This is a genomic window from Modestobacter excelsi, from assembly GCF_005930495.1.
GTDB classification, from domain to species: Bacteria; Actinomycetota; Actinomycetes; order Mycobacteriales; family Geodermatophilaceae; genus Modestobacter; species Modestobacter excelsi.
This window is the reverse complement of record NZ_SJEX01000007.1, coordinates 1-111,007: the sequence shown is the minus strand read 5'-3', so window position 1 is coordinate 111,007 and position 111,007 is coordinate 1. Positions and strand designations below refer to the sequence as shown.

Here is a 111,007-nt window from a genome sequence, read left to right as displayed (position 1 = left end):
CAGCAACGGCCAGGAGCTGCGCTTCAGCCGGGAGACCCCGGTGGTGGACGGGCGAGGGAGGGGCGTGCAGCGTGGTCATGGCAGTTCTCCTGGGCGAGGCGTGGGGCGAGCGGGTCAGTGGAACTGCTCGGACTCGGTGGAGCCGACCAGGGCGAGGGTGGAGCTGGCGGGGTTGAGCGCGGCGGCGATCCGGTCGAAGTAGCCGGTGCCGACCTCGCGCTGGTGGCGCGTGGCGGTGTAGCCGGTGGCCTCGGAGGCGAACTCGGCCTCCTGCAGCTCGACGTAGGCGCTCATCTGCCGCTCGGCGTAGCCCTGGGCCAGGGTGAACATCGAGTGGTTGAGGGAGTGGAAGCCGGCCAGCGTGATGAACTGGAAGGCGTAGCCCATGGCGGCCAGCTCGCGCTGGAACGAGGCGATCTGGTCGTCGTCCAGGTGGCTCTTCCAGTTGAACGACGGCGAGCAGTTGTAGGCCAGCTTCTGGTCGGGGAACTCGGCGTGCACCGCCTCGGCGAAGCGCCGGGCGAGTCCCAGGTCCGGAGTGGCGGACTCGACCCAGATCAGGTCGGCGTAGGGGGCGTACGCCAGGCCGCGGGCGATGACGGGGTCCAGGCCGTTGCGGACGGTGTAGAAGCCCTCCGCCGTCCGCTCGCCGGTGAGGAACGGGCGGTCGCGCTCGTCGTGGTCGCTGGTCAGCAGCGTCGCGGCGAGGGCGTCGGTGCGGGCGATGACCATCGAGGGGACCCCGGCGACGTCGGCGGCTAGCCGGGCGGCGTTCAGCGTCCGGATGTGCTGGCCGGTGGGCACCAGGACCTTCCCGCCCATGTGACCGCACTTCTTCTCCGAGGCCAGCTGGTCCTCCCAGTGCACGCCCGCCGCGCCGGCCGCGATCATCGAGCGCATCAGCTCGTAGGCGTTCAGCGGTCCGCCGAACCCGGCCTCGGCGTCGGCGACGATCGGCACCATCCAGTCCCGCCGGTCGCCGCCCTCGGCCGCCTCGACCTGCCCGGCGCGCAGCAGTGCGTTGTTGATCCGGCGGACGACCGAGGGGACGGAGTCCACCGGGTAGAGGCTCTGGTCGGGGTAGGTCTGCCCGGCCGTGTTGGCGTCCGCGGCGACCTGCCAGCCGGACAGGTAGATGGCCTTCAGGCCGGCCCGGACCTGCTGCACGGCCTGGTTGCCGGTGAGCGCGCCGAGCGCGGACACCCACTCCTGGCCATCGCTGGCCTGGACCAGCTCGAACAGCCGCTCGGCGCCGCGGCGGGCCAGCGTGTGCTCCTCCACCACCGGACCCCGCAGGGCCACGACGTCCTCCGCGGTGTGGTCGCGGCGGATGCCGGCCCAGCGGGGGTCGGTCTGCCAGGCGAACGCGAGGTCGGTGGCGGTCTCGACGGCGTCGCCGGCGCGGGTGGGGTGCTGGCTCATCTCGGGGGCTCCTCGTTCTGCGGGATCGACGTGCTGGGACGAGCCTGCTGGGCGCCCGACCCGCCCAGAAGCACCTGCGGAGGAGAAGTTGACGCGTTCTTCTCGATCCAGGAACATCCGCGCGATGACGGAGGAGTACGACCCGCTGGTGGTCGGACGGCGGATCCGCGAGCTGCGGGCCGCGGCGGGACTGACCCTCGGCGAGCTGGCCGCCCAGCTGGGGCGGGCACCGTCGCACCTGTCGATGGTCGAGAACGGCAAGCGCGAACTGCGGGTGGGCGAGCTGCACGCGCTCGCCGGAGCGCTCGGCACCGACCTCGCCGACCTGCTGTCGCAGGCACCGCGGTCGCGGCGCGCCCAGCTGGAGATCGCCCTGGAACGGGCGCAGCGCAGCCCGCTGTTCACCTCCCTCGGCCTGGCCCCGCTGGCGGTGCGCAAGGCGCTGCCCGACCAGGCCATCGAGACCGTCCTCGCCCTGCTCAGGGAGCTGGAGAAGGTCCACGAGCAGCGCGCGGCGACACCCGAGCAGGCGCGCCGGGCGAACACCGCGCTGCGGGCCGAGATGCGGCGGCACGGCAACCACCTGGCCGAGCTGGAGACGATCGCCGCCACCCTGCTCGAGGCGGTCGGTCACCCCGGCGGCCCGCTGTCCCAGCGGGTCGCGGCGGACCTCGCCGGGCACCTCGGGTTCACCATCCACCACGTCGGCGACCTGCCCGCCTCCACGCGCAGCCTGACCGACCTGGAAGGCCGGCGGATCTACCTGCCACGGCAGTCAGAGGCCGGGCGCGACCCCCGGTCGACCCTCCTCCAGGCACTGGCGGGCGCCGTCCTGGAGCACAGCCCGCCGGAAGACTACGAGACCTTCCTCCGGCAGCGGGTGGAGAGCAACTACCTCGCCGGCGCCCTGCTCGTGCCGCAGGCAACGGCCGTGCCGCTGCTGAAGGCCGCCAAGGAACGCCGGGAGCTCTCGGTGGAGGACCTGCGCGACGCCTACGCCGTCACCTATGAGACCGCGGCCCACCGGTTCACGAACCTGGCCACCGAGCACCTCTCCATCCCGGTGCACTTCCTGAAGGTGCACGAGTCCGGCACCATCGCCAAGGCCTACGAGAACGACGACGTGCAGTTCCCCAGCGACCCCCTCGGCACCGTCGAGGGCCAGGTGGTGTGCCGCTGGTGGGCCGCCCGGCGGGTGTTCGCCGTGGAGGACCGGTTCAGCCCGTACCACCAGCTCACCGACAAGCCCGGTGGCACCTACTGGTGCACCTCCAGCATCCAGACCACCGGGCGGGGCGCGTTCTCGCTGTCCGTGGGCACGTCCTTCGCGCACGCCAAGTGGTTCCGCGGCATGGACGCCGACCAGCGGTTCACCTCGACCTGCCCGGACGAGAGCTGCTGCCGCACGCCACCGCCGGCGCTCGCGCAGCGCTGGGCCGGCCGGGCCCTGCCGACACCGCGGCTGAACGCCTCGCTGTTCGCCACGTTGCCCACTGCGTCCAGCCTGACCTCCACCGGGTCGTCGACCTCCCCGGGCGTGGACACCACCGAGGCGTACCGCTTCCTCGAACGGCACTCGCGGGTCGACCGGGACCGGGCGACCCCCCGGTGAGCCCGCCAGCGGCCGGCGGCTCGGCGGCATGACCGTCACCGGGCGGCGTGCCCCGGGACCGGGGGGCGGCGGACGCCATGAGCGTGATCACGGTCACCCGCGTCCGCGACACGGCCCCGGACGACGGTGCAGCGCGGTACCTGGTGGACCGGCTGTGGCCCCGCGGCGTGCGCCGCGACTCCCTCCGGCTGACCGCCTGGCTGCCGGACGTCGCCCCCAGCCACGAGCTCCGGCGGTGGTCCGGGCACGACCGGTCCCGCTGGGCGGAGTTCCGGCGGCGCTGCACGGCCGAGCTGGACGACCGCCCCGCGACCTGGCGACCGCTCGTCGAGGCCGTGCGGGCCGGCGACGTGACCCTGCTGTACGCCGCCCGCGACACCGAGCACGACAACGCCGTCGCCCTCCGGGACCACCTGCTGGCCGCGGTGGGGAACGCGTCCACGTCGGACGCCTGACCCCGCGGGTGCGCTCGAACGCCCGCGGACCCCGGCTCCGTCCCGGAGAGGGTGGACAGGGAGTCCCGGCCACCCTGGCAGGGTGGACCCGATCGGCGGCACGGAGCGGGGGGATCGTCCGGATGGGTGCGGAGGGGACGGCGGAGGCGGGGGAGGAGGCCGTGGCCGAGCGCCCGGGCGGCCTCCGCCGTGGACTGGCGCTGCTCGTGGCCGGCGCGTCGTTCATGGAGTTCCTGGACGGCACCGTCATCGCCCCGGCCGCGCCGCACATCGCCAGCGACCTGGGCGTCCCGGCGGTCTCGGTGAACGTGGCGATCACCGCCTACGTGCTGACCCTCGCCGTGCTGATCCCGATCAGCGGCTGGCTCGCCGACCGGTTCGGCACCCGGCGGGTGTTCACGACCGCGATCGCGGGCTTCACGCTCGCCTCGGTCGGCTGCGCCGCGGCCACCAGCCTGCCGCTGCTCGTCGCGGCCCGGGTGGTGCAGGGGGCGGCCGGGGCGATGATGGTGCCCGTCGGGCGGCTGGTCGTGCTGCGCACCACGGCGAAGTCCGAGCTGGTCCGGGCGATCGCGTACCTGACCTGGCCGGCGCTGGCGGCGCCGGTCGTCGCGCCGGTGCTCGGCGGGGTGCTGGCCACCTACGCCTCTTGGCGCTGGATCTTCCTGGTCAACCTGCCGCTCGGCGTGGCCGCCCTGGTGCTGGCCCGCCGGCTCGTCCCCGACGACCGGGGTGCGGGGACCGCCGGCCTGGACTGGCGCGGTTTCCTGCTCACCGCCGGGGGCGTCGCGGCGCTGGTCGTCGGCATGGAGGCCCTCGGGTCCACCCGACCGGACGGCGGCGTCGTCGCCCTCGGCCTCGGCGGCGGCGCGGTCGGGCTCGCCGCGGCCGTCCACCACCTGCGGCGTGCGCGCCGGCCGCTGCTGGACCTGCAGGCGCTGCGGATCGAGACCTTCCGGGTCGCGGCGCTCGGCGGGTCCGGCTTCCGGGCGGTGATGACCGCGATCCCGTTCCTGCTGGCGCTGTTCTTCCAGCTCGGTCTCGGCTGGACCGCCGCCCGCGCGGGCGCGGTCGTGATCGCGCTGTTCGTGGGCAACGTGGCCGTCAAGCCCACGACCACCCGGCTCATGCGGTGGCTGGGCATCCGGACGGTGATGCTGGGGGCGATCGCCGGCTCGGCGGTCTGCCTGCTCGCGATGGTCCTGCTCCAGGCGTCGACCCCGCTGCCGCTCCTCCTCGGCCTCCTGGTCGTCAGCGGGGTGTTCCGCTCGATCGGGCTCACCGCGTACAACAGCAGTGCCTTCGCCGACGTCGCACCGGACCGGATGAGCGCGGCCAACCCGCTGATGTCCACCCTGCAGGAACTCGGCGCGGGGCTCGGGGTGGCCGTGGGCGCGCTGCTGGTCCGCCTCGGCGGTGCGGTGGCCACCGGTGACGGGGCCGACGACGCCTTCCGCATCGCGTTCGTCCTGCTCACCGTCCTGCTGGTGCTGCCCCTCGTCGAGGCGCTGCTGCTGTCCCGGACGGCGGGGGACGCCGTCACCGGGCACCGGCCGCGGGCGGGAGGGCGGCGACGGCTGCGCGCCGGGACCCCCTCCGGGTGACGAGGGAGGGGCGTCCCCCCGACTCCCGGGCGGCAGCGCCCGGCGGCACGCGTCAGCCCGTGCTGTCGAACCCGGCCGCCCGAGCGCGGTCCTCGACCGCGCGCACGGCGTCCTGCAGGTCCACGAGGTGGCGCTGCACCATCCCGGTCAGTGACAGCACCTGCCGCCGCCAGGTCAGGTTGATCGCGGCGACGACGCGGCCGTCCAGCCGCACCGGCATCGCGATGGACGACCGGCCGTCGTCGGTCTCCGCACGCGGGCGGTGGTAGTTCCCGCCGAAGTCGGGCGCACGCACGCCGTAGCCGCGCTCGCGCGTCGTCGCCACCAGCGTGCGCAGCGCCTCGTCGTCGAAGGCGAGCCGGTGCGCCGGGACGTCCTTCTGCCGGAGCCGGGCGATCACCGCGTCGAACTCCTGGTCGCTGCAGAACGCGAGGTAGGCCCGACCCGACGCCGAGCCGAGCATGTTGACCCGGAAGCCGCGTGGCCGGCGGGGCAGCTCGTCGAAGTAGGTGCGCGAGCTGTTCGTCTCCAGCGTCTCCATGTATTCCAGTCGCGGCACCGACAGCACCGAGGGCCACTGCAGCCGCCGCGACAGCTCGTCGAGCACGGGGGAGGCGATCTCGACCAGCCACTCGTCGTTGTCGGGTTCCCGCCGGCGCTGCGTGTGGCTGGGCAGGAACGCGCCGTCGACCATCCGCTGCCAGACCAGCCCGTGCTGGTGCGCGGTGTACAGGATGCGGGTCAGCGTCGGCTTCGGGATGCCGGTGGCCAGGTGCAGGTCGTGCAGGCTGGCCGCCCGCATCCCCTGCAGCACCTGGAGCACCTGCAGGCCCCGGCCGAGGGACTCGATCGGCTTGACCCGGTACTCCCGCACGCTGCCCCTCCCGCCCGGCCGCTGCGTTTCGCAGGGTGAAAAGCAGCCAGCACAGTGTTGCCCGTCACACGCGGCCTGCGCCACTGTCTGGCCATGCCGGTTCCCCCCGCACCGACCGACGTGCCGCAGAGCGATCTGCCGCCGACCTCGCCGCGGGAGGGGGACCTGCTCTGGACGCCGTCGGCCGCGCGGGTCGAGGACGCCCGCCTCACCCGGTTCACCCGTTTCGCCGAGGCGCGCACCGGTCGCCGGTTCGCCGACTACGCCACCCTGTGGAGGTGGTCTACGACCGAGCTCGAGGAGTTCTGGCAGGCGATCTGGGACTTCTTCGAGGTCCGGTCGTCGGCGCCGCACACCGCCGTCCTCGAGGAGCGCGTCATGCCGGGCGCCCGGTGGTTCCCGGGTGCCCGACTGAACCTCGCCGAGCACGTGCTCCGCAACGAGCGCTCCGGCACACCGGCGCTGCTGTTCGCCGACGAGACCTCCGGTCTCCGGGAGCTGCCCTGGGAGGAGTTCACCGAGCAGGTGCGCGCGGTCGCCACCCACTTGCGGTCACGTGGGATCGGCGTCGGCGACCGGGTGGTGGCCTACCTGCCCAACATCCCGCAAGCAATGGTCGCGATGCTCGCGACGGCCAGTGTCGGGGCGATCTGGGCGAGCGTGTCACCCGACTTCGGTGCCCGGGGCGCGCTCGACCGCCTCGGCCAGCTGGAACCAGCCGTCCTGCTGGCCGCCGACGGCTATCGCTACGGCGGCCGGGACTTCGACCGCCGCGGTGAGGTGGCCGAGATCGTGGCCGGGCTGCCCGGCCTGCGCGAGGTCGTGCACGTCCCGGTGCTCGGCCTCGACCAGCCGGGCACCCCCTGGGACGACGTCCTCGCCGGGCCGCCGGTGCCCGCCGCGGAGTTCGAGTTCACACAGGTGCCCTTCGACGCACCCCTGTGGGTGCTGTTCTCCTCCGGCACCACCGGGTTGCCCAAGGCGATCGTGCACGGGCACGGCGGGATCCTGCTCGAGCACCTCAAGCTGCACGTCCTGCACCACGACCTGCGGCCCGGCGACCGCGCCTTCTTCTTCACCACCACCGGCTGGATGATGTGGAACTTCCTCCTCACCATGCCCCTCGTGGGGGCGGTGCCGGTGCTCTACGACGGGAATCCCAGCCACCCGGACGTCGACGTGCTCTGGCGGATCGCGCAGGACAGCCGCGCCCGGCTGTTCGGTGCGAGCCCCACCTTCGTCGAGCTCATGCAGAAGGCCGGCGTCGTGCCGCGGGAGCGCTTCGATCTCTCCGCGCTGGACGTCGTGATGCCGGCCGGCTCCCCGGTCGCCCCGGCGATCACCCGCTGGTTCTTCACCGACGTCAAGGACGACCTCTCGATCGCCACCGGCAGCGGCGGCACCGACTGCTGCACCGGCTTCGTCGGTGGCGTGCCCACGCTCCCGGTGTACGCCGGCGAGATCCAGGCCCGCTCCCTCGGCGTCGCCGCACAGGCCTGGGACGACGAGGGGCGCAGCGTCGTCGGTCGGGTCGGTGAGCTCGTCATCACGGCGCCGATGCCGTCGATGCCGCTGTTCTTCTGGGGTGACGAGGACGGCGCCCGGTACCGCGGCAGCTACTTCGAGACCTTCCCGGGCGTGTGGCGGCACGGTGACTTCTTCGAGGTCAACGAACGCGGCGGCTGCTTCGTCCGCGGCCGATCCGACGCCGTCCTCAACCGGCAGGGCGTGCGGATCGGCACGGCCGAGATCTACCGGGTGGTCGAGGACGACCCCGCCGTCCGCACCTCACTCGTGGTCAACCTCGACCTCCCGGACGGCGGCTTCTTCATGCCGCTGTTCGTGGTCCTGTCCCCCGGGCAGGAGTTGGACGCCGACCTCGTCGACCGGCTGCGCCGCAGCCTGCGCGCGGAGTGCACGCCGCGGCACGTGCCCGACGCGATCATCGCCGTCGACGCCATCCCGCTGACCCGGAGCGGCAAGAAGATGGAGGTCCCGGTGCGCCGGCTGCTGCTGGGTGCCGCCCCGGCCGACGTCGCCGACCCCAGCGCGATGGCCGACCCGGACCGGTTCGCCGACATCGCCGAGTACGCCCGCACCCAGTCCGACTACCGGCTCTGACCCTGCGCTGTCCCCGATGAGGAGCACCATGACCGAGCGCTCGTTCCCCCTGCCCTCCCAGCTCGAGGCCGTGCCCGGCGCCGAGGGGTGGGAGGCGATGTACCCGTACTTCTCGCGCTTCCAGCCCGAGGACGACCAGCGCTTCTGGTTCTACAACTCGATGCACTTCCCCGAGGTGGTGCCCGCGTTCGACGGCATCACCTCGGAGATCCCCTACACCGCCATCGGCGCGAACACCGCCCGGCTCTTCTCGTTCCCGACGACGATGGGCATCGAGTACCGGATCGTCAACGGGCGGGTCTACATCACCGCCAACCCGGTGCTCGACGAGGCCGAGCAGGGCCGGCGGCTGGGCGAGTTCCAGGAGCGGGCCGGCCACTACTACGCCAACTGGGACCGGCTCTACGTCGGGTGGCAGCAGCGGATCGAGGCGCTGATCGCCGACATCGAGTCCGTCGAGGTGCCCGAGCTCGGCGAGCTGGACCCGATCGAGGTGGTCACCAGCGGCCGCGGCTTCGCCTCCAACCACCTCCTCCGCGAGGAGTTCCACCGCTGCATCGACCTGTACTCGAAGATGTGGCACCACCACACCGAGTTCCTGATGCTCGGTTACGGGGCCTACGTCGTCTTCTTCGAGTTCTGCAAGCAGGCCTTCCCGGAGATGGGCGACCAGATGGTCGCCCGGATGGTCGCCGGCATGGACGTCACCATGTACCGCCCGGACGACGAGCTGAAGAAGCTCGCCGCGCTGGCCGTCGACCTCGATCTCGCCGACCTGTTCGTCGAGGGTTCCGACCCGGCCAAGGTGCTCGCGGCGCTGGGGGAGCGCGGCGACGCCGGCGCCCGGTGGCTGGCCGCGCTCGAGGCCGCCAAGGACCCGTGGTTCAACGTCTCGGTCGGTGACGGCTTCTACCACCACCACCTGTCCTGGGCCGACGACCTGACCATCCCCTTCGCCGCCCTGCCGCGCTACGTCGAGCAGATCGCGGCCGGCGTGGACCTCACCCGCCCGACCGAGCGGCTGGCCGAGGAGCGCGAGCGGATCGCCAACGAGTACCGGGCCTTGCTCGGCAGCGACGAGGAGCAGGCTGCCTTCGACCAGATGCTCGGCCTGTGCCGGCAGGTGTTCCCCTACATCGAGTCGCACAAGTTCTACTGCGAGCACTGGTTCACCACGCGGTTCTTCCAGAAGATCCGGGCCTTCGGCCAGCTGCTGGCCGACCGGGGGGTGCTGCTCGCCGCCGACGACGTCTTCCACCTGCGGCACGTCGAGGTCGAGGACGCCCTCGCCGACGTGATGCTCGCCTGGGCCTCGGGCGGCGCCGAGCTCGGCGCCCGGCACTGGCAGCCGATCGTCGCCGAGCGCAAGCGCATCGTCGAGGCGCTGGCTGGCTGGTCACCGCCACCCGCGCTGGGCCCGGTGCCCGAGGCGCTCAACGACCCCGCCGTGAAGATGCTCTGGGGAGTCACCGACGAGACCGTCCAGACCTGGCTGGGAGACGACGAGGACGACGAGGACACGGTCAAGGGCTACGCGGCCTCACCCGGCATCGTCGAGGGCGTGGCCCGGGTGCTGGCCAACGTCAACGACATAGGCTCGATCCGCGAGGGCGAGGTCCTCGTCTGTCCGGTCACCGCACCCAGTTGGGGGCCCGTGTTCGGCAAGATCGCCGCCGCGGTCTCCGACATCGGCGGCACCATGTCGCACGCGGCCATCGTGGCCCGCGAGTACGGCATGCCCGCCGTCGTCGGCACCGGACAGGCCACCTTCCGCATCCGGACCGGCGACCGTGTCCGGGTCGACGGTGACCGCGGCATCGTCACCATCATCGCCCGGGAGGGATCGGCATGACCACGACCCGACCGGTGCTGCGCGTCGCCGACGTCGGCATCGAGGACGTTCCATCCGTCGGCGGCAAGGGCGCGAGCCTCGGGGAGTTGATGCGCGCCGGCATCCGGGTGCCCGAGGGGTTCGTGGTCACGACGGCGGCCTTCCGGTCGGCGGTCTCCGCCCTCGACCTCGGCCCCCGGGTGACGGCGCTGGACCCGGCTGACACTGCGGCCGTGGCCGCTGCCTGCGCCGACCTGCGAGCCGTGGTCGAATCAGCGCCGTTGCCCGGAGCGGTCGTGGAGGCGGTGACCTCCGCATACGGCGAGCTCTGTGCCGGGGCGGGGAACGAGCGGCTTCCGGTCGCGGTGCGCTCCAGCGCCACCAGCGAGGACTCCGCCGATGCCAGCTTCGCCGGCTTGCAGGACACCTACCTGTGGGTGCGCGGCGGCGACGAGGTGGTCGAGCAGGTGCGCCGGTGCTGGGCGAGCTTGTACAGCGTCGAGTCGGTGACCTACCGGCTCCGTCGCAACATCCCGGAGGAGGACCTGGCCATGGCGGTGGTCGTCCAGCGGATGGTCGACTCCCTCAGCTCTGGCGTCATGTTCACCCGGAGCCCGCTCACCGGCGACCGATCGGTGATTGCGATCGACGCGAGCTGGGGCCTCGGGTCGGCGGTGGTCAGCGGCGACGTCACGCCCGACTCCTTCGTGGTCAGCAAGGTGACCGGGGAGATCACCAAGCGGACGGTGGCGACCAAGACGCGCTGGCACCAACCCGACACAGGTGGCCAGGGCGTCATCGAATCGGACGTGCCCGGCCAGCTGCAAGACGTCCCGTCGATCAGCGACGCCGAGATCGCGGAGCTGGTCGCGATCGCCCGAAAGGTGGAGGCGCACTACGGCTCGCCCCAGGACATCGAATGGGCGGTGTCGCGGTCGGCGCCGGTCGGAGAGAACGTGCTCCTGCTGCAGAGCCGACCCGAGACGGTGTGGGCAGAGAAGGACCGCGCGAGGGTCGCCGCGCCGACCGCGCGGGCATTCGACCACGTGCTCAACATGCTGGGCGGCAAGCGCCCGTCGGAGGGATGACGTGGAACTGAGTCCCGACGATGTCCGTGACGTCCTGAAGGCGCTCGACTCCAGCGGTCTGGACGAGCTGCACCTGGAGCTGGCCGACCTCACCCTGACCGTGCGGCGCGAGGGCGCGGCCGGCTGGACGGCGGAACAGCGGGTGCTGCGTCGACCGGTGGTGGAGGGCGGCGCCGAACCTCCTGCCGAGACCAAGCCGTACGCGCCGCGGGCTGCCGTGGCGGAGGGACTGGTGGCGGTGCGCCCCCCGCTGCTGGGCACCTTCTACCGAGCCCCGAAGCCGGGTGCGCCGCCGTACGTCGACGTCGGTGACCGGGTCCAGGAGGAGACCGTCGTCGGCGTCATCGAGACGATGAAGATGATGACCCCCGTGCACGCGGGGGTCCTCGGCACGGTGGTCGAGTGCCGGGCCGTCAACGGCGAGTTCGCCGCTGCCGGCGCAGTTCTCCTCGTCGTGGACCCGGCATCGAGCACGGCGGGACCGGGCGAGGGCGCACAGTGAGGATCCACCGGCTGTTGGTCGCCAACCGCGGGGAGATCGCCGCCCGGGTGATCCGCACCTGCGCGAGGCTGGGCATCGAGTCGGTGCTGGCTGCCTCGGACGCGGACCTCGACTCCTTGCCGGCCCGGCTGGCCGACCGGGTGGTGCGACTCGGCCCTGCGCCGGCGGCGGCGTCCTACCTGGATCCGGCGGCGGTGGTGCGGGCGGCGCAGGCGGTGGGCGCCGACGCCGTGCACCCCGGCTACGGGTTCCTCTCTGAGAACCCCTCGCTGGCGCTGGCCTGCGAGGCGGCCGGGATCGTCTTCGTCGGGCCGTCGGTCGAGTCGCTGCACGCGGTCGGCGACAAGCTGACCGCCCGCTCGCACGCGCTGACCGCCGGGCTCCCGGTGGTGCCGGGGGGCGAGGCGGTGGACCTCGCGGGGGCGCGGGCCGTGGCGGCCGAGGTCGGCTACCCGCTGCTGGTGAAGGCGGTGGGGGGCGGTGGTGGCCGCGGCATGAAGCGGGTGGACTCCGCGGACGAGCTCGCGCACACCCTCGACCTCGCCACCTCGGAGGCCGCCGCCGCGTTCGGGGACCCGCGGGTCTACCTGGAGCGGTTCGTGTCCTCGGGTCGGCACGTCGAGGTGCAGGTCCTGGGCGACGGCTCCTCGGCTGTCGCGCTCGGCGACCGTGACTGCTCGGTGCAGCGGCGCTACCAGAAGCTCTTCGAGGAGGCACCGGCCCCGTTGCTCCCCGACACGGCCCGTGCCGGGATGGTGGCCGCGGCGCTGGCCCTGGCGGTCCACCTGGGGTACCGGGGGCTGGGCACGGTCGAGCTCCTCTACGACCGGGAACGGGAGACCTTCTACTTCCTGGAGATGAACGCCCGCATCCAGGTGGAGCACCCGGTCACCGAGATGGTCACCGGGCTGGACCTGGTCGCCGAGCAGCTCGCCGTCGCCGAGGGGCTGCCGCTGCGCATCCGGCAGGAGGACGTGGTGCTCACCGGGCACGCGGTGGAGTGCCGCATCAACGCCGAGGACTGGGCGCACGGCTTCCGACCGTCACCCGGCCGGATCGAGCGGGTGGTCTTGCCGGTCGGTGAGGGGCTGCGGGTGGACACCCACGTGCAGGGCGGCTCGGTGGTGCCGCCGTACTACGACTCGCTGCTGGGCAAGCTCATCGTGCACGGCGTCGACCGTGCCGACGCCCTGGCCCGCGCGCAGGCGGCGCTGGACCTGCTGCGGATCGACGGCGTGACCACGACGGTGCCGGTGCACCAGGCACTGCTGGCCGACGCCGAGTTCGCCGCCGGGGGAGTGGACACCGCCTTCTTCGAGCGCTTCCTGCAGACGCACCAGCCCCATCTGGGAGAGGTGGCCTGATGGCCGACGTGGGGATGGTGGACGTCTCGCTGCGGGACGGGAACCAGAGCCTGTGGGGCGCCACCGGCCTGCGCAGCGCGCACGTGCTGCAGGTCGCCCCACTCCTGGAGCGGGTCGGCTTCCGGGCGTTGGACTACTCGTCGAGCACCGCGATGGGCATGCTGGTGCGTACCCATCGGGAGGACCCGTGGGAGCTCATCCGGCGCACCCGGGCGTTGATGCCCCGGACGAAGCTGCAGTTCATCGGCACCGGGTTCCGCTTCATCAGCTGGCAGAACGCGCATCCCGAGACGATGCAGCTGGTCTACGACCGGCTCGCCGTCAACGGCATCGACCGCGTGGTCGTGCTGGACCCGATGCACGACATGGACGCCGCCCGGGAGACCGCCCGCCGGCTGAAGCGGGCGGGCATCGACGAGGTCGTCGGGGCGCTGGTCTTCTCGATCAGCGCCGTGCACGACGACGCCTTCTACGCCGACCTGGCCCGGCAGATGGCCGAGTGCGCGGACATCGACCGGGTGTACGTCAAGGACCCGGCGGGCATCCTGTCCGCCGAGCGGGCCCGCACGTTGCTGCCGGCGGTCAAGGCGGCGCTGGGGTCGACGGCCCTGGAGCTGCACTCGCACGCCACCATCGGGTTCTCGCCGCAGACCTACGCGATCGCGCCGGAGCTGGGCGTCGAGGTCGTGCAGACCGGCTGCGGACCGCTGGGCAACGGCTCGTCGCTGCCCGAGGCCCGCCGCACGGTGGCCAACCTGCGCGAGATGGGCCACCGCGTCGACATCGACGACCGCGCTCTCGGCCTGGCCTGCGACTTCTTCGACCGGCTGGCCGCGGTGGAAGAACTCCCGGTCGGGCGGCCGCAGGACTTCGACGCCGCGTTCCTGCACCACCAGATCGCCGGCGGGGTCATGACGACGACCCGGCGGCAGCTCCACGAGATCGGCATGGAGGACCGCTTCGAGAGCCTGGTCGAGGAGGTGGGCCAGGTCCGCGCCGAGCTGGGCTTCCCGATCATGGTCACGCCGTTCCCGCAGATGGTCGTCTCGCAGGCCTTGTTCAACGTCATGGGCGAGCGGTACGCGAACGTCTCCGACCAGGTGATCCGGTACGCGATGGGCGGGTTCGGCCGACCCACGGCGCCGATCACCCCGGAGGTGCTGGACCGGATCCTCGACCGGCCGCGGGCCCGCGAGCTGCAGGCAGAACCGCCGCCACCGTCGCCGGAGGAGCTGCGTCGCCAGTTCGGCCGCGGGATCAGCGACGAGGAGCTGCTGCTCCGCGCGCACATGCCCGGCGAGCAGGTGGACGCGATGGTGGCTGCCGGTCCGGCGCCGCAGCACTTCAACCCGGGCATGGCACCGGTGCTGACCCTGCTACGCGAGCTGGGTCAGCGGGAGACCGTCCACGACCTGGCAGTCGGCAAGCCCGATCTGCGCCTGTTCGTGCACCGTCGCGCAGATGGCCCTGCCCATGTCTGAACCCCTTGCGACTCCCGCCGTGCTGGACCGACTGCGACGGGTGCGCGGTCTCGTCCTGGACATGGACGGCACGTTGGTTCTCGGTGACCGCAACAACCGAGGGATCCGCCCTCTGCCCCGAGCCGTCGAGTTCGTGCGCCTGCTGACCGAACTGGACCTGCGGTTCTGCGTGTTCACCAACGGCACCGTGAAGACGCCGCAGCAGTGCGCCGACGCACTGCTGCAAGCAGGTTTTCCGCTGCCCGACGACGTCGTGCTGACCCCGGCCACCTCCGCCGTCGAGGTCTTCCGACGGCGCGGGCACCGGCGGGTCATGGTGCTCGGCGGCAAAGGCATCACCGAGCCGCTCGAGGCCGCCGGGATCGAGGCCCTCCCGCCGTTGCCCCGGACCACCGCGGACGCCGTCCTGGCCGGCTGGTACCGGCAGGAGCTCACCTTCGAGTCGCTGGAGGCGGCCGTCGAGGCGGTGTCGGCCGGCGCGGCGTTCTACAGCGCCTCACAGTCGCCGTACTTCGCCACCGCGGAGGGGCGGACGCTGGGCTCGTCCCGCGCGATCAGCGCCGTCGTCCGCGACGTCACCGGGTGCGAGGTGACCGTCGTGGGCAAGCCCTCCGTGCAGGCGCTGGACGTGGCCGCTCGACACCTGGGGGTGGCCGCCGACGAGGTCGCCGTGGTCGGCGACGACCCGGAGCTCGAGGTGCCGATGGCCCTCGGGGGCGGTGCGCTGGCCGTCGCCGTCCACACCGGCATCGGGCACGCCCGGTCCTTCGCGGACCGGCCCGAGCACGAGCGCCCGCACCTGGACCTGGCGGACGTGGGTGTCCTCGCCGACCTCCTCCGGCGGAGCTGACCTCGACCGCGCAGGCGGCGCTCGGTGCTGCTCGCCCCAGGGCTGCTGGCCCGACCGGGGGAGGTCTGTCGTGAGTTGACACCTACCGGTCGACACCCAACCGCTAGGCTGGCGGGCACACGAGGAGGTCGGTCATGACCGTGGAGCCGCTGGCGAGCCTGGACCCGCGCACGCTGCGCGAGCGGGCGCTCGAGTCGCTGCGCGCGGCCGTGCTGTCCGGCCAGTACCGCCCCGGAGACCACCTCAGCGAGGTGGACCTGGCCAGTGCCCTGGGTGTCAGCCGGGGCACGGTGCGCGAAGCGCTCCGCCACCTCCAGCAGGAGGGCCTGGCGACGACCGGCAACCGGGGGATGCTGCGGGTCAGCAGCCTCACCGCCGCCGAGGTGCGGGAGCTCTTCCAGGTGCGGGCCGCCCTCGAGTCGCTGGCCGTCCGGGAGATCATCTCCTCGCCGGCTCGGGAGTCCGCGGTCGGCGCGCTCCGGAAGGCGCTGGACGACCTCGCCGACGAGCACGAGAGCGTGAGCGCCCGGATCCAGGCCGATCTCGCCTTCCACCTCCTCATGTGTCGACTGGCCGGCAACTCGATGCTCGTGGAGGCGTGGGAACGACTGGAGGGCCGGATGCGGGTGGCCATCCTCAACGGCGCGGCCTGGCAGGCGCCCATGATGGCCCGGGACCGGCACGCGCCCATCATCGACGCGATCGAGCGCGGCGACGTGGCGGCAGCCGTGGCCGTCGTCGAAGAGCACATGGCCGCGGCTGCAGAGCACTTCGCCTCGTCGCCCTCACAGGGCTGATCCCCCCGCCCCGGCCGCGGCACAGCGAGCTGTCGGCCTCCTGACCGCGGAGGTCGGGCCGCGGCCCCGACCTGGCGGAACCCGGCTGCGCGCGTGCCCGGGGGACCGTGCGCCCGACGAGGGTCCACGGTGACCCTTGACACTGTGACGTTGACCTCCCACACTCGTTGCCAGTTGACTGTTAACAGTCAACACCAGCGGCCACTGGAACCCATGTCCAGCGCTCACCCGGAGGTCACCATGACCGAACGGCACGTCCCCGACCGTGGCTCCCCTCTCGCAGAGGTGGCCGAGTGGCACCCGATCGACGGCACCCCGACCAAGAAGAAGGTCGCTGTCGGCTGCTCCATCGGCGCGACGATCGAGACCTACGACTTCATCGGCTTCGGCACAGCCGCGGCCCTGTACTTCAACGACGCGTTCTTCCCGGCCAGTGACCCGCTGTCGGGCACGCTGCTGTCCTTCGCGACGCTGGGCATCGGGTTCGCCGTCCGCCCCCTCGGCGGGATCGTCGGGGGGTACCTCGGCGACCGGATCGGCCGCAAGCCGGTCCTCGTCGGGTCCCTGCTGCTCATGGGCATCGCCACCGTGCTGATCGGGTGCCTGCCGACCTACGACCAGGTCGGCGTGTGGGCCGGCGTGCTGCTGGTCGCGGTCCGGGTGGTCCAGGGGCTCGCGTTCGGCGCCGAGTGGGGCGGCGCGATCCTCATGTGCTTCGAGCACGCGCCGTGGCGCAAGCGTGGGCTCTACACCGGGATCACCCAGGCGGGCTTCCCTGTCGGGTTGCTGCTGGCGAACCTGGCGTTCCTGATCAGCGTTCCGCTGGGCGGCACGTGGGCATGGCGGGTGCCCTTCCTGCTCAGCGCCCTGCTCATCGCCGTGGGCATCTTCATCCGGCTCAAGCTGGAGGAGTCCCCGGAGTTCGAGGAGCTCAAGGAGGAGGGCGAGGTCTCGAAGAACCCGCTCGCCGAGGTGATCCGCAACGACTGGCGGAACATCGTCCGGGCGTTCTGCCTGCGCACCGCCGAAACGGCCGGCTACGCGGTGTCGGTGACCTTCCTGCTCTCCTACCTGTCCAAGGAGGACCTGGCCGACCGCCCGGTGACCCTCACCGCGCTCATGGTCGCGGCCGGCATCGGCATCTTCGCCACCACCTTCTGGGGTGCGCTGACCGACCGCATCGGACGCCGGCCGGTCTACATGTTCGGCACGGCGGCCACCCTGCTCTGGAGCGTCCCGCTGTTCCTGGTGGTGAACACCGGCGTGGCCACGGCGATCGTGCTCGCCTTCATCGTCAGCTACGCCGTCTGCCAGAACTCCCTCGCCGGCGTGCAGGGGGCCTGGTTCCCGGAGCTGTTCGCGACGAAGACCCGGACCACCGGTGCCTCGCTGGCCTACCAGTTGTCCGCCGTGGTCTCCGGGTTCACCCCGCTGGTCGCCACCGCCCTGTACGCGGGAGTCGGGTGGGTCGGCCCCGCCCTGCTCTTCATGTCCTACGGGCTCCTCGGGCTGGGTGCTGCGTTGCTCACGCCGGAGACCTGGGGCCGGGCCGAGCGCGACGAGGTCGCCGCTCTCCAGCGGAGCTTCTCCGCTCCGACCACACCCGGCGCGGCCCCCCAGCCGCGGACCGCGTCGGACCAGCGGCAGCTGATCACCGACTCGGCGACGGACTGACCCCACTGACGACGAGGAGCACGTCATGACCGCACTCTCATCACCGCAGGCCCCGGCCGGCACGGACCAGCGGTCCGAGCGGGTGGAGCGGATCCGCCAGGCCGCCTCCCGGATCCGGCGCAACGCACTCGACATGGGGGAGGTGCAGGGGCAGGGGTACATCGGCCAGGCGCTCGGCGTGGCCGACGTCCTCGCCGTGGTCTACACCGACCAGCTGCGCTTCCGGCCGGAGGACCCGCACTGGCGCGACCGGGACCGCTTCCTGCTCTCCATCGGGCACTACGCGATCGCCGCGTACGCCGCGATGGCCGAGGCCGGCATCATCCCGCTGCAGGAACTGGAGACCTACGGCTCCGACGACTCCCGGCTGCCCATGTCGGCGATGGCGTCCTACACGCCGGGCATGGAGATCTCCGGGGGCTCGCTCGGCCACGGACTCGGGGTGGCCACTGGCATGGCCCTGGGCCTGCGGCACCTCGGCAACGAGGCGCAGGTGTTCGACCTGCTCTCCGACGGCGAGCTGGACGAGGGGTCCACCTGGGAGGCGGCGATGGCCTGCGCCCACCACGGCCTGGACAACGTGACCGCGATCGTCGACGTCAACGCCCTGCAGGCCGACGGCCCCACCGCCGGTGTGCTGCGCACCGAACCGCTCGTCGACAAGTGGCGCGCCTTCGGCTGGCACGCGCTGCGGGTCGACGGCAACGACGTCGCCGTGCTCGTCGCCGCCTTCGACGAGATCCGGAGGCACCGCGGCTCGCCGTCGGTGCTGATCTGCGACACCCGCATCGGCTGCGGCGTGCCGCTGCTCGAGAACCGGGAGAAGGCCCACTTCATGCGGGTCGACGAGGCCGAATGGCAGATCGCCCGCGACCAGCTCCAGGAAGGACTGGCCCGATGACCAGCACCGCACGCCGCAAGAAGCTCACCACCTCGGCGATGATCGCCTCCTTCGCCGACCCGGGGCAACGCACCACCAGCGCCCCCTTCGGGCATGCGCTGAACCGCCTGGCCGAGGAGCGCCCGGAGATCGTCGGGCTGTCGGCCGACCTGGCCAAGTACACCGACATGCACGTCTTCCGCGACGCCCACCCCGACCGCTTCTTCCAGATGGGGATGGCGGAGCAGGTCATGCTGGGCGCCGCCGCCGGGATGGCAGAGGTGGGCCTGGTGCCCTTCGCCTCCACGTACTCGGTGTTCGCCACCCGGCGCGCCTACGACTTCCTCTGCCTCGACATCGCCGAGCCGGGGCTGAACGTCAACGTCGTGGGCGCACTGCCGGGGCTCACGACCGGGTACGGGCCCAGTCACCAGGCCACCGAGGACCTGGCGATCCTCCGCGGCTGCCCGAACCTGACCATCGTCGACCCGTGCGACTCGGTGGACATCGAGCAGGCCGTGCCGGCACTCGCGGCCGCACCCGGGCCCACCTACCTCCGGTTGCTCCGCGGAGCGGTGCCCACCGTGCTGGACGAGTACGACTACCGCTTCGAGCTGGGCAAGGCCGCCGAGCTGCGCACCGGTCGGGACGTCGTGCTCATCTCCACCGGCCTGATGACCATGCGCGCGCTGCAGGCCGCGGAGCGGCTCGCGGCCGACCACGTCGACGTCGCCGTCCTGCACGTGCCGACCATCAAGCCGCTGGACACCGCCGCGATCCTGCGCGCGGCGCGCACCGATCGGCTGGTCGTCACGTGCGAGAACCACAGCGTCATCGGTGGACTGGCCGAGTCCGTCGCCTCGACGCTCGCCTTCGCCGGGGTCGGGGCCCGCGTGGTCCCCGTCGCGCTGCCCGACGAGTTCCTCGCTGCCGGCGCCCTGCCCACCCTGCACGACCGGTACGGGCTGTCCACCGACGCGCTCGTCACCAGGGTCCGCGCTGAACTGGGCGGGACCAGCGGTGACCAGCCCAGCGCCTGGGCCGCCGACCCGGTCCCCGCCACGGCCTGACCGACCACCTCACCTGCCCATCCGAACCCACTCCTGGAGGACCACCATGTCCGTGTCCGACCTCACCGCCGTCGTCACCGGCGCCGGCTCCACCCGCGGCATCGGCCGCGCCACCGCCCACGCGCTCGCTGCCGCGGGCTGGAACATCGCCGTCCTCGACCTGGACGAGGCCAGCGCCAAGGACGCCGCCCACGAGGTGGCCGAGCGGCACGGCGTCGCGACCGTCGGAGTCGGGTGCGACGTCACCGACGAACCGTCCGTCGAGGACGCCCTGACCGTCCTGGACGGCGCCGTGCCACCGGTCGGCGCCCTGGTCAACAACGCCGGCATCACCTCGCCGACCCCGTTCCTCGAGGTCAGCGGCGAGGAGTGGGACCGCATCGTCGCGGTGAACCTGCGGGGCGCCTTCAACGTCACCCGGCGTACAGCCGCGGGGATGGCCGAGCGCGGCTTCGGCCGGATCGTCTTCCTCTCCTCGGTGTCGGCCGAGCGGGGCGGCGGTGTCTTCGGCGGCGTGGCCTACTCGGCGGCCAAGGCCGGCCAGCTCGGCTTCACCCGGGCGCTGGCCCGCGAACTCGGGCCGCACGGGGTGACCGTGAACGCCGTCGCCCCTGGCTTGATCGACACCGACATCACCGGCGGTGCCCTGGAGGGCGGGCGCAAGGCGGAGCTCATCGCCGGGGTCCCCGTCGGCCGGAACGGCAGCGTCGCCGACGTCGCCGACCTGATCACCTACCTGTGCCGGGAGGAGTCCGGCTACATCACCGGGGCGACCTACGACGTCAACGGCGGATCCCACATGCACTGACCACCGCCGCGGGGATCTGCCGCTCACGGGGGTCGCAGGTGCACGTCCTGTCGGCCCGGCAACACAGGTCGGAGGCGGGTCGCCCGGAGCGGGCGGCCCGCCTCCAGCACGAGCACCGGCGAGGGCCGGGCGCCCCAGGCCGCCGGGTGACAACGAGCTCACGGGTCCGCAGACTGCTGGCACAGCTCGTCCGATCCGACGCCACGAGGAGCACCGCATGACCACCTCGATCGAGCAGCCCCCGGCCGGGATCCCGGACGCGACCGCGGCCCGGGCAGCGGACCACCTGTGGATGCACTTCGCCCGTCAGGGCCGCCACCCGGAGATCCCCGTCCCGGTCATCACCCGCGGGGAGGGCGCCTACATCTGGGACAACCAGGGCCGGAAGGTCCTCGACGGCCTGTCCGGGCTGTTCGTCGTCCAGGTCGGGCACGGCCGCCGCGCGCTGGCCGAGGCGGCCGCGAAGCAGGCCGCCGAGCTCGCGTACTTCCCGGTGTGGGGGTACACCACGCCGGTGCAGGCCGAGCTGGCCGAGCGGGTCGCCGACCTCGCGCCCGGCGACCTGAACCGGGTCTTCTTCACCACCGGCGGGGGAGAGGCCGTGGAGTCGGCGTGGAAGGCCGCCAAGCAGTACTTCAAGCTGATCGGCAAGCCGGGCAAGCACAAGGTGATCAGCCGGGCGGTCGCGTACCACGGGACCCCGCACGGCGCCCTGGCCATCACCGGGCTGCCCGCCATGAAGAAGGACTTCGAACCACTCACCCCGGGCGGTTTCCGGGTGCCCAACACCAACCTCTACCGCCACCCGGAGTTCGCCGAGGACCCGAAGGCCTTCGGGCTGTGGGCTGCCGACCGGATCGAGGAGGCGATCCTCTTCGAGGGCGCCGACACCGTCGCCGCGGTGTTCCTCGAGCCGGTGCAGAACTCCGGCGGCTGCCTCGTGCCGCCACCGGGCTACTTCGACCGGGTCCGCGAGATCTGCGACCGGCACGACGTGCTGCTCGTCTCCGACGAGGTCATCTGCGCCTTCGGCCGGCACGGTGCGACCTTCGCCTGCGACAAGTTCGGCTACACCCCCGACCTGATCACCTGCGCCAAGGGGATGAGCTCCGGGTACGGCCCGATCGGCGCGATGATCGCCTCGGAGCGGGTCGTGGAGCCGTTCCTGCGCCCCGGCGTCGCGTTCCCGCACGGCTACACCTTCGGCGGCCACCCGGTGTCGGCGGCGGTCGCGCTCGCCAACCTCGACCTCATGGAGGACGAGGGGCTCAACCAGCGGGTGCTCGACAACGAGGCCGCCCTGGGCGCGACGCTGAGCAAGCTGCTGGACCTGCCGATCGTCGGTGACGTCCGCGGTGACGGTTACTTCTGGGCCGTCGAGCTGGTCAAGGACAAGGCGACCCGGGAGACGTTCGACGCCGCGGAGCGGGAGCGCCTCGTCCGCGGCTTCCTCCCCGGCGCGCTGTTCGACAACGGCCTGTACTGCCGCCCCGACGACCGTGGTGACGTCGTCGTCCAGGTCGCTCCGCCGCTCATCTGCGGTCAGCCGGAGTTCGACGAGATCGAGCAGGTCCTGCGGCAGACGCTGGTCCAGGCCCAGGACCTGCTCTGACGACCACGAGGCGCCTCTCCCATCGAGGAGGGCCAACCACGGAAGGAGATCCGCCATGAGCGCGCTCGTCGTCGGTGTACCGAGCGAGATCAAGGACAACGAGAGGCGGGTGGCACTCACCCCCGACGGCGTCGTGGAGCTGGTGCACGACGGGCACCAGGTCCTCGTGCAGGCCGGTGCCGGTGCCGGTTCCCGCTTCCCCGACGACGAGTACGCCGCCGCCGGCGCGAAGGTGGTGCCGACGGCCGAGGAGGTGTTCGCCGCCGCCGACCTGGTCGTCAAGGTCAAGGAGCCCGTGCCCGCGGAGTACGACCGCTTCCGTGCGGGCCAGCAGCTGTTCACCTACCTGCACCTGGCCGCCGACCGCGGCGTGACCGAGTTCCTGCTGGAGCGGCGGATCGACTCCATCGCCTACGAGACCGTGCAGACCGCCGACGGCAGGCTCCCGCTGCTGACCCCCATGAGCGAGGTCGCCGGCCGGATGGCCGTGCAGGCCGCCGCGCACCACCTGGAGAACCCCGCCGGGGGAGCGGGCATCCTGCTCGGCGGCGTCCCGGGGACACCCGCGGCGAAGGTCCTCATCATCGGCGGCGGCGTGGCCGGGACCGAGGCGGCGAAGATCGCGCTGGGCATGCGGGCCATCGTCCGGGTCCTGGACACCAACCCGAGCCGGCTCGCCTACCTGTCCGACATCTTCGGCGGGCGGCTGGACCTGGTCACCCCCAACCGGGCGCGGACCGCGGCCTACGTCGCCGAGGCCGACGTCGTGATCGGTGCGGTCCTGGTGCCCGGCGCCAAGGCACCCAAGCTGGTCAGCAGGGACATGATCGCCACGATGCGGCCGGGCAGCGTGGTCGTCGACATCGCCATCGACCAGGGCGGCTGCTTCGAGACCAGCCGGCCGACCACCCACTCCGACCCCACCTACGTCGAGGAGGGGGTCGTCCACTACTGCGTGGCCAACATCCCGGGGGCGGTCGCCCGCACCTCGACCCTCGCGCTGACCTCGGCGACGCTGCCCTACCTCGTCCGGGTCGCGCGGGACGGCGTCGTCGGGGCGGCCAAGACCGATCCCGCGCTGCGGCTGGGGCTGAGCACGGTCGGGGGAGACCTCGTCAGCCAGCCGGTCGCCGAGGCGCACCAGCTGCCGCACACCGACCCCGCCGTCCTGCTCGCGGCACGGTGAGCCGGCGCTCATCCCCCGGTCGTGGGCCGGGGCATCGCGCGGGGCCACAGGAACACCGGCACGGGGGAGTTCCGCACGATCTTGGAGGCGTGCGACCCCAGGAAGAACCGGCTGACCGCTGAGCTGCTGGTCCCGACGGCGAGCACCTCACCGCTGCCCCAGGGGATGTCGGTGAGGGCCTCGGCCCACGTCCCACCGCGACCCACCACGACGTCCACCCGGGTCGCCGCTCCGCCGGGCGCGGCGTGCAGTGCCTGCCGGACGTCGGCCTCCAGTCCCGTGGCCCACTCGCCGACCACCAGGCCCTCCGCGGAGGGCTCGATGCTCCCCGCGGCAGCGGTCAACGGCCGGACGGCGAAGCACGCCACCCGCAGGCTCGCCCCGATGTCCGCGGCCACCCTGGCGGCGGTCAGCAGCAGGTCGCTGTCCTTGTCCGCCCGCCCGAAGGCGACCGTGATTCGGGAGATCCGGGCGTTGGTCGTGCCGGTGTCGAAGCCCCGGGGCGCCAGGGTCACCGGGATGTCGGCGCTGTGCAGGATCCGCTCGGCGACCCCACCCAGCGAGACGACTCCCAGCAGGCCGGTCGAGGACGAGCCCAGCGCCACCACGGTGGCGCGCCGGTCCCGGGCCACGTCGAGCAGCCCGGAGGACACCGAGCGGGCTGGGTGGCTGACCAGCTCGACGGAGAGGTCGGGACCGATCTGGGTCAGCGCCAGCGCCAGCGCCTCCTGGGCCGCCTTCTCCTGGTGGGCGAGGAACGCGGCGTCCATCCGGAGGGGGTTCGGCGGCCACGGGGTGGGGACCACGGTGGCCAGGACCACGTCGTCGGAGGACGAGCGGGCGAGCATCGACCCCAGGTGCACGGCCGCAGCGCCCCGCTCGTTGGGCGCGAGGCCGATCACCGTGGTCATCGGGTCGGTCCGCCGGGGCGGGTTCGACCGTCAGACACCGACGTGCACGGACTCGACGACCACGTGGGTGATCGGGATGTCGTAGGCCTCCCGGGCGCGGTCCACCACGTCGTAGCGCAGCCAGGCCGAGCGTTCCTCGGGCAGGGTGCAGATGACCAGCCGGTCGGGGTGGAACTTGGCGACCGCATCGGCCAGCGCCCGCAACGGCTTGTAGGTGCCCAGGGCGCCGTCGGCCTGCAGGCCCTCCGACCGCAGGATCTCCAGCGTCCGGTCCAGCCGCGCCTGCGCGGCCTCCGTGGTGGCCTCCCAGATGTAGACCGCACCCCGGTGCATGGCCTGACCGGTGTCGATCGGGTTGGCGGGCACGCAGACGAAGTACTCGGCCTTGCGCGCGCGGTCGATCGACCGCAGCTCGTCGAGCAGCTCCTCGCCGTTGACCGTCTCGTTGGCCAGGACCAGGACCCGCTCGGCGGGCGCCTCCGCCCCGGCGGGGACCGGAGCCACCACGTTCGGCGCCCGGTGCAGCCGCTTGGTGGCGAAGTACAGGACCACCACGACCGCCCAGGACCCCAGGCTCAGCCCCAGCTGGGTACGGGCGTCCTCGTCGAGAGCCATCTGCACCAGCACGGCGAGGATCGCCGCGACGACGAGGACGGACAGCACCGGGAACGCCCACATCCGCACGGTGAGCTTCTCCGGCGCCGTGCGGGTGCGCAGGATGATCTGCGAGATCGCGATCAGCAGGTAGACGAAGAGGATCACGGCGCCGGAGGAGTTCAGCAGGAAGGAGAACACCGTGTCCGGCGACACCGCGGCCGCGATCACGCAGAGGAAGCCGACCACGGTGGAGGTGAGGATCGCCGCCATCGGCACGCCGCGCCGGTTGACCGACATCAGCGCGAGCGGGGCCTCGCGCCGGGCGGCCAGCACGAACAGCATCCGCGACGCCGTGTAGAGGCCGGAGTTGAGGCAGGACAGGACGGCGGTAAGCACCACCGCGTTCATGATGTGGTCGGCGCCGGGGATGCCCATCAGCTTGAAGGCGGCGACGTAGGGCGACGCGGCGAGCTCGGCGGAGTTCCACGGCAGGATCACGGCCAGCAGGAAGATCGACCCGACGAAGAAGACGGCGATCCGCATGATCACCGAGTTGGTGGCCCGGGCGATGGCCCGGCCCGGGTCGGGGGACTCCGCGGCCGCGATGGTGGCCACCTCAGCGCCGACCATCGAGAAGATCACCACCACGATGGCGGAGAAGATGGCGCCGATGCCGAGCGGGAAGAAGCCGCCGTGGCTGGTCAGGTTGCTGAAGTCGAGTGATCGGTCGGGCCAGGCGCCGAGCACGAACAGCGTGCCCAGCGCGATGAACACGACGATGGCAGCGACCTTGATGCCGGCGAACCAGAACTCGAACTCGCCGAACGAGGACACCGAGAACAGGTTGGTCACCGTCATCAGGCTCATCAGCAGCAGCGACATCAACCACAGCGGGGCGTCGATCCAGTACTGCAGGACCTTCGCCCCGGCGACGGCCTCGAAGCCGATCACGATCACCCAGAAGTACCAGTAGAGCCAGGCGACGGAGAAGCCCGCCCAGCCCCCCAGCGCGGTGCGCGAGTAGTCGGCGAAGGAGCCGGTGGAGGGGTTCGCGGTCGCCATCTCGCCGAGCATCCGCATCACCAGGATGATCAGCACCCCGGTGATGGCGTAGGTCAGGAAGGCCGAGGGGCCGGCGCCGGCGATCACCGTGCCCGAGCCGACGAACAGCCCCGCACCGATCACGCCACCCATGGCGATCATGGTGAGGTGCCGCTGCTTGAGGCCCTTCTTGAGCTCGGTGGGGGGTGCTGCTCCCATTGCGTCACCTCGTGGAGGTCGAGCCGGGTTCTCCGACATCGGCATGGTGGGGCATGACGACCGATCCGCCGAAGGCTACTGCGGGCGTCCATGGACGGCATTCCGGCTGCTTGACGGCCATGGCTAACAACAGTAGCTTTGAGCTAACTCAATCAGCCAACCGCGGAGGACGTCATGACCGAGCACTTGACCGTCGATGGTGGGACTCTCGCGTACGAGGTGACCGGCGGTGCCGGGCCGCTGGTCGTGCTCGCGCACGGCATGGGTGACAGCCGCGAGGCGTACCGCTTCGTCGCGCCTGCACTGGTGGACGCCGGGTACCGGGTGGCCGCCGTCGACCTGCGTGGCTGCGGCGAGTCCAGCGTGGGCTGGGCGTCCTGCACGCGCACCGACATCGCGGGCGACCTCCTCGCCCTGGTGGAGCACCTGGGTGGCCCGGCGGTGCTGGTCGGCCATTCCATCTCCGGTGGCGCTGCCACCATCGCCGCGGCGAAGTCCCCGGCGCTCGTCACCGCGGTGGTCGAGCTGACACCGTTCACCCGCGCGCAGCACGTCGGGCTCGGCGACCTGCGGGTCGCCCGGTTCCGCCGCGGCATGCTGCACCTGCTCGGCACCGGCCTGTTCGGCAGCACCGGTCAGTGGAACCGGTACCTGGACCTCGCCTACCCCGGGCCCAAGCCGGCCGACTGGGATGCGCGCCTGGAGCGGATCGACGCGATGCTGCGCGAGCCCGGGCGGATGAAGGCCCAGCAGCAGATGGGCCGGTCCGGCGCCGGGGACGCCGGCGCCCAGCTGGGCAACGTCCGCTGCCCGGTGCTGGTCGTGCAGGGCACCCTGGATCCCGACTGGGCCTCGCCGCAGGCCGAGGGCGAGGCGATCGTCGCCGCGCTGCCCCCCGGCCTGGGACGACTGGAGATGATCGCCGGTGCGGGGCACTACCCGCACGTCCAGTTCCCCGAGCAGGTGGTCACCATGATGCTGTCGTTCCTGGACGCCGCGCGTGCCTAGGGCCGGCCTCGACCCGGCCGCGGTCGTCGCGGCGGGCGCAGCGCTCGCCGACGAGGTCGGCTTCGCCGCCCTCAGCATGGGCCAGCTGGCCGAGCGGGTCGGTGTCCGGACGCCGTCGCTGTACAAGCACGTCGTCAACCAGGAGGACCTGAACCGGCGGATCGCCGCACTCGCCCTCGCCGAGGCCGCCGACGCCGTGGGCGCAGCCACGCAGGGCCGCGCAGGGCGGGACGCGCTCGCTGCCGCGGCCCGCGCGTTCCGCGACTTCGTCCTCACCCACCCGGGCCGGTACGCGGCCACGATCGGCGTCGAGCCGACCGGCCCGGACGACCCGATCGCCGTCTCGGGATCGCGGTTGCTGGTCGCCTTCACGGCGGTGTTGCGGGGGTACGACCTCGCCCCGCACGACCTGGACCACGCGCTGCGCGCACTGCGGAGCTCCTTCCACGGCTTCGCCACCCTGCAGTCGGCTCACGGCTTCCAGTGGTCCGCCGACGTGGACGACAGCTTCGAGTGGCTCATCGACCTCGTCGACCGCGGCCTGCGGACCACCGCGTCGCGCCAGACCGGCCGACGGCCCGGTCCGGACCGGGCTGCCGCAGCCCCCGGGGCCGGGGGACACGGTGCTCGCGCTCGAACGCCGCTCGCGTGAGACGGTCAGCCAGGCCGGCGACCGGCCGGAGGCGCACGACACCACGCGGCAGGCGCACGGGAGGCGGGCGGACGATGGAGCTCACGGTCGAGGAGATGCGGCGGCCACCGCAGGTCTACGCGTGGAGCCGGTTCGGCCACCCCGAGTACACCGACTGGCTGGACGAGAGCCTGTCCTGGAAGCAGACCTGCTCCTTCGGGGACTGGTCGTTCCTCTGGCAGCACCGGTTCACCGGCCCCGACGCCGTCCGGCTGATCGCCGACTTCTCCGTCAACAGCGTCGAGCAGTGGGAGACCGGCCAGTCCAAGCACGCCATCCACACCAACCGCGACGGCAAGGTCGTCCACGAGGGCGTCGTCACCAAGTTCGGCGACGAGGACTACGTGGTCCACGGCCGGGGTGGGTTCTGGCTGGACCACCAGCTGGCCCGCGGCGACTACGAGGCGCAGTGCCGGCAGGAGGACTGGTTCGTCTTCCAGGTCGCCGGACCGAACGCGCTCGCCGTCCTCGACGCGGTCACCGACACGCGTGTCCTGCTGACCACGGCGTTCATGCGCATCTCGCAGATCGAGATCGGCGGGCACCCCGTCTGGGCGCTGCGCCAGGGCATGTCCGGGGAGGTCGGGTTCGAGCTCCAGGGTCCCCGTGAGGAGGGCGAGGAGATCCGTCAGCTGCTGATGGAGGCGGGCAGGCCGTTCGGCATCCGCCGCATCGGCGCCCGGGTCACCCCGATCAACCACCTGGAGGCCAGCTACCCGACCATCGCCACGGACTACATCCCGGCCATCTTCGACGCCGAGCTGGCCGACTACCTCGCCGAGTTCCGGTCCTCCATGCCCGACTTCGCGCAGCCGGCCTACATCGCCGGCAGCTACGACGGCCAGCGGGTCAGCGAGTACTACCGCAGCCCCGTCGAGCTCGGCTGGGGTCGCAACGTCAGGTTCGACCACGACTTCCTCGGCCGCGAGGCCCTGGAGGTCGAGAAGGCGTCACCGCGCCGGGTGCTCCGGACGCTGGTCTGGGACGCCGAGGACGTGCAGGACGTGTACGCCTCGCTGTTCCGGCCGGGCGAGAACTACGAGTACATGGACATGCCCCGCGACCAGCGGGGGTTCATGTGGGCGGACCGGGTGTCGCGGGACGGGGCGACGGTGGGCGTGGCGACCTCGCGCGGGTACAGCTACTGGTTCCGGCAGATGATCTCGCTGAGCACCATCGACGTCGCCGCGAGCGAGCTGGGGACCGAGCTCGTCGTGCACTGGGGCAAGCCGGGCGGGCGCCAGAAGGAGATCCGCGCCGTGGTGGCCCCCGCGCCGTACAAGGAGGACCGCAGCCGGGGCGACCTCGGCACCCGCTGACCGACGGTCCCCACCTCAGGAGAAGTAGGCGAAGGTGCGGAGCTCGATGCTGTGCCGGGGCACGGCGCCCTGCGCGGCGGGATCCGGGAACGCGGCGTGCGGCGCTGCCCACGCTCCACCGCGGCCGGTGTCGCCCAGCTTGATCAGCAGCACCTCGTCCCGGGTCATCCCGGGGAAGTACCACCAGACGTGTGCGGGGCTGTAGCGGACCTTCCAGCTGCTGCCGACCGGCCGGAGGTGCTCGACCGGTCCGAACGGGTCCGCCGGCAGCTCGTCGACGAAGTACGTGGTGATCGGCGCGCCGTCGTCCGCGGCGGTCGTGCGGGAGTCGCACAACGCCAGGGGCCAGTCCTGCGGCGGCGGGCTGAACACCCGCCAGGTGCTCGTGACGACCGCCCGCCGGAACCCGGGGCCGTCGGGGAAGTGCCGGGTGTAGGCCCGCGCCACCATGCCGGGGACGTGGTCGGGGGCGTAGTCGACGTGCACCCCGCCGGCCGGCGGCTGGGCGCCGTGCTCGGCCGGGGCGACCGAGCGGCGCAGCTCCCACCCGCGGGAGAGGACCTGGTCGGCGCCGAGCTGCTCTTGCACGAACCGGCAGACCTCCGGGACGTAGACGCCCTCCAGCTGGGCCGGGTCGGTGAAGTCGGTGACCGCGCTGCGGTGGTCGACGAGCACGAACCCCTGGACGTCGAGGGCGAAGGAGTCCTGGACCGGCCGGCCGTCGCGGATGCTCACCGGGCGCTTCTCGACGAGCTCGGTGGCGACCCGCGCGCCGCGGGCGATGAACTGCCGGCCGAGGGTGGTCCGCGGGTCCAGGTAGTCCAGCTCCGCCCGGACGGCAGGCCGGGTGTCGTCGGTCACCAGGTGGTCCTCCCTCCGGGCCGACGACCAGCCATCACCGCCGGACCGTAGCGCGGAGTCCCCTCGTGTCCCAGCGCTGCGGTGCCGACCGGTGGCCACGTTTCGGCCATGTCACGTGTACGGAAACTCCCGGCGAGGCCTTGTCGCCCGCCCTCTTGAGTGGTTCCCTCTTGCGAAACCCACTGCGACATCCGCAACAGGTTGGGGAACGTCATGAGAGATCCGAGCCAACAGCACGCTCCCGACCCCCGCCCGTCGGGCGCGCCGCCAGGGGAGCCCGTTCGGGCTCCGGACGGCTCCGGGCACGGAGCGCACCCCGCGATCGCCGAACCCCCGCCCTGCATGGCGGACCGGCACTGGGACGTGGACCGGGTGCTCTTCGCCGTCGCGGCGGTGATGGCCGTGGGCTTCGTGGCCTGGGGCTTCTTCAGCCCCACCGGCCTGGGGTCCGCCAGCGGGACCGCCCTGGCGTGGATCACCGGCAACCTCGGCTGGTTCTTCGTGCTGCTGGCCACGGCGTTCGTGGTGTTCGTCATCTGGCTCGCGGCCAGCAGGTACGGCCGGATCCCCCTGGGCCGGGACGGTGAGCGGCCGGAGTTCCGCACCGTCTCCTGGATCGCGATGATGTTCAGCGCCGGCATGGGCATCGGTCTGATGTTCTACGGCGTCGCGGAACCGCTGGCCCACTACGTCTCCCCACCGCCGCTCACCGACGAGGCCGAGACCTCGGCGGCCATCGAGACGGCGATGGCCACGACGCTGTTCCACTGGACGCTGCACCCGTGGGCGCTGTACGCCGTGGTCGGGCTGGCCATCGCCTACGGCACCTTCCGCAGGGGACGGCGCCAGCTGATCAGCTCGGCCTTCATCCCGCTCTTCGGCGAGCGCCGGGTCGCCGGGCCCGCCGGCCGGGTCATCGACGTCCTGGCGATCTTCGCCACGCTGTTCGGCTCGGCGGCCTCGCTCGGTCTGGGCGCCCTGCAGATCGGCAGCGGCATGGAGATCCTCGGCTGGGCCGGCAGCGTGGGCAACGGCGTGCTGGTCGGCATCATCGCCGTCCTGACGGCGGCGTTCGTGGTCTCGGCCGTCTCCGGCGTCGCCAAGGGGATCCAGTGGCTGTCGAACACGAACATGGTCCTGGCCCTGGTGCTGGCCGTGTTCGTCTTCCTCGTCGGGCCGACGGTGTTCATCCTCAACCTGATCCCCGATGCGGTCGGCAGCTACTTCTCCGACCTGGGGGCCATGGCCGCCCGGACCGAGGCGACCGGCGGTGACGCGATGGCGACCTGGCTCCGTGGCTGGACCGTCTTCTACTGGGCCTGGTGGATCAGCTGGACGCCGTTCGTCGGGCTGTTCATCGCGCGGATCAGCCGTGGACGGACCATCCGCCAGTTCGTCACCGGTGTCCTGCTGGTGCCGAGCGTGGTGAGCCTGCTGTGGTTCGCCGTCTTCGGTGGCGCGGGCATCGACCTGCAGCGCGGTGGTGTCGACGTCGCCGGGGAGGGCTCGTCGGAGGGGCAGCTCTTCGCCGTCCTGGAGCAGTACCCGCTGGCCACGGCCACGACCGTGCTCGTCATGGTCCTCGTGGGGATCTTCTTCGTCTCCGGCGCGGACGCAGCGTCCATCGTCATGGGCTCGCTCTCCCAGCGCGGCACCCTGGAGCCCAGTCGGTCGGTCGTCATCTTCTGGGGCGTGACCATGGGAGCCGTCGCGGCGATCATGTTGCTGATCGGCGACGAGGGAGAGGCCCTCACCGGGCTCCAGAACCTCACGATCATCGCCGCTCTGCCGTTCGCGGTGGTGATGGCCGGGATGGCGGTGAGCCTGGTCAAGGACCTCCGCAGCGATCCCCTGGTCCTGCGCGGGAACTACGCGACCGTGGCGGTCGAGCAGGCCGTCGTCGACGGCATCAGCCGGCACGGCGACGACTTCGTCCTGGTCGTGGAGCGCGGACCGGGTGGGGAGGTGGTGCGGGCAGAACCGGTCCGGACGACGCCGTCGGCCACGGATCCGCGTCGGGACCCCGACCCGTCGGTCACCTCGGTGGGTGGGCAGGAGCCCCTCCGGCCGCGGGACGGGGTTCCGGTCGAGGTCCGCGGCGAGCGGGAGGCGCACGTCACGGGACGGCCGCAGGACCCGCGTGACTGACTCCTCCCCGGTGTCCTCCGCCGCCGGCTGATCCGACGGGACCGACGCGACGGCCTCCTGGCGGTGGACCCCCCACCGCCGGGAGGCCTGCGCTCGTCGGGCCGCCTCAGGGGCGTCGGGTGCCGCCGGCCGACCGCCCCTTGACCGCCTCGACGGGCCCGCCTAGTCTCCTACACGACTGATATACCAGTTTGCCGCACCCAACCCGACGGAGAGCGCCCGATGAGCCCCCGCACCCCCGGCGCGGACCTGCCGGAGCACCCGGACCTCCTGTGGCACGACCGCGAGCCGAAGCGCTCCTACGACGTCGTGATCGTGGGTGGTGGCGGCCACGGCCTGGCCACGGCCCACTACCTGGCGAAGGACCACGGCATCACGAACGTCGCGGTGCTGGAGAAGGGGTGGCTGGGCGGCGGCAACATGGCCCGCAACACCACCATCATCCGGTCGAACTACCTGTGGGACGAGAGCTCGGGGATCTACGAGCACTCGCTCAAGCTGTGGGAGGGGCTGGAGGAGGACCTGGGCTACCCGATCCTGTTCAGCCAGCGCGGCGTCCTGAACCTGGCGCACACCCTGCAGGACGTCCGGGACAGCGTCCGCCGGGTCGAGGCGAACAAGCTCAACGGCGTCGACGCGGAGTGGCTCGACCCGGACGAGGTCCGCAAGATCTGCCCGATCGTCAACACCTCCGGGGACATCCGCTACCCGGTCCTGGGGGCCACCTACCAGCCACGCGCGGGCATCGCGAAGCACGACTACGTCGCCTGGGGCTTCGCCCGTCGTGCCGACGAGGCCGGGATCGACCTGATCCAGGACTGCGAGGTCACCGGGTTCACCACCGACGGCGACCGGGTGACCGGCGTGCGCACCACCCGTGGCGACATCGCCACCGGCAGCGTCGCGCTCTGCGCCGCCGGGCACACCTCGGTGCTCACCGATCTGCTCGGCATCCCCGTCCCGGTGCAGAGCCACCCGCTGCAGGCGCTGGTCTCCGAGCTGCTGGAGCCGGTGCACCCCACGGTGGTCATGTCCAACGCCGTCCACGTCTACGTGTCCCAGGCGCACAAGGGCGAGCTGGTCATGGGAGCCGGGGTCGACTCCTACAACGGCTACGGCCAGCGGGGCGCCTTCTCCATCATCGAGCGCCAGATGGCCGCCGCGGTGGAGCTGTTCCCGGTCTTCGCCCGCGCGCACCTGCTGCGGACCTGGGGCGGCATCGTGGACACCAGCCCGGACGCCTCGCCGATCGTGGGACGCACCCCCTACGAGAACGTCTGGCTCAACTGCGGCTGGGGCACCGGCGGCTTCAAGGCGACCCCCGGCATCGGTTCGACCCTCGCGCACACCATCGCCCACGGCGAGCCGCACCCGCTCGTGGCGCCGTTCACCCTGGAGCGCTTCATCACCGGCGCTCTCGTCGACGAGCACGGCGCCGCCGCCGTGGCCCACTGAACCCAGGAGTCCTCGTGCAGCTCATCGCATGCCCGTGGTGCGGCCCCCGCGAGGAGGTCGAGTTCTCCTACGGCGGTCAGGCCCACGTGCCCCACCCCGCGGCCCCGGCCGACCTCAGCGACGAGGAGTGGGCCCACTACGTCTTCTTCCGCGCCAACCCGAAGGGCCGCTTCGCCGAACGCTGGAACCACAGCGCGGGGTGCCGCCGCTGGTTCAACGCGGTCCGCGACACGGCCACGTACCGCTTCGAGGCCGTGTACCGCCTCGACGAGCCCCGGCCGGTGACCCCGTGACCAGCACCTACCGCACCGCCGAGGGCGGGCGCATCGACCGCAGCACCACCCTCGGGTTCACCTTCGACGGGGAGGTCCTGACCGGCCACCCCGGCGACACCCTGGCCTCGGCGCTGCTGGCCGCGGGGCGGCACTCCATCGCCACCAGCGTGAAGCTCGGGCGCCCCCGCGGCGTGGCGGGCGCCTGGGCCGAGGACCCGTGCGGCCTGGTGCAGATCGAGGAGCCGTTCCCCGAGCCGATGCTGCTGGCGACCACCGTCGAGCTGTTCGACGGGCTGGCTGCGCACGGCCTGCCCGGTCAGGGGCGGCTGGCCGACGTGCCCGACTCCGCGCGGTACGACGCCGTCCACCACCACGTCGACGTGCTGGTGATCGGAGCCGGACCGGCCGGCCTGGCCGCTGCCCTCACCGCGGCCCGGGCCGGGGCCAGGGTCGCCCTGGTGGACGAGCAGTCCGAGGCCGGCGGGTCCCTGCTGTCGGGCACCGACCAGCTCGACGGGGTCCCCGCGACCGCCTGGGTCGAGGCCGCCGTGCAGGAACTGGCCGGTTCTCCGGAGGTCCTGCACCTCCAGCGCACCACGGCCTTCGGCAGCTACGACGACGGTTTCGTCCTCGCGCTCGAGCGGCGCACCGACCACCTCGGCGGCGCAGCACCCGAGCACCTGTCCCGCCAGCGGGTGTGGCGGCTGCGTGCCCGGTCGGTGGTGGTCGCCACCGGCGCCCACGAGCGCCCCGTCGTGTTCGCCGACAACGACCGCCCGGGGATCATGCTGGCCGGCGCGGCCCGGACGTTCCTGCACCGCTACGGGGTGCTGCCCGGCCGGGAGGCCGTCGTCTTCACCACCAACGACAGCGCCTACGACGCCGCCCTCGACCTGTCCCGGGCCGGCGTCCGGGTGCAGGCGGTGGTCGACGCCCGGCCGGACGGCGCACCGCACCGGCGTGCGGAGTGCGACGACGCCGGCATCCCGGTGCTCCCCGGGTCCGTGGTCACCGGCACCCGCGGCGTCGAGCGGGTGACGCACGCGCTCGTCGCCCCGCTGGCGGGGGGCCAGGTCGGCCCCAGCTCCGCGGTGGCGTGCGACCTGCTGCTGGTGAGCGGCGGCTGGAACCCGGCGGTCCACCTGTACAGCCAGGCCCGGGGACGCCTCCGCTACGACGACGAGCTCGGCGCCTTCCTCCCCGGCGACGACGTCGACGGCCTGGCCGCCGCCGGCGCAGCCGCCGGGGTGACCGACCTGGCCGGGTGCCTGGCCGACGGGCAACGGGTGGCCCGCGCCGCGCTGGCGTCGCTGCCGCTCGAGCCGGCCGCCGACGACCGGCTGCCGTCGGCACCGGAGTCCGGGACGCCGGCCGCGCCGATGGTCCTGTGGCGGGTCCCGGACACCTCCGGTGCGGAGGGCACCACCTCGTTCGTCGACCTGCAGCGCGACGCGACGGTCGCCGACATCGCCCGCGCCGTCGGGGCCGGCCTCCGTTCGATCGAGCACGTCAAGCGCTACACGACCATCGGCACCGCGCACGACCAGGGGAAGACCTCCGGCGTGCTCACCTCGGGGATCACCGCCGAGCTGCTCGGCGTGCCGGTCCGAGCGACCGGCACCACCACGTTCCGGCCGCCCTACACACCGGTGTCCTTCGCCGCGCTCGCCGGGCGGGACCGGGGCCGGCTCTTCGACCCGGAGCGGGTCACCGCGGTCCACGGGTGGCACGTCGCGCAGGGGGCCGTCTTCGAGGACGTCGGCCAGTGGGTGCGACCGCGGTACTACCCGCAGCCCGGGGAGGACATGGACGCCGCGGTCCTGCGCGAGTGCGCGGCGGTCCGCTCCTCGGTCGGCATCCTCGACGGCTCCACGCTCGGCAAGATCGACGTCCAGGGACCCGACGCCGCCGTCCTGCTCGACCGGGTGTACACGAACCTGATGAGCAGCCTGGAGGTCGGCTCGGTGCGCTACGGCGTCATGTGCGGCGTCGACGGCATGGTGATCGACGACGGCACCGTGCTGCGCCTGGCCGAGGACCGCTTCCTCGCCCTGACCACCACCGGCGGGGCGGCGAAGGTCCTGGACTGGATGGAGGAGTGGGTCCAGACGGAGTGGCCGGAGCTGCGGGTGCACTGCACCTCGGTCACCGAGCAGTGGGTCACCTTCCCGGTGGTCGGTCCCCGCTCGCGGGACGTCATCGGTGCCGTGTTCCCCGGCGTGGACGTCGCCAACGAGGCGTTCCCCTTCATGGCCTGGCGGGACACGACCCTCGACGGGGTGCCCGTCCGGCTGGCCCGGATCAGCTTCTCCGGAGAGCTCGCCTACGAGGTCTACGTCAACGCCTGGTACGCCACCGCCGTCTGGACGAGGCTGATCGACGCCGGGCGCCGGTTCGGCATCACGCCCTACGGCACGGAGACCATGCACGTGCTCCGGGCCGAGAAGGGCTACCCGATCATCGGCCAGGACACCGACGGCACCGTCACCCCGCACGACCTGGGCATGGCCTGGGCGGTGTCGAAGAAGAAGCCCGACTTCATCGGCAAGCGCTCCTTCGCCCGGCCCGCCAACACCGACCCGCGGCGCAAGCAGCTGGTCGGTCTGCTGCCCACCGACGGGCGCACCGTGCTGCCGGAGGGGTCCCAGATCGTGGAGCTCCACCCGGACGGCGTCCTCCCGCCGCCACCGGTGCCGATGCTGGGCCACGTCACCTCGAGCTACCGCAGCGCCGAGCTCGGCCGTCCCTTCGCGCTGGCCCTGGTCCGCGCCGGCCGGTCGCGGATCGGCGAGACCCTGCACGTCCCGCTGGCCGGGTCCCTCGTGCCCGTGGAGGTCACCGCGTCGGTCCTGGTGGACCCGGAAGGAGCCCGCCGCGATGGCTGAGCTGCTGCGCACGCACCCGCTGGAGGCGTGGACGGACACCTTCGCCGTCCTGCCCGCCGCCGTCGGCATCACGGTGGAGCCGTTCGTCGCGATGGCCGACGTCCGGCTCGGCGCCGTTGCTCCCGACGTGCAGGCCCGGCTGGGGGTGGACCTGCCGACGGTGCCCAACACCTGGGTGCCGACCGGGGACGGCCGGGCCATCTGGCTCGGTCCCGACGAGTGGCTGCTGACCAGCACGGCGGAGACGCCCGAGGCGCTGGAGGACCGGCTGCGCGCCGTCCTGGTGCCGCACGGGGGTGCCGCGGTCGACGTGTCGGCCCAGCGGATCGGCCTGCGCCTGACGGGGGAGCGGGTGCGCGATGTCCTCGCCCGGGGATGTGCCCTGGACCTGCACCCCCGGGTCTTCGGCTGGGGTGCCTGCGCCCAGACCACGCTCGGGCTCGCCGGCGTGGTGCTGCTGGCCCTGTCCGACGACGGCAGCGACCACGTCGTCCTCGTCCGGTCCTCCTTCGCCGGCTACCTCGCCGACTGGCTGCTGGACGCGGCCCTGGAGTTCACCACCACCGAGCAGTGAGGAACACAGCCATGTCCACCACCCCCCGCGTGGTCGTCATCGGAGCGGGGATCGTCGGTGCGAACCTCGCCGACGAGCTCACCGTCCGCGGCTGGCACGACGTCACCGTGGTCGACCAGGGGCCACTCCCGCTGACCGGCGGCTCGTCGTCCCACGCCCCGGGCCTGGTCTTCCAGACCAATGCCTCGAAGACGATGACGGAGTTCGCGCGCTACACCGTGGAGAAGCTGAAGAGCATCGACGTGGACGGCGCCTGGTGCTTCAACCAGGTGGGCGGTCTGGAGGTCGCCACCACCCCGGAGCGGCTCACCGACCTGTACCGGAAGCGGGGATGGGCCACCTCCTGGGGCGTGCAGGCCGAGGTGGTCGGGCCCGAGGAGTGCGTGCGGCTGCACCCGCTCATCGACGCGGACCGGGTCCTCGGCGGCCTGCACGTGCCCACGGACGGGCTGGCCAAGGCCTCCCGCGCCGTCGTGGCGCTGGCCCGGCGCGCCGAGGCGCGCGGTGCCCGTTTCCTGGGCTCGACGCGCGTGGTCGGCGTCGAGCAGGCGGGCGGTCGGGTGACCGGCGTCCGCACCCCCGAGGGCGTCATCCCCGCCGACATCGTCGTGACCTGCGCCGGCTTCTGGGGCCGGGCGGTCGGCGCGATGGTCGGGATGGAGGTGCCGCTCCTGCCGCTGGCCCACCAGTTCGCGTGGACCGGGCAGGTGCCCGACCTCGTCGGTCGCAACGACGAGCTCACCGAGGCGAGCCTGCCGATCCTGCGCCACCAGGACCAGGACCTCTACTACCGGGAGCGGGGGGACACCCTGGGCATCGGCTCCTACGCGCACCGGCCGATGCCGGTCGACCTGCGCGACCTGGCTGCCGACGACGACGTCCGCGAGTCGTCGATGCCCTCCATGCTGCCGTTCACCGAGGAGGACTTCGCGCCGGTGTGGGAGCAGAGCCAGCTGCTGCTGCCGTCGTTGCGGTCCACCAAGGTCGACACCGGGTTCAACGGCGTCTTCTCCTTCACCCCGGACGGCGGCCCGTTGATCGGGGAGTCCCCGGACGTCCGCGGCTTCTGGATCGCCGAGGCGGTGTGGGTGACGCACTCGGCCGGCGTGGGCCGGGCGGTGGCCCAGCTCCTCGTCGAGGGCCGGTCGGAGATCGACCTGCACGGCTGCGACGTGCACCGCTTCGAGGAGGTCCAGCTCGCGCCGGAGTACGTCAGCGAGACCTCCCAGCAGAACTTCGTGGAGATCTACGACGTGCTCCACCCGCTGCAGCCGCGGACGTCCCCGCGCGGCCTCCGGGTCAGCCCCTTCTCCGCCCGGCAGGAGGCGCTGGGCGCCGTCTTCCTCGAGGCCGGCGGGTGGGAGCGCCCACACTGGTACGAGGCGAACGCCGGGCTGGTCGAGCAGCTCCCGGCGGAGTGGACGCCCCCGGCGCGGGACCCGTGGGCGGCCCGGTTCTCCTCGCCGATCGCGGCGGCCGAGGCGTGGCGCACCCGCACGGCGGTGGCCATGTACGACATGACGCCGCTCAAGCGGCTCGAGGTCAGCGGCCCCGGCGCGCTCGGCCTGCTGCAGCGGCTCACCACCGGCCGGCTGGACAAGTCGGTCGGCTCGGTCACCTACACGCTGGCCCTCGACGAGGCCGGTGGCATCCGCAGCGACCTCACCGTGGCCCGGCTGGGGGAGCAGCTCTTCCAGGTCGGCGCCAACGGCAACCTCGACCACGACCTCCTCCGCCGTGAGGCGCCGACCGACGGCAGCGTCCAGGTCCGCGACACCACCGGCGGCACGTGCTGCATCGGCCTCTGGGGACCGCGGGCCCGCGACCTCGTCCAGCGGCTGACCTCCGACGACTTCTCGAACGAGGGGCTCAAGTACTTCCGCGCCAAGCGGGCCCGCATCGGCGGCGTCCCGGTGACCGCGATGCGGCTGTCCTACGTCGGCGAGCTCGGCTGGGAGATCTACACCAGCGCCGACAACGGGCAGCGGCTCTGGGACGTGCTGTGGGCGGCCGGGCAGGACCTCGGGGTGGTCGCCGCCGGTCGGGCCGCGTTCAACAGCCTGCGGCTGGAGAAGGGCTACCGGGCCTGGGGGCACGACATGACCACCGAGCACGACCCCTACGAGGCCGGGCTGGGCTTCGCCGTCCGCAAGCAGGACCAGGGCTACGTCGGCAGCGAGGCCGTCGCCGGGCTCGGGGACGGCACGGTCACCCGACGGCTCTCCTGCCTGACCGTCGACGACGGGCACAGCGTCGTCCTGGGTTCCGAGCCGGTGTTCCTGGACGGCCGTCCCGCCGGGTACGTGACCAGCGCGGCGTTCGGGCACACGGTCGGCCGCCCGATCGCCTACGCCTGGCTGCCGGCCTCGGCCGGTGTCGGCACGACCGTCGAGATCGAGTACTTCGGACGTCGCATCCCGGCCACCGTCGCCGCCGAGCCGCTCGTCGACCCGGAGATGACCCGCATCCGCGGCTGAGCACGGCAGAAGGCCCCCCTGCACCCCACCACTCGCAGGCTCGCGGCGGGCCCTGCAGGGGGGCCTCAGATCACCGCGCGGACGGCGGTCTCGAAGCCGAGCACGTGCTCCCGGGCGAGGGCGTCGGCACGGTCGGCGTCCCCTGTGGCGATCGCCTGCAGCAGCTGCACGTGTTCCGCGACGTGCTCGTCCACCGTCGGCAGCCGGTCCAGGAACAGGCAGAAGATGCGCGTCGCCAGGTTGTCGTAGCGGATCAGCACGTCCTCCAGGTGCGGGTTCCCGGCCACCCGGTAGATCGCGCGGTGCACCGACAGGTCGCACCGCATGAGCTCGGCGCGGTCCACCTGGGCGACGTCCATCTCCTGGATCCGGACCGCGAGCTCGGCGAGCTCGGCTCGTTCGCCGCGGGTGGCCCGCTCGGCGGCGCGCCGGGCCGCGAGCGGCTCGAGCTGGACACGGATCTCGGAGATGTGCGCGAGGTCGGAGATGTCCATCCCCGTCGCGAACGTCCCCCGGCGGGGGAACGACACGACGAGGCGATCGACCTCGAGGCGCTTGAGCGCCTCCCGCACCGGGGTCCGGCCGACCCCCAGCGCCCTGGCCAGCCCGTCGTCGTCGATCGGCTCGCCAGGGCGGATGTCCAGCATGATCAGCTGGTCCCGGATCGCGACGTACGCCCGCTCGGCCAGCGACGAGGCGGCAGCGGCGTCCGGGTCCAGCGGGGCAGCGGTCACCCGGCCATCGTAGTGGCTGATCGTCCGGGGGTCTTGCCTCATCCGAGTGAAAGACATACCGTCAACCCACACACTGATATACCAGCTCGTCCGAGCTGCGCTGGAACGGACGGAGGAGCGGCATGACCGTCAGTGCCTTCGACCTGTTCACGATCGGCATCGGTCCGTCCAGCTCGCACACGGTCGGACCCATGCGAGCGGCGTTCCTCTTCGTCACCCGGCTGCGCGACGCGGGCCTCCTCGGCCAGGTCGCCGGCGTCCGGTGCGAGCTGTTCGGGTCCCTGGGCGCCACCGGCCACGGCCACGGCAGCGTGCCGGCCGTCGTCCTCGGGCTGGGAGGCGAGCAGCCCGACCTCGTCGACCCCCTGACCGCAGGGTCCCGGGTCGAGTCGATCCTCCGCGAGGGGAGGCTCCGGCTGGCCGGCGAGCACCCCGTCGCGTTCGCCGTGGCCGACGACGTCGTCCTGCACCGCCGGAAGCGGCTGGACTTCCACAGCAACGGCATGCTCTTCCGGGCGCTCGACGCCGACGGAGGCGAGCTGTGTCGGCGCGAGTACTACTCGGTCGGCGGCGGCTTCGTCCTCGACGAGGACGAGACCGGGGCTCCGGCGATCGTCGAGGACCGCACGCCGGTGCGCCACCCGTTCCGCACCGGCGAGGAGCTGCTGGCCCGCACCCGCGAGTCCGGGCTGCGGATCAGCGACGTGATGCTCGCCAACGAGCTCTCCTGGCGCAGCGAGGCCGAGGTCCGCGACGGCCTGCTGCACATCTGGTCGGTGATGCAGGAGTGCGTGGAGCGCGGTACCCGTACGGCGGGCGTGCTGCCCGGGGGACTGAAGGTGCGCCGGCGGGCGGCGGCCCTCCGGGCCCAGCTGGAAGCTGGTCCGGAGGTGCCCGACCCGCTCCTGGCGATGGAGTGGGTGACCCTGTACGCGCTCGCGGTGAACGAGGAGAACGCTGCGGGCGGTCGGGTGGTGACCGCGCCGACCAACGGCGCCGCCGGGATCGTGCCCGCGGTGCTGCACCACCACCGTGACGTCGTCGGCAGCTGCTCCGAGGACGACGTCGTCCGGTTCCTGCTGACCGCCGCCGCGATCGGTCTGCTGTTCAAGGAGAACGCCTCCATCTCCGGAGCCGAGGTCGGTTGCCAGGGAGAGGTGGGCTCGGCCTGCTCGATGGCCGCCGCCGGCCTGGCCGAGCTGCTCGGCGGGACGCCGGAGCAGGTGGAGAACGCCGCCGAGATCGGCATCGAGCACAACCTGGGCCTGACCTGCGACCCGGTCGGGGGGCTGGTGCAGATCCCGTGCATCGAGCGCAACGCCGTCGGCGCGGTCAAGGCCATCACCGCTGCCCGGCTGGCCGTCCGTGGTGACGGGCGGCACCACGTCTCCCTGGACAAGGCGATCAAGACGATGCGGGAGACCGGCGCCGACATGAAGGACAAGTACAAGGAGACCGCCCGTGGCGGGCTGGCCCTCAACATCGTCGAGTGCTGAGGAGGCACCCGTGTCCCGACCCTTCACCCTCACGCTCAGCTGCGCCGAGCGCCCGGGCATCGTGCACGCGGTCAGCTCGTTCCTGTTCGAGCACGGCTGCGACATCGTCGAGCACCAGCAGTTCGACGACCCGCTCCGCGGGCAGCTGTTCGCGCGCACCGCCTTCGTGTGCGCCGAGGACACCGACGTCGACCGCCTGTCCGCGGCCTTCCGGGTGGTCGCCGACCGGTTCGGCATGTCCTACCGGGTCGCCGGCGACCGGCCCGAGCGGGTGCTCGTGATGGTCTCCACGCTCGGGCACTGCCTCAACGACCTCATCTTCCGGTGGCGGGCGGGCAACCTCGGCGGGGAGCTGGCCGTCGTGGTGTCCAACCACGGGGACCTGCGGCCGATGGCGGAGGCCGCCGGACTGCCGTTCGTGCACGTGCCCGTGACCCCTGCCGGCAAGAGCGCGGCCGAGGCCCGGTTGCTCGAGCTGGTCGACGAGCACCGCGTCGACCTGGTGGTGCTGGCCCGGTACATGCAGGTGCTCTCGGACGGGACGTGCTCAGCCCTGCACGGGCGGGCGATCAACATCCACCACTCGTTCCTGCCGGGCTTCAAGGGCGCCAAGCCCTACCACCAGGCCTTCGACCGCGGCGTCAAGCTCGTCGGGGCGACCGCCCACTACGTCACCCCCGACCTGGACGAGGGGCCGATCATCGAGCAGGAGGTCATCCGCATCGACCACACGTTCGACCCGCGCGCACTGGCCACCGTCGGTCGGGACGCCGAGGCGCTGGCCCTGTCCCGCGCGGTGCGCTGGCACACCGAGCAGCGGGTGCTGCTCAACGGCCACAGCACCGTCGTCTTCCGCTGACCAGGGCGCTGACCGGGGCGCAGGCCACCGCGATGACCGGTGCGCCGCAGGCTCCCGGACGGCCCGCCCGGTCAGGCCGCCGGCACGGCCGACCGGAGCTGCCGACGCCAGCGCGTGAACAACCGGGGCTGGTTCATCCCGAGCACGGCGACGGGTGCACCGTCGCGCTCGTAGACCACCAGGAAGCTCCGGTCGGCGAAGTCGCCCTCCACCAACCGCGGCACGTCACCCTCTCGCCGGGAGCCGGCGAACTGGATCCGGGCGCCGTACTGGTCGGACCAGAAGTAGGGCACCGGGCACCGGACCGGGGGGGCGCCGCCCAGCAGGGTGGCGGCCGCGGTGGCGGGTTGCTCCAGCGCGTGGGTCCAGTGCTCGACGCGCACGTTCCGCCCGGCGGGCACCGACCAGGCCGCCGCGCAGTCCCCGACGGCGACCACGCCCGGCACGTTCGTGGCGCACCCCTCGTCGGTGAGGACCCCGTTGCCCAGGGCCACGCCGGATCCGGCCAGCCACTCGGTGTTGGGCAGGGCGCCGATGCCCACGACCACCACCTCGGCCGGCAGGCGGGTGCCGTCGGTGAGCTCCACCGCCTCGACGCGGTCGGTGCCGACCAGCCCGGCCACGCCGGTCCCGGTCAGCAGGCGGGTGCCGTGGTCGGCGTGCAGCTCCGCGCACACCGCGCCGAGCTCGCCTCCCAGCGGACCGGCGAGCGGCACGGGTTGCGTCTCGACGACCGTGACGTCGAGACCGAGCTGTCGGGCCGTCGAGGCCACCTCCGCGCCGATGAAGCCGGCACCGATGACCACCAGGCGCCCGGACACGGCGAGATCGGCCCGCAGCGCGACCGCGTCGTCCAGGGTCCGCAGCACGTGGACACCGGGCAGGCCGTCGCTGCCGGGCAGCCGCCGCGCGCGGGCGCCGGTGGCCAGCACGACGCCATCGGCCCGGACCTCACCGCCGTCGGCCAGCCGCACCGACCGGCTCTGCCGCTCCAGGCCGACGGCCCGGCTGCCCAGCCGCCACTCGAGGTCGAGCGCCTCGTCGTCCGGTGAGACGAGCGCGAGGTCGTCGATCGTCGCCGTCCCGGCCAGGAACTCCTTGGACAACGGCGGGCGGTCGTACGGTGCGTGCACCTCGTCGCCGATGACGACGATGCGGCCGGCGTGGCCACGCTCGCGCAGCGCGCGGGCGGCCGACAGGCCGGCCAGGGAGGCCCCCACGACGGCGATGGTGCCCGTCATGCGGCGCCTTCCGCCGCGGCGCTCACCTGCACGTGGATCATCCCGTCGGCCACCACGACCTGGTGCGTGCGCACCGCGACCTTGGCCGGGGGGCCGGAGGGCTTGCCGGTCCGCAGGTCGAAGCAGGAGGCGTGCAGCGGGCACTCGATCGTGCAGCCCTCCAGCCAGCCGTCGGCCAGCGACGCGTCCTGGTGGGTGCACGTGTCGTCGATCGCGAAGAACTCGCCGTCGACGTTGAAGACGGCGATCGGCTCCTCGGCCGGCACGCGGATCGCCTCGCCCGGCGGCAGCGAACTCGTGGGGCAGACCGTGATCATGAGGGGACTCCAGATCGTCGCCGTTGCGTCCAACGCAACTCTTTGCTAGATGCGCAACAGCGTCCCCGTCCCGGCTCCTGCCGTCAAGAGCGTGGCCGGCCGGTTCCGACTGAGCCCTACCCTGGGGGCATGAGCGCGCCGGATGACCCGACGGGGGAGCGGGCCCCTGCTGCCCTGGTGCAGTCGGTCGACCGGGCACTGACCATCCTCGAGATCCTGGCAGCCAAGGGCGAGGCAGGCGTCACTGAGGTGGCTGCGGAACTCGGCGTGCACAAGTCGACGGCCTTCCGCCTCGTCGCCGCCCTCGAGAGCAAGGACCTCGTCGAGCAGCTGGCCGATCGGGGGAAGTACCGGCTGGGCTTCGGGATCGTGCGGTTGGCCGGGGCGGCGACCGCGCAGCTGGACCTCGCGCAGGAGGGGCGCCGGACCTGCGAGGAACTGGCCGCCGACCTGGGCGAGACGGTCAACATCGCCATCCTCGACGGCGAGCGCGCGGTGAACGTCAGCCAGGCGCGCGGCCCCGCGGCGCTCAGCTCGCACAACTGGGTGGGGCGCGCGACGCCCCTGCACGCCACCTCCAGCGGCAAGGTCCTCCTCGCGTTCGCCCCCGACCCGGTGCGCAAGGTCGCCCTGTCGCACGACCTCCAGCGGTTCACGGCCGTCACGATCACCGATCCCGACGTGCTGCAGCGCGAGCTGGACGTGACCGCGGAGCAGGGCTGGGCCTCGACGGTGGAGGAGTACGAGGTCGGGCTCAGCGCCCTCGCCGCCCCCGTCCGCGACGGCGACGGTGACGTGGTGGCCGCGGTGAGCGTCTCCGGGCCCTCGTTCCGGATGCCCGAGGACAGCTTCCCGGAGATCGCGCGGCGCGTCGTCGCCGGTGCGGACGACCTCAGCAGGAGGCTCGGCTTCTTCGGCTAACCGTTGTGTCAGACGCAACCGGGTGGGTAATGTGCAACACGTCGGCCGTCGCGGGCGTGTCCTGAGGACGGCGGCCGGGGTCCAGCCCTACTGCGTTGTCCGACGACCGGCGCGACCCCCCACCGCGCCCGGCGCGACCTCTGAGGTGCCGCATGACGACCACCGACCTGCCCGCCAGCCTCATCCCCACGCTGCCCGGCCAGTACTACACCGATCCGACGATCTTCTCCCTCGAGCAGGCCCGGGTCTTCGAGGACATGTGGTTCTGTGCCGTGCGCGCGCAGGACCTGCCGACCCCGGGGTCGTTCAAGAAGGTCCAGGTCGGCCGGGAGAGCGTCCTCGTCGTCCGCAGCCGGGACGGGCGGTTGCGGTCGTTCCTCAACGTCTGCCGGCACCGCGGCGCCCAGATCTGCACCGAGGACTCCGGGCAGACCAGGCGCGCCTTCCAGTGCCCGTACCACGCCTGGACCTACGACCTCGAGGGCAAGCTCATCGCGGCGCCCAACCTCACCAAGATGCCGGACATCGACCGGGTCGAGTACGGGCTGGTGCCGGTCCACCTGCGTGAGTGGCTGGGGTACGTCTGGGTGTGCCTGGCCTCGGAGCCCCCGTCGTTCGAGGAGGACGTCGTGGGGGCGGTCGTGGAGCGGCTCGGCGACCAGGACGCCATCGAGCGCTACGACATGGACAACCTGTCGGTCGGCCGTCGGATCACCTACGACGTCCAGGCCAACTGGAAGCTGATCATCGAGAACTTCATGGAGTGCTACCACTGCGCGACCATCCACCCCGAGCTCACCGAGGTGCTGCCGGAGTTCGCCGACGGCTACGCGGCGCAGTACTTCGTCGGCCACGGGGCGGAGTTCGGCGGTGAGGTCCAGGGGTTCACCGTCGACGGCAGCGAGGGCTTCGACAGGCTGCCCGGTGTGGCCGAGGACCAGGACCGCCGCTACTACGCCATCACGGTGAAGCCGACGGTCTTCGTCAACCTCATCCCCGACCACGTGGTCTTCCACCGCATGTTCCCGGTCTCGGCGGACCGGACGATCGTGGAGTGCGACTGGCTGTACTCGCACGAGGTCGTCGAGTCCGGGAAGGACGTGTCACGCTCGGTCGAGCTCTTCCACCGGGTGAACCAGCAGGACTTCGCCGCCTGCGAGCGGACCCAGCCGGCCATGTCCTCGCGTGCCTACGCCCACGGCGGTGTGCTCGTCCCGTCCGAACACCACATCGGGGCCTTCCACGACTGGCTGAAGCAGCGCCTGGCGACCTGATCCTGGGCAGCGGGGGATCGAGTGGTGACCCTTCGTCCGGCCATGTCAGCCGACATGGCCCCTCGAGGGGCGCCCACCGTCGGTCCGTTCGTCTGTGCACCTGCTTGCCGCTGCCTGTGAGCCATGGCATGTTGAGCGTGGTTTCGGTGACGGCGCGCAGTCGAGCGCCCACCCCTCGATGCCGAGCGGAGCGCTCGTGCTCTCAGTCCTCCACAGCGCAGCACGGAGCAGTCTGCCGCGAGGGCCGAGCCGGCCGTCCCAGCAGCACGTCCCCGGACCCGACGGCACCGACGGCTGAGCTGCGCGGCAGCTCCGGCCGCGTACCGCCCGCCGCCATGGGAGGAGGCTCCGCGCCACCACGACCTGGACGCCGTGACCTCCGGGTCGACGGGCCGCCACCGCCGTCCCAGACCGGCGGCTACCTCGTCAACTACATGAAGGCCGTCCACCCGCTCGTCGTGGCCGCCCAGGGCGCCCCCACCTACGACGGTTACCTGCTCGGCGTCGCCGGCGGCGCCTTCGCCGGGGCCTACCCGATGAACCAGTGCGAGCCCGCGCCACCGGCAGAGGACCCGCGGCGCGACCTCTACGGCATCGGCGTGCCGGTGATCCAGCTGATGTCGCAGTCGGACCACCTGCGCAGCATCGGCTCCCGGCGCCCCGACAGCGACGTCCCGGGCGACCAGTTCCGCCACTACGAGATGGCCGGCGCCGGGCACGCCACGCCCTTCGAGCTGTACTCCTCGGCGTCGTCGGAGGACATCGTCGCAGCAGGCCGTGACGTGCCGCCGCAGGCGTGCAACGAGGGTCCGCGCAGCCGGTTCCCGAGCTCCATCTTCTTCGACGCGGCGCTGCACGACCTCGACCGCTGGGTCCGCGACGGCGTGGCGCCGCCGCGGTCGAACCCCATCGTCGTGGAGAACGGTGCGCCGGTGCTCGAGCAGTTCGGCAACGTGCAGGGCGGGCTGCGCTCGCCGTTCCTCGACGTGCCGACCAGCACCTGGTTCGGCACCGCGACCGGCGCCTCGTTCTGCTACATCGCCGGCTACGAGGTGCCCTTCGACCCGGCGCGGCTCGGCGAGCTGTACAGCAGCCACCGCGACCACGTCACGAAGGTGACCGACGACGTCGTCCGGCTGCAGGCTGCCGGTCTCCTCACCTGGTACGACGCCGAGCTCATCCGGCAGGCACAGGAGACCGACGTCGTCTGACGTCGGCCCCCGCTGGACGGTCCCGGTGGCCCCGGCCACCGGGACCGCGCCGGGTCGGGTCCTGGTTCCGCTCGCCCGTGTCGTGGGGAGCGGGTGCGTTGGGCATGATCGAGGGACGGTCGCCGGCGCACCGGTGCGGGACCGACCGCGAGGGCAGAGGAGAGGCACCGATGCTGACCGAAGCAGCCGTCGTCCGGGAGAAGGACGGCCCCTTCCTGATCGAGCAGGTCGAGCTCGACGAACCCCGCCCGGACGAGGTCCGGGTCCGGCTGGTCGGCGCCGGCGTGTGCCACACCGACGCGGTCGTGCGCGAGCAGACCTACCCCACGCCGCTGCCCGCCGTGCTCGGGCACGAGGGCTCCGGCATCGTCGAGGCGGTCGGGGACGCGGTGGTCGGGGTGGCGGTCGGTGATCACGTCGTCCTCTCGGTGAACACCTGCGGCCGGTGCCGGCAGTGCCTGGCGGGGGACAGCACCTACTGCGCGGACCTGTACGCGCGCAACTTCGGGGGCACCCGGCCCGACGGGTCCACCGCGCTGCAGGACCGGGACGGCGGGCAGGTCTCCTCCCACTTCTTCGGCCAGTCCTCGTTCTCCCGCCAGGCCAACGTGCAGGCCCGGTCGGTGGTCCCGATCCGCTCGGACGTCCCGCTCGAGCTGATGGGACCCCTCGGCTGCGGGATCCAGACCGGTGCGGGCGCCGTGATGAACTCGCTGCGCCCGCCCGCCGGGTCGAGCATCGCCGTGTTCGGCGCGGGAGCGGTGGGGCTGTCCGCCGTGCTGGCCGCGCGGGCGATCGGCTGCACCCGGATCGTCGCGGTGGACGTCGTCCCGGAACGCCTGGCGCTGGCGGAGGAGCTCGGGGCGACCGACGTCGTCGACGCGCGGGACGGCGGCGCGGCCGAGCGCATCACGGAGCTCACCGGCGGGCAGGGGGTGGACTTCGCCCTCGAGACGACCGGGGTGGCGGCGGTCCTGCGGGCAGCCGCGGACTCCCTGGCCATCCGCGGCACCGTCGGGGTCGTCGGCGCCCAGGCGCCCGGTGAGGAGACGGCGTTCGAGACCGGCCTGTCGATGACCCGGGGCTGGCGACTGCAGATGATCATCGAGGGCGACGCGGTCCCGCAGACGTTCATCCCGCAGCTGATCGAGCTCTGGCGGCAGGGCCGGTTCCCCTTCGACCGGCTCGTCACCTCCTACGACTTCGCCGACATCGAGCAGGCCTTCGCCGATTCCGCCGCCGGCACCACGATCAAGCCCGTGCTGCGCTTCGAGACCGCCGACGCCGACCCGCACCGGGGCTCCTGAACAGGACAGATGTCCCTGGTGCCCCGGGCATGGAGGTCGGACGCTCAGGGCACGAGCAGTGCCGGGCGCGCCCGGTAGGACGTGGCGCGGAAACGGGACCCAACGGAGGGGAACGACATGACGAGCACCCAGACAGCAGGCGACCAGACCGCCCAGACCGTCCGGACCGGGTTGTTCATCGGCGGCGAGGAGCGCTCCACCGCCGATGTCCTGCAGGTCGCGGACCCGGCCAAGCCGGGCGTGGTCGTCGGCGAGGCCGCTGCGGCCTCGGTGGAGGACGTGGCGGACGCGGTGGCCGCGGCGAAGGCCGCGTTCCCCGCGTGGGCGGCGTTGTCGCCGCAGGAGCGGGCCCGCGCCATGGCGGAGGCGATCGCCGGCATCGCGGACGACCGGGACACCGACGCGGCGATCCTGTCGCAGGAGAACGGCAAGATCCGGATGGAGGCGTGGATCGACGCCCTGGTCTTCGAGCTGCGGTGGCAGCTGGCGCTGGGTCTGGCCGACGAGGTCGACAGCGGCAAGGTGCTCCAGCCGGCTCCCGGCATCCCGGTGACGACGCAGGTCGGCCACCAGCCGCTGGGCGTGGTCACCGTCATCGTGCCGTTCAACTGGCCGATCGCGATCCTCGGCGCCGCGCTGCCGCACGCCCTGCTGGCCGGCAACACCGCCATCGTGAAGCCGCCGCCGTCGGCGCCGCTGGCCACGGCCCGCGTCGTGCAGCGGATCGCGGAGAAGCTGCCGCCGGGCGTGCTGAACGTCGTCACCGGTCGGGACGAGGACATGGCCGGCCTGATCCAGAACGCCGACGTCGCCAAGGTCTGCTTCACCGGCAGTGTCAACGGCGGCAAGCGGATGATGGAGATGGCGTCGAAGAACCTCACCCGCGTGACGCTCGAGCTCGGCGGCAACGACGCGGCGATCGTCACCGAGGACGCGGTCATCGACGACACGCACCTCGACCGGCTGTTCGCCGGCATCTTCGACACGACCGGGCAGATCTGCATGGCCGCCAAGCGGGTGTACGTGCACCGGTCCCGCCTGGACGAGCTGGTGACGGGTCTGGAGGCGCGGCTGGAGGCCGTGCGGCTCGGCCACGGCCTGGCCGAGGGCACCACGATGGGCCCGCTGCACCAGGCGGCCCAGAAGGCGTTCGTGCAGGAGATCGTGCAGGAGGCCAAGGACGCCGGTGCCGAGGTCCGCGAGTACGGCCAGCTGCCTGACGGGGAGTTGGCCGGCGGCAACTTCCTGCGCCCGGCCCTCGTGATCGACCCCGACCCGTCGCTGCGGGTCGTCACGCAGGAGCAGTTCGGACCGGTCATCCCGATCCTCCCCTTCGACTCCGAGGACGAGGCCGTCGCTGCTGCCAACGACACGTGGGGCGGCCTGTGCGGCTCGGTGTGGACGGCGGACCCGGACACCGCCCAGCGCATCGGCTCGCAGCTCGCGTGCGGCTACGTCTGGGTCAACGACCACGGCGCCACCCGGCTGGACCTGCGTGCTCCCTTCGGCGGCGTCCGGCAGTCGGGCATGGGCCGCGAGCAGGGCATCGAGGGCGTGCGTGCCTTCCAGGACACCCGGGCCATCGCGACCATCGACCCCGAGGCCCTCGCCGCGATGGCCCACTGACCCCCCGGCCCGCGGACAGAGGACGGAGACCGAGGACTTCCGTGCACGACGAGACCGAGTACCTCTTCCGGGGTCCGCGCAGCACGCCGGCATCGCGCGGTGGCCGCCCGCCCGAGCACCGGTTCGAGAACCGGCCCGGGATGGTGGTCGAGAAGGACATCGCCGTCCCGTTCGGCAGCGAGGGGCACGTCATGTACGTGGACGTCTACCGTCCCGACAGCGACGTGCCGGCGGCACCGCTGGTGAGCTGGTCGCCCTACGGCAAGCACAACCCGGCCCCGATCGGCCAGATCTACCCCAACAGCGGCGTGCGGCCGGAGTGGACCGGGGACCTGACCACCTTCGAGGCGCCGGACCCGGAGTACTGGGTGCTGCACGGCTACGCCATCGTGCTCGTCGACGTGCCCGGCACCTGGTACTCGGAGGGCCGGGCCACCTACCACTCGCCGGAGGAGGCGCGGGCCTTCGCCGACCTGGTGGAGTGGGCCGGCACCCAGCCGTGGAGCGCCGGGAAGGTCGGCCTGTCCGGGGTCTCCTACCTGTCCAGCCTGCAGTGGTCAGTCGCCGCGCTGGACCCGCCGCACCTGGCCGCGATCAACCCGTGGGAGGGGTGGAACGACACCTACCGGGAGGTGGCCCGGCACGGCGGCATCCCGGAGACCTCCTTCTGGCCCTACATCTGGGAGCGCTGGGGGGCCAGCACCACGGAGATCGAGGACCTGGCGGCCGAGACGGCCGCGCACCCCTGGTTCGACGAGTTCTGGGCGAGCAAGGCCGCGGACCTCGAGGCGATCCGGGTGCCGGCCTTCGTCGTCGCCAGCTGGGCCGACCAGGGGCTGCACACCCGCGGCACGCTGGAGGGGTTCCGGCGCATCGGGTCGGAGCAGAAGTGGCTCGACGTCCACGGCCGGAAGAAGTGGGCCTACTACTACGAGCCGGAGAACGTCGAGCGTCAGCGCGCCTTCTTCGACCGGTTCCTGCTCGACCGGGACACCGACGTCGACTCCTGGCCGCGGGTCCGCGCCGAGGTGCGCGAGCGGTACGACGAGGGCACCTGGCGGGAGGCCCGGGAGTGGCCGCTCGAGGACGTCGAGTACCGGCAGCTCCACCTCGATGCCGGCACCGGCTCGCTGAGCTGGGAGCCGGTCGACGAGCGGGGCGCTGCCGGCTACGACGGGCTGGGCAGCGGCCTGGGGCCCCGCCGCGCCACGTTCGCGATCACCTTCGCCGAGCCGGTGCAGCTGGTCGGCCACGTGCGGGCGGTGCTGCACGTGTCCGCCGAGGAGGCCGAGGACGCGGACGTGTTCCTCGCCCTCTTCAAGCTCGACGCCGAGGGCAACCAGGTCGGGTTCCCCTACTACGGGCAGTTCGAGGACGGGCCGGTGGCGGTCGGCTGGCTGCGCGCCTCGCACCGGGAGCTCGACCCGGAGCGTTCCACCGACTTCCTGCCGGTGCTGGCGCACCGGCGGGCGCTGCCGCTCACTCTCGGTGAGCCGACCCGGCTGGACGTCGAGGTCTGGCCGTCGGGCACCCGCTTCGAGGCGGGGGAGCAGCTGCTGCTGGTCGTGCAGGGCAGCGACGTGATGCGCTACCCGGAGCCGCTGACCTACGCCCGGCACACCGACACGGTGAACGTCGGCCGCAGCGTCGTGCACACCGGCGGCCGCTTCGACTCGCACCTGGTGGTCCCGGTGCTGCCGCCGGGCGGCTGACCGCGGGCGCGCCGGGCCGTGGCGCGCCTACGTCGATTGTCGCGGCCCGTCACCACCCGACGCCCGGCAGGAGTGGTCATCTGCCCACTGGGAGGCGGTGGTCCTGGTGCGTAACGTCCACCCGGACGTGTGACCAGCGCCACCCGGCGCGGCGCGCCCCAGAACGACCCGAGTCCCGTGGAGGAGTCATGACGCGGCCCGCCGACGGTCAGCACGGCATCCTGGTGCTGTCCTGCCAGGATGCGCCAGGCATCGTGCACGCGGTGTCCGGACTGCTCGTGCAGGAGCAGTGCACGATCGTGGAGAGCCACCAGTTCGACAGCCTCTCCAGCGGCATGTTCTACATGCGCGTGGAGTTCAAGCACGTCGACGGGGCACCGCTGGACCTCCCCGCGCTGCGCCGCAGCTTCGAGGAGACGGCCCAGCGCTTCGGGATGAGCTGGCGACTGGCCGACGCCTCGGAACGTCAGCGCGTGCTCATCATGGTCAGCCAGTACGCGCACTGCCTCAACGACCTGCTCTTCCGCAACTCGGTGGGCGAGCTGAACCTCGACGTCGTCGCCATCGTGTCCAACCACCCGACGCTGAAGGACACCGCCGACTTCTACGGGGTCCCGTTCCACCACATCCCGGTGACCCGCGAGACCAAGGCGGAGGCCGAGGCGGCGCTGCTGGACATCGTCCGCGAGGAGCGGGTCGAGCTGGTGGTCCTGGCCCGGTACATGCAGATCCTGTCCGACGACCTGTGCCGGCAGCTGGGGGGACGGGCGATCAACATCCACCACTCGATGCTGCCGAGCTTCAAGGGCGCCCGCCCGTACCACCAGGCGCATGCCCGGGGCGTGAAGTTCATCGGGGCGACCGCGCACTACGTCACCGCGGACCTCGACGAGGGCCCGATCATCGAGCAGGAGATGCTGCGCGTCGACCACTCGTCGAGCCCGGAGCAGCTGGCCGCGCGCGGCCGGGAGGCCGAGACCCGCGCCCTCGCGCACGCGGTCCGCTGGCACACCGAGAACCGCGTCATCATCCACGGCAACCGCACCGTCGTCTTCGAGTGAGCTGACGGACCGGGGTCAGCGCCGCAACGTCGCCCGCACCGACGCCTCGACCGCGTCCGCCCGTCGGGCCAGATCGTCCACCACCGCGACGACCGCGCCCAGCTCGCCGCGCGCCGCGTCGTCCTCGATGCCGGGGAGGTTCGTCTCGACGGCGAGCCGTGCGGTGCTGGCCGCAGCGCGCGCGGCGGCGGTGATCGCGGCGACGTCGCTGATGAGGTTCCGGTTCGCGATCGGCAGCAGCCGTTCGGCCAGCGACACCAGCTCGACGGCCGACTCGATGACCCGGCGGGGCGGCTGAGCCGCCTCCTGCTGCGCGGCGCCCAGAGCCCGGCGGCGGGACCCCTGCTCCTCGGCCGTGTCCCGGGGCAGCTTCATCGCCGCGGCCACGGCCGAGAAGGCCGCCTCGTCGGCCGCGGCGGCCTCCAGGCACGCGTCCCGCTGGGCATCGGCGGCCGCGGTGATCTCCCTGATCAGGCCGGCGTGCTGCTCGTCCGTGGTGAACCGGCCGACCATCCCGACCAGCGAGGCGGACAGCGCGGCCTCGAGAGCGGCCGTCGCGCCCGCCCCGGGAGCCGGCAGCCGCGCCGAGAGCTGGGCGAGGAACTCGCCGATCGGCTGTCCGTCGAGCTCCTCACCTGGCGGCACGGGAGACCTCCCGCCCGTGCCGGTCCCCGAGCGACCACCCCGGACGGGGGACCAGCTGCGCTGCCCGCCAGCCCCGCAGCGAGCTGAGCACCGCGAGCCCCTCGGCGACGGCGAGGTCGTCGACGTGCAGGACGCGTTCGGACAGGCGGCCGAGGTCCAGCAGGCGACCGCGCTCGACCCCGGGGAGGCAGCCGGAGGAGGTCGGCGGCGTCCACCACCGGCCGTCGAGGCGGACGGCGAGGTTCGCGATGGTCGTCTCGGTCAGCTCGCCGCGCTGGTTGACCAGGACGACGTCGTCGGCCTCCGGGTGCCGGAGCGCTCGGGCCCGGTAGGGGTCGCGGCGCGTCGTCTTGTGCTGCAGCCAGGGGCTGGCCGCGTCCACCGGCTCGTGGTCCACCACCAGTCCGACCGGGCCGGGGGCCACCGGGGGGAGGTCACCCACCTCGATGCCGACGTCGCCCGTCCGGTCCAGCAGCACCCGCACGCGCGCCGGGTCCGCGCGCCCGGCGACGGCCTGCCGGATCAGCTCCGGCAGGGCCTCGCGGTCGAACCGGAAGCCGAACCAGGCGGCCGAGTCGGCCATCCGGGCGAGATGACGGTCGAGGTTGCGGGGCCCGCTGGTCGGGAGGTGGGCAAGCGTCTCCACGAGCTGGTGGTCGCCGGTGTCGTGACCGAGCACGGCTGCCTTGGCGAGCAGCTCGGCCCGTTCCCGGGCGGGGTCCGATCCCCAGGTGATGCCCCCGCCGGCGCCGTAGACGGCCTCGCCGAGAGCCCGGTCGACCACGACCGTCCGGATCGCGACGCTGAACCGGGCCCGGAAGGGCGCGCCCGGCGGAGCGACGAGCCCGATCGCGCCGCAGTACACGCCGCGGGGCGTCGGCTCCAGCTCGCGGATCAGCTGCATGGTCCGCTGCTTGGGCGCGCCGGTGACCGAGCCGCAGGGGAAGAGCGCGCCGAACAGCTCCGGCAGCCCGACGTCCGGCCGGATCCGTGCGCTGACCTGCGAGGTCATCTGCCAGACGGTCGGGTACCGCTCGACGGCGAGCAGCTCGTCCACGGTGACGCCGCCGACCTCGGCCACCCGGCCGAGGTCGTTGCGCAGCAAATCAACGATCATGATGTTCTCGGCCTGCTCCTTGCCGCTGGCGCGCAGTGCCCGGCGCTGCTCCTCGTCCTCCGCGGTCGTCCGGCCACGGGGAGCGGTGCCCTTCATCGGGCGGGTGCGCACCTGGTCGCCCACCCACTCGAAGAACAGCTCAGGGCTGGCGCTGGCCACCACGTGCCGGCCGAGGTCGATCAGGGCGTTGTAGGCGCCGCGCTGGGCGAGCGCCAGGCGGGAGTAGAGCGCCTCGAGGTCGCCGGTCACGGTCGACCGGAGCCGGTCGGTGAGGTTGCACTGGTAGGTCTCACCGGCGGCGATCTGCTCGCGGACGATCGCGACGGCGCGCGCGTGGTCGGCCGCCGTCCAGTCCGGACGCCAGGGGCCGGCCGGCCCCGTCGCAGGTGCGGACCCGGTCAGCGGGTCCACGCGCGCCGGTTCGCCGCACAGGCCGAACCACACCAGCGGTGGCTGCCCGGGGGTCCAGCCGCCCGGCAGCCGCGGGTCCAGGCCCTGGGCCGCCTCGTAGGAGACGAACCCGTAGGCCCAGCTCCCGGCTGCGGTCTCGTCGTGCACCTGCTGCAGCAGGCCGGCGACCTCCTCCGACCGGGTCGTCGTGAGCACCCGGTGCGGGGTCGGGCAGAGCAGGGCCTCGCCGCGGCTCAGGTCGTCGAACCGCGCCCACGGCCGGGACATCAGGTGCCGAGGCCCTGCTGGACGGTCGCGGCGGTCAGGGTGTTGGCCAGCAGCATGGCGATCGTCATGGGTCCCACGCCACCGGGTACGGGCGTGATCTTCCCGGCGACCTCGGCGACGGCGGCGGTGTCGACGTCGCCGTGCAGGCCGTCCTCGCCGCGGTGGATGCCGACGTCGATGACGGTCGCACCGGGCTTGACCGCGTCGGCACCGACCAGGCCGGGGATCCCGGCGGCGACCACCAGCACGTCGGCGCGCCGGCACACCTCGGCGAGGTCGCGGGTCCGCGAGTGGCAGATGGTCACGGTGGCGTTGCGCTCGAGCAGGAGCTGGGCCATCGGCCTGCCGACCAGCACGGAGCGGCCGACGACGACGGCCTCGGCGCCCGGCAGCGGGACGTCGTGCTCATCGAGCAGCACCATGACCCCGGAGGGGGTGCACGGACGGAGCCCGGGGCGTCCCTGGGCGAGCAGGCCCGCGTTCGCCGTGGTCAACCCGTCGACGTCCTTCTCCGGCGGGATGCGCGCCAGCAGCGCCTCGGAGTCCAGGGAGGCGGGGGTCGGCAGCTGGAGCAGGATGCCGGAGACGGCGGGGTCGGCGGCGAGCTCGTCGATGAGCGCGGCCGCCGACTCCTGGTCGACGTCGCCGGGCAGGTGCCGGTGCAGGTCCCGCATCCCGGCGGCCACGCTCAGCCGGCGCTTGTTCCGGATGTAGACCTCGGAGGCGGGGTCGTCCCCGATGAGCACCGTCGCGAGCCCCGGGGCCGTGCCGCCGGCGGCCACCAGCTCCTCGACGCCCTTCGCCACGTCCTCGCGCACCCGGCGTGCCACCGCCGTCCCGTCGATCACCACGGCGGTCACCGGGCGCTCCGGGCGGCGGTCGTGGGTGCTCCCGGCCCGCGCGTCACGCGAGGGCCCGCAGCGTCTGCTCCCGCCAGGCCTCGGTCGGCCCGAGGTCGTTGAAGGTGAAGACGTGGAAGCCCTCGATGTGGTTGTCGGGCTTGCCGATGTGCGGGGCGAGGCCCTTGATGATCTTGTCGGGGCTGTAACCGCCGGGGATGAAGAAGCGCCACAGCAGGCTCTGCTGCTTCTTGAGGAACTTCGCCGACTCGCCGATGCCGAGCCCGCCGGAGACGCGGATGAGCTTCTGCCGGTGGACCGCCCCGGGGACGCCGACGTGCACCGGCAGGTCGATGCCCCGGTTCTTCAGCTCCCGCGCCCAGTCCAGGATCACCTTCGGGTCGAAGACGATCTGGGTCTTGATGTGCGTCGCCAGGGAGGCCTTGTCCTTGAGCGCCTGGAAGAGCACATCGGGGGAGACGGTCGGGTGGCCCTCGGGGTGGCCGCCGATCCCGATGTCGGCGAACCCGTGGTCGAGCTCGTGCAGTGCGGTCAGCAGCGCCAGCGCGTCCTTGAACTCGGTGGGCGTCTCGGAGGGGTCGCCACCGACGACGAAGACGTCGGAGACGCCGGCCTCGCGGCAGCGGGCCACGACGTCGGCCAGGTGCGCGCGGTCGCGGACCTGCTGGGCGGACAGGTGCGGCGCCACCGAGTACCCGTGGCCCGCGAGGGCCACGGTGAGGTCGATGGTCGCGTCCTGCCCCTTCGCCGGGGACGCGGTGACCGTCAGCCGCACGTCCTTGGGCACGTGCTGGAGGACCTGCTCCTCGGTCTTCTTGAACGGGATGACCTCGAAGCCGAGCTCGGAGAAGACCTGCCTCAACGAGGCCCGGGTGGCGGGGTCCCGGGCGGTCAGCGAGCGCTTCATGGAAGAGCCTTCCTCCTGTGCGGCGAGCCTTCTCTCCGGCGGGGGCGGTGCGCACCGGGCGCCGGCACGCACCACCCGGTGCGCACCGCAGCGGGTGGTCGAGTCGAGCGCACCACCATCGTGACGCGCGCGACGTCGCGCGGGGGACGGGAACATGACGGCTCCCGTCCCACCAGTTCGCCCGCCGGCCGTACGTCAATCGTCGCGGGGCGGGGCGGATCCCGCCTGCTGTGGCGCTCCGCACGCCACCCCGGCGGTTGGTCCGGCAGGTCTGCTGTGCCCACCGCGGGCCCGGCGTGTCAGCATCTGTCCAGCAGTGTCCTGCACCACAGGGACAGGTCGGCCGGGAGGCCGAGGAGGGGAGGAGGGCCGGGTGGACCCCACAGGACCGACCGCCGTCGGCACGCGGGCCGCGTCTCCCGCCCCGGCCGAGGAGGTCGTGGAGCACGCCCCCGACGGCCTCGCCGTCATCGACGGCGAGGCCCGGTTCCTCGACGCGAACCCCGCCGCCGTCCGCCTGTGCGGCCTCCGGCCGGGCGCCGTGGCCGGGGCCCGCTCACCGTTCCCGCCGCCGGGCGACCCGGCGGTCGCCGGTCGACCGGGCGAGCACACCCTCGACTGGGAACCGCGACCGGGGCTCCGGCGCGAGTTCGCCTACGTCGTGACCCAGGTGCCCGGCCGGCCCCGCTGGGTCGTCTCCTTCCGCGACGTGACGATGAGCCGGTTGCGCGAGCGGCGGCTGGCCGCGATCGCCAAGGCCGCGTCCAGCGTCGCGTCGAAGCGCTCGCTGCTGGGCACGCTGGAGGTGCTCGCCCAGGAGGTCGCGCGCACGGACGCGCTCGCCGGCGTCCAGGTGCTGACGGTCAACGGGTCGGGCAACCGGCTGCACGTCATGGGCTCGGCCGGGTTCGGCCGCTCCGGCGAGTTCTTCGACAGGCTCATGCAGTGCCGTGCCCTGGGCGCCCGGTTGCGGATGCTGGACGCGCTCGGGAGCCGGGAGCCCGTCGTCGTCCCGGACCGGTACGACGCAGTGATGCAGGACCCGGCCTGGGCGCCGCTGCACGACTTCATGCGGCACCCCCGGTGGGACTGGTTCGTCAGCGTGCCGCTCCTCGCCCGGGGGGAGCCCGTCGGCATCCTGAACGCCTTCTTCGCGCCCGGCCAGACCGTCGGGGACACCGAGCTGGAGTTCCTGCTGGCCATGGCCGAGCAGGCGGCCATGGCGGTGGACCACGCCGCGCTCCTGGAGCGGGAACGGGACGTCGCCCGGCGGGAGGAGCGCCAGAAGCTCGCCCGTGACCTGCACGACTCGGTGGTGCAGCAGGTGTTCTCGATGATGATGCAGGCCAAGTCGCTGGGCGTGCTCGTCGCCCGCGGCCTGCCGCCGGCCCCGGAGGAGGTGGCGCAGGTGGCGGAGGACCTCAGCGGCAGTGCCGAGGCCGTCCTGGCCGACCTCCGCGGCATGGTGGTGGAGCTGCGGCCGGCGGCCACCTCGGCGCAGGGGCTGGCCTCGGCGCTGCGGTCCCTGGTGGACTCGACGGCGGCCCGGACCGGGGTCGACGTGTCCCTGGACTACGCCGACCCCGACGCCTGCCTCGCCGCGGTCGACGCCGACCTGCTCGAGGACGTCTACCGCGTCGTCGCAGAAGCACTGCACAACAGCATCAAGCACGCCGACGCGACGAGGATCTCCACCCGGCTGGCGGTGACTCCGCACGGCAGCCGCCGGCAGGTGGTCGCCGAGGTCACCGACGACGGGCGCGGGTTCGACCCGCGGACCGGGGCGGAGCCCGGTGGCTCCGGGTCCAGCGGTCTCGGCATGACCGTGATGCGGGAGCGGGCGGCCCGCTGGGGTGGCGCCGTCCGGGTCCGGCAGCCCGACGGTGGAGGGACGAGCGTGCGGCTCACCGTCCCGTTGCCGGTCGGGTCGCCGGCGACCGGCACGGAGGCGGGGCAGTGACAGCCCCCGACCCGGTCCGGGTGCTGGTGGTCGACGACCACGCGGTCGTGCGCCGTGGCGTGATCGCCTACCTCGAGGCGCTCGAGGACGTCGTGGTGGCCGGGGAGGCCGGCGACGGGCAGGAGGCCCTGGACCGGCTGGCCCGGGCGGCCGCCCAGGGGGAACTGCCCGACGTCGTGCTGATGGACCTGCAGATGCCGGGCATGGACGGCGTCACCGCCACCGGGGAGGTCCTGCGCCGGTTCCCGCAGCTGCGGGTGGTGATCCTGACCAGCTTCGGGGAGACCGAGCGGGTGCACGCCGCGCTGGAGAGCGGGGCGTCCGGCTACCTGCTCAAGGACGCCGGACCCGCCGAGGTCGACGCCGCGCTGCGGGCAGCGGTCCGGGACGAGGTCTTCCTCGACGCAGCGGTGACCCGCCGGCTCACCCAGGAGATGCGGGCGCCGCGCACCGGGCTCGGCGTCCTCACCGCGCGGGAGAAGGAGGTGCTGGTCCTGATCGCCGAGGGCAGGTCGAACAAGGACATCGCCGAGCGCCTCGTCATCAGCGAGCGGACGGCGCGGACCCACGTCAGCCACCTGCTCACCAAGACGGGGCTGACGTCGCGGACGCAGGCGGCCCTCCTCGCCGTGAAGGAGGGTCTGGTCCTTCCCCGGTGACGACCGGCGGGGGCCTGACCACGACGGATGACGTAGCAGGTCCGTGCGGCCGCGGTGCCGGCTCCGTGACATCGAGCGGATCCGGCTCGTCGCTGCGAGGCTTATCGTGCTCGGGACCACATCTGCGCGCAGGCGCGCCGCGGGTCGTCAGGACAGGGGGGCCATGACCACGTTCGTCCTCGTGCACGGGGCGTGGCACGGGGGGTGGTGCTGGGACCGGGTGGCCCCGCTGCTGCGCCGCGCCGGGCACGAGGTGCACGCCCCGACGCTGACCGGGCTGTCCGAGCGCGGGCACCTGCTCTCGCCGCTGGTGGGCCTGGACACCCACGTGGAGGACGTCGTCCGGCTGGTCGACCTGCTGGGGCTCGCGGACGTCGTCCTCGTCGGGCACAGCTACGCCGGGCAGGTCGTGACCGCGGTGGCCGACCGCCGCCCGCAGGCGGTCGCCCAGCGGGTCTACCTGGACGCGTTCGTGGGGGAGGACGGCGAGGCGGCGCGGGACCTGCTGCCCGCCACCGTGGAGCACCACTGGGCGGAGTCCGCCGCGGAGCAGGGCTTCGGCTGGCTGGTCCCGGTGCGCAAGCTGTCGGTGCTGGGCGTGACCGAGCAGGCCGACGTGGACTGGCTGCTGCCGAAGCTGACCCCGCACCCGTGGAAGACCTACACCGACCCGCTGCGGCTGGCCGGCGCGGTCGAGGACGTCCCCGCGAGCTTCGTCGAGTGCGTCAGCTGGATGCGCGTCTTCGCCGGCCAGGCAGAGCGCGCCCGGGAGCGGGGGTGGCCGGTGCACGAGCTGGCGACGGGCCACGAGGCGATGGTCACCGCGCCCGAGGAGCTCGCCGGCGTGCTGCTCGAGATCGCCGGCACGGTGCCGGCCCGCACCCCAGTGACGGGAGCCTGACGTGGAGTTCCTGGTCCGGTCCGAGAACCGGTTGCCACCCGAGACGCCCGCCGAGCGGCGGGAGGAGCTGCGGGCCGCCGAGCGTGCCCGCGCGATGGACCTGCGCGCAGCCGGGGTGCTGAAGCGGTTGTGGCGGGTGCCCGGGCGGAACGCGACGGTCGGCCTGTACGAGGCCGACGACCCGGCGGCGCTGCACGACGCGCTGATGTCCCTGCCGATGGCGCCCTGGCTCGACGTCTCCGTGGAGCCCCTCGCCACCCACCCGCAGGAGCGCACGTGACCGCGGGGACGGCCGGCGGCGCACCGGCGCGCGAGGGAGGAACACCGATGAGCGAGACCGCGCCCGACCGCTTCGGGCTGCCGGGCACACCGATCTTCGACGGGGAGACCAGCCGGCGCGGCCTGCGCATGAACAAGCTGTTCATGAGCCTGCGCACGGCCGAGAACCGGGAGCGCTTCCTCGCCGACGAGGCCGCCTACTGCCAGGGCTTCCGGCTCACGCCCGAGCAGCAGCAGGCGGTGCTGGACCGCGACTGGCAGGCGATGATCGACCTGGGCGGCAGCATCTTCTACGTGTACAAGCTCGCCATGATGGACGGCCGGTCGATGCAGTACCTCGGTGGCGTGTTCACCGGCATGGGCGAGGAGGACTTCCTGGCGGCGATGAGGGCGGGAGGCCGGCGGGATGGCTGAGGTGATCTGGGGTCTGGCGACCTCGCACGTCCCCTCGATCGGCGCGGCGATGGACCGCGGCAAGACCGAGGACCCGAACTGGAAGGCGCTGTTCGACGGCTACGCCCCCGCGCGGGCGTGGCTGGCCGAGCACCGGCCGGACGTGGCGATCGTCGTGTACAACGACCACGCCAACGGCATCGACCTGGACTTCGTCCCCACCTTCGGGCTGGGGACCGCGGAGCAGTACGAGGTGGCCGACGAGGGCTTCGGCCGGCGTCCGGTCCCCGACGTCATCGGGCACCCCGAGCTCGCCCTGCACCTGGTGGAGAGCCTGGTCGACGAGGAGTTCGACCTGACCGTCTTCCAGGAGCTGCACGTCGACCACGGGTTCACCGTGCCGCTGTCGGTGTGGACGCCGGACCCCGGAGACGCGTGGCCCTGCCCGGTCATCCCGCTGCTGGTCAACGTCATCCAGTACCCGCAGCCCACCGCCGCCCGCTGCTACGCGCTCGGCCAGGCGCTCGGCCGCGCGATCCGGAGCTTCCCCGGGGACCTCACGGTCGGCGTGCTGGGCACCGGCGGCATGTCCCACCAGCTGGCCGGGGCCCGGGCGGGGTTCATCAACCCCGAGTTCGACGCCCGGTGGATGTCGGCGATCGAGACCGACCCCGCCTCGCTCGCCGCCCTCTCCCGGGAGGAGCTGATCCGGCAGGCCGGCGCCGAGGGGATCGAGCTGATCATGTGGCTGGTCATGCGCGGCGCGCTGGACGACGAGATCGTCAAGGTCCACTCGGACTACTTCGTGCCCGCCTCCAACACCGCGGCCGGCATCGCCCTGTTCGACAACCGGGCCGGCCGGTCCGGCTGACGAAGGACCCCCGTCCTCCCCACCGCTCGCAAGCTCGCGGCGGTGCCCTGGACGGGGGCCGTGCCGTCGGGGGTCAGCGGGCCCGGTAGGTGTCGCGGGCGTCGTACGGGCACGGGGCGACGACGGCGCGGATCTCCACCTGCTCGTGCTCCTCGACCGCCGGCTTCGCCGAGACCGGACGCTCGCCCCACACGACGGTCACCTCGGTGCCCGGCTCGGACAGCGAGGTGTCGATGGTCGCCAGGGAGACCATCTCCCGCTCGCTGGCCAGGTAGCCGCAGTCCAGCGAGATGCCGACGGGCTTCCCGTCCTCGAGGACCTGGTCCTCGTGGTGGGTGGCGTAGCGGGCCTTCGGCATCTCGATGTACTTCGCGCCCGGGCCCGGCCGGTAGGACGAGCCGACCGCGCCGGTGACGTCGTCGGCGTTCCACACGAGGGTGACCTTGGTCCGCGGCGGTGCGGTCTGCGCCATCCGCTCCAGGGCTTCCCGGCCGACGAAGTCGTGGTCGAACTTGACCGTCTTGCCGTAGCCGATGTCGTGGGGGGTGAGGTACCAGTCGGCGACGTCGGCGGAGTCGAGGCTGCCGCCGATGGAGCCGACCTTCGACAGCGGCAGCCACTCGCGGTACTCGGCCAGCAGCGGGTCGTCGCCGAAGATGGCCGGCAGCGGCGCCGGCACCCAGCCGGACCCGAGGTTGGTCGTCGAGTAGCCCTTGGCGCCGACCCGCACGAGGCCGTGGTCCGCGCCGGCCTCGAGGAGTGCGGTCAGCACCGCCTCGCCGTCCGCCCACGGGCCGAACAGCTCGAAGCCCGGCTGGCCGGCCATGCCGTGCCGCAGGCCGCGCACCTGCTTGCCGGCGATGGTGAACGCCGTCATGTTGAAGAACTTCACCTCGGGCGCCGGCGCGCCGGTCGCCTGCTCGACGATCGCGGCGGCGGTCGGGCCCTGCAGCTCGTACCGGTACAGCTTCGGCGGCCCCGACTGCCGCACGATCGAGTTGTCGTCGCGCACCGCGGTGGCCTGGTAGCCGCCGCGCTCGAGGTGGAACGTCACCCAGTCGATCACCATGGGGTGGCCCACCAGGTCGAAGGAGTCCTCCTCGAGGTGGAACAGGATCGCGTCACCGATGAGGTGGCCGTCCGGCGCCACCGCGACGAACTGCTTGGCCTTGCCCGGGCCGAAGGCCGCGAAGCTGTTGACGGCCAGATCGCTGAACAGCCGCAGCGCATCGGGGCCCTCGACGAACAGGTCGGTCATGTGGTGCGACTGGTCGAGCAGGGCGCAGGTCTCCAGCCAGGACCGCGACTCGGTGCGCCAGTTGGTGAACTCCGGCTGCACCGGGAAGGTGCTCGGCGGGAAGGCCAGGTTCCGGAGGAGCTCCACCGCGCTCCCGACGCGGGCGAGGGCTGAGGCCAGGCTCTCGGACGACATGGTGCGGGGTGGTCCTCTCGTCTCGGGGCGAGCAGGGGCCGGGCGGCGGGAGGTCCCACCACCCGGCCCCCGGAAACTCAGGCGGTCGCTGCGCTGCGCCACCCGCCGTGGTACTCCGCGCGGGCGGTCTCCGCGTAAGGAGCCGGGCTCACCACGGCCCGGACGGTGAACTGCTCGTGCGGCTCGACGTTCGACTTCCCGCTGCCGCCGTCCGGCTCGCCCCAGACGACCCGGACCTCGGCGCCGATCGGCACGTTGGGGTCGACCGTGGCCAGGGAGAGCCCCTTGCGCTCGTTGGCGCTGTAGCCGGTGAACAGCGACGCGCCCACCACCGTGCCGTCGGCGTCCACCACCGAGTCGAAGTTCGACGACCCGTAGTTGGCGTTCGGCAGGTCGAAGACCTGGTACCCCGGTGCCGGGGCGACGATCCCGCCGAACAGCTTCGTCATGTCCTCGTCGTTCCAGGCCAGCGTCACCTTGCGCCGCTGCGTGGCCGGGTCGATGGCCTCCAGCGCGTCCCGGCCGATGAAGTCGTGGTCGAACTTCACGAACGATCCGTAACCGAGCTCCCACGGGTTGAGGTAGTAGTCCTCGATCCGCTCGGAGACGAAGCTGCCCGCCAGCGCGTTGGTCGCCTCGTAACCGTTGGCCGGGAGCCACTCACGGTAGGGCCGCAGCTCGTCCGCGGTGTAGATCGCCGGCAGCGGGGAGGGGATCCAGCCCGACTCGAGGGTGTTGGAGGAGTAAGCACGCGAACCGCACGGCTCGAGCCCGAACTCCGCACCCGCCTCGAGGATGGTCTCGCGGACCTTCTCGTAGGACTCGTAGGGGCCCCAGATCTCCAGGCCCGGGGCGCCGGCCATGCCGTGCCGCAGGGTGCGGACCTTCTCGCCACCGATGTTCATCTCCGACATGCGGAAGAACTTCAGCTGCTCCAGGTCGCCTCCGTGGAGCTTCTCGATCACCGGCCAGGCGTTGGGACCCTGGATCTGGAACCGCCAGACGTCGCGGCTCACGGCCTTGCCGTACGGCCGTGACGACGAGCGCGGGTCGTTGCGCACCTCGACGTCGTAGTCCTTGGACCCCTGGAACTCCAGCCAGTTGGCCACCGGTGCGCGGCCGACGAAGACGTACTCCTCCTCGGCGAGGTGGAAGAGGATCCCGTCACCGATGACCCCGCCCTCGGGGGAGACCGGGACGAACTGCTTGGCCATGTTCACCGGGAAGTTGGCCACGCTGTTGATGCCGGTGTCGGAGATGAGCTTCAGCGCGTCCGGGCCGGAGATCCACGTGTTGTACATGTGGTGCGACTGGTCGAAGAGCACCGCGGTCTCCCGCCACGCCTTCTGCTCCCGCCGCCAGTTGGTGAACTCCGAGGGCACCACCGGGTAGATGTAGGTGCCGATCTGGGAGTTCCGCAGCAGCCCGACGGTGTCACCGGTCTGGTCGAGGAGCTCCTGCAGGTTCTTCGCGGTCATGTGCATCCGTCCTCGTGTCGTCTTCTGGTCTCCGCCTCGTGGCGGCAGCTCATGGCAGCGGCTCGGGCGGAGCCCCGCCCGAACGCTAGGCGTGCGACGTGGCGCCGGACACATCCGGATGGCGGGCGGGGCCCGGCCGCATCGGGAGTCCCGGCGTACGTCAGATGTCGCGTCGACGCCGTCGCGGGTCCGCCGATCGCCCCACCTGGCCGGGTGACGCGCGTCACGATCCGAACGTAGCAACCGGCGCCCGGGCCCGCCCGGCAGCCGGCCCGGACAGCCGCCGCCGGCCGGTTCCCGGTCGCCCCGGCCGGTTGCCGCCGCGGTCGGCCGGACGTGCGCTGCGGCCACGAGCACCGGCGGATGTGGCGGCGGGGCCCCGCCGCCGGCGGTGGTGCGGTTCGGGACATTTGTCCCGAATCTGCCCCTCCGGGCCTCTGGACACCGATTGAGACGTTGTCGTGACCGTCCTCACAGCTAGCCTCTCGTAGCCTGCTCCACGGCGGAGACACGCCACACCCCCCACCACCACGACCCGGTGCCCCCCTGCGGTCACTGACGACGGAGAGGCAGGATGGCCACGACGACGCGAACCGATGAGCCGGACGCCGCCCTGAGCGTGCGGGAGGTGTCCCTCCGATTCGGTGGCATCACCGTGCTCGACGGCGTCTCGTTCGACGCGCCGCGCGGCGGCATCCTCGGTCTCGTCGGGCCCAACGGTGCCGGGAAGACCTCGCTCTTCAACTGCATCAGCGGGCACTACCAGCCGACCGCCGGCTCGATCCTCGTCGGCGGGACCGAGACCGTCCGCACGCCGGCCTGGCGCATGGCGAAGCTCGGGCTCGCGCGCACGTTCCAGCACCCGGCGCTCCGGCTGGACGCATCGGTGCTCGAGAACGTGATGCTCGGGGCGCACTCGTGGATGCCGGGTGGGCCGGTCGCGTGGTCGCTGCGGCTGCCCTCGACCCGCAGGCACGAGCGCGAGGCGCGCGCGAGGGCGCTCGAGCTGCTCGAGCGCACGGGTCTGGGCTGGGCGGCGGCGATCCCCGCCGACGAGCTCTCGCACGGGCTCCACAAAGGCGTCGAGCTGTGCCGTGCGCTGCTCTCCCGCCCTCGTCTGCTGCTGCTCGACGAGCCCGCCGCCGGCCTCTCGCACGGCGAGGTCGAGCAGCTCATCGGGACTGTCCGTGAGGTCCGCCGCGAGTTCGACCTGACGGTCGTGGTCGTCGAGCACCACATGGGGCTGATCTCGGCGCTGACCGACCGGGTGGTCGTGCTCGACCACGGCGCCAAGCTGATGGAGGGCACGGCCGCGCAGGCGCAGTCGGATCCCCGGGTGGTCGAGGCGTACCTGGGCAAGGAGGTGGGCGCAGATGAGTCTGCTTGAGCTCGAGGACGTCACCGCGTCGTACGGCCACGCGCAGGTGCTGCACGGGATCTCGTTCTCCCTCCCGGAGAACGGGGCGACGGGACTGCTCGGCGCCAACGGTGCCGGCAAGACGACCACGTTGCGCGCGATCAGCGGGACGGTGCGCACCACCGGCCGGATCCTGTTCGAGGGGCGCGACATCAGCGGTCTCGGACCCGACCGGACGGCGCACCTGGGCATCGCCCACGTGCCGGAGGGCCGCGGCACCATCGGCCAGCTCAGCGTGCGGGAGAACCTGCTCGTGGGCGCCTACCAGCGCCGTGACCGCAAGCAGATCGCGACCGACGTCGACTACGTCCTCGACCTGTTCCCCAACCTGCAGGAACGGGTGAAGTCCAACGCCGCGGCCCTCTCCGGCGGTGAGCAGCAGATGCTGGCGGTGGCGCGCGCGTTCATGGCCAAGCCGCGGGTGATCCTGCTCGACGAGGCCTCGCTGGGGCTCGCGCCGAGCACGGCCCGCCGGGTGTACGACGCGATCGTGCGACTGCGCCACGAGGCGCAGGTGTCGATGGTCGTCGTCGAGCAGAACGCGAACCTCGCGTTCTCGGTGGTGGACGACGCCACCGTGCTGGAGACGGGTCGGGTCGCGCTGCACGGCAGCAGGGACGAGCTCATGGGCATGGACGCCGTTCGCCGCGCGTACCTGGGGGGTTAGGTGTCGTACTTCATCCAAGTCGTGGTGGACGGGCTGTCCAACGGCGCGATCTACGCCGCGATCGCGCTCGCCATCGTGCTGGTCTACCGGGCCACCGGTCTGATCAACTTCGCCCAGGGGGGCATGGCCGTGACGGCCACCTTCGTGGCCTACGCACTGACGCAGGCCGGGGTCCCGGTCCTGCTCGCGCTGGTCGCGGCGGTCGTCCTCGGGTTCGCCCTCGGTGCCCTGCTCGAGCGGGGGGTGATGCGGCACTTCGAGGGCGGCGACCCGGACACCGCGGTCGTCGCCACCATCGCCCTGCTCGTGGTGCTGTCGGGTCTGTCGGCGTTCTTCTTCGGCTACGAGCCGCACCCGTTCCCGTCGTTGTTCCCCAACCGGACCATCGGCGTGCTCGGTGTGTTCGTGAGCCTGCGGTCGATCGGCACGATCACCGTGCTGATCGTGGTGATGGTGGCGCTGCAGCTGCTGTTCCGCTCCACGAAGCTCGGGCTCGCCATGCGGGCGGTCGCGGACAACCCCCAGTCCTCGGCGCTGTCCGGTCTCCCGGTCAGCCGGTTGCTCATGATCGGCTGGGGCCTGGCCGCGGCGCTCGGTGCCATCGCCGGTGTGCTGGTCGCCCCCCAGCTGTTCATCAGCCCCGGCATGCTGGACTTCGTGCTGGTCTACGCGCTCGCGTCGGCCATCCTCGGCGGCCTCGACTCACCGGTCGGCGCCGTGGTGGCCGCGGCCTTCATCGGCGTCGTGGAGAACCTCGCCGGCGCCTACCTGGACTTCATCGGTGACGACCTGAAGATCGCGGTCCCCTTCATCGCGGTCATCGTGATCCTGGTCGTGCGACCACAGGGGCTCTTCGGCCGCAAGGTCACGGTGCGCGTCTGATGGCCACCACTCCGACCTCGACCGCGCGCGCCGCCTCGACCTCCCGCTCGGGCTCGACCTCCCGCTGGCGGGGCATCGCGTTCGTCGGCGTGCTCGCCGTCGCGCTCGTCGTCGCCCCGCTGGTGTCGAGCCCCTACGTCAACTACCAGCTCTCGAGCATCGCCGTCTTCGCGGTGGCGATCCTGGGCCTGAACATCGTGATGGGCTACACCGGTCAGGTGTCGCTGGGGCAGAGCGCCTTCCTGGGGCTCGGGGCCTACATCGCGGCGTACGGGATCCTGCACGGCTGGCCGGGGCCGCTGACGCTGCTGCTCTGCGCGGTGGTGCCCGCGGTCGTCGGGATGCTGGTGGCGCTCGCCGCGGCCCGCCTGCGCGGGCTCGCGCTGGCCATGATCACCCTCGCCCTGCCGATCGTGGGGGTCCCGCTCGCCCGACGGTTCGACGACTTCACCGGCGGGTCGCAGGGGCAGGTGGTCAGCTGGCTCCGCGCACCCGAGTCGACCGGTCTGGCCAACGACCAGTGGCGGTACTACGTCGTCGTGCTCATCGCGGTCGTCGCGTTCGTGCTCGCCCGCAACCTGGTCCGAGGGCGCATCGGACGGTCCTTCGCCATCGTCAAGGAGAACGAGGCGGTGGCGCTGTCCATGGGCGTCTCGCCCTACCGCACGAAGGTGCTGGCCTTCACGATCGCGTCCCTGCTCGGCGGCGTGTCCGGCTTCATGTACCTCGCCATCGTGCAGTACACCTCACCGGAGACCCTGGTCTTCGCCACGTCGATCAACCTGGTCGCCGCGATGGTGATCGGTGGCTCCGCGAGCATCATCGGAACGGCCCTCGGAGCCGTCTACTACGTGCTCGTGCCGGTGCTCGCCGGTCAGGTGAACTCCTCCCGCACCGCGCTGATCTCCGGCGCGGTCCTGCTGGCGGTGCTGTTCCTCCTGCCCGCCGGCCTGGTGTCCCTGCCACGCAGGCTCGCGCGGCTGCGGTCGTCCACCCGTCGTCCGCACCCGTCGGCTCCTCCCACGACCTCCGACGAGGCGACGCACCGAGCGTCCGCACCGTCGGCCACCACCGACCAGCACTCGTGAACCCCGAGAGAGGCGATTCAATGACGAAGACCCGAAACGCGGCGCGTGCCAGTGGCGTGATCGCCACTGTCAGCATCGCTGCGCTGCTCGTGTCCGGGTGCACCCGGGACAGCAGCTCCGGCGGCCCCGGCGCGGACGACTCCGCCTCGAGCCCCGGCATCACCGACGACTCGATCAGCATCGGCATCAGCAGTCCGCTCAGCGGTCCGACCGCCGGCCCCGGCTCCTGCACGATTGCCGGTCTGGACTCCTACATCGAGGCGAAGAACGCCGCCGGCGGGTTCGAGTTCGGTGACGGGAAGACCCGCCAGGTCGACTTCACCTACCTCGACGACGTGTACGACCCCGCGAAGGCGGTGTCCAACTTCCGCCAGCTGATCAACGACGGCATCTTCGCCTACGTCGGGGCGCTGGGCACTCCCACCAACGCGGCCGTGATGCCCATCGCGGAGGAGGAGGAGGTGCCCCAGGTCCTGCTCACCACCGGCGCCCGCACGTTCTCCAGCGACCAGGACGCGCACCCGTGGACCACCGGCTTCGTGCCGACCTACGCGACCGAGGGCCGCGCGTTCGGCGAGCTGCTGGCCAAGGAGGGCAAGCCGGTGACGGTGGCGACCCTGGCCCAGAACGACGACTTCGGGCAGAGCTACCTGGACGGCTTCAACGAGGCCATCGAGGGCAGCCAGGTCGAGGTCGTCGCCGATGCCACCTACGAGCCGACCGACACGACCCTCGACGCCCAGGTGACCGAGCTCGCGTCGAGCAAGGCCGACGTGCTGCTGAGCGCCGTGTCGGTCACCCCGCTGCAGGTCGGCGTGCTCACCAAGGCGCAGTCCCTGGGCTGGCTGCCGCGCATCTTCCTGCCGTCGAACACCTCGACGCCGGGGACCATCCTGCAGCCCGGCGGCGCGGCCGCGTACCCGGCCGTGTACACCCCGTCGTTCTCCAAGAACCCGAACTCGCCGGCGTTCGCCAACGACGAGGACGTGAAGGCCTACAACGACGCCTTCCAGAAGTACGGCTCGAAGATCGCCACGACGTACACCCCGCACTGCGCGTGGAGCTACGCCGAGGGTGCGGTGCTCGACGAGGCCTTCCAGGGCATGGAGGAGCCGACGCGCGAGTCGTTCATGGACTCGATGAAGTCGATCAGCGGGTTCCAGGCGCCGCTGCTCCTCGACGGCATCACGGTCGACACCACCACGAAGGACGACGCGGCCATCTCCACGGTGCAGCTGGTCCAGTACGACGGGCAGGCGGGCTTCAAGCCGGTCGCCGGGTAGTCACCCACCCCCTGGCCGGGGTCCGGGACACCGTCCCGGGCCCCGGCCAGCCGTCCACCGACGACGAGGACCCACGACATGCCGCCTGACCCGGGAGCACCGGAGGCGCCGCAGGACATCACGTTCGGCCTCTTCGACTGGATCGACGCCGCGCCCGGGAGGACGGCGGGCGACGTCTACCAGAGCCGGCTGGACCTGCTGGCCGAGGCCGACCGGGGCGGCTTCAGCGTCTACCACCTGGCGGAGCACCACGGCACGCCGCTGGGGCTGGCCCCCTCCCCGGCGCTGTTCCTGGCCGCGGCCGCCCGGGCGACCGAGCGGATCCGGCTGGCGCCCACGACCTTCATCGTGCCGCTGTACGACCCGCTGAGGCTGGTGCAGGAGATCTGCATGCTCGACCAGCTCAGCGACGGTCGGCTGGAGATCGGCGTGGGCAAGGGGTCCTCCCCGCACGAGACCGCGATGTTCGGGCTGACGCCGCCGGAGGCCGCGGACCGCTTCGAGGAGCTGATGCCGGCGATCCTCGAGGCGCTGGAGACCGGGGTCTTCCGGCGCCCGGGTCCGGACGGGAACGGGGAGCCGGTGGCGCTGCACGTGTCGGTGCGCCAGCGCCCGCACCCGCCGCTGTGGTACCCGACGTCCAACCCCGCCTCGATCCCGCGGCTGGGCGAGGAGGGCTACAACGTCATCTTCGGGTTCGGCTTCTTCTCCCCGCCGCTGGCCGCCGTCCGGGAGCAGAGCAGGCTCTTCTTCGCACGCTTCTCCGAGTCGAGCGCGCGCGGCAGGGTCCGGTACGCGCTGCCGGGAGTGACCCCGCGGTTCGGGATGATGCGGCACGTGGTCGTCGCGCCGACCGACGACGAGGCGCTGGCCCTGCTGCGGCCGGCCTTCGCCGACCACCACACCAACTTCACCCACCTCTGGCGGCTGCACGGCGACGAGCAGCGCACCCGACCGGTGGACGTCGACCAGCTGCTCGCGGAGGGCAAGCTGTACGCCGGGTCGCCGGAGACGGTCGCCCGGCGGGTGGCCGAGGCCGTCACGGACGGCGAGGTGAACCACGTCGCCGGCTCCTTCGCCTGGGGGTCGCTGGACCCCTCGACGTCCCTGCGCTCGGTCCGGCTGTTCCGCGACGAGGTGATCCCCGCCGTCCGCGGGGTCGCCGCCGCCGTGGGGGCCTGACGTGACCGGGCGCCCGGCACCCACCGGCGACCTGCCGCAGGTGACGGTGCGGCGGGACGTGGTCTACCGCAGTGAGCCGGGGATCGAGCTGCAGCTGGACCTCTACCTCCCGGCCGCCCGGCCCGCACCGCTGTGCGTGTGGTTGCACGGGGGTGGCTGGCTGCGGGGGTCGCGCAGCGCCCGGGCCGCGGAACGGCTGCTGCCGGTGGCCGCGGCCGGGGTGGCGATCGCGGCGGTGCAGTACCGGCTGAGCGGTGAGGCGACGTTCCCCGCGCCGCTCGACGACGCCCGGGCGGCGGTCCGGTGGTTGCGCCGGAACGCCGCCGACCTCGGCCTCGCCGCCGACCGGGTCGGGGTCTGGGGCGGGTCGGCGGGCGGCCACCTCGCCGCGCTCCTGGCGCTGTGCCCGGACGAGCGCGACCCCGAACTCGGCGACAGCTCGGTGCAGGCCGCCGTGTGCTGGTTCCCGGTCACCGACCTCACCCTGCGCGACACCGACGTGCCGGCGGGACCGCTGCCCCCCTTCGTCACCGGTCCACCCGACGTCCCCTCCCAGGAGGCCCGCCTGCTGGGCGCCGCGTCGGTGCCGGAGGTGGCGGACGCGGCCCGGGCCGCGAGCCCTGTCACCCACGTGCACCCCGGTGCCCCGCCGTTCCTCCTGGCGCACGGGGACCGGGACGGGCTCGTGCCGTCCGAGCACAGCCGCACCTTCCACCGGGAGCTGCGGGCGCGGGGGGTCCCGGCGACCCTGCTCCTGCTGGCCGGCGCCAACCACGAGGACCCTGCCTTCGACACCCCGCCGGTCCTGGGGACGGTGAGCGCCTTCCTGCGCAGCACCCTCCTGGCCGACGAGGCCCCGCCGGGCGCGGCCGCCGGCGTCAGCTGAAGGTCACCCCGCCGTCCACGATCAGCGTCTGCCCGGTCATGAACCCGCTGCCGTCGGAGCACAGGAAGGACACCACCGGCGCCAGGTCGCCGGGCTCCATCGGCCGGGGGACGGCGCGGCGTCCGGCCGACGCGGCCAGATAGTCCGGGTCGTTGAGGGCTCGGGTGGCGTCGGTCTCGACCAACCCTGGCGCGACGGCGTTCACCGTGATGCCGTCCGCGCCGACCTCCCGGGCCACGCTTCGGGTCAGCGCGATCACCGCACCCTTCGAGGCCGTGTAGTGGGCGAAGTACGGCACGCCCATGTGCACGGTGGACGACGCGATGTTCACCACGCGGCCCCGCCCCTGGGCCTTCATGACCGGGTGGACCGCCCGCATCCCGAGCCACACGCCCCGGGTGTTGACCGACATGACCTGGTCCCACTCCTCGACGGTGATGTCGGTGAACGGCCGTTTGGCCCCCAGTCCCTGGTAGATGGCGGCGTTGTTGACGAGTGCGTCGATGCGGCCGTGCCGATCGAGGACGGCCGCCACGAGCTGCCGCCACGACGACTCGTCGCTCACGTCGGCCCGGAGGTGGGCGATGTCCAGGCCGTCCGCGTCCCCGGCCGGCTCCACGACGTCAGCCGTCACCACGGCCGCGCCCTGGGACGCCAGGTACCGGCTCAGCCCCGCGCCGATGCCGCGCGCGCCACCGGTCACCACGACGACCGTGCCGGGCGCGACGCTGCCGTGCATGTCCGTCGAGCTCACCTGGCCTCCCGCTCCCGCTGGTCCCGCGTCGCGCGGTCCGTACTGCGAGCCGCTCCGACTGTCTAGCGCACCTCGCCCAGGACGGCTCCTCGACCGCGGTTGACGATCCTGTTGACAATCCTTAGGGTCCTGACGACGGCAGGGGGACGGATGGCGGCAGCAGCACGGGACGCTGCCGAACGTGTCCTGCGCGCGGCGATCTCCCGGGGGGACATGCCCCCGGGTCACCGGCTGGTCGAGGCCGAGCTGGCCGAGCAGATCGGGGTCAACCGCAGCAGCGTCCGGCTGGCCATCGACGTCCTGATCGCCGACGGCCTGGTCGAGCGGATCCCGAACAGGGGAGCGCGGGTCCGCGTCGTGTCCGTCGACGAGGCGGTCGCGACGACCGAGTGCCGGATGGTGCTCGAGGGTCTGCTGGCGCGCAAGGCCGCCGAGCGCGTCACCGGCGAGCAGGTCGGTCGCCTGCGGGCGCACCTGTCCGCCATGGACGACGCGGTGCGGTGCGGTGACCTGCTCAAGTACTCGGAGCTCATCTCCCAGCTGCACGGCCTCGTGCGCGACGCCGCGCGCCACCCGGTGGCCGCCGGCCTCGTCGACCGGCTGCAGGCGCAGGTGGTCCGCCACCAGTTCCAGCTCTCGCTCCGACCGGGGCGGCCGCAGGTCAGCCTCCGCGAGCTCACCGCGGTGGTCGACGCGATCGCCGCCGGCGATCCCGACCGCGCCGAGACCGCCACCGTCGAGCACTTCTGCAGCGTCATCGCCGCGCTGGCCCAGCCCGCTCGTGAACCCGGAGGACGTGCATGAAGACCGTCGTCGTCACCGACCCACCCCGCGCCGACGCAGCGGACGCCGAGGCACTCGGCGGCTTCGGCGTCGCCACCGTGCACGAGGCCCTGGGGCGGGTGGGCTACCTCGGCCCCGCGTTCCGGCCGGCCTGGCCCGGGGCGCGCATCGGCGGCACCGCCGTCACGGTGCTGTGCTGGCCCGGGGACAACCTGATGATCCACGTGGCCGTCGAGCAGTGCCGCCCGGGCGACGTGCTCGTGGTCGCGACCAACTCCCCGTCGACCGACGGGCTGTTCGGGGAGCTGTTCGCCACGGCGCTGGCCCAGCGCGGTGTGCGCGGCGTGGTGCTGGGCAGCGGGGTCCGCGACGTCGCCGAGCTCCGCGAGATGGGCTTCCCCGCGTGGTCGACCGCGGTGAGCGCGCAGGGCTCGGTGAAGGCCACCGCCGGCGCGGTCAACGTGCCGGTCGTCCTGGGCGGCCAGCAGGTCGTGCCGGGTGACGTGGTCGTCGCCGACGACGACGGCGTGCTGGTGGTGCCGCGCGGCGACGTGCCGCGGGCGCTGGCCGCCTCCCGGGCCCGCCTGGACAAGGAGGCCGCCAGCCGCGCGGCGTTCCAGCAGGGTGAGCTGGGCCTGGACCGCTACGGCCTGCGCGCCAAGCTGCCGGAGTTCGGCATCGAGTACGTGTCCTACGAGAAGTGGGCGGAGGAGCGATGAGCGCCGCAGGCACCTGTTCTCCACTGGAGGTGCGTCGATGAGCTACGACGACACCGGCGTCCGCTGCACGATGCTGCGCGGCGGCACCTCCCGGGGCCTGTACCTCGATGCCCGTGACCTGCCCGCCGACCCCGCCGAGCGGAACGACCTGCTGCTGCGGCTGATGGGCACCCCCGACCCGCGGCAGATCGACGGGCTGGGCGGCGCGACCACGCTGACCAGCAAGGTGGCGGTCCTCTCGCCGTCCGACCACCCCGACGTCGACGTCGACTACCTGTTCCTGCAGCTCGGCGTGGACGAGGCGACGGTCAGCGACCGGCAGAACTGCGGCAACATCCTCGCCGGGGTCGGCCCGTTCGCGGTCGAGCGCGGGCTGGTGCCCGCCGGCGACGGCGAGACCAGCGTGCGCATCCGGATGGTGAACTCCGACAGCGTCGCCGTCGCCACCTTCCCGACGCCGGGCGGCCGGGTCGAGTACCGCGGTGACGTCGAGATCGCCGGCGTGCCGGGGACGGCCGCGCCGGTGGTGCTCGCGTTCACCGACACGGAGGGCTCGGCGACCGGCGCCCTGCTGCCCACCGGGCACGTCCGGGACACCGTCGAGGGCATCGAGGTCACCTGCGTCGACAACGGCATGCCGGTCGTCCTGGCCCGGGCCGACTCGTTCGGGCTGACCGGGCACGAGTCGCACGAGGACCTCGCCGCGGACGCCGCGCTGCTGGAGCGGGTCGACGCGTTCCGCCGCAAGGCCGCCGAGCTGATGGGCATGGGGGACGTGTCGGCGTCCTCGGTGCCCAAGACCGTGCTGCTCGCCGCGCCGCGCGACGGGGGGCAGGTGTGCACCCGCTCGTTCATCCCGGTGCAGCCGCACACCTCGATCGGCGTGCTGGGTGCGGTCAGCGTGGTCACCGGCATGCTGCTGCCCGGCGCGGTGGGGCACGAGCTCACGGCGGGCTGGCCGCGCGACACCTCCCAGGTCGACGTCGAGCACCCCACCGGTCACCTGCTGGTCGACGTCGTCGTCGACGACTCCGTCACGCCGCCGCGGGTGGTCCGCTCCGGTGTGGTGCGCACCGCCCGCAAGCTCTTCGACGGCACGGCCTTCCCCCGAGCCCGGACGTAGGACCAGCACGACACCCGACTCCAAGGAGAGCCCGTGCCGCCGCTCCACGACATCGCCCACCTCGCCCACGTCGAGGTCCTCACCGACAAGCCCGAGGAGTGCCTGGACTTCTACGTCCGCTACCTCGGCATGACCGAGAACGGCAGGTCCGGGGACTCGGTCTTCCTGCGCGCCTGGGACGACTACGAGAACACCACCGTCAAGCTCACCGCGGCGCCGAGGCCCGGCGTGGGCCGGACCAACTTCCGGGCGAGCACCCCCGAGGCGCTGCAGCGCCGGGTCGCTGCCATCGAGGCGACGGGGCTGGGGCGCGGCTGGCAGGACGGCGACCCCGGCTACGGCCCGGTGTACGTGTTCACCGACCCCGACGGCCACGAGATGGGCGTCTACCACGAGACGGAGTGGTACCGGCCCGAGGGTGACCTCAAGCCGGCGCTGAAGAACCAGGCGCAGGCCTACCCCGGCCGCGGTGTGAGCGTCCGCCGGATCGACCACATCAACTACCTGGGCGTGGACCCCGTGGCCAACCGCGACTTCGCGCGGGACACCCTCGGGGGCATGGTCACCGAGCAGATCGTGCTGGACGACGGGGTCGCCGGCAGCTGGCTCACGTTCACCAACAAGGGCTACGACGCCGTCTGGACCCGGGACAACACCGGCACGTCGGGCCGGCTGCACCACCTCTCCTTCGCCGTCGACAGCCGCGACGACGTCCTCCGGGCCGCCGACCTCGCGCTGGAGCACGGCATCCACATCGAGACCGGGCCGCACAAGCACACCATCCAGCAGAGCTTCTTCCTCTACGTCTGGGACCCGGCGGGCAACCGGATCGAGCTGGACAACCCGGGCGCGCGGCTCGTCCTGGCCCCGGACTGGCAGCCGATCGACTGGTCGGCGGCCGAGCGCGCCAAGGGCCAGGCCTGGGGGCTGCAGACCATCTCCACCTTCCACACGCACGGCACCCCGCCGGTGGGGGAGGGCCCCGCGTGACGGCAGCGTTGCGGGTGGCCCTGCTCGGCCTGGGCGAGGCCGGCGCCGCGATCGGCCGCGACCTGGTGACCGCCGGTGCCGACGTCCGGGGGTACGACCCGGTGGTGCCCGCGGTCGCGGGGGTGGCGGTCCGCACCGGCGAGGCAGACGCCGTCCGCGACGCCGACCTGGTGCTCAGCGCCAACAGCTCGCACGACGCGCTGACCGCGCTCACCAACGCCCTGCCCGGGCTGCGGCCGGGCACGATCTGGGCCGACCTGAACACCGCCGCGCCCGGGGTGAAGGTCGCGCTGGCGGAGGCGGCGGGCAGCGGGGTCGACGTCGTCGACGTCGCGCTGATGGCGCCGGTGCCCGGCAAGGGGCTGCGCACCCCGATGCTGGTCTCCGGCCCGGCCGCCGGGCGCTTCGCCGAGCTGATGACGCCGCTCGGCGCCCAGGTGACCGTGCAGCCGGGGCCGGTGGGGGAGGCGATCTCCCGCAAGCTGCTGCGCAGCGTCTTCTACAAGGGCCTGGCCGCCGCCGTGGTCGAGGCGCTGGCCGCCGGGGACGCCGCCGGCTGCGGCGACTGGCTGCGCGGCAACATCAGCGCGGAGCTGGCCGGCTTCGACGACCGCACCATCGACCGGCTGGTCGAGGGCACACACCGGCACGCCCGCCGGCGGGCCGACGAGATGGCCGCCGCCACCGAGCAGCTCACCGAGCTCGGGGTGCAGCCGCGGATCGCCGCGGCCGCCCGGGACCTGCTCACCGAGCTCCGCGACCGACAGCAGGAGAACGCCCGATGATCATCGACTGCCACGGCCACTACACGACCGCCCCGGCGGCGCACACCGCCTGGCGGGAGCAGCAGCTCGCCGCCTGGGAGGCCGGCGATGCGGCACCGGCCTACCCGTCGATCAGCGACGACGAGATCCGCGAGACGATCGAGGGCAGCCAGCTGCGGCTGATGGACGAGCGCGGCATCGACGTCACCCTCTTCTCCCCGCGGGCCTCGGCGATGGGCCCCCATCTCGGCGACGAGGCGGTGAGCCTGGAGTGGACCCGCCGCAGCAACGACCTCGTCCACCGGGTCACCACGCTGTACCCCGACCGCTTCATCGGGGTCTGCCAGCTGCCGCAGTCCCCGGGCGCGCCGATCGAGGGCTCGATCGCCGAGCTGCGCCGGTGCGTGGAGGAGCTCGGGTTCGTCGGCTGCAACCTCAACCCCGACCCCAGCGGCGGGCACTGGACCTCGCCGCCGCTCACGGACCGCAGCTGGTACCCGTTCTACGAGGCGATGGTGTCCCTCGACGTCCCGGCGATGGTGCACGTCTCGGCGTCCGCCGTCCCGGCCTTCCACGCCACCGGCGCCTACTACATCAACGCCGACACCACGGCGTTCATGCAGCTGGTCCAGGGCGACCTGTTCACCGACCTGCCGGACCTGCGGCTGGTCATCCCGCACGGCGGGGGAGCGGTGCCCTACCACTGGGGCCGGTACCGCGGCCTGGCGGACATGCTCGAGCGGCCGCCGGTGGAGACGAACGTGATGGGCAACGTCTTCTTCGACACCTGCGTCTACCACCAGCCCGGCATCGACCTGCTGCTCGACGTCATCGACCCCGGCAACGTGCTGTTCGGCTCCGAGATGGTGGGCGCGGTGCGGGGCATCGACCCGCGCACGGGGCACCACTTCGACGACACCCGCCGCTACGTCGAGGCGGCCGCCCTGGACGACGCTGCGCGGGCCGCCGTCTTCGAGGGCAACGTCCGTCGGGTCTACCCCCGGCTCGACGCCGCGCTCGACGCCGCCGGCTGAGCACCGCCGGCTACCTGGTGCGGACGCCGTCGAGCGCGGTGCGGATCGCCGCGGCGAACGCCTCGGGCGCCTCGACCGGCACGAAGTGCCCGGCATCGGGGAGCGGCGTGACGGTCACGTCGGTGAAGAACTCACCGAGGCGGTCGCCCCACTCCGGCGGGAACAGCGGGTCGTGGCCCGGCCAGAGCACGTGGACGGGGACCTGGAGGCGGTCCGCGGGTCCGGGAGCGCGCTCGGCGAGAGCCCGGGCGAGGATGCCCGGTCCGGCGCGGTACCAGCCGATCGAGCTGGTGAACGCACCCGGCTGCCCGTAGCTCGTGGCCAGCCGGTCGAGGTCGTCGTCGGTCGGGGAGAAGGACGGTCCGGACCAGGAGGTCCAGAAGTGGCGCAGGTAGCTGCGGACGGCGTCGGGGTCGCCGTCGAGGAGCTCTGCGGCGAGCGGCAGCCGGTGGAAGTGCTGGTACCAGAACTCCGTCTGCGCCGTGGGGTCCAGCACGCGGCGTCCCGCACCGGGCACCGGTGGGGTGATGACCAGCGCCCGGACGCGGTCCGGGAACGCCTGCGCGACCGCCTGGGCGATGCGGCTGCCGATGTCGTACCCGGCCAGGACGACGGGTCCGAGGGCCAGCTCGCCGAGGAGAGCAGAGATGCTGCGGGCCTGTGCGGCCCCCGAGTACCCCTCGTCCGGGTCGACGGCGTGCTTGTCGGACTCCCCGAAGCCGCGCAGGTCCGGCGCGACGACGTCGGCTCCGCCGGCCAGGAGCGGCCGGACGAGCCGGAAGTCCTCGCGGCTCCCCGGCCAGCCGTGCAGCAGGACCACCGCCGGCCCGGTGCCGGAGCGGTCGTAGGCGAGCGAGAACCCGTCGACGGGCTGGGTGCGCGGCATGCGCAGCAAGGTAGCGCCCGGCCCCGTGCTGCACCCTCCGTCGCCGGGGGGCGTGCGGACGGCCGACGCCGGGCCGGGGAGCAGCCCTAGGCTGCCCCGGTGGTCGATCCAGGGAAACCGGTCGTCGCCAAGGCCGTGCTCCGCCAACGCCTGCTCGCGCGCCGCCGTGCGCTCACCGCCGAGGAGGTCCGCACGGCCGCGGCGGCGGTGGCGGACACCCTGGTGCAGGCGCTGGCGGGGGTGCGCACGGTGGCTGCCTTCGTCCCCGATCGCACCGAGCCCGGGCACGGCCGTCTCCCGGCGGCCCTCGCCGGGCTGGGCGCACGGGTGCTGCTGCCGGTCATCCCGCCGGTGAGCCGGGAGCTGGACTGGGCGGTGGACAGCGGCCGTCTGGCGCCCGGACGCTTCGGCCTGCTGGAGCCGGTCGGCCCGCGGCTCGGCCCCGACGCGCTCGGCACCGCGGACGTCGTCGTCGTCCCGGCGCTGGCCGCGGACCGGGTCGGGACCCGGTTGGGTCGCGGCGGCGGGTACTACGACACCTCGCTGGTGCACGCCCGACCGGACGCGGTCCTCGTCGCGCTGCTGTTCGACGGCGAGCGCCTCGAGGAGCTGCCGGCCGAGGCGCACGACCGGCAGGTGACCGCGGTCGTGACGCCGTCCGGGGGGTGGGAGGACCTGCCGGGCCGCGGCGGCTGAGCGCCCGGACCGCCGCGGCCGCGGGCCCTGCGGTCAGAGCGTCTCGGGAACGCCCAGGTGGGCGAGCACCAGGTCGAAGTCGGCGGTGTCCACGGTGTCGATGCCCCGGGCCGGCGCGAACTCCTCCCGGAACTCCCGTGCCCCCTCGGCCGCCTCCTCCAGGTCCGCCCAGCTGTCGTAGGAGACCGCCGACACGGCCAGGCCGTCCGCACGGCGCACCATGACGCTCACGCTGCAGAAGCCGGGCAGGTCGTCCAGCTTGGGCATCAGGGAGAGCCGGACCGCGTCGACCGCGCGCTGCACGGCGCCGGGGTCGGTCCGGAGCCAGGTGACCCGGGAGCAGGCCCCGTGCGGCGCCTCGGGGACCCGGTGCATCGCGGCGATCTCCCACTCCTGCACGTCCGGCCGCCCGCCGAGCGCCGCCGCAGTCCGCTCCAGGTGCGGCCGGACGCCGTCCCGGCTGGCGCCGAGCGCCTCCTCGTCCCGCCAGGACGTCGTGACGATCGACCGGCCGGAGTTGCGGGAGGCGAGCATGGAGAGGCCGACGCAGCCGGTCATCCCGCGGAGCGCCGGCATCGACTGCTCCCGCACGTAGGCGGTCCCCGTCGCCAGCTCCCGGGGGTCGCCGTCGATGGTCGTCGTTCGGGCGTACATGCCGGGCACCCCTGTTCCGTGTGGTCTCCGGCGGGCCTGCCGAGGCACGCCGCCGCTGGGCACAGGGTGCTGGACCGCCGTGCGGGGGGCAACACGTCCCCGGCAGCGACGGCGATGAGTACCGGCGTCGCTCCCGGTCTTGCTCCCTGACACCCGACCACCGACACCCGACACCCGACCACCGGCACCGAGGAGCGCGTCATGACCGCGACCTACACCTTCGACGTCTTCTGCAGCCTCGACGGCTACGGCTCCTTCGACGGCGGCGACTGGGGCGGCTTCTGGGGCAAGGAGGGGCCCGAGTTCCTCGACCACCGGCTCCGCCAGTACGAGGAGGACCAGCGGCTGGTCCTCGGGGCCGGCACCTTCCGGGAGTTCCTGAGCCTGCTGGGTCCGAGCACCCCCGAGTCCGAGGCGGACGACCCGCTCAACACCCGGATGCGGAACCTGCCGACGACGGTGGTGTCCTCGACCCTGGAGGGCCCGTTCGACTGGCCGGACGCGACCGTCGTGAGCGGGGACGCCGCCGAGGTCGTCGCCGCGCTCAAGGAGGAGTCCCGGGTGCCGTTGCGCTCGCACGGCAGCCTGTCGCTGAACCGGTCGCTGATGGCCGCCGGCCTGGTCGACCGGGTGCAGGTGACGATCTTCCCGGTCCTCACCGGCCGGACCGGGGTGGAACCGGTCTTCGCGGGTGCGGCCGACTTCGACCTGGAGATGCTGGAGAGCCGGACCTACGACGGCCGCATCCAGGAGCTGGTGTACCGGCCCACACTGCACGGCTGACCGCGGCCGTCCCCCGACGGCGTCGACGCAGAACGGGAGGAGAGGTCATGGGGCCGGGACTGAGCAGGGCTGGGCTCGAGCGGTTCGACGGGGTCGCGGCGTCGCACGTCGGGAACGACGCGGTGCCGGGGCTGGTCGCGCTGGTGGCCTGCGGCGACGACGTGCACGTGCACGCGGCGGGGACGCTCTCGATCGGCGGGAGGCCGGTGGAGCGGGGGTCGCTGTTCCGGATCGCGTCGACGACGAAGCCGATCACGGCGGCCGCGACCCTCGCGCTGGTGCGCGAGGGCCTCGTGGCGCTGGACGAGCCGGTCGACCGGCTGCTGCCGGAGCTCGCCGACCGCCGGGTGCTGCGCCGGGTGGACGGTCCGCTCGACGACACGCTGCCCGCCGAGGGGCCGGTGACGGTGCGGGGGCTGCTGACGTTCACGTTCGGCTTCGGGATGGCCGTGGAGATGTTCGCGGCGGCCCAGCCGTGGCCGGTCGTCGTGGCGGCGGCGGCGGCCGGTCTGGCGACGATCGGCCCGCCGCAGCCGGACGACTTCGTCGACCCCGACACCTGGATCGCCCGGTTCGGCGGGCTCCCCCTGCTGGCGCAACCGGGCCGCCGGTGGCTCTACAACACCGGGGCGCACGTGCTCACCGTGCTGTGCGCCCGGGCCGCCGGGACGTCGTTCGACCAGGTCCTGCGCACGCGGCTGCTCGAGCCGCTCGGCATGCGCGACACCGGCTTCGCCACCGAGGACGTCGGCCGGCTGGCGACGGCGTACCAGCCGACCCCGGACGGACTGGTGGTGTGGGACCTCCCGGAGGGGCAGTGGAGCCGCCCGCACGCCTTCTCCGACGGCGCTGCGGGGCTGGTGTCGACGGTGGACGACCTGCACGCGTTCGCGCGGATGCTGCTGCGCGGCGGCGACCCCGTGCTGACCGCGGACCAGGTGCGGGAGATGAGCCGGGACCAGCTGACCGCCGAGCAGCGCGAGGCCGGGGCGGCCTTCCTCGGCGGGCGTGGATGGGGCCTGGGGACGTCGGTGGTCAGGGAGGGGCCCTGGGCCGGCGCCTCCGGCTGGGACGGCGGGCTCGGCACGTCGTTCCTGGTGCAGCCGGCGCGTGACCTGGCGGTGGTCGTGCTGACCCAGCGGCTGTTCGACAGCCCGCAGGCGCCCGCCGTGCACACGGACCTGCAGGCCGCCGCCCTCGCCGCCTGCCGGTGACCCGCGGGGGCGTCGGGTCAGCCGACCCGGTCGATGGCGAAGGCGAGGAGGAACCCGACGGTGGTGATCAGCCCGGTCCAGGTCTTGGTCTCCTCGAACGCCTCGGGGATCATCGTGTCGGCGATCATGGTGAGGATCGCGCCCGCCGCGACGGCGGTGATCACCGCGATCGCCTCCGGCGGTGCCCCGCCCAACGTCGCGTAGCCGAGCAGCGCCGCGATCGCGCTGACCACCGCGATCGTCGTCCAGACCCCGAAGACGTAGGCCGCCGACCGGCCGCTGCGCTTCATGCCCGCTGCGCTGGACAGCCCCTCGGGCACGTTGGAGATGAACACCGCGGCCAGCACCGACAGGCTCACGCCACCGCCGGCGAGCAGGCCCACGCCGAGCACGACGGACTCGGGGATGCCGTCGAGCAGGGCGCCGACCGCGATCGCCATGCCGCTGCCGGCCTGCTGCGACTCCGACGGCTGCTGGTCCCCCGACCGCTTGCGGTGCCGGGCGCCGTACCGCGCGAGCAGGGCGTTGGCCCCCAGGTAGGCCAGGGCACCGCCCAGGAAGCCGATCGCCGTGGGGCCCAGCCCGCCGGTGTCGGCGGCCTCGGCCATCAGGTCGAAGGCGACGGCGGAGATCAGCACCCCCGAGCCGAAGGCCATGACCGAGGCGATGACGTCCGAGGACACCCGGAGGAACCAGGCGGCCAACGCGCCGAGCACCAGCGCGCCGCCGCCCAGCAGGCCCCACAGCCCGGCCTCCAGCCAGGTCGGCACGGCTCAGCCCTCCGGCCGGGGCCCGGCGGCCGGCGCGGTCAGCAGCCCCAGGACCGCGGACGCGGAGGCGGCGGCCGCGCTGAGCGCCGCTGCCCGCCGGTAGCGCGGCGAGGCCAGTGCCGTTCCCACCATGCTGGCCGCGTGCAGGCCGTCGACGGCGACGCCGAGGAGCACGAGCGGACGGGTCGGCACGGCGAGCACGGCCACCTGCTGGAGCACCACGCGGGCGCCCAGCAGGCGCACCACCCAGCGGGCCGGTCGCGGGGCCGGGGCGGACACCGCACGGAGCACGGCCCCCGGGCGGGCGACCAGGACCGCGTTGGCCACGCCCCGCACGACCGGCAGCGCCCCGGCCGCCCGGCTCCGGAGGGTCATCGCCGCCGGCCCAGCAGGGCCGCGCCGGCCACCGCTGCTCCGGTGACGACGGCGACCAGCCCGTGGTGCCGGCTGGCCCAGACCTGCGGGTCCCGCGTCCACGAGCCCTCGGTGAACCGCCCGTCGGCACCGAAGTCACGGCCGCCCTCGCCGTCCGCCGGCCACCAGAGGTTCTGCGGGTCGTCGGGGCGGGCGTCGGCGTCCGTCTGCTGCCCGGAGATCCCGGTGCGGGCCAGGTACCGGTCCAGGAACGCCGGGGCGACCTTGTTGCCCGTGATCGTGTAGACGGTCGGGATCCCCACCCACCAGGCGCGGCGCCGCGGGTGGTCGGCCGCCCAGACCATCGACGTCGCGACGAACTCGGGGGAGTAGATCGGCGCGACGGGCTGCGGCCGCTTCGGCAGCTTGTTGAGCACCCAGTCGAACTGCGGGGTGTTGACCCCGGGCATGTTGACCATCGTCACGTGCACGTTGCTGCCCTCGTGCCGCAGTTCGGTGAGCAGTGACTCGGTGAACCCCCGGATGGCGTGCTTGGCGCCGCAGTAGGCGCTCTGCAGCGGGATGCCCCGGTAGGCCAGCGCGGACCCGGTCTGCACGATGACGCCCCGGTCGCGGGCCCTCATCCGCCGCAGGGCGGCCATGGTGCCGTGCACGAACCCCAGGTAGGTCACCTGGGTGACCCGGCTGTACTCGGCCGCGCTGATCTCCGAGAAGGGCGCGAACACCGAGGTGAAGGCCACGTTGCACCACACGTCGATCGGGCCCAGCTCCGCCTCCACGCGGTCCGCGGCGCGCTCCACGGCGTCGGCGTCCGCGACGTCCACCGGGACGACGAGCGGGGTGCCGCCGGCCGCGCGCACGTCGTCGGCGGCAGCCTGCAGGCCGACCTCACCCCGGGCCAGCAGCGCCACCCGGTCCCCCCGCCGGGCGAAGGCGACGGCGGTCGCCCGCCCGATGCCCCCGCTGGCGCCCGTCACCACGACGACCCGAGCACTCATCGACGTCTCCCCAGCTTCACCGCAACAGTTGTTGTACGGCAAGTATGCGACGTCCCCGCGGCGGACGCAGGTCGAGCGCTCACCGGGGAGGAGGGTCGGCGTGCTGCAGCCAGCGGGCGGTGTTCACCAGCCCCACGTGGCTGAACGCCTGTGGTGTGTTCCCGACCTGCCGGCGGGCGCGGGTGTCGTACTCCTCGCTGAGCAGACCGAGGTCGCTGCGCAGCCCCAGCAGCCGCTCGAACAGCTGCCGCGCCTCCTGCCGCCGACCGGTCGTGCTCAGCGCGTCGGCCAGCCAGAAGCTGCACGCCAGGAAGGGGTTCTCGCGTCCGGCCAGGCCGTCGACGCCGCCGTCCGCGTCCGGGTCGTAGCGCATCAGCAGGCCGTCGTGCTGCAGCTCCCGACGCACGGCGTCCACCGTGCCCACGATGCGCGGGTCCGCCGGCGGGAGGAAGCCCACGCGGGGCAGCAGGAGGAGGGCGGCGTCCAGTCCACGGGACCCGTAGAACTGGGTGAAGGTGCCCCGGTCGGCGTCGTAGCCGCGCGCGCAGACGTCGTCGTGCACCTCCTGGCGCAGTCGCCGCCACCGGTCGACCGGGCCGTCGAGACCGAACCGTTCCACCGCCTGGACGGCGCGGTCCAGACCGGCCCACGCCATCACCTTGGAGTGCACGAAGGGCCGGCGGTCGCCGCGCACCTCCCACAGGCTGTTGTCCGGGGAGTCCCAGTGCCCCTCGAGGAAGTCCAGCAGCGCTCGCTGGAGGGCCCAGGCGTCCTCGGTGGGGGTCAGTCCCGACGTCCGTGACCAGTGCAGGCCGTCGAGCACCTCGCCCCACACGTCGAGCTGGAACTGCCCCGCGGCCGCGTTGCCGACCCGGACCGGGGCGGACCCGGCGTAGCCGGGGAGCCAGGGCAGCTCGTACTCCGGGATGCGCCGGCTGCCGTCGACCGCGTACATGATCCGCAGGTCGGCCGGGTCGCCGGCGACGGCGCGCAGCAACCACTCCCGCCAGGCCCGGGCCTCCGCCGCGTAGCCGGTGCCGAGCAGTGCCTGCAGGGTGAACGTCGCGTCGCGCAGCCAGCAGTAGCGGTAGTCCCAGTTGCGGGCGCCGCCCAGCTCCTCCGGCAGCGACGTGGTGGCAGCTGCGACGATCCCGCCGGTGGGGGCGTAGGTGAGCGCCTTGAGCGTCACCAGCGACCGCCGGACGGCCTCCTCCCACTCGCCGTCGTAGTCGCAGTGCGCCATCCAGTCCGACCAGAAGGACTCCGTGCCGGCCAGCGCCTGCTCCGGGTCGACGGGCCGCGGGCGGGGGAGGTGCGAGGCGGCGTAGGTGAGGACGAAGGGCACCCGGTCGCCGGCGGCGACCTCGAAGTCGGCGCGCGTGGCCCGGTCCTGCCCGACCAGCTCGACCGGGGTCCGCAGCCACACCGCATCGGGACCGGCCACCGCGGCGAGCTCTCCGTCGACGTGGCGGACCCACGGCACCACGTGCCCGTAGTCGAACCTCAGCGTGAGGTCCGACCGCATCGGCACGCGCCCGCTGATGCCCTCGACGATCCGCACGACCTGGGCCGCCTCGCCGCGGGGTGGCATGAGGTCCAGGACCCGCACCGATCCGGTGCCGGTGTCCCAGGTGCTCTCCAGCACCAGGGTCTCGCCGCGGTACCGGCGCCGGGTGCAGTCCCCTCCGGACCGGGGCGCGAGCGTCCAGCGGCCGTTCCCGGCGTCCCCCAGCAGGGCGGCGAAGCAGGCCGGGGAGTCGAAGCGGGGCAGGCACAGCCAGTCGATCGTCCCGTCCCGCCCGACCAACCCCGCCGTCTGCAGGTCACCGATGAGCCCGTGGTCCTCGATCGAGGTCGCCATGCGGGGTGCCTCCTGGTCGTCCTGCGGGCGGTCAGCCGCGCCCGGTGGCTCCCGCCGGTGCTCCGGCGGGCCCGAGCAGCACCGCGAGGGCGTCGACGACCGCCTCGTGCTGGGCACGGGGGAGCAGGGTGAGTCGCGCCTGCAGCTCCTCGACACGGAGGTCGTCGTAGCGCTGCAGCAGCCCGCGCCCGGTCTCGGTGAGGGAGATGCTGATCTCCCGGCGCGTCTGCTCCGAGGGGCGCCGGTCGACCAGGTCGGCGGCGACCAGCCGGTCGACCAGTCGGCTGGTCGTCGAGATGGTGACCCCCATCTGCTCGGCCAGCTGGACGAGGTTGGCGACCCCGAGGTCGTCGATGACGGTCAGCGCGCGCAGCTGCACCAGCGACGCCGCGCCGACCTCGTCGGCGGCCCGGACGGAGACGCCGACCATGAGCCGCGCCGTCGCCAGCAGCACCTGGGACTCGCCTGCGGAGGCCCTGCGCGGCTGATCGGTCATCGCCGGCCCGGCCTCGGGACCCGTTCCCCACGCACGTGGTCACGATGACGCAACAGTTGCATCAGTGCAAGTTCGCGTGGCGAACCGGAGTGCCATGACCACACCCGGCGGAGCCACACCGGAGGATCGACCCCCGTCCGCACCGCGATCGCGGGACCGTGCCGCAGCACGGCGCCGGCCGCTGCCGGACCGGTGCGGAGGAGCCCACCGCCGTCCGGGCGGCCTCGGCGGTGACCACCATCCTGGGCTCATGCCGTGTGCTGATCGGCCCGGCGGCGGCCGCGCAGCACCTCGAGCAGGACCGGCACCAGCGACAGCGCCACCACGCCCAGGACGAAGAGCTCCACGTGGTCCCGCACGACCGCGACCTGGCCGAGCCACCAGCCGAGGAGCGTGAGCCCGGCCGCCCAGGCCACGCCGCCGATCACCGAGTACCCGGCGTACCGGCGCAGGTCCATCCGGGAGGCGCCGGCCATCACGGTGGCGAAGGTCCGCACGATCGGCACGAACCGGGCCAGCAGCACGGTCCGGGCGCCGTTGCGCTCGAAGAACGCCCGGGACCGCTCCACGTGCTCGGCCCTGAACAGCCGCGAGTCCGGCCGGCTGAACACCGCGGGCCCCGCCTTCCGGCCGATCCAGTACCCGGCCAGGTTGCCGGCGATCGCGGCCAGCGGGAGCAGCACGAGGAGCACCCACAGCGGGGCGATCCGCCCGCCCGCGGCGAGCAGACCGGCGGTGAACAGCAGCGAGTCGCCGGGCAGGAAGAACCCGACGAGCAGGCCGCACTCGGCGAACAGCACCACCATGACGCCGACGAGTCCGAAGGTGTCGATCAGGTGCGCCGGATCGAGGAAGCCGCTCATCCCCGGCACGGTAGGCAGGCCCACCTGAACACGACCTGAACGTCCTGCTCCGGCGGTCGTCAGCCCGGGGGCAGCCGGACGTCGAACCGGCCGCCGGGCCCCGGGTGGGCGCGGATCGACCCGGTGGAGGCCGCGGCCAGCCGGGCGGCGAGCGCGAGCCCCAGGCCCCCGCCGGGGTGGTCGTCGTCCGGGTCCGCGCGCCACCCGGGTCGGAGGACGCGCTCGACGTCCTCCGCGGCGACCCCCGGCCCGTCGTCCTCGACGGTCAGGACGACGCGGTCGCCGTCCCGCTCGGCCCGCACGGTCACCGAGCTGCCCGCGTACCGCAGGGCGTTGTCCAGCACCGGCGCGAGCAGCCGCTGCAGCACCGCGCCGTCGACACCGACGACGAGGTCGGGGTCGATGTCGACGTCGACCCACACCCCGGGCGGGCGGGCGGCGACCGGCACGAGCGCGTCGACGACGGCCGCGGGGGCGCAGCGACCCGGTGCGCTCCGCGTCCCGGCGCGGGCCGAGGTCAGCAGCGTCTCGATGGTCCGCTGCATGTCCCCGGCGGCCGCGTCGACCGCCGCCAGGCCGGCGGACACCTCCGGGTCGTCCGGGCGGCGGTCCCGGGCCAGCTCGACCTCGGCGCGGAGCCGGGCCAGCGGCGTCCGCAGCTCGTGGGAGAGCTCGTCGGTCAGTCGCTGCTCGTGCCGCAGCACCGCGGAGAGCCGGTCGAGGACGCCGTCGAGGGTCGCCGCCAGCTCGGCGAGCTCGGTCGGGCGGGACTGCTGGTCGAAACGGCGGTCGACGTCGTCGGCGCTCCACCGGGCTGCCTGCTCGCTCATCTGCTGCACCGGGCGCAGCGCCCGCCCGACGGTGGCCCGCAGCACCAGGTGCACGATCACCAGCAGGAGGAGGGCGACCGCCGCGCTGCCCCACAGCGCGAGCCGCTCCAGCGCCCGGTAGGGGGCCAGGCTGGTGCTGGTCACCACGGTCGCGACCTGCGTGCCGCCGTCGGTGACCGGGAGGGCGAACAGCCGCACCGGGTCCTCGTCCCCGACCTCGACGGTCCGCTGCCCGCGGCCGGCCAGGTGGCGGGCAGCCCGGTCCTCCTGCGGTGAACTGCCGGGAGGGCCCTCCACCAGCCCGCCGTTCCCGGCGAAGATCCAGGTCCCGACGTCGAGTGCCCGGTCGTCGCCGGCCTCGTCGACGGACACGCTGCCGGACGGGGCGACGTCCAGCGTGGTCGCGGTCGCCTCGGCACGTGCGCGCAGGACGCTGTCGGCCTCACCGGCCAGCGCCGAGCCGAGCAGCACGTTGGCCCCGACGGCCAGCAGCAGCACCCAGACGGCGACCACCGCCGAGGCCGACCACGCCAGCCGGCCGCGCAGGCTGCGGATGCGGGGACCGGGCGGGAGCCTCACTGGAACCGGTAGCCGACGCCGACCACGGTGCTCAGGGACCGGCCGTGGTCGCCGGCCTGGCCGAGCTTGCGGCGGAGCCGGGCCACGTACTGGTCCAACGTGTTCTCCGAGACGACCGCGCCGTCCGGCCAGCCGGCCCGGACCAGATCGCGCCGCCGGACGACGTCGCCCGGGGCGGCCATCAGCACCGCCAGCAGCCGGAACTCCGTGGGCGTGAGCGGCAGACGCCCGGTCGGGCCGTCGAGCGCGTGCCCGGCCGGGTCCAGGTGCAGGGTCGAGGCGTCCCGGGGCGCCCGGGGTGCGGCCCGGCGGAGCAGCGCCTGCAGGCGGACGACGAGCTCGCGCACGTGGAAGGGCTTGGTCAGGTACTCGTCCCCGCCCGCGGCGTAGCCCGAGAGCAGGTCGTGCAGCTGGTCCCGGGCGGTGAGGAACAGCACCGGCACGTCGATGCCCCGCGCGCGGAGCGCCTGGCAGACGTCCCGCCCGTCGGAGTCCGGCAGGCCGATGTCCAGCACGACCGCGGCGAACCGGGTGTCCGGGCCGCGGCCGGCCGCCGCGAGCGCCTGCGTGCCGTCGCCTGCCGTGGTGACCACCAGGCCCGCGTCGCGCAGCGCCCGGGCGACGGTGGACCGGAGGGCGGTGTCGTCCTCGACCAGCAGCACCTCGGGCACGGCGACGATGGTGCCCCACGACCGGCGCTGACCGGCAGCTGCGTTCAGGCCGCGTTCAGGGCTGTGCCCGCACGCTGCTGGGCATGGTCGACATCCCGGTGAGCGCGCGCCGCCTGCTGAACAAGGTCCCCGAGGTCACGCTCTTCTTCTGGGTCATCAAGGTGCTGGCCACCACCGTGGGGGAGACCTTCGCCGACTTCCTGTCCGGTCTGGGGCTCGGGCTGGGCGGTACGACGGTGCTGATGACCGGGGTCTTCGCGATCGCCCTGGCCGCGCAGTTCCGCACCCGCCGCTACGTGCCGGCGGTCTACTGGCTGACCGTGGTGCTGATCAGCGTGGTCGGCACGCTGGTGACCGACAACCTGACCGACGCCCTCGGGGTGCCGCTGGTGGTGAGCACCGTGGTGTTCGCCGTCGCCCTGGCCGCCACCTTCGCCGCCTGGTACGCGAAGGAGGGCACGCTGTCGATCCACAGCATCGTCACCGGCCGGCGCGAGGCCTTCTACTGGCTGGCGATCCTGGTCACCTTCGCCCTGGGGACGGCGGTCGGCGACCTGGTCGACGAGAAGCTGGGCCTCGGCTACTGGCCGACGGCGCTGGTCGTCGCGCTGCTGATCGCCGCTGTCGCGGTCAGCCACCTGGTGTTCCGCGCGAACGCCGTCCTCACCTTCTGGATCGCCTACGTGCTCACCCGCCCGCTCGGTGCGTCGCTCGGCGACGGGCTGTCCCAGGGCCGGTCCGACGGCGGTCTGGGCCTGGGCACGACGGTCACCAGCGTGGTGTTCCTGCTGGTGATCCTGGCGGTCGTCAGCTACCTCGCGGTCAGCAAGCGGGACCAGACGCCGCTCGCGGCGGACGCCGCACGGGTGCCCACCCGATGAGCGACGTCCGCGCGCCGGGCCGGCGGCCGACCTCGCCGTGGTGGGCGTGCGCGGCCCTGCTGCTGGCCTGGGTGGCCGTGCTGGGCATGGTGCTCACCCGCGAGGGGCTCGCGGAGGAGGACGGGCCGACGCTCCGCTGGCTGGTGCAGCACCGCAGCGGCCCGCTGGACCGGGTCTTCGAGGCCATCAGCAGCACCCCGCTCGACGGCGCCGCGGCCGGGCTGGGAGCAGCGCTGGTCGTGCTGGTCGCCGTCCGCACCCGCTCGTTGCGGCCGTTGCTGGTCCTGGGCGCCTCGGTGGCCGGTGCCGTGGTGCTCGCCGAGCTGGTCAAGACCCTCGTCGGCCGGGCCCGCCCGGCCGCTGCGGTCATGCTGGGCGCGCCGGAGACCGGGTCGGGGTTCCCGTCGGCGCACACCCTGGTGCTCACCGCGCTGGCCGGCGGGGTGGCGCTGGTGGTCTGGCGGGTCACCTCGTCGGCCCTGGTGCGGACCGGAGCCGTCGGTGCCGCCGCGGCTGCCGCGGTGGCCATCGGGATCAGCCGGCTGTACCTGGGCGATCACTGGTTCACCGACGTGCTGGCGTCCTACGCGCTGGCGGGGGCCGTGCTGGCCGCGGTCGCCGCGCTCACCCCACCGCGCGCGGCACCGGCCTGACGGCCAGGTCGGCTCCGGTCGCTCGAGCACGTCCCCACGGTGCGCCCGGGGCGACCGGGGGCCGGCGACCGGAGCTGGTCTCCCGCGACGCGCCGGACCCCGGGCGCGTTCGACGAGGACAGCAGGGCAGCCCCGTGCGCACCGCCCACCGCGGCAGGTGGTCGCGGTGAGGTCCTGCCGCGAGTCGCTGCCCGGACACACCCGGCGTAGCGTCGAGGGCGATCAGGAAGGGCGTCACCGCCGGACACCGTGAGCTGCGCAGAGGCTCACCGAGGTGCCGCTGTCGGGCGCTGGTGTCTGCGGATGACCATCACGGACCGCCCGCCGTCGGTGGCGGGGCAGGGCACACGCGCTGCGACGGTGCACTACGACTCCCGCCGCGGCGTGCACTACAGCAAACCGCTGCTGCGCGGCTGGCTGCACCTGGCGTGGTTCGAGGCGTCCCTCGTCGCCGGCACCCTCCTCGGGGTCGCCGCGCACGGTGCCCGGCAGGTCGCCGGTGTCACCGTCTACGTCCTCTGCCTCAGCGGGCTGTTCGGGGTCAGTGCCCTCTACCACCGGGGGGACTGGGGCCCGGCCGCCAGCGCCGTCCTGCAGCGCGCCGACCACGTGATGATCTCCCTGTCGATCGCCGGTACGGCGACCCCGGTGTTCCTGCTCGCCGTCCCCGGCACCTACGGCGCGGTGTGCCTGGTCCTCGTGTGGTCCCTCACCGCGGTGGGGATCGGCACGCACCTGGTCCGCATGAACGCACCCGAGTGGCTCGTCGGTGGGTCGTTCATCGGGCTGGGCGCCGTCGCCGCGCTCGCCCTGCCGGCGCTCCGGGCCAACGGCGGTGTGCTCGCCGCGGTCCTCGTGGTCGCCGGCGGGGGTCTCTACGTCACCGGCGCGGTGGCCTACCACCTCCGCCGGCCGGACCCGTTCCCGGCGGTGTTCGGCTACCACGAGGTCTTCCACGCGTTCGTGTGCGTCGCTGCCACCTGCCACTACGTCGTCATCGCGCTGCTGCTCGGCTGAGGCCGGCCGCCGTCCGTCCCTCCCGCGCGGCCGGCGACCCGGTTCTCAGGGCAGGAACAGCATCGAGTCGCCGAACTCGTGCCAGAGCAGGTGCGCGCCGACCGCCGTCCGGTAGGCCTCGTCGACGAGGTCCACCCCGGCGACCGCGGCGAGCAGCTGCAGGTGGCTGGCCTCGGGCGCGTGCAGCCCGGTGACCAAGCCGTCCACCACCCGGGCCGGTCGGTCCGCGCCGAGCACCAGGTCGGTCCAGCCCGACGCGGGGCGGGTCACGCCGTCCTCGCCGGTGGCCGACTCGAGTGCCCGGGTCACGGTGGTGCCGACCGCGACGACCCGGCCGCCCGCCGCCCGGGCGCCGGTGACGATCCGGGCGGTGGCCGCCGGGACGGCGAACCGCTCGGGCGCCGGGGGCTCGTGCAGCTCGGGGCTGGAGACGCCGGTGTGCAGCACCAGCGGCAGCACCGCGATCCCGCGGGCCACCAGCCGCACCAGCAGCCGGTCGGTGAACGGCCGCCCGGCGCTGGCCATCTCCGCGCTGCCCAGCTCCCGCGGGTCGACCGGGGTGGCGTAGACGTTCTGCAGGGCGGCGAGCGGGACGGCGCGGGCCAGGTAGCCGTAGCGGATCGGCGTCCCGTACCGGGCGAGGTGCGCGGCGGCGGCCACCGCCGGGTCGGTGCCGGCCCGCCACAGCCGGGAGCCGGGGACCGGGAACGGCGCGACCAACCGCAGCTGCACGCTCCCGGGCAGCAGCAGCACCGACCCCGGTTCCGCGCCCAGGTCGGGCCCGGTGTTGTCCGGACGGCGGACCTCGACCACCCAGCTGCCGTCGTCCAGCGTGGTGGCCACGTGGACCGGGGTGACGGTGCCGTCGCCGCGGACGGCGTCCAGCCGGGCGGGGACGGTGGGCGAGGTGTTGACCACGACGACGTCGCCGGGCGCGAGCAGGTCGGGCAGCTCGCGGAAGCGGTGGGTCGTGACGGCGCCGGGCCGGGCGGCCAGCAGCGTGACGCCGTCCCGGGCCAACCCGCGCCGTTCCGGGGGAGCGGTGGCCTCCGACCCGGGCGGGAGGGTGAACGGTGCAGTCATGCCGGTGCTCCCGCGGCAGCCAGCTCCGCGGCCCGGTAGCGGCCGCTCGGCAGCTCCCCGGCGACCAGCCGCAGCAGCGCCGGGACGACGGTCTCCGGCGTGGGCCGGTCGCTGATGTCCTCGCCCGGGAACGCGGCCTGGTGCATCTCGGTGGCCATGTCGCCCGGGTCGACCGCGTAGACGCGCAGGTCCGGTTCCTCGACGGCGAGCACGGCGCTGAGCTGGTCGAGGGCGGCCTTGCTCGCGCCGTAGCCGCCCCAGCCGGCGTAGGCCTCCACGGCGGCGTCGGAGCTGATCTGCAGCACCCGGCCGCCCGCCCGGCGGAGTGCCGGCAGCAGCAGCTGGACCAGCGCCAACGGCGCCACGGTGTTGACCGCGAGCACCCGCTCGAAGGCCGGCAACGGCAGCTCGGCGAGCGGGGGGAGCGGGCTGGGGCCGAGGTCGCTGGCGTTGGTGACGAGCAGGTCGAGGCGGGAGGGGACGGCGGCGGCCAGCGCGGCGCGGTGCGCGGGGTCGGCGACGTCGCCGGGCAGTGCGGTGACCAGGCCGGGGAGGGGCAGGCCGGCGACGGCGGTGGCCAGGCGGTCGCCGTCCCGGGCGTCCAGGACGAGCTGCCAGCCCTCGGCGTCGAGCGCGGTGGCGAGGGCGAGGCCAAGCCCGCGTGAGGCGCCGGTGACCAGTGCGGTGGGGGATGTCATGGCGCTACCCTCGGACTTCACGTGCACTTGAGGTCAAGGGGGCGGCAGGTGGAGTTCTCGGTCGGGCAGATCGCCGCCCGCGCAGGCCTCGCGCCGTCCGCGGTGCGCTGGTACGAGTCTCAGGGGCTGATCAGCTCGGCGCGCACGGCGGGCGGCGCCCGCCGCTACCCGCGCAGCGTGCTGCGCCGGCTGGCGTTCGTCCGGGCCGCGCAGAACGTCGGCCTGTCGCTGGCTGAGATCCGGGCGGCGCTGGACACCCTGCCCGAGGGGCGCGCGCCCACCGCCCGGGACTGGGCACGCCTGTCGGCGGGCTGGCAGACCCGGTTGGACGAGCAGATCGCCGCGCTCACCCAGCTGCGCGACGGGTTGAGCTCGTGCATCGGCTGCGGCTGCCTGTCCCTGGACCGGTGTGCGCTGTCCAACCCCGGTGACCTGGCGGCGCGGGACGGACCGGGCGCCCGCTGGCTGTCCCCGGCGCTGCGGAAGGCGCGTCCGGTCCGCGACAGCGGCTGACGAGCCGGCGCACCGGGCTCGGCGGGAGGGGTGGGACCGAGAGGTCTTCGCGCCGGTGGCGGGGCTGTACGCCGCGGACGCGCCGGTCACCTCCGCGGGCCTCGCCGGGCCGGGGGCCCTGGAGGTCCTCGGGGAACTGCCCAGCCCAGGGCGAGGACCTCGTCCACCCTGGTGGTGCCCGGGTTCAGCACGGATTCCTTCCGTTTCGACCGCCGCGGCCGCACACTGCTCGCACGGTGCGGGTCGACGGAGACCTGCCGTCCTCAGGCGGGGGTCGCCATGTCGGAGTCGATGACGTTCCTGGACATCGTGGCGCCGCTGCGCGCCGAGTTCGCCATCGACCCGCGGACGGGGTCGCTCTGCGGTCGCCGCCGCGGCGTCCTGGCCCGCCTCGTCCTCGGCCTGTCGGTGCTGGGCTGCGCGCAGGGCACGGCCATGCTGACCCCCGCTGCCACGCTCGGCAGCCTCGTGGACGACCGCGTGGACGACGACTGGCCGTCCTGACCGGCCACTACGCCGCCGGTGTGCGCAGGGCCCGCGAGATGCCGCGCGCGGTGGCCGACAGCAGCGGCACCAGCGTCGCGCCGCGACCGTCGTTGGGCACGATCACCGACAACGCGGCGACCACCTCGCCCCGGCCGTCCCGCACCGGCACCGCCACCCCGGTGGCATCGGGGTGCTGGTGACCGGCGAGCACGGCTGCCTGGGTCCGCCGGACCTCCGCCAGCGCCGTCCGCAGCTGGGCCGCGCTGCCGAAGCCGGCCGGGCTGACCGGGTGCAGCGGCCGCGCCAGCACCCGCTCCTGCAGGTCGAGCGGGGCGTGGGCCAGCAGGACCAGCCCGGACGACGACGTGGGCAGCGCCAGCCGGCCGGCGATCCGGGAGAAGTTGACGACCGCGTCGCGCGCGCTGAGCCGCTCCAGGAAGAGGACGTCCTCGCCGTCGAGCACGCCGAGCTGCACGTGGTGTCCCACGACCGCGTGCACGTCCTCCAGGAAGGGCATCGCCGCGTCCCGCAGGGACACCGTGGGGGAGGCCCGCGCGGCCAGCTCCCACAGCCGGACGCCGACCCGCACCCGGCGGTCCGGGCCCCGCTCCAGCAGTCCGTGCGCGACCAGTTCGGCGACCAGCCGGGACGCGGTGGCCACGTGCAGGCCGCTGCGCCGGGCCACCTCGCCGACGGTGAGCGTCGGCTCGTCGGCGGTGAAGGCGGCCAGCACCCGCACGGCGCGGGCCAGCACCGACTCACCTGTCGGGGTCCGGGGCACGATCCGAGTGTGACACCGGTCTCTCGTCCATTGAGAAGTCGCTTCTGCCCCGGGTGACCTGGGTCGCAGGCTGGGGGCCGACGACGACGAGGAGGTCGGAGTGCTCACCGTGGAGCAGACGAGCAGGACCCGCCGCAGCGGGGTGGACCGGTCGACGGTGCGGGTGGTGGACAAGACCCCGGTCGCCGACGGCGTCGTCACCCTCACCCTCGCCGCCCCGGACGGCGGTCGGCTGCCGGACTGGGCACCCGGCGCGCACGTCGACCTCACCCTGGAAGGTGGCCTCACCCGGCAGTACTCGCTGTGCGGGGACCGCTGGGACGCGCACACCTACCGCGTGGGCGTGCTGCTGGAGCCCACCAGCCGGGGCGGCTCCCGGCACGTGCACGAACAGCTCGCGCCCGGGCACGTGGTCGGGCTGGGCGGGCCCCGCAACGCCTTCCCGCTGGTGCCCGCGGAGTCCTACCGGTTCGTGGCCGGGGGCATCGGCATCACCCCGCTGCTGCCGATGATCGCGCAGGCGGAGATGCTCGGTGCCGACTGGCGGCTGCTCTACGGCGGCCGGCAGCGCAGCTCGATGGCCTTCCTCGACGAGCTGGCGGTCCACGGGGACCGGGTGCTGGTCCGGCCGCAGGACGAGTACGGGCTGCTGGACCTGCCAGGCTTCCTCGGCACGCCGCGCACTGGCACGCCGGTCTACGGCTGCGGCCCCGAGCCGCTGCTGTCCGCGCTGGAGCGCGCCTGCCACGGCTGGCCGGCCAGGGCCCTGCACACCGAACGGTTCGTCGCCGCCGAGCGCGGCGCGCCGGTGCGCACCACGGCCTTCGAGGTGGAGCTGCGCCGGTCCGGGCGCACGCTCACCGTCACGCCGGACGTCTCGGTGCTCGAGGCGATCGGCGCGGCCGGGGTGGAGGTGCTCTCCTCCTGCCGGCAGGGCACGTGCGGCACCTGCGAGACCACCGTCCTGGCCGGGCAGCCCGACCACCGCGACTCGCTGCTGGACGACGACGCCCGGGCCGCCGGTGACTGCATGTACCCCTGCGTGTCCCGGTCCTGCAGCGACCGCCTCGTCCTCGACCTCTGACCCCGCCGACCCGCTGGAGCCGACCATGACCCTCGCCCCGAGCCGCCCCACCGACCTGCCCGTCAGCGACGCCGACCCCTTCAGCCACGAGGTCCTGGAGGACCCGCTGCCGCTGCACGAGGAGCTGCGCGAGGCCGGTCCGGTCGTGCACCTGAGCCGGTACGACGTGTTCGCCGTCGCCCGGTACGCCGAGGTGCACGCCGCGCTGGTCGACTGGCAGCAGTTCCAGTCCGCCGCCGGGGTGGGGCTGTCCAACTTCCGCACCGAGGAGCCGTGGCGGCCGCCCAGCCTGCTGCTGGAGGCCGACCCGCCCCGGCACGACGCCCCCCGCCGCGTGCTGAGCGCGGTGCTGGGCCCGCGGGCACTGCGGTCCCTGCGTGCGGGCTGGACCGCCGACGCCGAGCAGCTCGTGGACTCCGTGCTCGCCGCGGGCACCGAGTTCGACGCCGTCCCGGTGCTCGCCGAGGCGTTCCCGCTGCGGGTCTTCCCCGACGCGGTCGGCATCGGCCCGGACGGCCGGGAGAACCTGCTGCCCTACGGGGACCACGCCTTCAACGCCTTCGGCCCGAGCAACGACCTGGTGGCCAGGGGCGCGCACCGGGTGCCGGAGCTGTCGGGCTGGGTGGGGGAGCAGTGCGCCCGTGAGGCGCTCAGCGGCGACGGGTTCGGCGCCGCCATCTGGGCCGCGGCCGACCGTGGGGAGATCACCCCGCAGCAGGCGCCGCTGATGGTCCGGTCGCTGCTCACCGCCGGGGTGGACACCACGGTGCACGCGCTGTCGGCGATCCTCTACGCCTTCGCGACGCACCCGCACCAGTGGGCCCGGCTGGTCGCCGACCCGTCGCTGGCCCGGGTGGCCTTCGACGAGGCCATCCGGTGGGAGTCACCGGTGCAGACCTTCTTCCGCACCACGACCACCGACGTCGGCATCGGCGGCACCGTCGTCCCGGAGGGCCGCAAGGTGCTGATGTTCCTGGCCGCCGCCAACCGCGACCCCCGCCGGTGGACCGACCCCGACCGCTTCGACCTCGACCGCGACCCCTCGGGGCACGTGGGCTTCGGCATGGGCCTGCACCAGTGCGTCGGCCAGCACGTCGCCCGGCTCGAGGCCGAGGCCGTGCTCACCGCGCTCGCCCGGCGGGTGCGGTCGATCGAGCTCGCCGGCCCCACCCGGCGGCACCACAACAACACGCTGCGGGCCTGGGAGAGCATCCCCGTCCGGCTCGCCGTCGACTGACGGGGACGCGGGCCCGGCGTGACCGACGTCCTTGCGCGGCCCGGCTAGGGTCCTCCTCGCGGGTGCCGGCTGATCGGCACGACGCTGCTCGACCCGGCTGCGGCCGGTGCGCCTGGGTCGCCTTCCGGTCACCCCTCATGGGGCGGGACCTGGTGGGAGAGCGGATGCCGGACGACGGACACGACCACCTCACCGTCGCGGTGCAGACACTGCAGGCCGACGTGGGTGTGGGCTTCGTCGACGAGGAGGGCCGGTCGCGGACCGAGAGCCTCGGCGAGCGGGTGCTGGGGTCGCTGCTGGACCGGGCGCACCTCATGCCTGCCCGGCTGGTGGGGCCGCTGGTCGCGCAGGAGATCGGCTCCATCGGCGGCACGGACGTCAGCATCTGGCTGCAGGACTACGACCAGCGGACCCTGCAGCCGCTGACCGGGCGCGGGCTCGTCGGCGCGTCGACGCCGATCGCCGGGAGCTGGCCGGGCCGCGCCTTCACCCAGGACGCCCGCATCGAGCAGCAGATGTCAGACGGGTCCGTGCGGCTGTACCTGCCGATGCTGGACGGCTCCGACCGCGTCGGCGTCCTGGCGTTCACCCTGCCCGGGGTCGACGACAACGACCGACGGCTCGCCCAGCGCCTGGCCGGCCTGACCGCGGACCTCGTCGTCACCAAGTCCCTCTACACCGGCACGTTCGCCAAGATCCGCGCCGCGGTGCCGATGAGCCTGTCGGCCCACCTGCAGTGGCAGACGCTGCCGCCGCTGGTGATGACCACCCCGGACGTCGCCCTCGCCGGCATCCTGGAGCCCGCCTACGACGTGGGTGGGGACAGCTTCGACTACGCCCTGGACGACCACGTCCTGCACCTGGCGGTCTTCGACGCCATGGGCCACGGGCTGGAGGCGGCCATCATGGCCACCGTCGTGGTCGCCGCCTACCGGCACGGCCGGCGGTCCGAGGCGTCGCTGCCGGACCTCTACGTGCACATGGACGACGTCCTCGGCACCTCCCACCCGGGGCGCTTCGCCACCGCCCAGGTGGGCCGGCTGGACACCGTGACCGGGGTCCTCAGCTGGGTCAACGCCGGCCACCCCGCCGCCCTGTGGGTCCGGCCGGACGGCGCTGTCGCCGAGCTGTCCGGACCCACCACCCGCCCCGTGGGGTTCGGCGGCGCGTCCCCGTCGGTCCAGACCGTGCAGCTGGCCCCGGGTGACCGGGTGCTGTTCTTCACCGACGGGGTCGTCGAGGAGCGGCTCGAGGGCGGGGGGCAGTTCGGCGAGGCCCGGCTGCGGGAGCTGGTCGAGCGGGCCAGCACCGAGCGGACGAGCGTCGCCGAGACCGTGCGCTTGCTCTCGCACGACCTGATGGCGGCGCGGGGTGGCCACACCAGCGACGACGCGTCGTTGCTCCTCGTCGAGTGGCGCGGGCCGCCCCGGGACGACGAGCTGGCCCGCGGCATCATCGGCGGCCTGCCCGCCGGTGACATCGACACCTGACCGGACGGGCCAGCCCCGCAGCCGCGCCGTCCCGGGTCCCACCGGGTCGGGGAGGTGCTCGCCGAGGCCCTCCGTGGGCATGCACAGCGCCCGGCCGGGTACCGTGCACACGAGTTGCCGGCCATGCGCGCGAGACGGTGGATGGACCGGCCGCGCAGCGCGGCGGAGCATCACCCAGACCACGGGTTCCCTCTCCGCCGGTGCCGGTCGGTGCGCGCCCTCGCGCCCGGCCGGGACGGAGCGGGAGGCCCTCGCGCATGAGCAGCTCCGCGGACGTCCCCGGCAGTCGCCACGACCCCCGTGGAGGGGACCACCCATGACCGACTCCGCTGCCGGTAGCCCGGCACAGGCAGGCACCGATCCGCTGACCGGCCCACCGCCGGTGGACCTCGGCGCAGCGTTGAACCAGATGGCCGGCCTGGTGCTCTCCCGGGAGACCGTCGACACCGCCCTCGAGCTGGTCACCAGCCTGGCGGCGACCGCCACCGCCGGCACGCTGGGTGCGGCGGTCACCCTCATCGACGAGCACGGCAAGCGCTCCAAGGCCGCCTCCAACGCTGCGGTGGAGGAGGCCGACGCCCTGCAGTACCAGCTCGATGAGGGCCCGTGCCTGACCGCCTGGCGCACCCGGGAACTCGTGCGGATCGACGACACCACCACCGACGGCCGCTGGCGGCGGTGGAACGACGCGGTCGGCCAGCTGGGTGTGCGCTCGGTGCTGAGCACGCCGCTGGTGGTGGGCCAGGAGTCGATCGGCGCCATGAAGGTCTACTGCGAGCGCCCGATGAACTACGGCCCGCACGACGAGCAGATCATGCGCCTGCTCGCGGGTCAGGCCGCGATCCTGCTGGCCAACACCCAGAGCCTGCAGGAGGCCCGCCGGCTCAGCCGGCAGCTGACCGAGGCGCTCGCCAGCCGTGATGCGATCGCGCGGGCCACCGGGGTGCTGCTCGCCCGGGGCGCGACCAGTGAGCAGGACGCGTTCGTCGCTCTGGCCAGCGCCGCCCGGCAGGCCGAGCAGCCCGTGCAGGACGTCGCGCGCGCCCTCCTCGCCGCCGTGGTGGAGCGCAACACCCACCGTGCGGCGCCTGCCCGACCGTGACCATGACCAGCGACGAGCGCCACCGGCGCATGGACGCTGCCCGCGTCCGTGCGGAGCTGACCATGCAGGAACTGTGGCTGCGCTACGTGGCGCTCGGCGGCACCGGCGACGCCTTCGACCTCGACGGCTACCTGCAGGCGCTGGTGCCACTGGAGGTCTTCCAGCAGGACGTCCTCGCCCAGGCCCTCAACGAGGCACTCGAGGAGAGCTACCTCCGCTACTGCATCCCGCTGTCGACGCCACCGGCCGGTGGCACGGGGGACGACCGGCTGCGCCGCCTCGTCGACACGCTCCTCGAGGACCAGGTGGCCACCTTCCGGGACCGGTTGCAGCCGCCCACCGCCGATCCACCCGAGGCCGACGCGGCTCCCTGAGCCAGAGGTCCCAGCGCAGGGGTCATGTCGGCCACCATGGCCCCTACGGGACCGTCGATCAGCGAGCCAGGGAGCTGCCTGTCCGCGCTCGGCCCCCGGATCAGCGCTGCGCCTGGCCGTCGAGCAGGGACGGGCTCCGGCGCGTACCCAGGACGAGCCCGTTCGTCGACGCGGCGACGCGCCGCCGCGCCTCCTGCGCCGAGCTCCGGATCCGGCGCGCGGATGCCCGGGCGTCGTGAGCTCGTGCGACCAGCCCGCCGAGGTCGACGGCGCTCGACCCGATGATCGCGCCACCGGCGTACGTCGGGTCGTCGGCCCGGCCGCCGGGGCGCCCGTCCCCGTCCGGGCTCGACCCCGGACCTCGGTCGGTCAGGAAGCCGTCGAGCGGGTCGAGGGAGACCAGGGACTCGTCCAGACCGCGCAGCGCCATCCACAGCGCCCCCTCGAGCGCCTGGGACTGCTCGGCCACGAGTGCATCCGGCGACCAGGCGTGCCCGACCCGGCAGCGGAACCGCTCCAGGCCCCCCTCGGTGATCGAGAAGAGCGCGCCGTGACAGCTCGGACAGCCGTATCCCGACGGGACGCCGGGCCGGTCGTCACCGTCGAGCGCGTCCGGTTCCAGGTTCGCCATGGCCGTCTCCGTGTCCATCAACTCGCTGGGCGGCGGCTCCTGCACGCCCGTGATGTCCTCGCTGAGCAGGGTCGAGAGGAGGGCCGCCATCTTCTCGACCGGGACGACGTGCTCCACTCCGCCGGCCTCGGCGGCGTGCCGCGGCATGCTCGGGTACATCGCGTCCGCCGGGTCCTGGGCGATGCCGATGCCACCGCGCGCCCGGACCGCGATCATCCCGGCGGCCCCGTCGTCCAGGGCGCCGGACAGCACGACCGCCACCACCCGCCGGCCGGTGGACCGGGCCGCGGACCGGAACAGCACGTCGACGGCCGGCCGGTGCCCGTTCTCGCGCGGTCCGCGGGAGAGCAGGACGTGGTCGTCGACGACCATCAGGTGCCGGTCCGGTACGGCCACGCGCACCGTCCCGGGCTCCAGCAGGGCGCCGTCCACGGCCTGCCCGACGGGGAGGGCGCACACCCGGTCGAGGATCTCGGGCAGTGCACTGCGGGCACCGGTGGGGAGGTGCAGGACGACCAGGACGGCGGCCGGCAGGTCGGGGGGCAGGGCCCGCAGCAGCTGCAGCAGTGCCTCGACGCCGCCGGCCGAGGCACCGACCACCACCAGATCGCGCCGCGCCATGCCGCTCTCCTCCTCGCCGCCGACGGTCAGCTGCAGCCGGCGCACCGGCGACGTGTGGGGAGAACCGTAGCGCCATCGGGGAGGGCGTGTCGGGTGGACGACCCGCCTTCGGGAAGCGGTCCGTGCCCGTGCCCGGGGGAAGGGCCACACCCCGACCCCGCGGCAGCCCGGGGATCAGGCGAGCGCCAGCACCGCCCAGACGTGCTTGCGATCGCCGTCGACCGCCCAGCCGAACGCCGCGGACAGCCGTGCGACGAGGTGCAGGCCCAGGCCACCCAGGGCCGGGTCACGGTCGAGGGCCGGCACGGGTGGCTGTTCCGGACACGCGTCGCTGACGTCGACCAGCCAGCCCCGGTCGCACCCGTCCACCCGCACCTCGACCGGGGCGCCGCTGTGCCGCAGGCCGTTGCTGGCCAGCTCCTCGAAGACGAGCAGCAGCCGGTCGACGTCATCGGGTGGCGACCCCGCGGGGAGGCTCCGCCGCAGGTCGTTGCGTGCACCGGTGAGCTGCGCGGGACGGCCGATGGTCCAGGTCCACGTGTCGCGGGCCGAGGTGGGTGTCGGTGGGGCGCAGTGCGCCCACGTGGCGGCCTGTCCGGTGCTCATCGGCTCCTGCTGTGCTCGAGCGACTGGTCTCGCCGCGGTGTGCTGGGACGACGAGCGGTCGGCAGGGTCGACCGTGCGCCGGCGTGGTCCGTACGACGACGGCATCCGCGCCCGGCCGGTCGGCAGGGGGCGTGTGCTCGACGCAGGGACAGCGTCCCACCTCCCGAGCGGGCGGGCACGTCGATCAGCGAGGAGGGCCGCCCTCGCCCGCGGGGGCGGCCAGGCCGAGGGCCCGCTCCAGGACCCGGAACCGGTAGACCGCGCTGAGCAGGGCGAACCAGACCACCAGCGCCGGCAGCACGGTCCGGAACACCGGGTCGGCGGCGTGGGTGAGCCCGAACCAGTCGGTGAACCAGGGCACGAACAGCCCGCCGGAGAACGCCAGGAAGAGCGCGAGGACCAGCACGGCCGGTCGCCGGTCGCCGTCCGGCCGTGTCCAGGAGGCGAAGAACCGGGTCGGCGGGCGCAGGAACAGGATGAGCAGGAACGCCGCGTAGGAGACGAACGTCGACAGCGCCGTCTGCGCCCCGATGGTCGCCGCGGCCTCGGTGAACGCCACGTCGTCGGAGCTCACGCCGGTGTACCGCTCGAAGTCGGCGACCACGACCTCGGGCACCCGGGACTGCTCGAAGCCGTCGAGCAGCGTCGTGTAGTGGTAGGCGTAGAGGGCGGCGCCGGCGGCCGCGGTGAGCACCATCGCCGGGACGACGAACCGCCAGAGGTCGGTCAGCAGGTGCGGGTCCGGAGCGGTCGGGCGGGCCCAGCTGGTGAGGAACAGCGTCGGGACGCCGACCGTCAGCAGGGTGAGCCCGACCTGCGCGGGGGAGTACGGGAAGCCCAGCCCGAGCATGGTGACGGTGAGGATGACCAGGCCCTGGGTGCCGACCCGCGCCAGGAACACCTGCATGGAGGTGCTGATGCCGGAGATGATCCGGCGGCCCTCGTGCCGGGCCGGCAGCAGCGCGGCGAGCGAGTCGTCGGTGAGCACGATGTCGGCGACGTCACGGGTGACCGCGCTGCCGCTGCGCATCGCCACCCCGACCTGCGCCCGCTTGAGCGCCCGGGCGTCGTTGACCCCGTCGCCGATCATCGCCACGTGGTGGCCGCGCCGGCGCAGCGTGGTCACCAGCCGCTCCTTCTGCTCGGGGGTGATCCGGCCGAACACGGTGCTGCCTGCGACCACGGCGTCGAGCTCGGCGTCGGACAGCCCGTCGAGCCCGGCCCCGCTCACCGGTTCGCCGGCGGCCAGCCCGGCCTGCCGGGCCAGAGCCGCCACGGTGGCGGGGTCGTCGCCGGAGACGACCTTGAGGTCGACGCCGTCGGCGGCGAACCGCGCGATCGCCTCAGGCACGCCGGGGCGCAGCTCGTCGGCGAGCACCACCAGCGCCAGCGGTTCCAGTGCGGGCAGCCGGGCCCGGCCGGTCCGGTCGCGCAGCGGGGCGGCCGGGTCCACGGCCCGGGCGGCGACGAGCACCCGCAGCCCTTGGGACGTGCGCGCGGCCACCGCCTCGGTCAACGGCTCCCCGGACAGCTGCGGGGCGAGCCGGTCGGGTGCGCCCAGCACGTAGACCCCGTCCTCGGTGCGCAGCGCGCTCCACCGCAGCGACGAGGAGAACGGGACCTCGTCCCGGACCACCACCGGCTCCCCGGGCAGCGCGCCGGCCAGCGCCGTGGTCGTCAGGTTCCCCGCCGCGGTGCTTGCCGCCATCGAGCCGACGAGCTCCTCGACGTCGGCCGCCGGCACCGGGCCCACCGGCAGCACCTCGGCGAGGGTCAGCCGCCCGGTGGTCAGCGTGCCGGTCTTGTCGGTGCACACCACGTCGACGTTGCTCACCGACTCGACGGCGTTGACCTGCTGCACCAGGGCCCCGTGCGCGGCGCTCCTCGCCGCGCCCACGGTGTAGGCGACGGCGACGAGGAAGAACAGGCCGTAGGGGACGAGCCCGGACAGCACGGCGGTGGTCTGCACGACCCGCTCCAGCGTGAAGCCCTCCAGACCGGCCTGGGCGAGGATCGCGACGCTCATCAGCCCGACCAGCACCATGACCAGCCGGACGACGAAGCCGATGCGCCGCTGCAGCGGCGTGCTGTCGGTCGACGCCTGCCGCACGTCGGTGGTGAGTCGGCTGGCGTAGCTGGCCGCGCCGACGTCGCGGGCCAGCTGGTGGCCCTCGCCGCCCACGCAGTGGCTGCCGGACAGCAGGTCCTCGCCGGGCTCCTTGCGCAGCGCCTCGGACTCGCCGGTCAGCAGCGACTCGTCCACCTCGACCAGGCCGCCGGCCAGCACCGGGCCGTCGACCACGACCTGGTCGCCGGGGCGCAGGTGCAGCACGTCCCCGCGGACGACCTGGTCGGGGACGACCTCGACGTCCCGGCCGTCGCGCACGACCGTGACCCGGCCGCGGCTGAGCAGCTGCAGCCGGTCGAGCTTGCGCTTGGCACGGATCTCCTGCACGGCGCTGATGGCGGCGTTGACCAGGCCCAGGCCGACGCTGGTGAAGGCGTCGTCGTAGCGGCCCAGCGCGAGCAGGGCCGCGCCGATGACGAACAGGATGAGGTTGAAGAAGGAGAAGACGTTGGTGCGCAGGACGGCCGCGTAGCTCCGGGACGACCCCCGGGTGGCCGTGTTGCCCTCACCCCGCCGTCGCCGCGCCTCGGCCTCCTCCCGGCTCAACCCCGGGGGAGCGGTCTCGCCGGGCACCACCTGCACGCTCATCGGGTCCCCGGTCTGCACGTGCTCGATCCTCGCGCAGGGGTGGTGACGGCGAGAGGCCGGCTGCGGGTGCAGCCGGCCTCGCGGCGTGGTGGCCGGGTGGCGCCGGTCAGCGCGACGCGGGCGCCTCGGCGGGAGCGGCGGCCTCGGACCGGGGAGCCGGCACCACCGGTCCGGCGGCTCCGGCCGCGGCCCGGCGGGTCCGGGCCCGGAGCAGCCGGGACACCGCCGTCGGGTGGCCGAAGGACGCCGTCAGCCGGTCGAGGAAGATCGCCAGCAGGACGACGGCGAGACCGCCCTCGACCCCGGAGGCGACGTCGAGCTGGGTCACCGCGCGCACCACCACCGCGCCCAGCCCGGCCGCGCCGAGCAGCCCGGCGGTGACCACCATCGACAGCGCCAGCATGATCACCTGGTTGACGCCGGCCATGATCGACGGCAGCGCCAGCGGCAGCTGGACCTCCCGCAGGACCTGCCCCGGCCGGGCGCCGAAGGCCTGCGCGGCCTCCACCACCTCGCGGTCCACCTGCCGGATGCCGAGCTCGGTCAGCCGGACGCCCGGGGGGATGGCGAACAGGATGGTCGCCACGACCCCCGGCACGACGCCCACGCCGAAGAAGAAGACGGCGGGGGCGAGGTAGACGAACACCGGCGTCGTCTGCATGAAGTCCAGCACCGGCCGGACCGCGACGCTGACCGCGCGGTGCCGCGCCGCCAGGATGCCCAGCGGCACGCCGATCGCCGCGGCGATCACCGCGGCCACCAGCACCAGCGCCAGGGTCTGCATGGTCTCGACCCACAGCTCCAGCGACACCACCAGCAGGAACGCCAGCAGCGTGTAGAGGGCCAGCCACGGACCGCGCAGCAGGAGGGCGAGCACCGTGGCGACCACGATCCACACCACCGGCGGCGGCGAGACCAGTGCGTCGGTGAGGCCGTCGACGAGCACCTGCATGACTGAGGAGATGCCGTCGAACAGCCACGGGACGGTGGCGAGCAGCCAGTCGATGAGGTCGGAGACCCACTGACCGAGCGGGACGTGGGGGATCACGAGCGCCTCCCGGTGACCGGCACGGCCGACAGGGCGTCCAGCACCGCGGCCCGGGGGACGACGCCGAGCAGCCGGCCGTCGTCGTCGACGACCCCGAGCGGCACGGGGTGCCGGCCGAGGAGGTGCACGAACTCCACGACGGGACGGTCCGCCGCGATGGTCGCGAAGTCGGTGACCAGCTCCTGCGGCCCGAGTGCCGCCCGGCCCTCCTGCACCGCGCGGGCCAGCAGGTGGTCGCGGGCGACGCCGGCGATGCGCCGGCCATCGTCGAGCACGTAGACGCCGTTGGCCTCCACCGCGCCCAGCGCCCGCAGCACGTCGCCGGGGGCGTCCCCGAGCCGGGCGGTCAGCCGCGGCTCGCGCAGCAGGTCCCCGGCGGTGAGCACCCGGGTCCGGTCCACGTCGGAGGTGAAGTCGGCGACGTAGGCGTCGGCGGGCGCGGCGATGATCTCCGGCCCGGTGCCCAGCTGCACGGTCCGCCCGTCCTTGAGCATGAGGATCCGGTCGCCCAGCCGCATGGCCTCGTTGAGGTCGTGGGTGATGAACACGATGGTCTTCGACAGCTCCGACTGCAGCCGCTCCAGCAGGTCCTGCATGTCCCGGCGGATCAGCGGGTCCAGGGCGGAGAACGGCTCGTCCATGAGCAGCACCTCGGAGTCCGCGGCGAGCGCGCGGGCCAGGCCCACCCGCTGCCGCATGCCGCCGGAGAGCTCGTCGGGCCGGGCGTCGGCCCGGTCGAGCAGGCCCACCGTCTCCAGTGCCCAGTCCGCCCGCTCCCGCTGCTCGGTGACGCGGGCGCCGCGCACCTTCAGCGCGTAGCCGGCGTTCTCCCGCACCGTGCGGTGCGGCAGCAGCGCGAAGTGCTGGAAGACCATGCTGATCTTCTGGTTGCGCACGCGGCGGAGCTCCGCGTCGTCCAGGGCCCGCAGGTCCCGGCCGTCGACCTCGACGGTGCCGGCGCTGGGCTCGATGAGCCGGTTCAGCAGCCGCACCAGGGTGGACTTGCCCGACCCCGACAGCCCCATGACGACGAACAGCTCACCCCGCGCCACCTCGAAGCTGACGTCGTGGACGGCGAGCGTCGACTGCGTCCGGCGGTAGACCTCGTCGCGCCCGAGGCCCTCAGCGGCCAACCGCAGTGCCTCCCGTTCGCGTGCCCCGAAGACCTTCGTCAGGCCCGAGACCCGCAGCACCGGCGACGTCACGTCAGCCGATCCACTGGTCGATCTGGTCGGCGTGGTCGTCGACCCACTGCCGGGCGACGGTCGGGACGTCGTCCCCGTCGACGTCGACCTGCTTCTGCATGGCCTCCATCTCGTCGACCGGGATGCGCAGGTCGGTCAGCAGGTCGACGAAGGCCGGGGCCTGCTCCTGGAGCTCCTTGCTGGCCGCGATGTTGGCGCTGTACGAGGGCATCGCGCAGGCGCCGTCACCGGTGGTCAGGCAGCCGTCGGAGTAGGGCGTGGGCTCCTCGAGCTGGACCATGTCGTACTGCGCGAACACCGCGTGCGGGTGGTACAGGTACAGCACGATCGGCTCCTCGCTGCCGTAGGAGCTCTTGAGCTGGGCGAGCTCCGCCGCCTCGCTGGAGACGACGTGCTCCAGCGAGATGCCGTAGCCGCTGAGCCGCTTGGTGTTCTGCTCCGTGGTGATGTAGCCGGGGTCGGCGTCGTAGAACTTGCCGCCGAGCTCGTCGGCGTAGTCGTTGAGCTGGGTGACGCTGGTCAGCCCCTCGAGCGGGCCGCCGGGCGCCACCGCGTAGGCGGGCACGAACCAGCCCTGCGCGGCGTCGCCGTAGGTCTCGGACACGACGTCGACCTGGTCGCTCGCCTTGTCGGCCAGCGCCTGCTGGTTGGGCAGCGCCACCTCGGTGAGCAGGTCGATGTCCCCGCGCTGCGCACCCGCCCAGGCGGCCGCCGGGTCCAGCTGCGTCGTGGCCAGCGAGGAGACCCCCAGGTCGGGGTGGTCGGAGGCGATCTCGGAGAGGATGCCGTTGGTCAGGCCGGCCGCGGTCCAGCTGAACTCCGCGGTCTGGACCGTGATGCCGTCACCGCTGCCCCCGCCCGAGCCCGACCCCGCCTCCTCGCTGGAGCAGCCGGCGAGGGCGGCGGCGAGCAGGGCGGTGAGCGCCAGGGCGGACGCGCCGGGACGGCGGAGGTTGCGCTGCATGGGGTCAACTCTCTCAGGGCGTCGGGCCGCTGGGGCCATGTCGGAGGTCAGGCGGCGTCCGGCCCGACCGGCGCGTCGCCGCGCAGGGTGATGCGGTGCATCACCCTCCGGGTGTCGCCGTAGTCACGGTTGGCGTAGTGCACCGTCGACCGGTTGTCCCACATGGCCACATCGCCGACCGACCAGCGGTGCCGCACGATGTGCTCGGGCTTGGTGATGTGGGCGTAGAAGAGGTCGAGCAGGTAGCGGCTCTCGGCGTCGGAGACGTCCTTGATGTGGGACACGAAGCCGGGGTTGACGAACAACCCCTTGCGGCCGGTGTCCGGGTTCACCCGGACGACCGGGTGCTCGACCGGGACGAGCGCGCGGAACTCCTCGCCCTCCCACCTGGTGCGCTCCTCGCGCTGGGCGAGGTAGTAGCCGAACTCCCGGGTGCCGTCGTGCACCGCGACGAGCTGGTCGGCGAGCCGCTGCACCGGCTCGCTGAGCGAGCGGTAGGCCAGCTCCAGGTCCGCCCACTGGGTGTCCCCGCCGGTCGGCGGGAGGACGACGGCCCGCAGGACGGAGCCCAGCGGCGGGCGGCGCACGAAGGTGACGTCGGTGTGCCACACGTCGGCGAAGCCGCCGGTGGAGCTGTCCAGCGCGTAGATCTCGGGGTGCTCCTCGTCGACCCCGGGGACGACCGGGTGGCCCTCGGTGACCTCGCCCAGCCGGCGGCCGAGGGCGATCTGACTGTCGGGGTGCAGGCCGTGCTGGCCGGCGAAGAACAGCACCTTGTACTCGGCGAGGGCCGCCCGGATCGCGCGGACCTGGTCGTCGGTGGCGCGGCTGAGGTCCACGCCGTGGACGCGGGCGCCGATGGTCGGCTCGAGGCGCTCGAACTCGAGGGCGGCGCCGTCGAGGTCAGCGGGGGTGGTCGGGGCGGCAGCGAGCAGGGT

101 protein-coding genes and 1 pseudogene are annotated in these 111,007 nt (G+C 73.4%); 67 read left to right on the top strand and 35 right to left on the bottom strand.

Translation table 11 applies throughout. From position 1 onward, the window contains the following. Positions 1-114 precede the first annotated feature (114 nt). Positions 115-1,422, bottom strand: coding sequence for an isocitrate lyase (gene aceA / locus FHL80_RS04665; RefSeq protein ID WP_138732286.1), 1,308 nt, complete (start codon positions 1,420-1,422; stop codon positions 115-117). A gap of 124 nt (positions 1,423-1,546) precedes the next feature. On the opposite strand from aceA, the gene FHL80_RS04660 reads away from it, so the two are divergent. From FHL80_RS04660 to FHL80_RS04650, 3 genes are all read left to right on the top strand, one after another. Continuing rightward, entirely contained in the window at positions 1,547-3,034 is a 1,488-nt protein-coding gene (locus FHL80_RS04660) for a helix-turn-helix transcriptional regulator (protein ID WP_138732285.1), read from the top strand. Positions 3,035-3,111: 77 nt separating this feature from the next. Beyond that, positions 3,112-3,489, top strand: coding sequence for a DUF488 domain-containing protein (locus FHL80_RS04655; RefSeq protein WP_138732284.1), 378 nt, complete (start codon positions 3,112-3,114; stop codon positions 3,487-3,489). A 161-nt stretch (positions 3,490-3,650) separates the two neighbouring features. Next, positions 3,651-5,093: an MFS transporter gene (locus tag FHL80_RS04650; RefSeq protein ID WP_246078457.1), complete on the top strand. Its 1,443-nt coding sequence runs from the start codon at positions 3,651-3,653 to the stop codon at positions 5,091-5,093. A gap of 52 nt (positions 5,094-5,145) precedes the next feature. Here the strand turns inward: FHL80_RS04650 and FHL80_RS04645 are convergent, their stop codons facing one another. Continuing rightward, positions 5,146-5,967 (bottom strand): IclR family transcriptional regulator domain-containing protein, encoded by an 822-nt coding sequence (locus tag FHL80_RS04645; protein ID WP_138732283.1) that lies wholly within the window; start codon positions 5,965-5,967, stop codon positions 5,146-5,148. Positions 5,968-6,060: 93 nt separating this feature from the next. Here FHL80_RS04645 and FHL80_RS04640 point away from each other — a divergent pair, with 93 nt between their 5' ends. The 14 genes from FHL80_RS04640 (at position 6,061) to ald (ending at position 23,231) form a co-directional block, all read left to right on the top strand. Further along, positions 6,061-8,088 carry an acetoacetate--CoA ligase gene (locus tag FHL80_RS04640; RefSeq protein WP_138732282.1) on the top strand — a complete coding sequence of 676 codons (2,028 nt, stop codon included), beginning with the start codon at positions 6,061-6,063 and terminating at the stop codon, positions 8,086-8,088. Positions 8,089-8,116: 28 nt separating this feature from the next. Continuing rightward, entirely contained in the window at positions 8,117-9,940 is a 1,824-nt protein-coding gene (locus tag FHL80_RS04635; RefSeq protein WP_138732281.1) for a PEP-utilizing enzyme, read from the top strand. Continuing rightward, positions 9,937-11,007 (top strand): PEP/pyruvate-binding domain-containing protein, encoded by a 1,071-nt coding sequence (locus tag FHL80_RS04630; RefSeq protein WP_246078456.1) that lies wholly within the window; start codon positions 9,937-9,939, stop codon positions 11,005-11,007. Before FHL80_RS04635 ends, FHL80_RS04630 begins: the two co-directional genes overlap by 4 nt. A 1-nt stretch (position 11,008) precedes the next feature. Further along, the gene (locus FHL80_RS04625; RefSeq protein ID WP_138732279.1) at positions 11,009-11,509 is read left to right on the top strand and encodes an acetyl-CoA carboxylase biotin carboxyl carrier protein; all 501 of its coding nucleotides are present in this window, start codon (positions 11,009-11,011) and stop codon (positions 11,507-11,509) included. A gap of 14 nt (positions 11,510-11,523) precedes the next feature. Beyond that, a complete protein-coding gene (locus FHL80_RS04620; protein ID WP_246078455.1) occupies positions 11,524-12,873 on the top strand; it encodes an acetyl-CoA carboxylase biotin carboxylase subunit in 1,350 nt (449 codons plus the stop codon). Then, on the top strand, positions 12,873-14,354 hold the full coding sequence (locus tag FHL80_RS04615) for a biotin carboxyl carrier protein (protein ID WP_138732277.1): 1,482 nt from the start codon (positions 12,873-12,875) through the stop codon (positions 14,352-14,354). Before FHL80_RS04620 ends, FHL80_RS04615 begins: the two co-directional genes overlap by 1 nt. Next, entirely contained in the window at positions 14,347-15,204 is an 858-nt protein-coding gene (locus FHL80_RS04610; RefSeq protein ID WP_138732276.1) for an HAD-IIA family hydrolase, read from the top strand. The genes FHL80_RS04615 and FHL80_RS04610 overlap by 8 nt, the downstream gene beginning before the upstream one ends. Positions 15,205-15,338: 134 nt before the next feature. After that, a complete protein-coding gene (locus FHL80_RS04605; RefSeq protein ID WP_216870419.1) occupies positions 15,339-16,001 on the top strand; it encodes a GntR family transcriptional regulator in 663 nt (220 codons plus the stop codon). Positions 16,002-16,241: 240 nt separating this feature from the next. Further along, positions 16,242-17,675, top strand: a complete 1,434-nt coding sequence (locus FHL80_RS04600; RefSeq protein WP_138732275.1) for an MFS transporter — start codon at positions 16,242-16,244, stop codon at positions 17,673-17,675. A gap of 25 nt (positions 17,676-17,700) precedes the next feature. Then, positions 17,701-18,576 (top strand): transketolase, encoded by an 876-nt coding sequence (locus tag FHL80_RS04595; RefSeq protein WP_138732274.1) that lies wholly within the window; start codon positions 17,701-17,703, stop codon positions 18,574-18,576. Beyond that, positions 18,573-19,625, top strand: a complete 1,053-nt coding sequence (locus FHL80_RS04590; RefSeq protein ID WP_138732273.1) for a transketolase family protein — start codon at positions 18,573-18,575, stop codon at positions 19,623-19,625. The genes FHL80_RS04595 and FHL80_RS04590 overlap by 4 nt, the downstream gene beginning before the upstream one ends. Before the next feature lie 46 nt (positions 19,626-19,671). After that, positions 19,672-20,433, top strand: coding sequence for an SDR family NAD(P)-dependent oxidoreductase (locus tag FHL80_RS04585; protein ID WP_138732272.1), 762 nt, complete (start codon positions 19,672-19,674; stop codon positions 20,431-20,433). A 217-nt stretch (positions 20,434-20,650) separates the two neighbouring features. Next, positions 20,651-22,045, top strand: coding sequence for an aspartate aminotransferase family protein (locus FHL80_RS04580; RefSeq protein ID WP_138732271.1), 1,395 nt, complete (start codon positions 20,651-20,653; stop codon positions 22,043-22,045). Between the two features lie 55 nt (positions 22,046-22,100). Further along, a complete protein-coding gene (gene ald / locus FHL80_RS04575; RefSeq protein ID WP_138732270.1) occupies positions 22,101-23,231 on the top strand; it encodes an alanine dehydrogenase in 1,131 nt (376 codons plus the stop codon). Between the two features lie 8 nt (positions 23,232-23,239). On the opposite strand, the gene FHL80_RS04570 is transcribed toward ald, so the two are convergent. Beyond that, on the bottom strand, positions 23,240-24,142 hold the full coding sequence (locus FHL80_RS04570; RefSeq protein ID WP_138732269.1) for a universal stress protein: 903 nt from the start codon (positions 24,140-24,142) through the stop codon (positions 23,240-23,242). Positions 24,143-24,172: 30 nt separating this feature from the next. Beyond that, entirely contained in the window at positions 24,173-25,999 is a 1,827-nt protein-coding gene (locus tag FHL80_RS04565; RefSeq protein WP_138732268.1) for an amino acid permease, read from the bottom strand. 174 nt (positions 26,000-26,173) lie between these two features. Here FHL80_RS04565 and FHL80_RS04560 point away from each other — a divergent pair, with 174 nt between their 5' ends. From FHL80_RS04560 to FHL80_RS04550, 3 genes are all read left to right on the top strand, one after another. After that, positions 26,174-27,007 carry an alpha/beta fold hydrolase gene (locus tag FHL80_RS04560; RefSeq protein WP_138732267.1) on the top strand — a complete coding sequence of 278 codons (834 nt, stop codon included), beginning with the start codon at positions 26,174-26,176 and terminating at the stop codon, positions 27,005-27,007. Next, on the top strand, positions 27,000-27,659 hold the full coding sequence (locus FHL80_RS04555) for a TetR/AcrR family transcriptional regulator (RefSeq protein WP_138732266.1): 660 nt from the start codon (positions 27,000-27,002) through the stop codon (positions 27,657-27,659). Before FHL80_RS04560 ends, FHL80_RS04555 begins: the two co-directional genes overlap by 8 nt. Positions 27,660-27,733: 74 nt before the next feature. Further along, positions 27,734-29,017, top strand: coding sequence for a hypothetical protein (locus tag FHL80_RS04550; RefSeq protein WP_216870418.1), 1,284 nt, complete (start codon positions 27,734-27,736; stop codon positions 29,015-29,017). Positions 29,018-29,032: 15 nt separating this feature from the next. On the opposite strand, the gene FHL80_RS04545 is transcribed toward FHL80_RS04550, so the two are convergent. After that, the gene (locus FHL80_RS04545) at positions 29,033-29,878 is read right to left on the bottom strand and encodes a CmcJ/NvfI family oxidoreductase (protein WP_138732265.1); all 846 of its coding nucleotides are present in this window, start codon (positions 29,876-29,878) and stop codon (positions 29,033-29,035) included. A gap of 342 nt (positions 29,879-30,220) precedes the next feature. Between FHL80_RS04545 and FHL80_RS04540 the strand changes: the two genes are divergently transcribed. From FHL80_RS04540 to FHL80_RS04515, 6 genes are all read left to right on the top strand, one after another. After that, the gene (locus FHL80_RS04540) at positions 30,221-32,026 is read left to right on the top strand and encodes a BCCT family transporter (RefSeq protein ID WP_246078454.1); all 1,806 of its coding nucleotides are present in this window, start codon (positions 30,221-30,223) and stop codon (positions 32,024-32,026) included. A gap of 222 nt (positions 32,027-32,248) precedes the next feature. Further along, the gene (locus FHL80_RS04535; protein WP_138732263.1) at positions 32,249-33,481 is read left to right on the top strand and encodes a sarcosine oxidase subunit beta family protein; all 1,233 of its coding nucleotides are present in this window, start codon (positions 32,249-32,251) and stop codon (positions 33,479-33,481) included. 14 nt (positions 33,482-33,495) lie between these two features. After that, the gene (locus FHL80_RS04530) at positions 33,496-33,774 is read left to right on the top strand and encodes a sarcosine oxidase subunit delta (RefSeq protein WP_138732262.1); all 279 of its coding nucleotides are present in this window, start codon (positions 33,496-33,498) and stop codon (positions 33,772-33,774) included. Beyond that, positions 33,771-36,641, top strand: a complete 2,871-nt coding sequence (locus FHL80_RS04525; protein ID WP_138732261.1) for a 2Fe-2S iron-sulfur cluster-binding protein — start codon at positions 33,771-33,773, stop codon at positions 36,639-36,641. Before FHL80_RS04530 ends, FHL80_RS04525 begins: the two co-directional genes overlap by 4 nt. Continuing rightward, a complete protein-coding gene (locus FHL80_RS04520) occupies positions 36,634-37,215 on the top strand; it encodes a sarcosine oxidase subunit gamma (protein WP_138732260.1) in 582 nt (193 codons plus the stop codon). Before FHL80_RS04525 ends, FHL80_RS04520 begins: the two co-directional genes overlap by 8 nt. Before the next feature lie 11 nt (positions 37,216-37,226). Continuing rightward, a complete protein-coding gene (locus FHL80_RS04515; RefSeq protein ID WP_138732259.1) occupies positions 37,227-39,692 on the top strand; it encodes a GcvT family protein in 2,466 nt (821 codons plus the stop codon). Positions 39,693-39,757: 65 nt separating this feature from the next. On the opposite strand, the gene FHL80_RS04510 is transcribed toward FHL80_RS04515, so the two are convergent. Continuing rightward, positions 39,758-40,426, bottom strand: coding sequence for a GntR family transcriptional regulator (locus FHL80_RS04510; RefSeq protein WP_246078453.1), 669 nt, complete (start codon positions 40,424-40,426; stop codon positions 39,758-39,760). A 122-nt stretch (positions 40,427-40,548) separates the two neighbouring features. On the opposite strand from FHL80_RS04510, the gene FHL80_RS04505 reads away from it, so the two are divergent. Both FHL80_RS04505 and purU (FHL80_RS04500) read left to right on the top strand, forming a co-directional pair. Next, the gene (locus FHL80_RS04505; RefSeq protein WP_138732257.1) at positions 40,549-41,922 is read left to right on the top strand and encodes an L-serine ammonia-lyase; all 1,374 of its coding nucleotides are present in this window, start codon (positions 40,549-40,551) and stop codon (positions 41,920-41,922) included. A 10-nt stretch (positions 41,923-41,932) separates the two neighbouring features. After that, positions 41,933-42,781, top strand: a complete 849-nt coding sequence (gene purU, locus FHL80_RS04500) for a formyltetrahydrofolate deformylase (RefSeq protein WP_138732256.1) — start codon at positions 41,933-41,935, stop codon at positions 42,779-42,781. A 71-nt stretch (positions 42,782-42,852) separates the two neighbouring features. Here the strand turns inward: purU (FHL80_RS04500) and FHL80_RS04495 are convergent, their stop codons facing one another. Both FHL80_RS04495 and FHL80_RS04490 read right to left on the bottom strand, forming a co-directional pair. Further along, positions 42,853-44,022 carry an NAD(P)/FAD-dependent oxidoreductase gene (locus FHL80_RS04495; RefSeq protein ID WP_138732255.1) on the bottom strand — a complete coding sequence of 390 codons (1,170 nt, stop codon included), beginning with the start codon at positions 44,020-44,022 and terminating at the stop codon, positions 42,853-42,855. Then, on the bottom strand, positions 44,019-44,339 hold the full coding sequence (locus tag FHL80_RS04490; RefSeq protein WP_138732254.1) for a bifunctional 3-phenylpropionate/cinnamic acid dioxygenase ferredoxin subunit: 321 nt from the start codon (positions 44,337-44,339) through the stop codon (positions 44,019-44,021). The genes FHL80_RS04495 and FHL80_RS04490 overlap by 4 nt, the downstream gene beginning before the upstream one ends. A gap of 129 nt (positions 44,340-44,468) precedes the next feature. Here FHL80_RS04490 and FHL80_RS04485 point away from each other — a divergent pair, with 129 nt between their 5' ends. The 7 genes from FHL80_RS04485 (at position 44,469) to purU (FHL80_RS04455) (ending at position 53,451) form a co-directional block, all read left to right on the top strand. Beyond that, positions 44,469-45,260, top strand: a complete 792-nt coding sequence (locus FHL80_RS04485; protein ID WP_138732253.1) for an IclR family transcriptional regulator — start codon at positions 44,469-44,471, stop codon at positions 45,258-45,260. Positions 45,261-45,412: 152 nt separating this feature from the next. Next, positions 45,413-46,534: an aromatic ring-hydroxylating oxygenase subunit alpha gene (locus FHL80_RS04480; RefSeq protein WP_138732252.1), complete on the top strand. Its 1,122-nt coding sequence runs from the start codon at positions 45,413-45,415 to the stop codon at positions 46,532-46,534. 335 nt (positions 46,535-46,869) lie between these two features. Then, entirely contained in the window at positions 46,870-47,745 is an 876-nt protein-coding gene (locus FHL80_RS04475; protein WP_138732251.1) for an alpha/beta hydrolase domain-containing protein, read from the top strand. Between the two features lie 170 nt (positions 47,746-47,915). After that, the gene (locus tag FHL80_RS04470; protein WP_138732250.1) at positions 47,916-49,052 is read left to right on the top strand and encodes an NAD(P)-dependent alcohol dehydrogenase; all 1,137 of its coding nucleotides are present in this window, start codon (positions 47,916-47,918) and stop codon (positions 49,050-49,052) included. A gap of 117 nt (positions 49,053-49,169) precedes the next feature. Further along, positions 49,170-50,678: an aldehyde dehydrogenase family protein gene (locus FHL80_RS04465; RefSeq protein ID WP_138732249.1), complete on the top strand. Its 1,509-nt coding sequence runs from the start codon at positions 49,170-49,172 to the stop codon at positions 50,676-50,678. Between the two features lie 41 nt (positions 50,679-50,719). Continuing rightward, positions 50,720-52,390: a CocE/NonD family hydrolase gene (locus tag FHL80_RS04460; protein WP_138732248.1), complete on the top strand. Its 1,671-nt coding sequence runs from the start codon at positions 50,720-50,722 to the stop codon at positions 52,388-52,390. Between the two features lie 188 nt (positions 52,391-52,578). Next, complete coding sequence (purU, locus tag FHL80_RS04455) at positions 52,579-53,451, top strand: formyltetrahydrofolate deformylase (RefSeq protein WP_138732247.1); 873 nt, start codon at positions 52,579-52,581, stop codon at positions 53,449-53,451. Between the two features lie 15 nt (positions 53,452-53,466). On the opposite strand, the gene FHL80_RS04450 is transcribed toward purU (FHL80_RS04455), so the two are convergent. From FHL80_RS04450 to FHL80_RS04435, 4 genes are read right to left on the bottom strand one after another with little or no spacing between them, the layout of a single operon-like run. Further along, a complete protein-coding gene (locus FHL80_RS04450) occupies positions 53,467-54,096 on the bottom strand; it encodes a cyclodeaminase/cyclohydrolase family protein (RefSeq protein WP_138732246.1) in 630 nt (209 codons plus the stop codon). Continuing rightward, complete coding sequence (gene pabB, locus FHL80_RS04445; RefSeq protein ID WP_138732245.1) at positions 54,083-55,891, bottom strand: aminodeoxychorismate synthase component I; 1,809 nt, start codon at positions 55,889-55,891, stop codon at positions 54,083-54,085. Before pabB ends, FHL80_RS04450 begins: the two co-directional genes overlap by 14 nt. Beyond that, positions 55,891-56,751 (bottom strand): bifunctional methylenetetrahydrofolate dehydrogenase/methenyltetrahydrofolate cyclohydrolase FolD, encoded by an 861-nt coding sequence (folD, locus tag FHL80_RS04440; RefSeq protein WP_138732244.1) that lies wholly within the window; start codon positions 56,749-56,751, stop codon positions 55,891-55,893. Before folD ends, pabB begins: the two co-directional genes overlap by 1 nt. Before the next feature lie 43 nt (positions 56,752-56,794). Continuing rightward, positions 56,795-57,658 carry a methylenetetrahydrofolate reductase gene (locus tag FHL80_RS04435; protein WP_138732243.1) on the bottom strand — a complete coding sequence of 288 codons (864 nt, stop codon included), beginning with the start codon at positions 57,656-57,658 and terminating at the stop codon, positions 56,795-56,797. Positions 57,659-58,031: 373 nt separating this feature from the next. Here FHL80_RS04435 and FHL80_RS04430 point away from each other — a divergent pair, with 373 nt between their 5' ends. From FHL80_RS04430 to FHL80_RS04405, 6 genes are all read left to right on the top strand, one after another. Then, positions 58,032-59,618 (top strand): PAS domain-containing sensor histidine kinase, encoded by a 1,587-nt coding sequence (locus FHL80_RS04430; RefSeq protein ID WP_138732242.1) that lies wholly within the window; start codon positions 58,032-58,034, stop codon positions 59,616-59,618. Next, positions 59,615-60,277, top strand: a complete 663-nt coding sequence (locus FHL80_RS04425) for a response regulator (protein ID WP_216870416.1) — start codon at positions 59,615-59,617, stop codon at positions 60,275-60,277. Before FHL80_RS04430 ends, FHL80_RS04425 begins: the two co-directional genes overlap by 4 nt. 163 nt (positions 60,278-60,440) lie before the next feature. Further along, positions 60,441-61,178: an alpha/beta fold hydrolase gene (locus tag FHL80_RS04420; RefSeq protein WP_138732241.1), complete on the top strand. Its 738-nt coding sequence runs from the start codon at positions 60,441-60,443 to the stop codon at positions 61,176-61,178. Position 61,179: 1 nt separating this feature from the next. Then, complete coding sequence (locus tag FHL80_RS04415) at positions 61,180-61,458, top strand: muconolactone Delta-isomerase family protein (RefSeq protein ID WP_138732240.1); 279 nt, start codon at positions 61,180-61,182, stop codon at positions 61,456-61,458. 47 nt (positions 61,459-61,505) lie between these two features. Next, on the top strand, positions 61,506-61,871 hold the full coding sequence (gene ligA, locus FHL80_RS04410; protein ID WP_138732239.1) for a protocatechuate 4,5-dioxygenase subunit alpha: 366 nt from the start codon (positions 61,506-61,508) through the stop codon (positions 61,869-61,871). Further along, positions 61,864-62,721, top strand: coding sequence for a class III extradiol dioxygenase subunit beta (locus FHL80_RS04405; RefSeq protein ID WP_138732238.1), 858 nt, complete (start codon positions 61,864-61,866; stop codon positions 62,719-62,721). The genes ligA and FHL80_RS04405 overlap by 8 nt, the downstream gene beginning before the upstream one ends. A 73-nt stretch (positions 62,722-62,794) precedes the next feature. On the opposite strand, the gene FHL80_RS04400 is transcribed toward FHL80_RS04405, so the two are convergent. Next, positions 62,795-64,153 (bottom strand): aminomethyltransferase family protein, encoded by a 1,359-nt coding sequence (locus tag FHL80_RS04400; RefSeq protein WP_138732237.1) that lies wholly within the window; start codon positions 64,151-64,153, stop codon positions 62,795-62,797. 77 nt (positions 64,154-64,230) lie between these two features. Continuing rightward, positions 64,231-65,631, bottom strand: coding sequence for a vanillate/3-O-methylgallate O-demethylase (gene ligM / locus FHL80_RS04395; protein WP_138732236.1), 1,401 nt, complete (start codon positions 65,629-65,631; stop codon positions 64,231-64,233). A 574-nt stretch (positions 65,632-66,205) separates the two neighbouring features. Between ligM and FHL80_RS04390 the strand changes: the two genes are divergently transcribed. From FHL80_RS04390 to FHL80_RS04360, 7 genes are all read left to right on the top strand, one after another. Continuing rightward, entirely contained in the window at positions 66,206-67,018 is an 813-nt protein-coding gene (locus tag FHL80_RS04390) for an ABC transporter ATP-binding protein (RefSeq protein WP_138732235.1), read from the top strand. Continuing rightward, a complete protein-coding gene (locus FHL80_RS04385) occupies positions 67,005-67,715 on the top strand; it encodes an ABC transporter ATP-binding protein (protein WP_138732234.1) in 711 nt (236 codons plus the stop codon). Before FHL80_RS04390 ends, FHL80_RS04385 begins: the two co-directional genes overlap by 14 nt. Next, entirely contained in the window at positions 67,716-68,597 is an 882-nt protein-coding gene (locus FHL80_RS04380) for a branched-chain amino acid ABC transporter permease (protein WP_138732233.1), read from the top strand. Continuing rightward, positions 68,597-69,685: a branched-chain amino acid ABC transporter permease gene (locus tag FHL80_RS04375; protein WP_138732232.1), complete on the top strand. Its 1,089-nt coding sequence runs from the start codon at positions 68,597-68,599 to the stop codon at positions 69,683-69,685. Before FHL80_RS04380 ends, FHL80_RS04375 begins: the two co-directional genes overlap by 1 nt. A 20-nt stretch (positions 69,686-69,705) precedes the next feature. Then, on the top strand, positions 69,706-70,968 hold the full coding sequence (locus FHL80_RS04370; protein WP_138732231.1) for an ABC transporter substrate-binding protein: 1,263 nt from the start codon (positions 69,706-69,708) through the stop codon (positions 70,966-70,968). 78 nt (positions 70,969-71,046) lie between these two features. Further along, positions 71,047-72,150, top strand: coding sequence for an LLM class flavin-dependent oxidoreductase (locus FHL80_RS04365; RefSeq protein WP_138732230.1), 1,104 nt, complete (start codon positions 71,047-71,049; stop codon positions 72,148-72,150). A 1-nt stretch (position 72,151) separates the two neighbouring features. After that, positions 72,152-73,036 carry an alpha/beta hydrolase gene (locus tag FHL80_RS04360; protein ID WP_246078452.1) on the top strand — a complete coding sequence of 295 codons (885 nt, stop codon included), beginning with the start codon at positions 72,152-72,154 and terminating at the stop codon, positions 73,034-73,036. Here FHL80_RS04360 and FHL80_RS04355 read toward each other — a convergent pair. Beyond that, complete coding sequence (locus tag FHL80_RS04355; protein WP_246078451.1) at positions 73,029-73,790, bottom strand: SDR family NAD(P)-dependent oxidoreductase; 762 nt, start codon at positions 73,788-73,790, stop codon at positions 73,029-73,031. The two genes, FHL80_RS04360 and FHL80_RS04355, sit on opposite strands and share 8 nt — an antisense overlap. Before the next feature lie 150 nt (positions 73,791-73,940). Between FHL80_RS04355 and FHL80_RS04350 the strand changes: the two genes are divergently transcribed. From FHL80_RS04350 to FHL80_RS04325, 6 genes are read left to right on the top strand one after another with little or no spacing between them, the layout of a single operon-like run. Continuing rightward, the gene (locus tag FHL80_RS04350; protein ID WP_138732229.1) at positions 73,941-74,594 is read left to right on the top strand and encodes a GntR family transcriptional regulator; all 654 of its coding nucleotides are present in this window, start codon (positions 73,941-73,943) and stop codon (positions 74,592-74,594) included. Next, positions 74,591-75,292 carry a 4-carboxy-4-hydroxy-2-oxoadipate aldolase/oxaloacetate decarboxylase gene (locus tag FHL80_RS04345; RefSeq protein WP_138732228.1) on the top strand — a complete coding sequence of 234 codons (702 nt, stop codon included), beginning with the start codon at positions 74,591-74,593 and terminating at the stop codon, positions 75,290-75,292. Before FHL80_RS04350 ends, FHL80_RS04345 begins: the two co-directional genes overlap by 4 nt. Positions 75,293-75,329: 37 nt before the next feature. Next, on the top strand, positions 75,330-76,415 hold the full coding sequence (locus FHL80_RS04340) for a 4-oxalomesaconate tautomerase (protein WP_138732227.1): 1,086 nt from the start codon (positions 75,330-75,332) through the stop codon (positions 76,413-76,415). Positions 76,416-76,448: 33 nt separating this feature from the next. After that, the gene (locus FHL80_RS04335) at positions 76,449-77,405 is read left to right on the top strand and encodes a VOC family protein (RefSeq protein ID WP_138732226.1); all 957 of its coding nucleotides are present in this window, start codon (positions 76,449-76,451) and stop codon (positions 77,403-77,405) included. Further along, positions 77,402-78,190: an NAD(P)-dependent oxidoreductase gene (locus FHL80_RS04330; protein ID WP_138732225.1), complete on the top strand. Its 789-nt coding sequence runs from the start codon at positions 77,402-77,404 to the stop codon at positions 78,188-78,190. Before FHL80_RS04335 ends, FHL80_RS04330 begins: the two co-directional genes overlap by 4 nt. Continuing rightward, a complete protein-coding gene (locus tag FHL80_RS04325) occupies positions 78,187-79,203 on the top strand; it encodes an amidohydrolase family protein (protein ID WP_138732224.1) in 1,017 nt (338 codons plus the stop codon). The genes FHL80_RS04330 and FHL80_RS04325 overlap by 4 nt, the downstream gene beginning before the upstream one ends. A 10-nt stretch (positions 79,204-79,213) precedes the next feature. Here FHL80_RS04325 and FHL80_RS04320 read toward each other — a convergent pair whose 3' ends face one another. After that, positions 79,214-80,089 carry an alpha/beta fold hydrolase gene (locus FHL80_RS04320; protein ID WP_138732223.1) on the bottom strand — a complete coding sequence of 292 codons (876 nt, stop codon included), beginning with the start codon at positions 80,087-80,089 and terminating at the stop codon, positions 79,214-79,216. Between the two features lie 99 nt (positions 80,090-80,188). Here FHL80_RS04320 and FHL80_RS04315 point away from each other — a divergent pair, with 99 nt between their 5' ends. Beyond that, positions 80,189-80,785, top strand: a complete 597-nt coding sequence (locus FHL80_RS04315) for a 5-formyltetrahydrofolate cyclo-ligase (RefSeq protein ID WP_138732222.1) — start codon at positions 80,189-80,191, stop codon at positions 80,783-80,785. 33 nt (positions 80,786-80,818) lie between these two features. Here FHL80_RS04315 and FHL80_RS04310 read toward each other — a convergent pair whose 3' ends face one another. Further along, on the bottom strand, positions 80,819-81,439 hold the full coding sequence (locus FHL80_RS04310) for a hypothetical protein (RefSeq protein WP_138732221.1): 621 nt from the start codon (positions 81,437-81,439) through the stop codon (positions 80,819-80,821). A 201-nt stretch (positions 81,440-81,640) separates the two neighbouring features. Here FHL80_RS04310 and FHL80_RS04305 point away from each other — a divergent pair, with 201 nt between their 5' ends. Further along, complete coding sequence (locus FHL80_RS04305) at positions 81,641-82,222, top strand: dihydrofolate reductase family protein (RefSeq protein ID WP_138732220.1); 582 nt, start codon at positions 81,641-81,643, stop codon at positions 82,220-82,222. 47 nt (positions 82,223-82,269) lie between these two features. Continuing rightward, positions 82,270-83,436: a serine hydrolase domain-containing protein gene (locus FHL80_RS04300; protein ID WP_138732219.1), complete on the top strand. Its 1,167-nt coding sequence runs from the start codon at positions 82,270-82,272 to the stop codon at positions 83,434-83,436. Positions 83,437-83,453: 17 nt separating this feature from the next. Here the strand turns inward: FHL80_RS04300 and FHL80_RS04295 are convergent, their stop codons facing one another. The 8 genes from FHL80_RS04295 to FHL80_RS04260 form a co-directional block, all read right to left on the bottom strand. Next, on the bottom strand, positions 83,454-84,206 hold the full coding sequence (locus FHL80_RS04295; protein WP_138732218.1) for a ZIP family metal transporter: 753 nt from the start codon (positions 84,204-84,206) through the stop codon (positions 83,454-83,456). A 3-nt stretch (positions 84,207-84,209) separates the two neighbouring features. Next, the gene (locus tag FHL80_RS04290) at positions 84,210-84,581 is read right to left on the bottom strand and encodes a hypothetical protein (RefSeq protein ID WP_138732217.1); all 372 of its coding nucleotides are present in this window, start codon (positions 84,579-84,581) and stop codon (positions 84,210-84,212) included. After that, a complete protein-coding gene (locus FHL80_RS04285) occupies positions 84,578-85,579 on the bottom strand; it encodes an SDR family oxidoreductase (protein ID WP_138732216.1) in 1,002 nt (333 codons plus the stop codon). Before FHL80_RS04285 ends, FHL80_RS04290 begins: the two co-directional genes overlap by 4 nt. Before the next feature lie 79 nt (positions 85,580-85,658). Then, a complete protein-coding gene (locus FHL80_RS04280; RefSeq protein ID WP_138732215.1) occupies positions 85,659-87,440 on the bottom strand; it encodes a glycoside hydrolase family 15 protein in 1,782 nt (593 codons plus the stop codon). 31 nt (positions 87,441-87,471) lie between these two features. Then, the gene (locus tag FHL80_RS04275) at positions 87,472-87,936 is read right to left on the bottom strand and encodes a MarR family winged helix-turn-helix transcriptional regulator (protein WP_138732214.1); all 465 of its coding nucleotides are present in this window, start codon (positions 87,934-87,936) and stop codon (positions 87,472-87,474) included. Between the two features lie 248 nt (positions 87,937-88,184). Then, positions 88,185-88,799 carry a DedA family protein gene (locus tag FHL80_RS04270; protein ID WP_138732213.1) on the bottom strand — a complete coding sequence of 205 codons (615 nt, stop codon included), beginning with the start codon at positions 88,797-88,799 and terminating at the stop codon, positions 88,185-88,187. A gap of 59 nt (positions 88,800-88,858) precedes the next feature. Next, positions 88,859-90,208: an ATP-binding protein gene (locus FHL80_RS04265; RefSeq protein WP_138732212.1), complete on the bottom strand. Its 1,350-nt coding sequence runs from the start codon at positions 90,206-90,208 to the stop codon at positions 88,859-88,861. Then, positions 90,205-90,879 carry a response regulator transcription factor gene (locus tag FHL80_RS04260; RefSeq protein WP_216870414.1) on the bottom strand — a complete coding sequence of 225 codons (675 nt, stop codon included), beginning with the start codon at positions 90,877-90,879 and terminating at the stop codon, positions 90,205-90,207. Before FHL80_RS04260 ends, FHL80_RS04265 begins: the two co-directional genes overlap by 4 nt. Before the next feature lie 83 nt (positions 90,880-90,962). Here FHL80_RS04260 and FHL80_RS04255 point away from each other — a divergent pair, with 83 nt between their 5' ends. The 3 genes from FHL80_RS04255 to trhA all read left to right on the top strand — a co-directional run bounded on the left by FHL80_RS04255 (position 90,963) and on the right by trhA (position 93,430). Then, on the top strand, positions 90,963-91,760 hold the full coding sequence (locus tag FHL80_RS04255) for a COG4705 family protein (RefSeq protein WP_138732211.1): 798 nt from the start codon (positions 90,963-90,965) through the stop codon (positions 91,758-91,760). Next, positions 91,757-92,413 (top strand): phosphatase PAP2 family protein, encoded by a 657-nt coding sequence (locus FHL80_RS04250; RefSeq protein WP_138732210.1) that lies wholly within the window; start codon positions 91,757-91,759, stop codon positions 92,411-92,413. Before FHL80_RS04255 ends, FHL80_RS04250 begins: the two co-directional genes overlap by 4 nt. Positions 92,414-92,716: 303 nt before the next feature. Further along, positions 92,717-93,430 (top strand): PAQR family membrane homeostasis protein TrhA, encoded by a 714-nt coding sequence (gene trhA / locus FHL80_RS04245; protein WP_138732209.1) that lies wholly within the window; start codon positions 92,717-92,719, stop codon positions 93,428-93,430. A 45-nt stretch (positions 93,431-93,475) separates the two neighbouring features. Here trhA and FHL80_RS04240 read toward each other — a convergent pair whose 3' ends face one another. After that, a complete protein-coding gene (locus tag FHL80_RS04240; RefSeq protein WP_138732208.1) occupies positions 93,476-94,513 on the bottom strand; it encodes an S-adenosylmethionine:tRNA ribosyltransferase-isomerase in 1,038 nt (345 codons plus the stop codon). After that, the gene (locus FHL80_RS04235) at positions 94,510-95,211 is read right to left on the bottom strand and encodes an SDR family NAD(P)-dependent oxidoreductase (RefSeq protein WP_138732207.1); all 702 of its coding nucleotides are present in this window, start codon (positions 95,209-95,211) and stop codon (positions 94,510-94,512) included. The genes FHL80_RS04240 and FHL80_RS04235 overlap by 4 nt, the downstream gene beginning before the upstream one ends. A 48-nt stretch (positions 95,212-95,259) precedes the next feature. Here FHL80_RS04235 and soxR point away from each other — a divergent pair, with 48 nt between their 5' ends. Together soxR and FHL80_RS04225 are read left to right on the top strand one after the other, a co-directional pair. Next, positions 95,260-95,724, top strand: a complete 465-nt coding sequence (gene soxR / locus FHL80_RS04230; RefSeq protein WP_138732206.1) for a redox-sensitive transcriptional activator SoxR — start codon at positions 95,260-95,262, stop codon at positions 95,722-95,724. A 291-nt stretch (positions 95,725-96,015) separates the two neighbouring features. After that, the gene (locus FHL80_RS04225) at positions 96,016-96,228 is read left to right on the top strand and encodes a hypothetical protein (RefSeq protein WP_216870413.1); all 213 of its coding nucleotides are present in this window, start codon (positions 96,016-96,018) and stop codon (positions 96,226-96,228) included. Positions 96,229-96,235: 7 nt separating this feature from the next. On the opposite strand, the gene FHL80_RS04220 is transcribed toward FHL80_RS04225, so the two are convergent. After that, on the bottom strand, positions 96,236-96,991 hold the full coding sequence (locus tag FHL80_RS04220) for an IclR family transcriptional regulator (protein WP_138732204.1): 756 nt from the start codon (positions 96,989-96,991) through the stop codon (positions 96,236-96,238). Between the two features lie 118 nt (positions 96,992-97,109). On the opposite strand from FHL80_RS04220, the pseudogene FHL80_RS04215 reads away from it, so the two are divergent. The 5 genes and pseudogenes from FHL80_RS04215 to FHL80_RS04195 all read left to right on the top strand — a co-directional run. Beyond that, a pseudogene (locus FHL80_RS04215) lies at positions 97,110-98,075 on the top strand (PDR/VanB family oxidoreductase); the annotation flags it as partial. Positions 98,076-98,100: 25 nt separating this feature from the next. Continuing rightward, positions 98,101-99,312, top strand: a complete 1,212-nt coding sequence (locus FHL80_RS04210; protein WP_138732202.1) for a cytochrome P450 — start codon at positions 98,101-98,103, stop codon at positions 99,310-99,312. A gap of 164 nt (positions 99,313-99,476) precedes the next feature. Further along, complete coding sequence (locus FHL80_RS04205) at positions 99,477-100,802, top strand: PP2C family protein-serine/threonine phosphatase (protein WP_138732201.1); 1,326 nt, start codon at positions 99,477-99,479, stop codon at positions 100,800-100,802. A gap of 316 nt (positions 100,803-101,118) precedes the next feature. Next, positions 101,119-101,904 (top strand): GAF and ANTAR domain-containing protein, encoded by a 786-nt coding sequence (locus tag FHL80_RS04200; RefSeq protein ID WP_216870412.1) that lies wholly within the window; start codon positions 101,119-101,121, stop codon positions 101,902-101,904. Positions 101,905-101,906: 2 nt separating this feature from the next. Next, positions 101,907-102,278, top strand: a complete 372-nt coding sequence (locus tag FHL80_RS04195; protein WP_138732199.1) for a hypothetical protein — start codon at positions 101,907-101,909, stop codon at positions 102,276-102,278. 100 nt (positions 102,279-102,378) lie between these two features. Here FHL80_RS04195 and FHL80_RS04190 read toward each other — a convergent pair whose 3' ends face one another. The 7 genes from FHL80_RS04190 to FHL80_RS04160 form a co-directional block, all read right to left on the bottom strand. Continuing rightward, entirely contained in the window at positions 102,379-103,575 is a 1,197-nt protein-coding gene (locus FHL80_RS04190) for a chemotaxis protein CheB (protein WP_138732198.1), read from the bottom strand. Between the two features lie 129 nt (positions 103,576-103,704). Next, positions 103,705-104,136, bottom strand: a complete 432-nt coding sequence (locus FHL80_RS04185; protein ID WP_138732197.1) for an ATP-binding protein — start codon at positions 104,134-104,136, stop codon at positions 103,705-103,707. 184 nt (positions 104,137-104,320) lie between these two features. Next, entirely contained in the window at positions 104,321-106,870 is a 2,550-nt protein-coding gene (locus tag FHL80_RS04180; RefSeq protein WP_138732196.1) for an HAD-IC family P-type ATPase, read from the bottom strand. A gap of 88 nt (positions 106,871-106,958) precedes the next feature. Next, on the bottom strand, positions 106,959-107,900 hold the full coding sequence (locus FHL80_RS04175) for an ABC transporter permease (protein WP_138732195.1): 942 nt from the start codon (positions 107,898-107,900) through the stop codon (positions 106,959-106,961). Further along, positions 107,897-109,105, bottom strand: a complete 1,209-nt coding sequence (locus FHL80_RS04170; protein ID WP_138732194.1) for a quaternary amine ABC transporter ATP-binding protein — start codon at positions 109,103-109,105, stop codon at positions 107,897-107,899. The genes FHL80_RS04175 and FHL80_RS04170 overlap by 4 nt, the downstream gene beginning before the upstream one ends. Position 109,106: 1 nt before the next feature. Continuing rightward, complete coding sequence (locus FHL80_RS04165; RefSeq protein ID WP_138732193.1) at positions 109,107-110,069, bottom strand: glycine betaine ABC transporter substrate-binding protein; 963 nt, start codon at positions 110,067-110,069, stop codon at positions 109,107-109,109. Between the two features lie 47 nt (positions 110,070-110,116). Next, positions 110,117-111,007: TauD/TfdA dioxygenase family protein (locus FHL80_RS04160; RefSeq protein ID WP_216870411.1), on the bottom strand; the 891-nt coding region annotated here is incomplete at its 5' end.

What these genes read in the sequence shown, in the direction of transcription:
- FHL80_RS04345 (WP_138732228.1), top strand. Translation starts at nt 74,591, where the DNA reads ATGAAGACCGTCGTCGTCACCGACCCACCCCGCGCCGACGCAGCGGAC.
- FHL80_RS04350 (WP_138732229.1), top strand. Translation starts at nt 73,941, where the DNA reads ATGGCGGCAGCAGCACGGGACGCTGCCGAACGTGTCCTGCGCGCGGCG.
- FHL80_RS04285 (WP_138732216.1), bottom strand. Translation starts at nt 85,579, where the DNA reads ATGAGTGCTCGGGTCGTCGTGGTGACGGGCGCCAGCGGGGGCATCGGG.
- FHL80_RS04325 (WP_138732224.1), top strand. Translation starts at nt 78,187, where the DNA reads ATGATCATCGACTGCCACGGCCACTACACGACCGCCCCGGCGGCGCAC.
- FHL80_RS04210 (WP_138732202.1), top strand. Translation starts at nt 98,101, where the DNA reads ATGACCCTCGCCCCGAGCCGCCCCACCGACCTGCCCGTCAGCGACGCC.
- FHL80_RS04310 (WP_138732221.1), bottom strand. Translation starts at nt 81,439, where the DNA reads ATGTACGCCCGAACGACGACCATCGACGGCGACCCCCGGGAGCTGGCG.
- FHL80_RS04595 (WP_138732274.1), top strand. Translation starts at nt 17,701, where the DNA reads ATGACCGCACTCTCATCACCGCAGGCCCCGGCCGGCACGGACCAGCGG.
- FHL80_RS04405 (WP_138732238.1), top strand. Translation starts at nt 61,864, where the DNA reads ATGGCTGAGGTGATCTGGGGTCTGGCGACCTCGCACGTCCCCTCGATC.
- FHL80_RS04235 (WP_138732207.1), bottom strand. Translation starts at nt 95,211, where the DNA reads ATGACATCCCCCACCGCACTGGTCACCGGCGCCTCACGCGGGCTTGGC.
- FHL80_RS04490 (WP_138732254.1), bottom strand. Translation starts at nt 44,339, where the DNA reads ATGATCACGGTCTGCCCCACGAGTTCGCTGCCGCCGGGCGAGGCGATC.
- FHL80_RS04195 (WP_138732199.1), top strand. Translation starts at nt 101,907, where the DNA reads ATGACCAGCGACGAGCGCCACCGGCGCATGGACGCTGCCCGCGTCCGT.
- FHL80_RS04505 (WP_138732257.1), top strand. Translation starts at nt 40,549, where the DNA reads ATGACCGTCAGTGCCTTCGACCTGTTCACGATCGGCATCGGTCCGTCC.
- FHL80_RS04540 (WP_246078454.1), top strand. Translation starts at nt 30,221, where the DNA reads ATGGCGGACCGGCACTGGGACGTGGACCGGGTGCTCTTCGCCGTCGCG.
- FHL80_RS04205 (WP_138732201.1), top strand. Translation starts at nt 99,477, where the DNA reads ATGCCGGACGACGGACACGACCACCTCACCGTCGCGGTGCAGACACTG.
- FHL80_RS04465 (WP_138732249.1), top strand. Translation starts at nt 49,170, where the DNA reads ATGACGAGCACCCAGACAGCAGGCGACCAGACCGCCCAGACCGTCCGG.
- FHL80_RS04300 (WP_138732219.1), top strand. Translation starts at nt 82,270, where the DNA reads ATGGGGCCGGGACTGAGCAGGGCTGGGCTCGAGCGGTTCGACGGGGTC.
- FHL80_RS04480 (WP_138732252.1), top strand. Translation starts at nt 45,413, where the DNA reads ATGACGACCACCGACCTGCCCGCCAGCCTCATCCCCACGCTGCCCGGC.
- FHL80_RS04305 (WP_138732220.1), top strand. Translation starts at nt 81,641, where the DNA reads ATGACCGCGACCTACACCTTCGACGTCTTCTGCAGCCTCGACGGCTAC.
- FHL80_RS04200 (WP_216870412.1), top strand. Translation starts at nt 101,119, where the DNA reads ATGACCGACTCCGCTGCCGGTAGCCCGGCACAGGCAGGCACCGATCCG.
- FHL80_RS04225 (WP_216870413.1), top strand. Translation starts at nt 96,016, where the DNA reads ATGACGTTCCTGGACATCGTGGCGCCGCTGCGCGCCGAGTTCGCCATC.
- FHL80_RS04255 (WP_138732211.1), top strand. Translation starts at nt 90,963, where the DNA reads ATGGTCGACATCCCGGTGAGCGCGCGCCGCCTGCTGAACAAGGTCCCC.
- ligM (WP_138732236.1), bottom strand. Translation starts at nt 65,631, where the DNA reads ATGACCGCGAAGAACCTGCAGGAGCTCCTCGACCAGACCGGTGACACC.
- FHL80_RS04340 (WP_138732227.1), top strand. Translation starts at nt 75,330, where the DNA reads ATGAGCTACGACGACACCGGCGTCCGCTGCACGATGCTGCGCGGCGGC.
- FHL80_RS04655 (WP_138732284.1), top strand. Translation starts at nt 3,112, where the DNA reads ATGAGCGTGATCACGGTCACCCGCGTCCGCGACACGGCCCCGGACGAC.
- trhA (WP_138732209.1), top strand. Translation starts at nt 92,717, where the DNA reads ATGACCATCACGGACCGCCCGCCGTCGGTGGCGGGGCAGGGCACACGC.
- FHL80_RS04585 (WP_138732272.1), top strand. Translation starts at nt 19,672, where the DNA reads ATGTCCGTGTCCGACCTCACCGCCGTCGTCACCGGCGCCGGCTCCACC.
- FHL80_RS04270 (WP_138732213.1), bottom strand. Translation starts at nt 88,799, where the DNA reads ATGAGCGGCTTCCTCGATCCGGCGCACCTGATCGACACCTTCGGACTC.
- FHL80_RS04185 (WP_138732197.1), bottom strand. Translation starts at nt 104,136, where the DNA reads ATGAGCACCGGACAGGCCGCCACGTGGGCGCACTGCGCCCCACCGACA.
- FHL80_RS04400 (WP_138732237.1), bottom strand. Translation starts at nt 64,153, where the DNA reads ATGTCGTCCGAGAGCCTGGCCTCAGCCCTCGCCCGCGTCGGGAGCGCG.
- FHL80_RS04290 (WP_138732217.1), bottom strand. Translation starts at nt 84,581, where the DNA reads ATGACCCTCCGGAGCCGGGCGGCCGGGGCGCTGCCGGTCGTGCGGGGC.
- FHL80_RS04470 (WP_138732250.1), top strand. Translation starts at nt 47,916, where the DNA reads ATGCTGACCGAAGCAGCCGTCGTCCGGGAGAAGGACGGCCCCTTCCTG.
- FHL80_RS04565 (WP_138732268.1), bottom strand. Translation starts at nt 25,999, where the DNA reads ATGGGAGCAGCACCCCCCACCGAGCTCAAGAAGGGCCTCAAGCAGCGG.
- FHL80_RS04435 (WP_138732243.1), bottom strand. Translation starts at nt 57,658, where the DNA reads ATGAAGCGCTCGCTGACCGCCCGGGACCCCGCCACCCGGGCCTCGTTG.
- purU (WP_138732247.1), top strand. Translation starts at nt 52,579, where the DNA reads ATGACGCGGCCCGCCGACGGTCAGCACGGCATCCTGGTGCTGTCCTGC.
- FHL80_RS04580 (WP_138732271.1), top strand. Translation starts at nt 20,651, where the DNA reads ATGACCACCTCGATCGAGCAGCCCCCGGCCGGGATCCCGGACGCGACC.
- FHL80_RS04610 (WP_138732276.1), top strand. Translation starts at nt 14,347, where the DNA reads ATGTCTGAACCCCTTGCGACTCCCGCCGTGCTGGACCGACTGCGACGG.
- aceA (WP_138732286.1), bottom strand. Translation starts at nt 1,422, where the DNA reads ATGAGCCAGCACCCCACCCGCGCCGGCGACGCCGTCGAGACCGCCACC.
- FHL80_RS04390 (WP_138732235.1), top strand. Translation starts at nt 66,206, where the DNA reads ATGGCCACGACGACGCGAACCGATGAGCCGGACGCCGCCCTGAGCGTG.
- FHL80_RS04385 (WP_138732234.1), top strand. Translation starts at nt 67,005, where the DNA reads ATGAGTCTGCTTGAGCTCGAGGACGTCACCGCGTCGTACGGCCACGCG.
- FHL80_RS04590 (WP_138732273.1), top strand. Translation starts at nt 18,573, where the DNA reads ATGACCAGCACCGCACGCCGCAAGAAGCTCACCACCTCGGCGATGATC.
- FHL80_RS04635 (WP_138732281.1), top strand. Translation starts at nt 8,117, where the DNA reads ATGACCGAGCGCTCGTTCCCCCTGCCCTCCCAGCTCGAGGCCGTGCCC.
- FHL80_RS04605 (WP_216870419.1), top strand. Translation starts at nt 15,339, where the DNA reads ATGACCGTGGAGCCGCTGGCGAGCCTGGACCCGCGCACGCTGCGCGAG.
- FHL80_RS04250 (WP_138732210.1), top strand. Translation starts at nt 91,757, where the DNA reads ATGAGCGACGTCCGCGCGCCGGGCCGGCGGCCGACCTCGCCGTGGTGG.
- FHL80_RS04485 (WP_138732253.1), top strand. Translation starts at nt 44,469, where the DNA reads ATGAGCGCGCCGGATGACCCGACGGGGGAGCGGGCCCCTGCTGCCCTG.
- FHL80_RS04495 (WP_138732255.1), bottom strand. Translation starts at nt 44,022, where the DNA reads ATGACGGGCACCATCGCCGTCGTGGGGGCCTCCCTGGCCGGCCTGTCG.
- ald (WP_138732270.1), top strand. Translation starts at nt 22,101, where the DNA reads ATGAGCGCGCTCGTCGTCGGTGTACCGAGCGAGATCAAGGACAACGAG.
- FHL80_RS04630 (WP_246078456.1), top strand. Translation starts at nt 9,937, where the DNA reads ATGACCACGACCCGACCGGTGCTGCGCGTCGCCGACGTCGGCATCGAG.
- FHL80_RS04370 (WP_138732231.1), top strand. Translation starts at nt 69,706, where the DNA reads ATGACGAAGACCCGAAACGCGGCGCGTGCCAGTGGCGTGATCGCCACT.
- FHL80_RS04550 (WP_216870418.1), top strand. Translation starts at nt 27,734, where the DNA reads ATGGAGCTCACGGTCGAGGAGATGCGGCGGCCACCGCAGGTCTACGCG.
- FHL80_RS04560 (WP_138732267.1), top strand. Translation starts at nt 26,174, where the DNA reads ATGACCGAGCACTTGACCGTCGATGGTGGGACTCTCGCGTACGAGGTG.
- FHL80_RS04280 (WP_138732215.1), bottom strand. Translation starts at nt 87,440, where the DNA reads ATGGCGACCTCGATCGAGGACCACGGGCTCATCGGTGACCTGCAGACG.
- FHL80_RS04375 (WP_138732232.1), top strand. Translation starts at nt 68,597, where the DNA reads ATGGCCACCACTCCGACCTCGACCGCGCGCGCCGCCTCGACCTCCCGC.
- FHL80_RS04165 (WP_138732193.1), bottom strand. Translation starts at nt 110,069, where the DNA reads ATGCAGCGCAACCTCCGCCGTCCCGGCGCGTCCGCCCTGGCGCTCACC.
- FHL80_RS04640 (WP_138732282.1), top strand. Translation starts at nt 6,061, where the DNA reads ATGCCGGTTCCCCCCGCACCGACCGACGTGCCGCAGAGCGATCTGCCG.
- FHL80_RS04615 (WP_138732277.1), top strand. Translation starts at nt 12,873, where the DNA reads ATGGCCGACGTGGGGATGGTGGACGTCTCGCTGCGGGACGGGAACCAG.
- FHL80_RS04570 (WP_138732269.1), bottom strand. Translation starts at nt 24,142, where the DNA reads ATGACCACGGTGATCGGCCTCGCGCCCAACGAGCGGGGCGCTGCGGCC.
- FHL80_RS04600 (WP_138732275.1), top strand. Translation starts at nt 16,242, where the DNA reads ATGACCGAACGGCACGTCCCCGACCGTGGCTCCCCTCTCGCAGAGGTG.
- pabB (WP_138732245.1), bottom strand. Translation starts at nt 55,891, where the DNA reads ATGTCCCGGCCGTGGGCGCGGTTCGACGACCTGAGCCGCGGCGAGGCC.
- FHL80_RS04320 (WP_138732223.1), bottom strand. Translation starts at nt 80,089, where the DNA reads ATGCCGCGCACCCAGCCCGTCGACGGGTTCTCGCTCGCCTACGACCGC.
- FHL80_RS04475 (WP_138732251.1), top strand. Translation starts at nt 46,870, where the DNA reads ATGGGAGGAGGCTCCGCGCCACCACGACCTGGACGCCGTGACCTCCGG.
- ligA (WP_138732239.1), top strand. Translation starts at nt 61,506, where the DNA reads ATGAGCGAGACCGCGCCCGACCGCTTCGGGCTGCCGGGCACACCGATC.
- FHL80_RS04535 (WP_138732263.1), top strand. Translation starts at nt 32,249, where the DNA reads ATGAGCCCCCGCACCCCCGGCGCGGACCTGCCGGAGCACCCGGACCTC.
- FHL80_RS04240 (WP_138732208.1), bottom strand. Translation starts at nt 94,513, where the DNA reads ATGACTGCACCGTTCACCCTCCCGCCCGGGTCGGAGGCCACCGCTCCC.
- FHL80_RS04365 (WP_138732230.1), top strand. Translation starts at nt 71,047, where the DNA reads ATGCCGCCTGACCCGGGAGCACCGGAGGCGCCGCAGGACATCACGTTC.
- FHL80_RS04515 (WP_138732259.1), top strand. Translation starts at nt 37,227, where the DNA reads ATGTCCACCACCCCCCGCGTGGTCGTCATCGGAGCGGGGATCGTCGGT.
- FHL80_RS04660 (WP_138732285.1), top strand. Translation starts at nt 1,547, where the DNA reads ATGACGGAGGAGTACGACCCGCTGGTGGTCGGACGGCGGATCCGCGAG.
- FHL80_RS04420 (WP_138732241.1), top strand. Translation starts at nt 60,441, where the DNA reads ATGACCACGTTCGTCCTCGTGCACGGGGCGTGGCACGGGGGGTGGTGC.
- FHL80_RS04275 (WP_138732214.1), bottom strand. Translation starts at nt 87,936, where the DNA reads ATGACCGATCAGCCGCGCAGGGCCTCCGCAGGCGAGTCCCAGGTGCTG.
- FHL80_RS04520 (WP_138732260.1), top strand. Translation starts at nt 36,634, where the DNA reads ATGGCTGAGCTGCTGCGCACGCACCCGCTGGAGGCGTGGACGGACACC.